The organism is Wolbachia endosymbiont (group A) of Pherbina coryleti (assembly GCF_964026875.1).
Lineage (GTDB): Bacteria > Pseudomonadota > Alphaproteobacteria > Rickettsiales > Anaplasmataceae > Wolbachia > Wolbachia pipientis.
The window spans coordinates 1,380,219-1,495,561 of record NZ_OZ034706.1 but is presented as its reverse complement, the minus strand read 5'-3'; the positions used below and the strand labels follow the sequence as shown (position 1 = coordinate 1,495,561).

General features: G+C 35.2%; 109 protein-coding genes, 2 tRNA genes and 12 pseudogenes (1 of these 123 only partly in view). 44 read left to right on the top strand and 79 right to left on the bottom strand.

The features are described 5' to 3' along the window. The 16 genes and pseudogenes from AAGD87_RS07510 to AAGD87_RS07435 form a co-directional block, all read right to left on the bottom strand. A protein-coding gene (locus tag AAGD87_RS07510) for a phage tail tape measure protein (protein WP_226079606.1) crosses the window boundary here: on the bottom strand, positions 1–748 show its 5' end (the start). Its footprint begins 1,424 nt before the window's first position; only the first 748 of its 2,172 coding nucleotides appear in the window; its start codon is at positions 746–748; the stop codon falls past the left edge of the window. Positions 749–860: 112 nt separating this feature from the next. After that, positions 861–1,112, bottom strand: a complete 252-nt coding sequence (locus AAGD87_RS07505; protein ID WP_015588509.1) for a phage tail assembly protein — start codon at positions 1,110–1,112, stop codon at positions 861–863. A gap of 16 nt (positions 1,113–1,128) precedes the next feature. Beyond that, the gene (locus AAGD87_RS07500) at positions 1,129–1,629 is read right to left on the bottom strand and encodes a phage major tail tube protein (RefSeq protein ID WP_065094343.1); all 501 of its coding nucleotides are present in this window, start codon (positions 1,627–1,629) and stop codon (positions 1,129–1,131) included. Between the two features lie 14 nt (positions 1,630–1,643). Continuing rightward, positions 1,644–2,801: a phage tail sheath subtilisin-like domain-containing protein gene (locus AAGD87_RS07495; RefSeq protein ID WP_208571641.1), complete on the bottom strand. Its 1,158-nt coding sequence runs from the start codon at positions 2,799–2,801 to the stop codon at positions 1,644–1,646. A gap of 15 nt (positions 2,802–2,816) precedes the next feature. Beyond that, the gene (locus AAGD87_RS07490) at positions 2,817–3,374 is read right to left on the bottom strand and encodes a hypothetical protein (RefSeq protein WP_208571640.1); all 558 of its coding nucleotides are present in this window, start codon (positions 3,372–3,374) and stop codon (positions 2,817–2,819) included. Between the two features lie 6 nt (positions 3,375–3,380). Then, positions 3,381–4,951, bottom strand: a pseudogene (locus tag AAGD87_RS07485) (hypothetical protein). Then, on the bottom strand, positions 4,948–5,133 hold the full coding sequence (locus AAGD87_RS07480) for a hypothetical protein (protein ID WP_174517025.1): 186 nt from the start codon (positions 5,131–5,133) through the stop codon (positions 4,948–4,950). Before AAGD87_RS07480 ends, AAGD87_RS07485 begins: the two are co-directional and overlap by 4 nt. Before the next feature lie 7 nt (positions 5,134–5,140). Then, on the bottom strand, positions 5,141–6,337 hold the full coding sequence (locus AAGD87_RS07475) for a hypothetical protein (RefSeq protein WP_208571638.1): 1,197 nt from the start codon (positions 6,335–6,337) through the stop codon (positions 5,141–5,143). 20 nt (positions 6,338–6,357) lie between these two features. Further along, positions 6,358–8,286 (bottom strand): DUF4815 domain-containing protein, encoded by a 1,929-nt coding sequence (locus tag AAGD87_RS07470; protein ID WP_341817596.1) that lies wholly within the window; start codon positions 8,284–8,286, stop codon positions 6,358–6,360. 6 nt (positions 8,287–8,292) lie between these two features. Continuing rightward, positions 8,293–8,976, bottom strand: a complete 684-nt coding sequence (locus tag AAGD87_RS07465; RefSeq protein ID WP_341817595.1) for a hypothetical protein — start codon at positions 8,974–8,976, stop codon at positions 8,293–8,295. A 90-nt stretch (positions 8,977–9,066) separates the two neighbouring features. Further along, on the bottom strand, positions 9,067–11,115 hold the full coding sequence (locus AAGD87_RS07460) for an AAA family ATPase (RefSeq protein ID WP_341817594.1): 2,049 nt from the start codon (positions 11,113–11,115) through the stop codon (positions 9,067–9,069). Between the two features lie 17 nt (positions 11,116–11,132). Continuing rightward, positions 11,133–12,383 carry an AAA family ATPase gene (locus AAGD87_RS07455; protein WP_264735618.1) on the bottom strand — a complete coding sequence of 417 codons (1,251 nt, stop codon included), beginning with the start codon at positions 12,381–12,383 and terminating at the stop codon, positions 11,133–11,135. Next, complete coding sequence (locus tag AAGD87_RS07450; RefSeq protein ID WP_019236461.1) at positions 12,368–12,868, bottom strand: hypothetical protein; 501 nt, start codon at positions 12,866–12,868, stop codon at positions 12,368–12,370. Before AAGD87_RS07450 ends, AAGD87_RS07455 begins: the two co-directional genes overlap by 16 nt. 37 nt (positions 12,869–12,905) lie before the next feature. Next, entirely contained in the window at positions 12,906–13,694 is a 789-nt protein-coding gene (locus AAGD87_RS07445; RefSeq protein WP_226079816.1) for an AAA family ATPase, read from the bottom strand. Positions 13,695–13,705: 11 nt separating this feature from the next. Continuing rightward, positions 13,706–14,527: an ATP-binding protein gene (locus tag AAGD87_RS07440; protein ID WP_341817593.1), complete on the bottom strand. Its 822-nt coding sequence runs from the start codon at positions 14,525–14,527 to the stop codon at positions 13,706–13,708. Positions 14,528–14,621: 94 nt separating this feature from the next. Continuing rightward, positions 14,622–15,116 (bottom strand): sigma-70 family RNA polymerase sigma factor, encoded by a 495-nt coding sequence (locus tag AAGD87_RS07435; protein ID WP_010962699.1) that lies wholly within the window; start codon positions 15,114–15,116, stop codon positions 14,622–14,624. 591 nt (positions 15,117–15,707) lie between these two features. Between AAGD87_RS07435 and AAGD87_RS07430 the strand changes: the two genes are divergently transcribed. The 20 genes and pseudogenes from AAGD87_RS07430 (at position 15,708) to AAGD87_RS07335 (ending at position 34,798) form a co-directional block, all read left to right on the top strand. After that, positions 15,708–16,166, top strand: coding sequence for a Holliday junction resolvase (locus AAGD87_RS07430; protein WP_341817806.1), 459 nt, complete (start codon positions 15,708–15,710; stop codon positions 16,164–16,166). Positions 16,167–16,269: 103 nt separating this feature from the next. Then, positions 16,270–17,490, top strand: a complete 1,221-nt coding sequence (locus tag AAGD87_RS07425; protein ID WP_341817592.1) for a DNA modification methylase — start codon at positions 16,270–16,272, stop codon at positions 17,488–17,490. Positions 17,491–17,518: 28 nt separating this feature from the next. After that, the gene (locus AAGD87_RS07420; protein WP_341817591.1) at positions 17,519–18,001 is read left to right on the top strand and encodes a hypothetical protein; all 483 of its coding nucleotides are present in this window, start codon (positions 17,519–17,521) and stop codon (positions 17,999–18,001) included. A gap of 19 nt (positions 18,002–18,020) precedes the next feature. Next, complete coding sequence (locus tag AAGD87_RS07415) at positions 18,021–19,505, top strand: ankyrin repeat domain-containing protein (protein ID WP_341817590.1); 1,485 nt, start codon at positions 18,021–18,023, stop codon at positions 19,503–19,505. Continuing rightward, positions 19,502–21,325, top strand: a complete 1,824-nt coding sequence (locus AAGD87_RS07410) for a phage terminase large subunit family protein (protein ID WP_341817589.1) — start codon at positions 19,502–19,504, stop codon at positions 21,323–21,325. The genes AAGD87_RS07415 and AAGD87_RS07410 overlap by 4 nt, the downstream gene beginning before the upstream one ends. A gap of 3 nt (positions 21,326–21,328) precedes the next feature. After that, positions 21,329–21,553 (top strand): gpW family head-tail joining protein, encoded by a 225-nt coding sequence (locus tag AAGD87_RS07405; RefSeq protein ID WP_341817588.1) that lies wholly within the window; start codon positions 21,329–21,331, stop codon positions 21,551–21,553. Beyond that, on the top strand, positions 21,550–22,254 hold the full coding sequence (locus AAGD87_RS07400) for a glycoside hydrolase family 25 protein (protein WP_264686595.1): 705 nt from the start codon (positions 21,550–21,552) through the stop codon (positions 22,252–22,254). Before AAGD87_RS07405 ends, AAGD87_RS07400 begins: the two co-directional genes overlap by 4 nt. Next, positions 22,251–23,258, top strand: a pseudogene (locus AAGD87_RS07395) (phage portal protein); the annotation flags it as partial. The gene AAGD87_RS07400 and the pseudogene AAGD87_RS07395, both read left to right, overlap by 4 nt. Positions 23,259–23,362: 104 nt before the next feature. Next, positions 23,363–23,773, top strand: a pseudogene (locus AAGD87_RS07390) (phage portal protein); the annotation flags it as partial. Next, positions 23,770–24,816, top strand: coding sequence for a S49 family peptidase (locus AAGD87_RS07385; RefSeq protein WP_213863532.1), 1,047 nt, complete (start codon positions 23,770–23,772; stop codon positions 24,814–24,816). The pseudogene AAGD87_RS07390 and the gene AAGD87_RS07385, both read left to right, overlap by 4 nt. A gap of 77 nt (positions 24,817–24,893) precedes the next feature. Beyond that, positions 24,894–25,262 (top strand): head decoration protein, encoded by a 369-nt coding sequence (locus AAGD87_RS07380; protein ID WP_077188124.1) that lies wholly within the window; start codon positions 24,894–24,896, stop codon positions 25,260–25,262. Between the two features lie 420 nt (positions 25,263–25,682). After that, complete coding sequence (locus AAGD87_RS07375) at positions 25,683–25,871, top strand: hypothetical protein (protein WP_226080281.1); 189 nt, start codon at positions 25,683–25,685, stop codon at positions 25,869–25,871. Next, entirely contained in the window at positions 25,858–27,102 is a 1,245-nt protein-coding gene (ltrA, locus tag AAGD87_RS07370; RefSeq protein ID WP_341817448.1) for a group II intron reverse transcriptase/maturase, read from the top strand. Before AAGD87_RS07375 ends, ltrA begins: the two co-directional genes overlap by 14 nt. Before the next feature lie 150 nt (positions 27,103–27,252). Further along, on the top strand, positions 27,253–28,785 hold the full coding sequence (locus AAGD87_RS07365) for an AAA family ATPase (protein ID WP_341817587.1): 1,533 nt from the start codon (positions 27,253–27,255) through the stop codon (positions 28,783–28,785). Positions 28,786–29,656: 871 nt separating this feature from the next. Continuing rightward, the gene (locus AAGD87_RS07360; RefSeq protein WP_264336326.1) at positions 29,657–30,601 is read left to right on the top strand and encodes an IS110 family transposase; all 945 of its coding nucleotides are present in this window, start codon (positions 29,657–29,659) and stop codon (positions 30,599–30,601) included. Positions 30,602–30,846: 245 nt separating this feature from the next. Further along, a pseudogene (locus AAGD87_RS07355) lies at positions 30,847–31,497 on the top strand (phage tail protein); the annotation flags it as partial. A gap of 167 nt (positions 31,498–31,664) precedes the next feature. Continuing rightward, positions 31,665–32,372 (top strand): ankyrin repeat domain-containing protein, encoded by a 708-nt coding sequence (locus tag AAGD87_RS07350; RefSeq protein WP_341817586.1) that lies wholly within the window; start codon positions 31,665–31,667, stop codon positions 32,370–32,372. Positions 32,373–32,410: 38 nt separating this feature from the next. Continuing rightward, positions 32,411–32,884, top strand: coding sequence for an ankyrin repeat domain-containing protein (locus AAGD87_RS07345; protein ID WP_341817585.1), 474 nt, complete (start codon positions 32,411–32,413; stop codon positions 32,882–32,884). 5 nt (positions 32,885–32,889) lie between these two features. Further along, complete coding sequence (locus tag AAGD87_RS07340; RefSeq protein WP_341817584.1) at positions 32,890–33,330, top strand: DUF2924 domain-containing protein; 441 nt, start codon at positions 32,890–32,892, stop codon at positions 33,328–33,330. Further along, a complete protein-coding gene (locus AAGD87_RS07335; protein ID WP_341817583.1) occupies positions 33,323–34,798 on the top strand; it encodes a recombinase family protein in 1,476 nt (491 codons plus the stop codon). Before AAGD87_RS07340 ends, AAGD87_RS07335 begins: the two co-directional genes overlap by 8 nt. Before the next feature lie 104 nt (positions 34,799–34,902). Here the strand turns inward: AAGD87_RS07335 and AAGD87_RS07330 are convergent, their stop codons facing one another. The 3 genes from AAGD87_RS07330 to AAGD87_RS07320 all read right to left on the bottom strand — a co-directional run bounded on the left by AAGD87_RS07330 (position 34,903) and on the right by AAGD87_RS07320 (position 38,924). After that, the gene (locus AAGD87_RS07330; RefSeq protein ID WP_341817582.1) at positions 34,903–35,070 is read right to left on the bottom strand and encodes a hypothetical protein; all 168 of its coding nucleotides are present in this window, start codon (positions 35,068–35,070) and stop codon (positions 34,903–34,905) included. A gap of 262 nt (positions 35,071–35,332) precedes the next feature. Then, on the bottom strand, positions 35,333–37,336 hold the full coding sequence (locus AAGD87_RS07325; protein WP_341817581.1) for an ankyrin repeat domain-containing protein: 2,004 nt from the start codon (positions 37,334–37,336) through the stop codon (positions 35,333–35,335). Between the two features lie 148 nt (positions 37,337–37,484). Beyond that, entirely contained in the window at positions 37,485–38,924 is a 1,440-nt protein-coding gene (locus AAGD87_RS07320) for a hypothetical protein (RefSeq protein ID WP_341817580.1), read from the bottom strand. Between the two features lie 933 nt (positions 38,925–39,857). Here AAGD87_RS07320 and AAGD87_RS07315 point away from each other — a divergent pair. After that, positions 39,858–49,439: an ankyrin repeat domain-containing protein gene (locus AAGD87_RS07315; RefSeq protein WP_341817579.1), complete on the top strand. Its 9,582-nt coding sequence runs from the start codon at positions 39,858–39,860 to the stop codon at positions 49,437–49,439. A 338-nt stretch (positions 49,440–49,777) separates the two neighbouring features. On the opposite strand, the gene AAGD87_RS07310 is transcribed toward AAGD87_RS07315, so the two are convergent. After that, positions 49,778–49,900: a hypothetical protein gene (locus AAGD87_RS07310; protein WP_341817578.1), complete on the bottom strand. Its 123-nt coding sequence runs from the start codon at positions 49,898–49,900 to the stop codon at positions 49,778–49,780. 226 nt (positions 49,901–50,126) lie between these two features. Then, positions 50,127–50,330 (bottom strand): hypothetical protein, encoded by a 204-nt coding sequence (locus tag AAGD87_RS07305; protein ID WP_341817577.1) that lies wholly within the window; start codon positions 50,328–50,330, stop codon positions 50,127–50,129. A gap of 48 nt (positions 50,331–50,378) precedes the next feature. On the opposite strand from AAGD87_RS07305, the gene AAGD87_RS07300 reads away from it, so the two are divergent. Beyond that, positions 50,379–50,675: a hypothetical protein gene (locus AAGD87_RS07300; RefSeq protein WP_341817576.1), complete on the top strand. Its 297-nt coding sequence runs from the start codon at positions 50,379–50,381 to the stop codon at positions 50,673–50,675. A 58-nt stretch (positions 50,676–50,733) separates the two neighbouring features. Further along, a pseudogene (locus tag AAGD87_RS07295) lies at positions 50,734–51,585 on the top strand (IS630 family transposase). Between the two features lie 52 nt (positions 51,586–51,637). Here the strand turns inward: AAGD87_RS07295 and AAGD87_RS07290 are convergent. The 4 genes and pseudogenes from AAGD87_RS07290 to AAGD87_RS07275 form a co-directional block, all read right to left on the bottom strand. Next, a pseudogene (locus tag AAGD87_RS07290) lies at positions 51,638–52,009 on the bottom strand (Rpn family recombination-promoting nuclease/putative transposase); the annotation flags it as partial. Between the two features lie 95 nt (positions 52,010–52,104). Further along, on the bottom strand, positions 52,105–52,653 hold the full coding sequence (locus tag AAGD87_RS07285; RefSeq protein ID WP_341817575.1) for a group II intron maturase-specific domain-containing protein: 549 nt from the start codon (positions 52,651–52,653) through the stop codon (positions 52,105–52,107). After that, on the bottom strand, positions 52,626–53,912 hold the full coding sequence (locus AAGD87_RS07280) for a reverse transcriptase domain-containing protein (RefSeq protein ID WP_341817574.1): 1,287 nt from the start codon (positions 53,910–53,912) through the stop codon (positions 52,626–52,628). Before AAGD87_RS07280 ends, AAGD87_RS07285 begins: the two co-directional genes overlap by 28 nt. Positions 53,913–54,421: 509 nt before the next feature. Continuing rightward, a pseudogene (locus AAGD87_RS07275) lies at positions 54,422–54,963 on the bottom strand (Rpn family recombination-promoting nuclease/putative transposase); the annotation flags it as partial. Positions 54,964–55,076: 113 nt separating this feature from the next. Here AAGD87_RS07275 and AAGD87_RS07270 point away from each other — a divergent pair. After that, positions 55,077–55,997 carry a helix-turn-helix transcriptional regulator gene (locus AAGD87_RS07270; protein WP_341817573.1) on the top strand — a complete coding sequence of 307 codons (921 nt, stop codon included), beginning with the start codon at positions 55,077–55,079 and terminating at the stop codon, positions 55,995–55,997. A 199-nt stretch (positions 55,998–56,196) separates the two neighbouring features. On the opposite strand, the gene AAGD87_RS07265 is transcribed toward AAGD87_RS07270, so the two are convergent. Beyond that, positions 56,197–56,325 (bottom strand): hypothetical protein, encoded by a 129-nt coding sequence (locus tag AAGD87_RS07265; RefSeq protein WP_341817572.1) that lies wholly within the window; start codon positions 56,323–56,325, stop codon positions 56,197–56,199. Positions 56,326–56,347: 22 nt separating this feature from the next. Here AAGD87_RS07265 and AAGD87_RS07260 point away from each other — a divergent pair, with 22 nt between their 5' ends. The 4 genes from AAGD87_RS07260 (at position 56,348) to AAGD87_RS07245 (ending at position 60,128) form a co-directional block, all read left to right on the top strand. Then, complete coding sequence (locus AAGD87_RS07260; protein WP_341817571.1) at positions 56,348–56,929, top strand: RadC family protein; 582 nt, start codon at positions 56,348–56,350, stop codon at positions 56,927–56,929. Between the two features lie 107 nt (positions 56,930–57,036). Then, positions 57,037–58,206, top strand: a complete 1,170-nt coding sequence (locus AAGD87_RS07255; protein ID WP_341817570.1) for a hypothetical protein — start codon at positions 57,037–57,039, stop codon at positions 58,204–58,206. Positions 58,207–58,273: 67 nt separating this feature from the next. Next, complete coding sequence (locus AAGD87_RS07250) at positions 58,274–59,182, top strand: helix-turn-helix transcriptional regulator (RefSeq protein WP_341817569.1); 909 nt, start codon at positions 58,274–58,276, stop codon at positions 59,180–59,182. A gap of 25 nt (positions 59,183–59,207) precedes the next feature. After that, the gene (locus tag AAGD87_RS07245; protein WP_341817568.1) at positions 59,208–60,128 is read left to right on the top strand and encodes a helix-turn-helix transcriptional regulator; all 921 of its coding nucleotides are present in this window, start codon (positions 59,208–59,210) and stop codon (positions 60,126–60,128) included. Positions 60,129–60,186: 58 nt separating this feature from the next. Here the strand turns inward: AAGD87_RS07245 and AAGD87_RS07240 are convergent, their stop codons facing one another. Next, the gene (locus AAGD87_RS07240) at positions 60,187–61,116 is read right to left on the bottom strand and encodes a patatin-like phospholipase family protein (RefSeq protein ID WP_341817567.1); all 930 of its coding nucleotides are present in this window, start codon (positions 61,114–61,116) and stop codon (positions 60,187–60,189) included. Here AAGD87_RS07240 and AAGD87_RS07235 point away from each other — a divergent pair. From AAGD87_RS07235 to AAGD87_RS07225, 3 genes are all read left to right on the top strand, one after another. Next, positions 61,058–61,498 (top strand): phospholipase D-like domain-containing protein, encoded by a 441-nt coding sequence (locus tag AAGD87_RS07235; protein ID WP_410541883.1) that lies wholly within the window; start codon positions 61,058–61,060, stop codon positions 61,496–61,498. The genes AAGD87_RS07240 and AAGD87_RS07235 overlap by 59 nt on opposite strands. 155 nt (positions 61,499–61,653) lie before the next feature. Further along, positions 61,654–62,676: an IS110 family transposase gene (locus AAGD87_RS07230; RefSeq protein WP_114517465.1), complete on the top strand. Its 1,023-nt coding sequence runs from the start codon at positions 61,654–61,656 to the stop codon at positions 62,674–62,676. A 227-nt stretch (positions 62,677–62,903) separates the two neighbouring features. Further along, a complete protein-coding gene (locus AAGD87_RS07225; protein WP_410541798.1) occupies positions 62,904–63,128 on the top strand; it encodes a phospholipase D-like domain-containing protein in 225 nt (74 codons plus the stop codon). Here the strand turns inward: AAGD87_RS07225 and AAGD87_RS07220 are convergent, their stop codons facing one another. The 35 genes and pseudogenes from AAGD87_RS07220 to AAGD87_RS07045 form a co-directional block, all read right to left on the bottom strand. Continuing rightward, complete coding sequence (locus AAGD87_RS07220; RefSeq protein WP_341817566.1) at positions 63,129–63,335, bottom strand: hypothetical protein; 207 nt, start codon at positions 63,333–63,335, stop codon at positions 63,129–63,131. It abuts the gene before it with no gap. A gap of 141 nt (positions 63,336–63,476) precedes the next feature. Then, positions 63,477–63,812 carry an ankyrin repeat domain-containing protein gene (locus AAGD87_RS07215; RefSeq protein ID WP_341817565.1) on the bottom strand — a complete coding sequence of 112 codons (336 nt, stop codon included), beginning with the start codon at positions 63,810–63,812 and terminating at the stop codon, positions 63,477–63,479. After that, positions 63,794–64,009: a hypothetical protein gene (locus tag AAGD87_RS07210; RefSeq protein ID WP_341817564.1), complete on the bottom strand. Its 216-nt coding sequence runs from the start codon at positions 64,007–64,009 to the stop codon at positions 63,794–63,796. The genes AAGD87_RS07215 and AAGD87_RS07210 overlap by 19 nt, the downstream gene beginning before the upstream one ends. Before the next feature lie 151 nt (positions 64,010–64,160). Next, the gene (locus AAGD87_RS07205; RefSeq protein ID WP_341817563.1) at positions 64,161–65,126 is read right to left on the bottom strand and encodes a phage late control D family protein; all 966 of its coding nucleotides are present in this window, start codon (positions 65,124–65,126) and stop codon (positions 64,161–64,163) included. Then, entirely contained in the window at positions 65,123–65,332 is a 210-nt protein-coding gene (locus tag AAGD87_RS07200) for a tail protein X (protein WP_406828312.1), read from the bottom strand. Before AAGD87_RS07200 ends, AAGD87_RS07205 begins: the two co-directional genes overlap by 4 nt. Beyond that, positions 65,329–65,676, bottom strand: a complete 348-nt coding sequence (locus tag AAGD87_RS07195; protein ID WP_341817562.1) for a phage tail protein — start codon at positions 65,674–65,676, stop codon at positions 65,329–65,331. Before AAGD87_RS07195 ends, AAGD87_RS07200 begins: the two co-directional genes overlap by 4 nt. Further along, a complete protein-coding gene (locus tag AAGD87_RS07190; RefSeq protein WP_341817561.1) occupies positions 65,676–67,970 on the bottom strand; it encodes a phage tail tape measure protein in 2,295 nt (764 codons plus the stop codon). The genes AAGD87_RS07195 and AAGD87_RS07190 overlap by 1 nt, the downstream gene beginning before the upstream one ends. Beyond that, a complete protein-coding gene (locus AAGD87_RS07185) occupies positions 67,952–68,083 on the bottom strand; it encodes a hypothetical protein (protein WP_341817560.1) in 132 nt (43 codons plus the stop codon). Before AAGD87_RS07185 ends, AAGD87_RS07190 begins: the two co-directional genes overlap by 19 nt. Further along, the gene (locus AAGD87_RS07180; RefSeq protein ID WP_341817559.1) at positions 68,080–68,337 is read right to left on the bottom strand and encodes a phage tail assembly protein; all 258 of its coding nucleotides are present in this window, start codon (positions 68,335–68,337) and stop codon (positions 68,080–68,082) included. Before AAGD87_RS07180 ends, AAGD87_RS07185 begins: the two co-directional genes overlap by 4 nt. A gap of 82 nt (positions 68,338–68,419) precedes the next feature. After that, on the bottom strand, positions 68,420–68,926 hold the full coding sequence (locus AAGD87_RS07175) for a phage major tail tube protein (RefSeq protein WP_341817558.1): 507 nt from the start codon (positions 68,924–68,926) through the stop codon (positions 68,420–68,422). Positions 68,927–68,937: 11 nt separating this feature from the next. Further along, positions 68,938–70,116 (bottom strand): phage tail sheath subtilisin-like domain-containing protein, encoded by a 1,179-nt coding sequence (locus AAGD87_RS07170; RefSeq protein WP_341817557.1) that lies wholly within the window; start codon positions 70,114–70,116, stop codon positions 68,938–68,940. After that, on the bottom strand, positions 70,109–70,660 hold the full coding sequence (locus tag AAGD87_RS07165; protein ID WP_341817556.1) for a hypothetical protein: 552 nt from the start codon (positions 70,658–70,660) through the stop codon (positions 70,109–70,111). Before AAGD87_RS07165 ends, AAGD87_RS07170 begins: the two co-directional genes overlap by 8 nt. A gap of 6 nt (positions 70,661–70,666) precedes the next feature. Next, positions 70,667–72,237, bottom strand: a pseudogene (locus AAGD87_RS07160) (hypothetical protein). Next, a complete protein-coding gene (locus AAGD87_RS07155; protein WP_174517025.1) occupies positions 72,234–72,419 on the bottom strand; it encodes a hypothetical protein in 186 nt (61 codons plus the stop codon). Before AAGD87_RS07155 ends, AAGD87_RS07160 begins: the two are co-directional and overlap by 4 nt. Positions 72,420–72,426: 7 nt before the next feature. Then, positions 72,427–73,623: a hypothetical protein gene (locus AAGD87_RS07150; protein ID WP_208571638.1), complete on the bottom strand. Its 1,197-nt coding sequence runs from the start codon at positions 73,621–73,623 to the stop codon at positions 72,427–72,429. 20 nt (positions 73,624–73,643) lie between these two features. Continuing rightward, a pseudogene (locus tag AAGD87_RS07145) lies at positions 73,644–75,676 on the bottom strand (DUF4815 domain-containing protein). A 6-nt stretch (positions 75,677–75,682) separates the two neighbouring features. Continuing rightward, a complete protein-coding gene (locus tag AAGD87_RS07135; protein WP_341817555.1) occupies positions 75,683–76,369 on the bottom strand; it encodes a hypothetical protein in 687 nt (228 codons plus the stop codon). A 20-nt stretch (positions 76,370–76,389) separates the two neighbouring features. Beyond that, entirely contained in the window at positions 76,390–77,607 is a 1,218-nt protein-coding gene (locus AAGD87_RS07130) for a phage tail protein (protein ID WP_012673240.1), read from the bottom strand. A gap of 6 nt (positions 77,608–77,613) precedes the next feature. Beyond that, complete coding sequence (locus tag AAGD87_RS07125; RefSeq protein ID WP_015588499.1) at positions 77,614–78,411, bottom strand: baseplate J/gp47 family protein; 798 nt, start codon at positions 78,409–78,411, stop codon at positions 77,614–77,616. 9 nt (positions 78,412–78,420) lie between these two features. Beyond that, positions 78,421–78,756 carry a GPW/gp25 family protein gene (locus AAGD87_RS07120; RefSeq protein ID WP_015588498.1) on the bottom strand — a complete coding sequence of 112 codons (336 nt, stop codon included), beginning with the start codon at positions 78,754–78,756 and terminating at the stop codon, positions 78,421–78,423. Positions 78,757–78,761: 5 nt separating this feature from the next. Further along, on the bottom strand, positions 78,762–79,214 hold the full coding sequence (locus AAGD87_RS07115; RefSeq protein WP_318010167.1) for a PAAR domain-containing protein: 453 nt from the start codon (positions 79,212–79,214) through the stop codon (positions 78,762–78,764). Between the two features lie 39 nt (positions 79,215–79,253). Continuing rightward, positions 79,254–79,820, bottom strand: coding sequence for a phage baseplate assembly protein V (locus AAGD87_RS07110; protein ID WP_341817554.1), 567 nt, complete (start codon positions 79,818–79,820; stop codon positions 79,254–79,256). Next, a complete protein-coding gene (locus AAGD87_RS07105) occupies positions 79,813–80,340 on the bottom strand; it encodes a hypothetical protein (RefSeq protein WP_224721422.1) in 528 nt (175 codons plus the stop codon). The genes AAGD87_RS07110 and AAGD87_RS07105 overlap by 8 nt, the downstream gene beginning before the upstream one ends. After that, complete coding sequence (locus AAGD87_RS07100) at positions 80,321–80,809, bottom strand: phage tail protein (RefSeq protein ID WP_164224822.1); 489 nt, start codon at positions 80,807–80,809, stop codon at positions 80,321–80,323. Before AAGD87_RS07100 ends, AAGD87_RS07105 begins: the two co-directional genes overlap by 20 nt. Continuing rightward, positions 80,802–81,122 carry a hypothetical protein gene (locus tag AAGD87_RS07095; RefSeq protein WP_164224823.1) on the bottom strand — a complete coding sequence of 107 codons (321 nt, stop codon included), beginning with the start codon at positions 81,120–81,122 and terminating at the stop codon, positions 80,802–80,804. The genes AAGD87_RS07100 and AAGD87_RS07095 overlap by 8 nt, the downstream gene beginning before the upstream one ends. 83 nt (positions 81,123–81,205) lie before the next feature. Beyond that, positions 81,206–82,210, bottom strand: a complete 1,005-nt coding sequence (locus tag AAGD87_RS07090) for a major capsid protein (protein ID WP_164224824.1) — start codon at positions 82,208–82,210, stop codon at positions 81,206–81,208. Between the two features lie 43 nt (positions 82,211–82,253). After that, positions 82,254–82,625, bottom strand: a complete 372-nt coding sequence (locus AAGD87_RS07085) for a head decoration protein (RefSeq protein ID WP_164224825.1) — start codon at positions 82,623–82,625, stop codon at positions 82,254–82,256. Next, the gene (locus AAGD87_RS07080) at positions 82,618–83,706 is read right to left on the bottom strand and encodes a S49 family peptidase (RefSeq protein WP_341817553.1); all 1,089 of its coding nucleotides are present in this window, start codon (positions 83,704–83,706) and stop codon (positions 82,618–82,620) included. The genes AAGD87_RS07085 and AAGD87_RS07080 overlap by 8 nt, the downstream gene beginning before the upstream one ends. Further along, complete coding sequence (locus AAGD87_RS07075; protein WP_341817552.1) at positions 83,703–85,130, bottom strand: phage portal protein; 1,428 nt, start codon at positions 85,128–85,130, stop codon at positions 83,703–83,705. The genes AAGD87_RS07080 and AAGD87_RS07075 overlap by 4 nt, the downstream gene beginning before the upstream one ends. After that, a complete protein-coding gene (locus AAGD87_RS07070; protein WP_019236402.1) occupies positions 85,131–85,355 on the bottom strand; it encodes a gpW family head-tail joining protein in 225 nt (74 codons plus the stop codon). It abuts the gene before it with no gap. A gap of 3 nt (positions 85,356–85,358) precedes the next feature. Further along, positions 85,359–87,182: a phage terminase large subunit family protein gene (locus tag AAGD87_RS07065; protein ID WP_341817391.1), complete on the bottom strand. Its 1,824-nt coding sequence runs from the start codon at positions 87,180–87,182 to the stop codon at positions 85,359–85,361. Then, complete coding sequence (locus tag AAGD87_RS07060; RefSeq protein WP_208571634.1) at positions 87,179–88,654, bottom strand: ankyrin repeat domain-containing protein; 1,476 nt, start codon at positions 88,652–88,654, stop codon at positions 87,179–87,181. Before AAGD87_RS07060 ends, AAGD87_RS07065 begins: the two co-directional genes overlap by 4 nt. A 19-nt stretch (positions 88,655–88,673) precedes the next feature. Continuing rightward, positions 88,674–89,144: a hypothetical protein gene (locus AAGD87_RS07055; protein WP_077188251.1), complete on the bottom strand. Its 471-nt coding sequence runs from the start codon at positions 89,142–89,144 to the stop codon at positions 88,674–88,676. Positions 89,145–89,276: 132 nt separating this feature from the next. Next, positions 89,277–89,738, bottom strand: a complete 462-nt coding sequence (locus tag AAGD87_RS07050; protein ID WP_341817551.1) for a Holliday junction resolvase — start codon at positions 89,736–89,738, stop codon at positions 89,277–89,279. Positions 89,739–90,402: 664 nt separating this feature from the next. Further along, positions 90,403–90,762: a hypothetical protein gene (locus tag AAGD87_RS07045; RefSeq protein WP_341817550.1), complete on the bottom strand. Its 360-nt coding sequence runs from the start codon at positions 90,760–90,762 to the stop codon at positions 90,403–90,405. Between the two features lie 413 nt (positions 90,763–91,175). Here AAGD87_RS07045 and AAGD87_RS07040 point away from each other — a divergent pair, with 413 nt between their 5' ends. The 5 genes from AAGD87_RS07040 (at position 91,176) to AAGD87_RS07020 (ending at position 96,289) form a co-directional block, all read left to right on the top strand. Next, positions 91,176–91,667: a sigma-70 family RNA polymerase sigma factor gene (locus AAGD87_RS07040; protein ID WP_341817549.1), complete on the top strand. Its 492-nt coding sequence runs from the start codon at positions 91,176–91,178 to the stop codon at positions 91,665–91,667. 51 nt (positions 91,668–91,718) lie between these two features. Further along, positions 91,719–92,516 (top strand): ATP-binding protein, encoded by a 798-nt coding sequence (locus AAGD87_RS07035; protein WP_341817548.1) that lies wholly within the window; start codon positions 91,719–91,721, stop codon positions 92,514–92,516. Positions 92,517–92,539: 23 nt separating this feature from the next. Continuing rightward, complete coding sequence (locus AAGD87_RS07030) at positions 92,540–93,028, top strand: hypothetical protein (RefSeq protein WP_006012339.1); 489 nt, start codon at positions 92,540–92,542, stop codon at positions 93,026–93,028. Positions 93,029–93,207: 179 nt separating this feature from the next. After that, the gene (locus tag AAGD87_RS07025) at positions 93,208–94,251 is read left to right on the top strand and encodes an AAA family ATPase (protein WP_341817547.1); all 1,044 of its coding nucleotides are present in this window, start codon (positions 93,208–93,210) and stop codon (positions 94,249–94,251) included. A gap of 22 nt (positions 94,252–94,273) precedes the next feature. Further along, the gene (locus AAGD87_RS07020; protein WP_341817546.1) at positions 94,274–96,289 is read left to right on the top strand and encodes an AAA family ATPase; all 2,016 of its coding nucleotides are present in this window, start codon (positions 94,274–94,276) and stop codon (positions 96,287–96,289) included. A gap of 12 nt (positions 96,290–96,301) precedes the next feature. Here AAGD87_RS07020 and AAGD87_RS07015 read toward each other — a convergent pair whose 3' ends face one another. Then, positions 96,302–96,655, bottom strand: coding sequence for a hypothetical protein (locus tag AAGD87_RS07015; RefSeq protein WP_341817545.1), 354 nt, complete (start codon positions 96,653–96,655; stop codon positions 96,302–96,304). A 42-nt stretch (positions 96,656–96,697) separates the two neighbouring features. On the opposite strand from AAGD87_RS07015, the gene AAGD87_RS07010 reads away from it, so the two are divergent. Beyond that, positions 96,698–96,898 carry a hypothetical protein gene (locus AAGD87_RS07010; protein WP_341817544.1) on the top strand — a complete coding sequence of 67 codons (201 nt, stop codon included), beginning with the start codon at positions 96,698–96,700 and terminating at the stop codon, positions 96,896–96,898. A 582-nt stretch (positions 96,899–97,480) separates the two neighbouring features. Here the strand turns inward: AAGD87_RS07010 and AAGD87_RS07005 are convergent. Then, on the bottom strand, positions 97,481–98,677 hold the full coding sequence (locus AAGD87_RS07005) for a hypothetical protein (protein ID WP_341817543.1): 1,197 nt from the start codon (positions 98,675–98,677) through the stop codon (positions 97,481–97,483). 312 nt (positions 98,678–98,989) lie between these two features. On the opposite strand from AAGD87_RS07005, the gene AAGD87_RS07000 reads away from it, so the two are divergent. The 4 genes and pseudogenes from AAGD87_RS07000 to lepB all read left to right on the top strand — a co-directional run bounded on the left by AAGD87_RS07000 (position 98,990) and on the right by lepB (position 102,070). After that, positions 98,990–100,081 carry a recombinase family protein gene (locus tag AAGD87_RS07000; protein WP_341817542.1) on the top strand — a complete coding sequence of 364 codons (1,092 nt, stop codon included), beginning with the start codon at positions 98,990–98,992 and terminating at the stop codon, positions 100,079–100,081. 64 nt (positions 100,082–100,145) lie between these two features. Then, positions 100,146–100,277 (top strand): annotated as a pseudogene (locus AAGD87_RS06995) (hypothetical protein); the annotation flags it as partial. A 66-nt stretch (positions 100,278–100,343) separates the two neighbouring features. Continuing rightward, the gene (locus AAGD87_RS06990; RefSeq protein WP_341817541.1) at positions 100,344–100,835 is read left to right on the top strand and encodes a hypothetical protein; all 492 of its coding nucleotides are present in this window, start codon (positions 100,344–100,346) and stop codon (positions 100,833–100,835) included. A gap of 488 nt (positions 100,836–101,323) precedes the next feature. After that, positions 101,324–102,070: a signal peptidase I gene (gene lepB, locus AAGD87_RS06985; protein WP_010962911.1), complete on the top strand. Its 747-nt coding sequence runs from the start codon at positions 101,324–101,326 to the stop codon at positions 102,068–102,070. Positions 102,071–102,077: 7 nt separating this feature from the next. Here the strand turns inward: lepB and hscA are convergent, their stop codons facing one another. From hscA to iscU, 4 genes are read right to left on the bottom strand one after another with little or no spacing between them, the layout of a single operon-like run. Continuing rightward, complete coding sequence (gene hscA / locus AAGD87_RS06980) at positions 102,078–103,826, bottom strand: Fe-S protein assembly chaperone HscA (RefSeq protein ID WP_265024067.1); 1,749 nt, start codon at positions 103,824–103,826, stop codon at positions 102,078–102,080. Beyond that, entirely contained in the window at positions 103,804–104,262 is a 459-nt protein-coding gene (locus AAGD87_RS06975) for an iron-sulfur cluster co-chaperone HscB C-terminal domain-containing protein (protein WP_182309602.1), read from the bottom strand. Before AAGD87_RS06975 ends, hscA begins: the two co-directional genes overlap by 23 nt. Continuing rightward, entirely contained in the window at positions 104,255–104,668 is a 414-nt protein-coding gene (locus AAGD87_RS06970; protein WP_182309603.1) for a HesB/IscA family protein, read from the bottom strand. Before AAGD87_RS06970 ends, AAGD87_RS06975 begins: the two co-directional genes overlap by 8 nt. Before the next feature lie 5 nt (positions 104,669–104,673). Continuing rightward, positions 104,674–105,057, bottom strand: coding sequence for a Fe-S cluster assembly scaffold IscU (gene iscU, locus AAGD87_RS06965; protein WP_151808025.1), 384 nt, complete (start codon positions 105,055–105,057; stop codon positions 104,674–104,676). A 204-nt stretch (positions 105,058–105,261) separates the two neighbouring features. Here iscU and ftsY point away from each other — a divergent pair, with 204 nt between their 5' ends. Continuing rightward, the gene (gene ftsY / locus AAGD87_RS06960; protein ID WP_264339630.1) at positions 105,262–106,173 is read left to right on the top strand and encodes a signal recognition particle-docking protein FtsY; all 912 of its coding nucleotides are present in this window, start codon (positions 105,262–105,264) and stop codon (positions 106,171–106,173) included. Here ftsY and radA read toward each other — a convergent pair. Further along, a complete protein-coding gene (gene radA, locus AAGD87_RS06955) occupies positions 106,160–107,503 on the bottom strand; it encodes a DNA repair protein RadA (protein WP_264339631.1) in 1,344 nt (447 codons plus the stop codon). The genes ftsY and radA overlap by 14 nt on opposite strands. Positions 107,504–107,837: 334 nt before the next feature. On the opposite strand from radA, the gene AAGD87_RS06950 reads away from it, so the two are divergent. Then, positions 107,838–108,014 carry a hypothetical protein gene (locus AAGD87_RS06950; protein ID WP_341817540.1) on the top strand — a complete coding sequence of 59 codons (177 nt, stop codon included), beginning with the start codon at positions 107,838–107,840 and terminating at the stop codon, positions 108,012–108,014. Between the two features lie 313 nt (positions 108,015–108,327). On the opposite strand, the pseudogene AAGD87_RS06945 reads toward AAGD87_RS06950, so the two are convergent. The 9 genes and pseudogenes from AAGD87_RS06945 to AAGD87_RS06900 all read right to left on the bottom strand — a co-directional run bounded on the left by AAGD87_RS06945 (position 108,328) and on the right by AAGD87_RS06900 (position 114,375). Further along, positions 108,328–109,316 (bottom strand): annotated as a pseudogene (locus tag AAGD87_RS06945) (IS630 family transposase). Between the two features lie 116 nt (positions 109,317–109,432). Continuing rightward, on the bottom strand, positions 109,433–110,170 hold the full coding sequence (locus AAGD87_RS06940) for a putative folate metabolism gamma-glutamate ligase (RefSeq protein ID WP_015589264.1): 738 nt from the start codon (positions 110,168–110,170) through the stop codon (positions 109,433–109,435). A gap of 1 nt (position 110,171) precedes the next feature. Continuing rightward, positions 110,172–110,651, bottom strand: a complete 480-nt coding sequence (locus AAGD87_RS06935; protein WP_264339633.1) for a dihydrofolate reductase — start codon at positions 110,649–110,651, stop codon at positions 110,172–110,174. Continuing rightward, positions 110,648–112,038, bottom strand: a pseudogene (gene folP, locus AAGD87_RS07930) (dihydropteroate synthase). Before folP ends, AAGD87_RS06935 begins: the two are co-directional and overlap by 4 nt. Beyond that, positions 112,035–112,421 carry a dihydroneopterin aldolase gene (locus AAGD87_RS06920; RefSeq protein WP_007548841.1) on the bottom strand — a complete coding sequence of 129 codons (387 nt, stop codon included), beginning with the start codon at positions 112,419–112,421 and terminating at the stop codon, positions 112,035–112,037. Before AAGD87_RS06920 ends, folP begins: the two are co-directional and overlap by 4 nt. Before the next feature lie 39 nt (positions 112,422–112,460). Continuing rightward, positions 112,461–113,117 (bottom strand): CADD family putative folate metabolism protein, encoded by a 657-nt coding sequence (locus AAGD87_RS06915; protein WP_341817805.1) that lies wholly within the window; start codon positions 113,115–113,117, stop codon positions 112,461–112,463. 78 nt (positions 113,118–113,195) lie between these two features. After that, positions 113,196–113,272 (bottom strand) — tRNA-Ile (locus tag AAGD87_RS06910). Positions 113,273–113,314: 42 nt separating this feature from the next. Beyond that, positions 113,315–113,638, bottom strand: coding sequence for a thioredoxin (gene trxA, locus AAGD87_RS06905; protein WP_007548839.1), 324 nt, complete (start codon positions 113,636–113,638; stop codon positions 113,315–113,317). A 116-nt stretch (positions 113,639–113,754) separates the two neighbouring features. After that, positions 113,755–114,375 carry a ribonuclease D gene (locus tag AAGD87_RS06900; RefSeq protein ID WP_015589270.1) on the bottom strand — a complete coding sequence of 207 codons (621 nt, stop codon included), beginning with the start codon at positions 114,373–114,375 and terminating at the stop codon, positions 113,755–113,757. Between the two features lie 172 nt (positions 114,376–114,547). Here AAGD87_RS06900 and AAGD87_RS06895 point away from each other — a divergent pair. After that, positions 114,548–114,620, top strand: a tRNA-Gly gene (locus AAGD87_RS06895). A gap of 288 nt (positions 114,621–114,908) precedes the next feature. On the opposite strand, the gene AAGD87_RS06890 is transcribed toward AAGD87_RS06895, so the two are convergent. Then, complete coding sequence (locus AAGD87_RS06890) at positions 114,909–115,085, bottom strand: hypothetical protein (RefSeq protein WP_179945715.1); 177 nt, start codon at positions 115,083–115,085, stop codon at positions 114,909–114,911. Positions 115,086–115,343: the final 258 nt, after the last annotated feature.

The following is a 115,343-nucleotide window of genomic DNA, read 5'->3' as shown; positions in this document are numbered from 1 at the left end:
TCGTAAGATCTTTAGCTTTAATACCAAGTTGACCACCACTTGCAGTAATTTGCGCAAGTTCTGCCGCAGATAGCGGAATTGTACGCGACATTTCCTTTAATGTTTCCCCAAGTTTTGTTAAGCCATTTACATCTGTATCTTCAAACTTTACAACTTTCTTTACATCAGCCATGGCACTCTCAAAACTAATTGCAGCCTTAAGTGGTGCTGCAAGGGTGAGGCCAAGTGCCACAGCATCCATCATTTGAGCTTTGAAATTTGCTCTTTGTGCTAAAACTCCTTTACGTTTTTGCATTACGGAATTTAAAGCTGTATAGTTATTTTTAAGCTTTTCAATAGAAGAGCCAAGTTTAACTTGATCTCCAATAAGAGATTTTATATCTCTACCACTTTTACTGAACTCCGTGCGTAAATGGTGGAGAGCACTTCTTTTTTGTAAATAAGCTGTTTTAGCTTTCAGTGCTGCAGTTTTAGACCTTGTAAACTCGTTTTGCAGGCTCTTACTTGGTGCTCCTGTATTTTTTATCTGCTGAGCAAGAGATTTTGTTTTTATTTCTAGTTCATTCCAAGAACGCCTAGCAAGCAGAGCATCGTGGCTTAATTGTTTAAACTTGAATACTGATTTACTTGATGATTCAAGTTGTTTTATCGTACTACCAATACGAGAAAGTTGCTTCGTGCTACCTGCTATCGTACTATTAAAACTGCTTTGCAGTGTTGCTCCAATTACTATAGAAATTGCCTTCATTTGTATAATTTTCCGCTACTTTCAAACCAAGTAATAAATTCTTCAATATCCATATCAAGCCACTGATTGATTCCACCACCAACCATTGAGCTAAGTGATAATATGCTCAACCTCAATTCTTCTGCTGAGACAAAAAACCTTGTAACGTTTCTTGAATCTTATTGTAGTCTGCTAAATCAAATTCTTCTACTGCTTCTCTTGAAATACTTGCAAGATTTGCAATCAGTGCTACTTCTTTCTCTGCATCGCTATTACCCATACGTTCAACAGCTAAACGATCTCGAACTTTTGGACGGCGTAGAGTTAGCTCTGAAACTAAAATTCCATCGATTTTTATTGGTTCAGTTAATTTAATTTTTTGCATTGTTTTACCCTTTTAGTTAAATTCCTAAAGCTGTGCGCATAGAAGTCATTTGATCAACACCATCGATCTTGCGAATCATATTCTCAGCGTCAATTTCAATCAATTCTCTGCCATCAATGGTAAGCTTATAATAGTTGGCAGCAATTATACATTTTAGTGTTGCTTTTTCAGCAGCCTTCCAGTTACCAAAATCAAGTTCCTTAAAGAGCCCTCTTAAGTTAATTACTACTGATTCGGCATCACTACTTCCCTGCAAACCTCCTCTTAAAGTAAGAGAAACAGCATTATTGTTTATCAATCCGAAAAGTCTAAAGAGCTCAGAGTCATATTCAGAAAAAGTGAAATCTGCTTCAAGCTTTTCCATGCCCATATCAATATTTATTGGAATATCCATACCACCAGCTCTGTATTCTTCTGTTTTTATGGTAAGTTTTGGCAAGGTTACTTCATCTATTTTTCCTGCATAGCCACGACCATCAACAAATACGTTAAAATTCTTTAGGATCTTTGGTAACATCTCTCTTTCTCCTTTTACAATATTGCGCCACTCACAAGGTGTGACCTGAAAGTAATCTGTTCAGCTGGATATGGTGGCGTGAACTCAAAATCAAAAGACACTTTTCCGCTTGCAATATTTGTTGGTGTATTGAGCTCTGGAGTTGCATAACATTTTCCGCTAATAATCGCCCCTTGCGCTTTTAAATTTGCAAGATAAGAATTTACCCCCTCAATCACATCATCTATATAAGTTTTGGTAATATTGCGATCAACTGCCCATAAATGAGCTCGAAGTAGACTATCGTTGATTAAATCTGCAGTCCTTCTCACTGACAAAAAAGCCCATTTTGAGTCATTTGAACATGTTCTATTTCCCCAAAGCCTATAGCCATTTTGATGAATTATCGTTGTTACTTCATTTTCATTCAAGTGGTTTGCTCTACAATTTATATTACCGAGCGTAAAATCAATAGGCCTGCTTGTTCCAACAATACCATTTATCTCTTTATTTGAAGGTGAGTGCCAGAAGCCTTGCTCGCTATCTATCTTAGCTATTAAACCAGCTACAAATGAACTTGGAGGGAGAATTTCTTCTTTTCCTTCAATAAAAACCTTAACCCACGGATCAACAACATAAACTCTTGAGCTGCCTACACTTTTTCTCCATTTTATTGCTTCTTCATCATTGGTATTTGGTCCATCTGCTACTATTATTGCTCTTAGCTTTTCTGCTATAGGAATTAAAGCGCTAACCACTGGATTTCCAGCATCTCCAGATAATTGATGAGTAAACTGAGGTGCAATTAGTATTCTTGGCGCAACATGAACTATGCTTTCACTGCTTAAGAACGCTTGAATTCCCTGATATTCTCCAGTTTCTTCGTTAACTCCACCAATGACATTGCTGAGCGTCTCTTCTACTTTCTCCTCAACTCGAATAACTACTACTGTTGCACCAATTTGGGAAAAAATTGCATTAATAGCTGAAGGCAAAGTCCCAGATTGACCAAGTTTTGCTGCTTCTTTTAAGCTTCCTGCTATTAATATTGGTTTATTTAGTGGAAACTTTTGCCCGTCAGCATCAGGTGCAGTACCAATTACTCCAATTACCGATGATTTAGCTGTTCGTACTGTCCTCGCTCCTGAGGTAACCTCGATAACATTTACTCCATGTAGAAACTGTTCTGTCATTTCTTTTTCCCCTTTTCAACTTTCTTGCATTTTTTGTTTACAATTATCTAGCAAAGTTTGCAGCTCTTCCTTACTTTTAGCTTCACCGATTTCCCTTTCAGCTATATCCACCAATTCTTCGCACTTGATTATTGCTTTTTTCGCTCTTTTTGCTTTTTCCTGAATTATTCTTGCCATTTCTACTACTGAAATTCCTCGGACTTTTGCTAATGGCTCTATAATTTCTGCATCTTTTTTGTCTATAGATTCTGGTGCTGCTAAAATGTTCTCTGCGGCTTTTGCTTGTATTTCGTACGACTTAGACTTCTGATGAGAATATCCTGCGTATTGGTGAGTATAGTTATCATAATAAGCATGAAGATTAGAAAGTGCAGAAAACTTCGCATTTTGTAGTAACTCCAATTCAATATCTTCTTGATTCCGCTGAGCAATTTTGCCTCCTTCTGTTAAACAATAGCTTTTTTGCCAATCAAAATCTTCTGGTGCTTCATACCAATCATTTTCAGTTGGCTTGCTTTCAAGTGTTGTTGTTTCTACTTGTTTATCATTTTCAAATCTAATGTAGATAGACATTGTTTGTTACCTCCAAATCTCATACGTGTTAGATAATCCTGGACATTGCCAAGCTTTTAGCGTTCTCTCCACATCTACTTCAAGTCCTGTAGTTAGAACATTGCTACGTATGTTATAAATCCCCCACTGAATAAATTGACCATAGTTGTGTACATAATTTGATGCAAGCATACCTTGACTAACTTGTGTTCTGGAATACAGGTAAGATGATGTGTAAAGTAATATTGCAACTGTTTTTCCTGCTGGAATCTCCACATTACCAGATCCAGCTAATTTGCTATCAGAACTCGTGTATTGGTAAACATTTTTCCATATTATTCTTGAAATTCTTGATTTATTAGAATTGGTATTATCTGGTGTTCCCACAAATAATCCTGCACCCCCATACTCCGTACTCGAATACGATGATCCAACAAATTCCATTGTCTTATTTATGTTCACATTGGTTGTATTTTTTACAAATACTACTCCAAGTGCAGCATACGGGTAATAGTATATCTCATCATAACTACCCGAAAAACTTTTTGTGCATAACTCTCCGTAAATAAATGTTCCTTTACTTCCCTCTATAAAACTTAGTTGTCTTGGCCGATAAAAACTAACGTAATCTGTATTGTACGTATGGCTACCTGCTAGTAGTTGTAACATATAGTCAGTTTTTGTTATATCACTACTCCACTTTCCAAGCTCTGTCGTAAAAGTTCCGTGGCCAAAATAATTATTTTTTCTTCCAAGTACACCAAATAAGAAAGGTAATGACCCTGGTTCAACCATGTTGCGCTTTCTTATTTCATTTATAAGAGACACTTTTAACTGTTCATCCCGAGTTTTTACCTCATTTATCAGGGATGTTTTTAATTGGTTATCACGAGTTTCTATTTCCCTAATAATTGATGAGCCAGATGGTACATTATTAACAGCACGAAAATCTTCTACTAAACCTTTAAGACCATCTTTATGACTGTTACTAATGCTATTTATTGCTGCAATATTGGCATTCTTTCTCGTATCAAGTAGCGATATATGCGAATCTGATGATGCTTTTAAAGTATTTAAGGAATTATCCCTAAGCTTGTTAATTTCATTGACAGAATCTGTTTTCGCTTCAGTTATTGCAGATATTGAATTTTCCTTATTGCTATTTATGTCACTTAAGTGCGTCCTTGCAGCGCTCAAGAGTTCTTTTAACTTACCATCTGTCATCTGTACAATTTCAGAAACCGCACTTTTGTCGATTATTGATTCCAGTGCTTTAGCAAGATATGCTAGTTGATCTGGTGTACTACTTCCTGCTAAATCTTTAAGCCTTCTCTGTAGTGCATCAATTATCTCTTTTACTTCAGTTATAGCTCTTTTTACAATAATCCGAACAGACCGTAATATGCTACTGGCCTGCTATAGCCATAAACACATATCTTATCGCATTCGGACTATTATAAGAAAGGCTATATTTGTACAATGTCAGCAATAGCTTTTTTATCTGCTATCAATTCCAGCGATTTTGCAAGATATGCCAGTTGATCAGCCGTGCTATTTGCTGCTAAATCCTTTATCCTTTGGTATATTGCTTCTTTCATTCCCAAAAATTCAAAAAAGTTTCAAATCTAAATCGTTCAAAATTATTTTTAAGTTCATCTTCTCTTTCACTCATATCTTCATCTATCTTTTCTATGGCTCTGCGAATACGTACTACATCTTCTACAGCTATGTTCTCTGGATGCGGCAAAGGATATCCTCGTTTGGTTTGATCAAAAGTCATTTAAATTTTATGTTACTATTACTCTGAGATTTTTGACTTTAGGACGATAAATAACCGTTCCACTTAAAACTAATTTTATCCTTGTCTCATTAGCATTAAAATTTGTCAGCACATGAGTTCTCTCTACCCAATTTTCTCCAATTGGTTTTCCTGATGTTAAATTTACTAATTGCCAATCACTGTTGCTTTTTTGTACATAAGCTTTAACATCTGCAGTGCCAGGTATCAGCGCATCGTACGTTATGGTGATTTTAGTATTAGCTCCTGCTGTAATACTTCTTGTAACATAATCTCCTTTTTCCCCTATATTACCCATAACTAGCTGTAACCCAGGATATAGCACTGGACTTTTTTCTCGCCCTCCTTTTAGTCTTGCCTTTACTGTTAGCTCTCCAGATAGTCTTTCACGCAGTGCAAGTGGCAAATTATCAGACAAAAAGTTCTCTTTTCCCTCTTCATCTGTTAAGATAAATTCCACATTGGTATCAAATGCTACTTTTTCGACGTTCGTCAAAACAATTAAATCTGAAGTATTGGTTGCTGTAACTTTTCCCAGATCAATAACGTGAGAATTTTCGCTAAATTTTGCAGCCAAAAGCCGAAACGTTAAATCTAAATTTTGATGTGGAGTCCAGGTGCTTGCATTGCTTGATGAAAGTAATACTCCTACTTGATATGGCTGGCTTGTTACCCAACGGCTATTTACTGCATCATATTTGCCAAGTTCTGCTATTTTTACTGCAGTATCTGCATCATCAGTAAGTAGTACTATTGCATACTCCTCTCCTGCATGGCAAAACACTGGTGACCACTCTATACGTGTTGCTGTGCCATCTATCTTTATATCTTTTGGCTCAATATAGCTTTCAGCAATGACAGTTTGCGAGGGCACTCCCACTGCTGTTTCTCTAATCTGCACAACAACACGTTTTTTGCCTTTATTTACAAACCATAGTTCCACGCCTCCTATGTGCCTACTTTCATTTAGAGTAAATGTTTGCGCTAAAGGATCAACTCTTCTTGCTGCGATAACTCTTCTTCTTTCCTCTATGGTAATTGTTTTTTTACCAGTATAAGTTGCTTCTCCATAACTGCCTTTATCACCGAAGAACTGCACTAACTTAGTCCCAGCAGGAATGTTTCTTGGTACAGTAAATCTTCCTTTTATTTTTCCTCTGTTATCAGCAATAAATGTTGCGATCATGTTTTTCTTTCAAATATTTTCTATGCTTTAGGTTGAATAAAAATTCCATCAAACTTTAATTCCTTAAGCTTTTCACCAGTTGCAAAACCTTCAATCTCAAAATTTTGAGTTGCTTCTCGCATAAATTCAGTTTCGTATGAGGTGCTTGACAGCAGCTCTGTTGTTTCTTTAACATTAAATACTCTGGTTACTGGACTTTTCCAATTCGTGGTAACCTCTGTCCAGTGATCAATATTTTTATTTAGAGTAATTTGTGCCGGGACTGGATCAAAAGCTTGATATGGATTGATCTTTTCTCCTTTGGTCTGTAAAAGCTGCTCCAGTACCGGTTCAAGTTCATACGGCAACAAATAAGTTTTTTCTCCTCCATCAATATCAGCAATCGTTACATCTATTGGTAAAATTAATTCCTTGTTTACTATTGCTGCAGACTGCAAAATTCCTTGATCACGCATATCATCATCGAAGAACGAATCAACAAATACTCCTTTTTTCGTGGTTGGCTCTCTTGAATTTGCATCACTACGTAGACGTTCCTGTGCAACAAGAGCATAAAGATCATTTATTCCTTTTTTCATTGCTTCAAGCTCATTCATCGGTACAGCATGAATAGCATTATTCACTATTTTTACCCCTTCGCCTTTTTTCCACGTCTGATGAATGTAGCAAAGCAAAAGTTGTCCACTAGGCGCTCTAGGCATTGATGGTCGCCAAGGGTGAGCTATGCCTTTTATCCTTCTTATTGCGCCTTTTGCATTTATAGTGATTAAATCATAACGCGGCATTTTCCAGGTATAATCTATCAAAACCAAGCTGTTATCAACTGCTCCTTTTACTTTACATCCCTTTTCATTTATATCTTCAGGGCTTACATGAGTGCGGCAGCGATAGGTTATTAGGTAACTACTCCCAGGAGCTGGCTCTTTACTAGGTAATGACCAATCGACGTTTCCTGCGTTTAACTTATAGTCTATACTATTTTCATAAATAACATTACCTTGTTTAACTTGAATAATCTCAAGTACTGCAGAATCAGGTATAGGATCAATAGCTCCAGAATATGAACCGTGAGTAATGGTAATAGTTTTTTGAATAGTTATATCTACTTTTTTAATTTCACTTATTGGAAAATCATTAACCTTCAGTTCCATTACTCTTTGGCTATTTGGCTGAAAAGTATGTGGTTCTGATTCAACTGATTTTATATCCGGATCTTCATCAAAAGAAACACGAATACTGTGAGGAAGTTCAATCTCATAGCCATCAACATGAGCTTTGCCCTCATTAATCACAAATATTTTTTTTCCTCCTTCTCCCTCTTCCTTTTGCAGGAACATTACTTCAAGACCATTTACGACATAGGAACCATTGGCTTCTTTGTCATAACGAGCAAGAGCTGTAGTTACTATATTTGCTTGTGGTGGCAGTGAATGTTCTATCAATACTCCATTTTCAATATGGTAAATTGGGTAAAATTCGCCATTTGTAGAGTTAACAGTAACACTTTCTACTTGGTATCCCCAAATGGTAGAAACTTTAAGTCTTGCAGCTCCTACTTCCTGATAGTTTCTTGTACCAACAGCAGGATCACGAAGATTTTCATCCTCAAGTTCTGTAATGGTAGATTCTACATAATAAACACCTATACGCACTGTGGTACTCAGTGGAATAATAAATTCTTCTTTTTCGACTTTTCTAACTGCTCCACGAAGATAGATTTTTCCTGCTTCAAGTGTAACTTTACCAGTTTCTCTATCTATAATACAATTGCTTCCTATTATAACATCACCATCACGAAATATTGCATCGCCTATGCCTTTAAGCTTAGAGAGAGCATACTCCTGAGTCTCGTTTAATTCTGCAGATTGCAAACCTCTTCCAGCAAGAAATAAGCTTTTTTCGTATTCTTTGTCAGGATTAAAGCGGTTATAATAGGTGTTTAAAGTCATTTTATTCTAAAAGGTTACAACAAATGAAAAAGTCTCTCTTGTGGCAGCAGTTCTGATAAGTGGTACAGTGTGTTCTAAAATCAGCAAGATTCCATGGTCTTCTATATCTTTTGGCTCGAAATATCTCTGTCCTTCAGGTAATTCTTCTTTTACTTTAGTACCAACCATAACCCCTAATTCCCGTATAACTTGATTTGCTGCGTTTGTGAAATCGAAAGTAAATTTGAGATAGAGATTATTAGTTGGTACATTTGAGGGCCTAAACCTTCCAGATGGAGTTATAAGTTCACCGTTTTCATCACCTGTGCAGAATAGCACTTCGTCTGCAGTACGTCTGCCAAGTTCATTGAGCAGTTTTTCAGAAGTTATCAGCTCTGGTGGTGTGCTTTCACTATACTCTACAGTAACTTTATCACTTACTGGAATAGAGCTATTTTCCGTACGTTTTATTACATCAGTACTGCCATTAACTGTATAGTCAATACTTGGCTGATAAGTTGTTTGCCCTGTAACAACCTTCACATCTTTAATAGGTTGATGATCAAATTTTATTTCACCCTTAACGAAAGTTTTTTCTACTTTATGGCTACTTTTCCAACTTGAATCACCTGTTCCCCAAGCAAGATGGATAGATTGCTTTTTTATGCTGGCTGCTATTGCTGCTCTTCCTGACTGTGTGAGAATTGACATTTTTAATTAAGCCTCATATATTATATATGTACGATGACTTCAAAATTCGTCCGCAAAAATCAAAATATTTTTTTATATCAGAAAAATTTTTTAGGAGAATAGCTCAGCTCCACAGCTAAACTTTCCAACACCGCGAGCAAATGGTCCGCTAGGAATGTCAAGCCATTTATCTTCTTTTGAACCAGTAGCCATTCCCTTAACCAACTTCCGTGCTTGTAACAGCTCTTGAACTATACGCTCCATTCTATCTCTTCCTATACTGTGAAACTCCTCAGGTAGTCTATGCCGCTGTTTATACACTCCTGTACTTCCTGTATGGGTAAATGGATGTCCAGAAATTGCTGCTCGTGTAATTGCAGTTATAAGATGCTGCTTTGAATCTTTTTCGTTCATATTTTTTATTCTTAATCTTTCAGTTATGTCCTCTAACAATCCTGTTTCTTCATTTCTTAAATAAGTGCGTAAAGTGCGATCAGCCAAACCGTTTGCTTTAACAATTGCTCCATAAAATAATGCGTTCTGTCTTACAGATTCTCCTATTGATTTAAAAATTGTCGGTTTAGCTGCATCTTCCACAGACCAAAAAGCGTATGAACACCTAACACCATTAACAAGAGCAGATGTACCTCTAATGGCATCACGTGCTTGCTCAACAGTCGATATAGGTTTTTCACTTTTTGGCTTTCTCATATGATGGGCAGCAATTATTGATGCTCCAGTGCTACCTGCTAAATCAGATAATAAAGACATCAAATAATCGCCTACGGCTGGGTCAGTATTTAAATCAGCATGCACAAATGATGCAAGTGGATCAAATACGATTAATTTTAAGTCTTTTATTTTATTAAGTTGTTTTGTTATAGATTCAAATTCAGGAGAAGTCTCTATAACTTTACCTGAAACACTCTTTATGATTGTAAGTGATCCACTAACATTTGGTAATGGTACAATAAAGAGCCTATCTTTATATTTTAATCTTTCGCATTGCGAATCAAGACGCTCTAAACGACGATGTATTTCACTCATATCATCTTCTGCTGAGAAAATTACCACAGATCCATGTTCAGTAACTAAAGGACCAAAACCACATGGCTGATCTTTTCTACTCGCAACTTTCAGTGCTAAATCAAGCAGAAGCATACCTTTGCCAGTATCTCCCATCGCAGCTAGAATAGATGTTACTCCTAAAGGAAATAACCCTTCAACAAGAAACTTTTGCTCTGGTACTGGACCTATAAAACGTTCTACGCTCCATTCTTGAATATTAAGCAATTGCTTAACGATGATTTTTTTCGAGTTATTTTCAATGAATTCAGGAATATTCATCTTTTCTTCTATACCATCAGCTGAATCCCATCCTTTTGGTTTATTGTCAGGTATTTCAAGAAGAGTAAGTGATAAAACACCAAGAAAAGTAAGCTTTTTCACAACTTTCTCAGCATATTGTTTACCTGGTTCATCATTGTCTGGCCAAATAATAACATGCTTACCCTTAAGTGGTGACCAGTCTGTTTTTTCTATTTGTGCATTTGCTCCTAACATTGCAGTTGTGGCAGTTATACCTTGCTCTATCAGAGCATCTGCACACTTTTCACCTTCAACTAAAATCACCTTATCAGATTTCATAATACCTGAAATATTATATAAAGGCCTGATCTGTGGTGGAGTAAAACTAGACCTTTTTACATCAAAAGGAAGATATCTTTTTCCTGAATCAGTGTTATAACGATAAACTGTAGCAATCACTTGATCACTTTCATCGTAATAGTTCCATGATGCCGTTGGTTGCCCCAGAGTGTTATTTTTTTCCGAATAACCAATCCACTTAGCAATATCTTCTATCGTATCAGTAAATTGATTTTTTCCAGTAACAGCAGCCCAAAGATCAAAAATATCTCCTCCTTCTCCGGTAGAAAAATCATGCCATAATCCGGCTTTACTGCCAGTTAACTCCACTATCATACTTTTTCCTTGATTGCCTTTTAGATCACCTACATAGAACTTATCACCACGAAAAGTTCCTCTTGGCAGTAAATAAGAAAGACATGACCTTATATTTGATAGGAGTTGAGTTCTTAACTGTTCTTTCTTCCCTAATAATTTATAATGTCCATTTCTTTGTGAACAATAAATATCCATACCTACCTGAAGAATTTTTATGTTCTAGCTATAACGTTAGCAGTTTTCCAACATCCATTAATCTTATTGATGAATTTTGTTGGTATAGATCTACCGTTTCTAAGTTCATATACTACTTGCAAGATATTTGTACGTTTATTGGGTTGAAATATTACTATTCCAGATGTATAAAAACTTCTTAAAGCGTTAGCACCAACGAGAGCTTGAAATGGATTCTTTTCCAATATAGAGGTAGGTACTTTTTTGGTGTGATTTGTGATGATTATTCCAGCCATAGGATTAATCTTGGAACGTAGTTTTTCTATTGCATGCTGCAGACCATAGTTAACGGAATTATAAGGAGAATCAATCACAACTAAATCAAACTTTTCCTCTACCATATTTTTTATTTTTTCTATACCTTCTTCATTTAAGGTCAAATTCATCTTGTTCGTCACAATTAAGTTTTCTGTTGCTAAATGAGGAAGTTTGTTGAGTTGTTGTATACGTTCTCTAATGTAATCATATTCCATTTCGTTTTGTAGATAGAATATTTTTAGCGGTCTTGTAGGCTTCATGCCAAGAAATGATCTTCCTGCTGCCAGATGTACTAATAGAGAAAGAAGAAAATGACTTTTGCCAATCTTTGGAGTACCACCTATGACCAAAAGACCACCTGGTGTCAAAATTCTTGGGCCTATTATATCTTGTGGCATTGGTGATTTGTCATTTAAGTAATGGTTTACAGAAAATGCTTTTCCTTCGTTTTGTTTTTCTTGTAATATGGAACTTCTTTCATCTTTACTGTTCAACCATGTTTCAGCAGAATCTATATTACCTTTAACTAAAGTCCAAAGGTCTATTATATTTCCTTTCTTTTCTTCGATCAGGTTGTACCAATTTCCTGCATTTTCTCCTTCCATTTCAACTATTATCTTATTTCCATTTCTACTGCCAATATAGAATTTATTTTGGTAAGATTTGCCTTCAGGTAACAAATAAGATAAACAATCTTTGATATTATTAATTAATAATGATTTTATTTTTAAAGCATTTTTAGATGAAAAATCCATAAAATTCTCCTTGTTTATTCCAAATTTGTTCAACATATTTTTTAGACGTTTAAAGTCAAGATTAGCCAGCTCACAAACAGTTTCAAAAGATCGTGAGCGAATCCATTGGCAAGCCTCTTTTTTAAGTTTAGGGTTTTTTCCTGCTGCATCCTGAATAGCTCTAGTAATAACAGCAGCCCACAACTTTCCTTCGTCATACTTCAAAATGGCAACCAATCATCTTGAAAACTTTTTTGTAATTCTGGAGTAATAACTGTAGTAATCCTATTTCTATCTCCGTATGTATTATTAGTTTCAACGCCTACTTTCGCTGTAAACTCTAAATCGTTGAAATCAGCTATAGAGTTTATTCTTCTAGCAGTAACTGCTTTCTCTGAAGTGTCATTTGCATGAATATTTCTGGATGATTCCAAAATACTACGCAGCATAGAACGTCCAGATTCTCCCCAGATGTCTTCTTCACCTTCTGCTTTGCCATTTTTGATACCTATAATCTGAAAAATCTTGCGTTTTGCATATGGGCCTTCAGTGACGGTAAATTCTACATTTAAATAGATACTGCCAGTAGTGTAGTTTTTAGTGAACCAATTTTCATAACCTCCAGGCTTTATTGCCATTTTTACCTTGACTATTGTACCTTTTGGTATTAAACTGCTTTGCAGTTTTGCGTTATTAAAATCAGTTAAAAAATCTTGTAGCATACGCTCTCCTATAAGTTGACTTTAAAGTGAAAATTAGCTATTCCATTAGCTGCCAATGACCATTTATCTTATCGACAAGTTTATTTTGCACGCGTTCACCATTACGAAGCTCAAATACTATCTGGCGTACACTACTTTCTTCATCATGAGCAAACATCACCATACCAGTACTGTAAAATCCACGTAAAGATCCAGCACCACTTAGGCCTTGAAATGGATCTTCTTCGAGCATCTTTTTTGATAATTTTTTTGTATGATGAGTAAGTACAATACAAGCATCTGGATTGACAGCACTGCGTAGCTTTTCAAGAGTCTTTTGCAGAAAAAACAGCATAGCACTATTGTCATTTTCATTTCCATATTCACTGCTAAAGATGTTACGTAATGGATCTATGGCCAAAACATCAGGTTTAAAGCGTTCATTTACAATCTCCTTAATTTCACTTATTTCATCATGATTAAATGATAAGTGCACTTTTGGCGTAATGATTAAGTTGTTAGCAGCTACATTCAAAAGTTCATTATCAAGTTGTTGCAAACGTTCTTTCATATATTCATATTCAATTTCAGTTTGCATGTAGAAGATTTTCAAAGGTCTATTTGGTGTCATACCGAGAAATGATCTACCAGCAGCCATGTAAACAAGCCAAGAGATCAAAAAGTCGCTTTTGCCAATCTTAGGAGGGCCACCAAATACTAACAAACCTCTTTTAGTTAGAATTCTTGGTGAGATTATATCCTCTGGTATTGGCGATCGATCGTCCAAGTATTCTTTCACACTGAAAAAAGGAATTTTTTGACCAATAGTTAAAAAGTTTTGTAGCATATAATAACCTCCTATATGTTGGGCGTGACAGGTTGAATTGCAAAAGCTTTAGTTTTAATTTTTGTAAGAAGTTTTCCTAGATGCGGTTCTTCAACCATATTAAGGCAACCACTTCGATCTTTAGCAGGATATCCCCAAGAATTAATCGTCTGACAGACAAATGAACGAATTTCTGTACCATCATCTTTCTTGATTCCAACCATGCTAATTACTTCATCAACAATGCCAGGAATTTCACTTGCAGTTTTAGCTCCTTCACATTGAGGTAGCCAAGTTGAGCGATTGAAATCATCGAGGTATTGTCCAAGAGTTCCAACTGTAATGATGTCTTTATTTGGAATATGTTGAAACTGATTGAGCCAAGCCATCATCTCTTGAGCAAGTAACCCATAGGCAGCTCTCATATCCTGTTTTCCTGATCTCTCAGAAAAAGCTTCAGGTTGCATTTTTGCCCATAATAGACATAAACGCGAGGCTACTGTAATACTATCGATAAAAATACATCGATACTTGAGAAACTCTGAAGAAAGCTCTTTGTATTTACTGGATACATGCTCATAGTGTCTTTGGCTATATGCTGAGTCAGATTTTAACGCAGGATTAGGACCACCTATGAGACATGCAATATCTCTTGCCTCATTCCAAGTACGAATACTTACAGAATCCCCTTGCCAATCTTGAACAGCAAGTAAACCTGCCTCAAAATCAAGACAAAGTGTTGGTTCATTTATGGTCTTTAAGAGACTAGTTTTACCTATACCATAAGGACCAAAGATGACCATTTTTATACCTGTTTGAACTTTTAGCCGTTCATTGCTGTTCATTATTTTCATTTTTCTCCCAGTACCTAAATATATATGTACGATGACCTAGGCAATTCGTCCGCAATTTGCAAAAAAAAAATTTTGAGCAAATATAATCGAGAGCTTATAACTTCTCTAAAACTGAGAATTTATTGCGTATTCGTTCTAGTGTGCGATAGATAGTTGTCTTTGGTATTTTGGTTATTACAGAAACTTCAGTAATAGTAAATACCTTAAGTAATTGACATAAATTACTATCTTTTTCAGACAAAGTTGAAATTATATTATTTATGTCAGTGCGAATTATCGCTTCGATTTCCGAGTTCCTATGATCTGGAATATCGTCGTTTATATCATCAAAAGTTATATTACGTTTTAGACATAACTGATTGCGTAACATATTGCGAGCACAATAATTAGCTAATCTAGCAACGAAAGTACTAAAACTACTTCTTTTCTCATCGTGCTGGTTAAGATATTGCCAAACCTGACAAAAAAGCTCTTGCTCTATATCTTCGAGACTTTCGTTAATAAAACAGCTTTTGGATTTAAGGCGCGAAGCTTGAAATCTCACATGTTTAACAATTGTAGAATCGATTCCTTGATAAGAATTCTTCATAAAAACTCCAAAAGTTTCATGAATAGAGATTTTTACCAAGACTTTGTATGACTAATTTATTATAAAAAAGTAGTAATAATTTTTTTATCTAAAAGAATAAAATCTTTAAAAATTAAAATAAGATTTAAACGTTTTGATACACTACTGAAGCTACTTTTTCATAGGTAAAAAACTACCAATTTCATACCTAATTTCTGAGTTACTAATTAGTATTTCAGAAAGCAGTGATCGTTAAGTTATTGATAATATTGTCTTTTTTATGTTCTATTCCTAAAAGCCGTTTCTAAAGTTAAGTGGCTAAAATCGGCCAGTAAAGAGGGTTTACGGATTACTGAAGTCTTATATATATTATATATATATTTAAATACAGGTAAAATATAATATATGATAATATAATAATATAAATATTGGCGTAATATAAGTTATGTAAAATAGTTATTAAGATAAGTAAAGATGAAAAAAACTCAAATGGCAGGATATGAAATTTTTTTTAATTTTTTTTCAAAATTGCGGACGAATTTGCGAGTCATCGTACATATATATTATACAGGGCATTGAACTTTAATTACACAAAGGAGTTTTTGTACGTCAATCTTAACGCTAGATCTCGGCAAGCAAACCGGCTGGGCAATTCTGACAGATGGAGTAATTGAAAGTGGAAGCAAAAGCTTTCATGGTAGCCGCTTTAGCGGAGGTGGCATGTGCTTCTTGAATTTTCGTAATTGGCTTAATTCTTTGAAGGACATTTCTGCAGTGTATTTTGAGGAAGTAAGAAGACATCTAGGAACTGATGCAGCGCATTGCTATGGCGGTTTTCTCGCAGTTCTGTCTGCTTGGTGTGAAGAACATCATGTGCCGTACAAAGGTGTTAATGTTAAAACTATAAAACGCTTTATAACAGGCAAAGGCAATGCAAGTAAGAGTGAAGTTATTGAAGCTGTAAAGGAAAAAGGGGTTTTGCCTAAAGATGATAATGAATCTGATGCTTTAGCATTAATGTTCTATGTTATGGATTTCAGTAAAGATATTAATAAGATGAAAAATCCATAAAAAGTGGGTCCTTTCGGCCATAATGGCGGGTTTGGTGGGTCAGACCCCAGGCCTTCTCTAGCGTCAGATATATTTTGAATATTAACTTTTTAATTATTAAGATATGAATTTAGCAATCCACTACTATCCTACTCGAAACCTAGTTGAATATGAGCGTAACCCACGTAAAAATGACGATGTGGTCAACAGAATGTGTGCTTCTATTCGGGAATTTGGCTTTCGTATACCAATAGTTGCAAAAAGCGATGGAACTGTGGTTGATGGTCATTTAAGACTTAAAGCAGCAAGAAAGCTTGGTATGGAGAGTATTCCAGTGGTTTTAAGTGATAATTTAAATGAACCACAAACCAAAGCTTTTCGATTACTGGCCAATCAATCAGCTAATTGGGCAAAGTGGGACGATGAGCTTTTAAAAGTGGAAATTCAGGAGCTAGAAGATTTACAGTTTGATCTTAAAATGACTGGATTTGAATTAGAAAAAGTTCAACGGTTTCTTGATGATTTAGATGGTGAAGAAGAAGATCTTTCTGACTTAGTTGTTGATGACAAAAAAGTAGAAATAACAAAACCAGCTGATCTATGGATTTTAGGTGATCATCGAATCTATTGTGGTGATAGCTCTTTAGTTGAATCATATAAAGCGGTATTAGATAATAAAATGGCAGATATTACCGTATGTGATCCTCCATATAACGTTGATTACGGTAGCAGTCAGGAAAGAGAAGAGAAAAAAATATTAAACGATAATCAAGGTGAAAAGTACGAACTTTTTCTCTACGACATCTGTTCCCATATTTTAGCATATACGAAAGGTGCAATTTACATCTGCATATCATCATCAGAGTTTTCAACGTTACAAAAAGTATTTGAGGAAGCGGGAGGGAAATGGTCAACATTTATCATTTGGGCAAAGAATCACTTTACGCTAGGAAGATCAGATTATCAAAGACAATACGAAGCAATGCTCTATGGATGGAAAAGCGGCAATAAACGTGAGTGGCATGGGGGTAGAAATCAAAGTGATCTATGGTTTTATGATAAGCCAACGCACAATACACTACATCCAACGATGAAGCCAGTAGAGCTAATGGAGAGAGCAATAGTAAACAGCAGCAGATCAGGAGACATAGTACTTGATCCATTTAGCGGTTCTGGAAGTACACTGATTGCATGTGAGAGAACAGGAAGAATTTGTAGGACAATAGAGCTAGATTCAAAATTTGTAGATGTAACTATAAAACGTTGGCAAATATATACCGGAAGAGATGCCCTTTTAGCCAGTACTGGTAAAACTTTTGCGGAAATTCAAGAAGAAAATTCGTAAAAAGGAGCGAAAAGAGAGGAGGAAAAGAGTGGAAAAAATCACACAAACAGAATGGGCAAGAGAGATAGGAGTATCAAAGCAATATGTCTGTTATTTAGTAAAAAAAGGAATAGTTGAGTTGGAGGATGGACTCATTGACCGAGAACAAGCAAACAGGGCTATAGAAACAATCAGAGATCCAAGTCAACCACTGAGAAGAAAAAACTATTCAGAAAGCGGAGAAAAACTTTCCACGATGTTGCTTAAAACGCGAATAAAAAATGAAATGGAGCGAGGTAAACTTCTTGAGGCGAAAGCTAAGGCTGGGATTGGTGAACTTGTAGCAGTAGAGGAAGTAAAGCGCGATGCATTTAATGTAGCAAGAGTTGTCCGTAATAATTTGCTTAATATTCCAAATAGAGTTTCAGCACTGCTTGCATCACTTAGCGACACTGAAAAGATTCATAAGACGCTAACCGAAGAGATTACAAACTCATTACAAGAATTATCTAATACTAAATTTCAAATATAAAAAAGATTTTGAATATAAAATGGCTGATAACTTAAGTTTGGAGTTAATAAAATGTCTCATCAATCAACCTGGATTAGATGTTAATGTCAGAGGATTAAATGGAAAGACACCACTACATTGCGCTATAGAGTTTGACGAGTTAAGCATGGTGGATTTATTACTCACGAAGAAGAACATTAATCCTTTTGTTGAGGACAATGAAGGCAAAACCTCCTTAGATTATGCCAAAGAAGGTAAAAAAGCAGAAATATTACAAGCATTAATCAATCACAAATACGGATCAGAACAAGATAGCTTACTTCATTTAGCTGCAATGATAGGTGAAGTTAATGCAGTTAGATATTTGATCAGAAAAGGTATTGACGTTAATGTACGAAATGCTCTGCATCATACACCATTACATCTAGCATCAGGAATAGGACATGAGAATATTGTCAAAATTTTAGTGGAAGAAGGAAATGCTGAAATAGATGTCTTTGATGCACGAAATCAGACACCAATGCACTATGCAGTTAATAACAAAAAGTTGGAAATAGTAAAGTTACTGCTAAAGCTTGGAGCAGATGTAAATAGCGCACGCATGGGACAAAACTCAATGAAATTGTCGCCTGTTCATATAGCTGTAAGTAATACTAATTACGATGAAAGAGATTTGTGTCTTGATATTCTCAAATGCTTAATAAAGGAGCCTAATGCTCAAGTAAATTTGCAAGACTACGAAAATAAAACGCCACTACATTACGCTGAAAGACTTAAAACAATAGAGGTTTTACTAACTCGAGAGGATATAGATCCTTTAATCAGGGATGATAATGGTAAGACACCATTTGATTACGCTAAACCTGAGATAAAGAAGGCTTTGATGAGTAATAAATACGGTTCTGAAAAGAATAGTCTACTACATTTAGCTGCACAAAGAGGAGAAATTGAGCTTGTAGAGTCTATCTTAAAAGAAGAAATCGATATTGATATTTCAAATAATAAAGGTTTATCACCAGTTTACCTTGCTGCGGAAAAAGGGCATTTACATGTAGTAAAGTTATTGCTGAAAAAAGGAGCAAATTATACACCTGTTTTACATTTAGCAATTAAATCAAACAATTTAGAGTTACTTAAAGTTTTATTTACTGAAAAAAATGGTGCATTGCTCTGCAGAGATACCGTTATTAATTTTCCAACCCTTCATAATAAATATATAGCACAGAGAGAAATAGCAGATAAAAGGATGAAAAAACATAATAATATTATCTGCATCTGTATTACAGTTAGCGCAGTAGCAATGGCAGCATATATAGGTTTAACAGCAACAACAATAAGCAGTGCAATCATTTTTGCAACAACAACAGGGATATTTGCGCTTATTATAGCACTAATGATAAGTGAGATGAGCAAAAGATATATAGAAAAGGAATTTCAGAAAAAGATGTTTATGGAATTGGAAGAGTGTAGTTCTACTGTTAATGATGTTGAGATAGAACCAATTATGAGTAGATGCAGACAATGATATACGCCACATCTTTTTCTGAAGGTTTAAAACCAGATCCAGAGCTTAAAGTATCAGAGTGGGCAAATGAGTATCGAGTTTTAGCGCCAACTGCAGCATCAGAGCCAGGTAAATGGAGAACAGAAAGAACTCCTTATTTAAAAGAAATCATGGATTCACTTTCTCCGTCCTCACCAGCAGAAAAAGTAGTATTCATGAAAGGAGCGCAGATTGGAGGAACAGAAGCTGGTAACAATTGGATAGGCTATATTATAGATCAGACTCCTGGTCCAATGTTAGTTGTGCAGCCAACAGTTGAAATGGGAAAACGTTGGTCAAAAGGAAGATTTGCGCCGTTAATAGAGAGTACGCCATGTTTAAAGAGTAAAGTAAAAGACCCAAGGTCAAGAGACTCAGGCAATACTGTACAAAGTAAGGAATTTCCAGGTGGAATAGTAGTAATAACTGGAGCAAACAGCAGTGTAGGACTGAGGTCTATGCCAGTAAAATATCTCTTTCTTGATGAAATAGACGCCTATCCAGGAGATTCAGGTGGTGAAGGAGATCCAGTGCTGCTCAGTATTGCTCGAACTAATACATTTGCACGGCGAAAGATTTTTTTAGTATCAACACCAACGATTCATGGAATAAGCAGAATTGAGAAAGAATTTGAAGCAACAGATAAGCAGTACTTTTTTGTACCATGTCCGTATTGTAATTACTATCAAGTTCTAAAATGGTCACAAATTAAATGGGAAAACAACGACTCAAGAACAGCACATTATGTCTGCACTGAATGTAGCGGCAAAATAGAAAATCATCAAAAGACAGAGATGCTTGAGCGTGGAGAATGGAGACCTACTAATAGAGTAAAAGGTGAGAAAAAAGGATTTCATCTTTCAAGTCTTTATAGTCCAGTAGGCTGGTATAGCTGGACTCAAGCAGTAGAAGATTTTCTTCATGCAAAAGAAAGTGAACAATTACTAAAAGTATGGATAAATACTACGCTTGGAGAAACCTGGGTAGACAAAGGAGAAGTACCAGATTGGAAGCAATTATTTAACAGGAGAGAATTTTTTCCCGTAGGCACAGTACCTAGGAGAGAAGTGGTGCTTACTGCAGGAGTAGATGTCCAAAAAGATCGTTTAGAAGTAGAAGTTGTAGCATGGGGAAAAAGCCGCGAAAGTTGGTCAATAGAATACCGAGTATTTGAAGGTGATACTGGAAGAGGAGAAGTATGGGGAAAACTCTCTGAGCTCTTAAATCATCATTTTATCGGTGAAAATGGTCTTGAATACATGATAAGTATGATGGCGGTTGATGCTGGGTATGCGACACAAGAAGTATACAATTGGGTAAGAGGTCATCAAGGCTCTGGAAGAGTAATGGCAGTGAAAGGTGTAAATAAAGCTCTAGTACCACTTAGCAGCCCAAGTAGAGTAGATATAACAGTTGGTGGTCAAAAGCTAAAAAGAGGAATAAAGCTCTGGCCAGTGGGAGTATCGATTTTAAAGTCAGAACTTTTTCAATTACTTAATGTTTTAAAGGACGGTGAAGAAACTCCAGCAGGATACTGTCATTTTCCCGAGTATGCACCTGAATATTTTAAGCAGCTAACGGCAGAGCAATTAGTCAGCAAAGTAGTAAAAGGTTATACCAAACAAGAGTGGCAAAAGGTAAGAGAAAGAAATGAAGTATTAGACTGTAGGATTTATGCAAGAGCAGCATCGATAGCACTGGGAATAGATAGATGGCCAGAGAGTAAATGGAATAGTTTAAGTGAAAAACCAGAAAGTAAAAAATCAAAGAAAATAGTGAAAAGCAAATGGATCAGCGAGTAGTAAATGTATAACGAAGATTATCTAATTCAAGTTGAACAAGCAATAAAGAAGCTTCAGAGTGGCGAAAGAGTGGTATCAATTGCATATGGTGACCATGTGGTGAGATATGCTGAAGTTCAGATAAATGATTTGCTCAGCCTCAGACAACGCATCAAAGGTGAACTAAAGATTCCTGAAATGAAGCCTAAACGAAAGATTATTTTTGCAACAAATAAAGGAGTTATATGAGGGAAAATTTTCTGAGAAAAGTTGTAAAAGAGGAATATTCTGAATTTTTAGAGCAATTAAAAACTTTTATAAAACTATGGGAGAATAGAGAGAGTCCAGTAAATGGAATAATAGATTTGTCACATTGGCAAGAAAATGTGAATTTTAAGCTAGACAAAGAGAATGGTATAGTTGGAGTAATTCACAAGGCAACACAAGGGCTAAAATATGTGGATTCAAAGTATGCGAAGAGAAGAAAGAAAGCTGAAGAAGAAGGATTACTCTGGGGAGCATATCATTTTGGCACAGAAGGAAACGGCAAGAATCAAGCTGATCATTTTCTAAAAACGGTAGGCGAAAGCAAAAATACCATACTTGCGCTGGATATTGAAGAAAACAAAAGTGGCAAAAATATTGCAGTTAAGCAAGCTGAGGAATTTGTAAAGAGAGTTGAAGAAGTAACAGGAAGATTACCCCTAATTTATGGCAGTAGCTATTTTCTTAAGGATTTTGCCACGCCAACTTTGACAAAATGTCCATTATGGATAGCAAGCTGGAGAAAAGAGCTCACATTACCAAAAGGCTGGAATGATTGGATTTTATGGCAATATACTGACGGTAAAACAAATCCAGAGCCACATGAAGTAGAAGGAATCGGAAAATGTGACAGAAATAAATTTAACGGAACTTTGAAAGAATTAAGAGAATTTTGGTTAGTATGATGCTGAAAAATTTCAAACAACTATTTAGTAAGCCAAAAATCAAAAGTTCTGCATGGGATGCGTCAGGCTCAGGAAGAAGAGTGATGTATTGGCAAGGAGAAACAGGAAGCATAAATAATTTACTTTCTCAGAGCCTTGGGCACTTACGTAGCCGCTCTCGGGATATGGTAAGAAAAAATCCATATGCAGCAAATATCATTGATACAATAGTAAGTAACTCTATTGGAACAGGAATAAAACCACAATCAAAAGCAAGAGATGGAGAATTTCGAAAGAAAGTCCAAGAATTATGGCTAAAATGGACAGATGAAGCAGATAGCTGTGGAATAAGTGATTTTTATGGATTACAAGCTCTAGTATGCAGAAGTATGATAGAGGGAGGAGAATGTTTTGTACGTTTAAGAACGAGAAAGCTGGAAGATAGATTTTCTGTGCCATTACAACTGCAAGTACTTGAGTCTGAACATTTAGATAATAAAACAAATCAAACTTTAGGAAATGGTAATGTAATAAGAAACGGGATTGAGTTTAACAAGCTTGGGCAAAGAGAAGCATATTACCTATTTAAAGAACACCCTGGTGAAGGCTCGTTTGGTGAATCAGTGAGAGTGCCAGCAAATGATGTTTTACATATTTATAGACCATTAAGACCTGGGCAAATCAGAGGGGAGCCTTGGCTTTCTAATATACTGCTGAAGCTTTATGAGCTTGATCAATATGATGATGCAGAGCTGGTGAGAAAGAAAACTGCAGCAATGTTTGCTGGATTTATTACGAGACTCGATCCAGAAGCAAATATCATGGGAGAAGGTGAAGCAAGTGAGCAAGGAGTAGCACTATCTGGCCTGGAACCTGGAACAATGCAGCTTTTAGACCCAGGAGAGGACATAAAATTTTCAGAGCCATCAGATGTTGGAGGAAGTTATGAAGCATTCATGAGACAGCAACTGAGGGCAATAGCAATAGGTACAGGAATAACATATGAGCAGCTAACAGGAGATTTATAGCTCTTTTTACAATAATCCGAACAGACCGTAATATGCTACTGGCCTGCTATAGCCATAAACACATATCTTATCGCATTCGGACTATTATAAGAAAGGCTATAACAGGTGTTAATTATTCATCCATTCGAGCAGGGCTGATAGAGTTTCGCAGAAGGTGTGGAATGTTACAGCATAACGTGATAGTGTTCCAGTTTTGTAGACCTATTTGGAATAGATGGCTAGAATTAGCAGTGCTTTGTGGAGAACTGAGTATAGATGAAAAAGTAGTAAAAGCAGCGAAAGAAGAAGTAAAATGGATACCACAGGGATTTGATTGGGTGGATCCACTGAAAGATCAGCAAGCACAACAAATGGCAGTAAGAAATGGATTTAAGAGTCGATCGGAAGTAGTATCAGAAATGGGTTACGATGTTGAAGAAATTGACCAAGAAATAGCAGAAGATCAAAGACGTGCAAGCGAACTGGGCTTAAGTTTTGATTCTGAGGTTACTGCAAATCAAGAGGTGATATGAAACAACAATGGCTAAACAGATGTGTAATGGTAGAACCAAGGAGTTTTGAGTTACTGTCACTACAAACAGGAAAGCAGCCTATCTTTAAAAATATAAAACATGCAGTAAGAAATAGTGAAAGAGGAATAATACCGATACATGGCATTTTAACTAAAAAACCTGGTGCATTTGATGAAATGCTCGGAATGACATCATATGAGCAAATAGAAGAACAAATTACACAAGCATTAGCAGATAGTAGCATAGAGACAATTATACTGGAAATAGATAGCCCCGGAGGAGAGGTAAACGGTATATTTGACCTAGCTGACTTTATTTATGAATCAAGAGCAAAAAAGAGGATAATAGCGATAGCAAATGATGATGCATATTCTGCTGCGTACGCTATAGCCTCTAGCGCTGAAAAGGTATTTGTGAGCAGAACCTCAGGAGTAGGAAGCATAGGGGTAATTGCAAGTCATATAGATCAAAGTGGATTTAATGAAAAATGTGGAATAAAATATACCACAGTATTTGCAGGAAGTAGAAAAAATGATTTAAATCCACATGAGCCAATGACGTCTGAAAGTCTGGAAAGCTTACAAAAAGAAGTAGACCGACTATATGAAATGTTTGTGCAGCTAATAGCGAGGAACAGAGGTCTTTCAATTGAAAAGATTCGATCAACGGAGGCAGGGCTATATTTTGGCGAGAGAGCAATAGAAATAGGTCTTGCAGATGGAATTACAATTCTTTCATCTATTAATAAAAACAGGAGTATTACTATGAATGAACAAACTACAACTGACCTAGAAACTGATAATTTAACTAAGTATCGTACTGAAGTTCTTGAATTAATACGTTTATGTAACTTATCACGAATGCCAGAGAAAATAGAAGAATTTATAGAGCAAGGCGTAAGTATTGAGCAAGCCAGGGAAGTTTTAATGGAATTACTTGCAGAGAGAACGAAAAAGACAGAGATACTGAGTGCAATACCGCAGAATTCAGGAGAAGAGTTGATGATGGAGGTAGCAAGGACTAGAGCGCAATCAAGTATTTAAGTTTTTTTATAACCGCCGCGTACAACAATTACAAACATGGCGGTAAAACTAAAGGGGAAAATAAATGAGGAAATTTTATGAGTTGTATAATCGAACAAAATAATCTAGGTGACTTATTAAAGTATGAGGCATCAAGTCTATATTCAAGAGACCAAATAACGGTAGCCAAGGGACAAAATCTTAAACTTGGTACAGTTGTTGGTAGTGATAAGGATAACATGATTAAGATAATAAATCCAACTGCAACAGATGGTACACAAACAGCAATAGGTGCGATAGTAAGTGATGTAAATGCGACAGAAAATGCCAAAGCAGTAATCATTACACGTATAGCAATGCTAGCAGATCATGCAATTGTGTGGCCAACAGGTATCACTGAAGAGCAAAAAGCTGCAGCAATAAAGCAACTTGAAGGACGAGGGATCATTGTCCGCAAGGGAGTGTAACTTAAATTAATAAGGGGGAAAAAGAATGCGTGCGCCAAGAGAAGCGTTTAGAACACAGTTGGTGAAAATCCGACTTAGGCAAAGTCTAGCCAATAGCCTAAAACGAACCATTATGCTGCGTAAGGTAACGAACGTAGTAAAGCTAATGGAACGGACAATACAGGGTGCAACGAAAGTGAAGGTATTGAGTCCCGAAATTTCCGACATCATAGAGGTCGACATTGTGCATTTTAGTGGAAGACAGCATGAAGGATAACGATAAGGCAAGTTATCACTCACTCTATCGGGATCTAAGGCCGTATCATGTATTGAGATGGGTTCTAAATGAACTTGGGAGATCCTTTGTATTCCTATTTAGGTACGTTAGAACAAGCCAACAAAGGCGAGGACTGACGAAAGATACAAAGGAAGTCGGACTGATTGATAATACTCAGAGTGTGGGAAAGCCACATACAAGGGGAAGCGATCAGCAATATAGCAACTGGGATAGGGATTGCAAGACTAATACAACAGAGATTGGAGGAATATGCAAAAGAAACTAAACCAGATAGCGATAAGAACAAAGCGAGACAAGCGGTTAAAATTTACATCGCTGGTGCATCTAATTAATGCAGAAAATCTAGCGGAGTGTTATAAGGAACTAAAACGCAACAAGGCTTGCGGTATAGACCAGGTGACAGTAGAAGCTTACGGAGAAAGCCTCGATGAGAAGCTTAAAACTCTAATAGATAGTATGAAGAGAAAGCAATATCAACCGCAACCGGTAAAAAGGGTATATATACCAAAAGCCGGAAGCAAAGAGAAACGCGGACTTGGAATACCATCGACAGAGGATAAGCTGGTGCAGATAATGCTAAAGAAGATATTGGAAAATATCTATGAAGCAAATTTCCTAGACCAATCATACGGGTTTCGACCTGATAGAAGCTGCCACCAAGCGGTTAAAGCATTAAATAAAACAGTTATGTACAAACCAACAAACTATATTGTGGAAGTGGACATAAAGAGGTTCTACGATAATATTCAGCATAAATGGCTAATTAGGTGCTTAAAGGAAAGAATATCTGACCCAAATTTATTGTGGTTAGTAAAGAAATTCCTTAAAGCTGGAGTCATGGAAGCTGGATATTATAAAGCAACCACACAAGGAGCACCTCAAGGAGGAATAGTAAGCCCAGTATTAGCCAATATATATTTACACTATGTGCTAGATCTATGGTTTGAAAAGAAAGTAAAACCCAAATCTAAAGGATATATGGAGCTAGTCAGGTACGCAGATGACCTTGTGGTGTGCTGTGAAAATGAGGAAGATGCTAAGGAATTTCTAGGATCACTGAAACAGAGATTAGCCAAGTTTGGTTTGGAAATATCTGAAAACAAAACGAGGATAGTAAAGTTTGGCAAGAAAGGATGGTACCAAGCAAAGAGAGAAAAGAAGAAAATGGAAAGTTTCAACTTTCTAGGATTTACGCACTACTGTGCAAAAAGTCGTAATGGCAGGCTAATTATGGGGCATAAAACCTCAAAAATAAACCTAGCTAGGAAACTTAAAGAAATCAAAGAATGGTTGAAAACGACACGTAACCGGATTTGTCTCAAAGATTGGTGGCAAATACTAAAAGCTAAACTAAGAGGGCACTATAACTACTTCGGGATTAGTGGAAATTACCGATGGCTCAGTAAGTTTGAGTGGGCGGTAAATAAGCTAACGTTTAAGTGGATAAACCGTCGTAGTCAGAAAAAGAGTATGACTTGGGAACAATTCATGAACTACAAACAAGTCAATCCACTACCAAAGCCAAAAATATGTTTTTCTTTATATATAGGAGGTATATCGTGAACGCTATTATTGTGGAGCCGTGTGCGGGAAAACTGCAAGCACGGTTCTTATGGGGGAGTCATAATAATAAAACTCAAACAAGGGGGATAGGACTATGACTTCTACCAACCAGAAGCGCTGATAGAGAAGGGAATAACTGCAACAACAGCGATGTCTGGAGCAAATGCACCTATTGAGAAAACTGATTGGACTCCGCTAAAAGGTAAACACATTATTATATGGCCAGATAATGATGAAGCAGGTAAGAAATACGCAAAAAATGCTGAAAAAAAGCTTTTAGAAATCGGAGTTGAATCACTTGTTGTTCTTAATATTCCACAAAATAAAACAAAAGGCTGGGATGCTGCTGATTGTGTAGAGGAAGGTATAGATGTCAAAGAGTTTTTAACTTCAACTCCATGTATAAATTTACCTGCTACTGATATTCCAACTACTGATACTTCAAATATGAAAAGTTTAGAAAGACCCATAAAACAGCCACTTAATATTTTAGATTGGAGTGCAGAGCGCTTTGTAGGTCCAGTACCAGAGCAAAAATTTCTTGTTGAAGGGATATTTCCTTTGGGCGTTACTTCAATAGTTGCTGCTATGGGAGACACAGGAAAAGGAATGCTGCTACTTGATTTGGCTCTCAAAGTTGTAAATGATACAGATCAAATATATGGTTTTGGTTCGCTTGTGACTGAACATGGATCAGTGGTAGTCTTTTTAGCAGAAGATGATGCAGGTGAAGTACATCGCCGCTTAGAACGACTTGACCCTAAATGTGAAAGATTAAAATATAAAGACAAACTATTTATTGTACCACTGCCAAACGTCAGAGGATCACTTACAATACTAAGAAACGTTCGTGGTAAAGTTGTCGAAGTTTCTCCTGAATTCGAATCTATAATAAAACAGCTCGAGAAAATTAAAGATCTGAAATTGATAGTATTTGATCCACTTGCTTCATTTATCCATGCAGATATAAATGCTGACCCAGCTGTAGGGGATTATCTGATGTGTCTATTGTCTGATCTAGCAAATAGTACTGGAGCTTCAATTGTTACTGCTCACCACATGAGAAAACCAAAAGGAGAAAAACCTATACTAACTGTTGAACAAGCAAGAGATGCAATAAGAGGTACCTCTGCTCTTGTTAATGGTGTTAGATGCTCATACGCTTTTTGGCCAATAGAAAATACAGCTAGGCTAGAGATCTTTAAGGCAGTAGGAGAAACACCAAGACAGAATGCTTTATTTCATGGGGCAGTTGTGAAGGCCAATGGGTTAGCTGATCGTACTGTAAGAACTTACCTAAGAAATCAGGAAACAGGGCTACTAGAAGATATAACAATACAACTAACAGTTAAAAATGCTAGTGAAAAAGACCTTAAAATATGTCTTATCGATGCAGTTACACGATCTGCTGCTTCAGGGCATCCATTTACTCACACAGGAAGCACAGGAGTATATAAGCAACGCCATAGACTACCTGAAGTTTTTCACAGCATGGGAAGGGATAGACTAGAGCGTATGGTACAGGAACTTTTGCAGGTAAAGCAGTTAGTTAAAGTGATGTCTACAGGTTCAAGAGAGGATAAGTGGCTTGACATTCCAACTGGACCATTTGCTTGTGGTATAGGAAAATTCACTCTTGGAGCTGAAGATTTTAGCTATAGGGAAAATTTAATGTTAGGATAAGTCTTTTTTTATGGGTAAAAATATTTTAGAGTTTACCCAGTTTTCTCTATTGCCATTTCAATCTATATAGCTACTATCAATTTACATCCACTCAACTAGAACTTAGCACTTAAGAAATAGCACCATCAATGATTGTATTACATTCCTAATTCCTAGGTTCCTAAATCAGTAATTAGAAATCAGGAATCTAAATTCTGCGTGAGAGCTAGCTTTTTTGCCTACGTTCCTAAAAGCGTTCCTAGAAACCACATGTCTAAAGTCAGCCAGTGAGGCGGATTCTAGCTTCCTAAAACCCTTATATATTATATATATATAATAGTAATAAATAATAACAGTAATAATAAATATAAAATATATTGGATAAATAGAAATGAAGAAGACCTAGAGAGATTACCACAAAACATTACTTAAATTTAATGAAAAAAATACAACCTTGAGGCAATTGCATTTAGTGCGAATTTAAAGTGATTATACGACTCCAGGGTACAATTATACTACCAAGAACTAAGTTACTTATGTAAGGCAGCTTAAAACTCGATTATGAGGCATTTCTAAATTATCTTTTACCTTAAACTTTTACTTGCTACAAAAAACCTCAGCTTATTCTATCATATTTCTTATTTATTGTAAAATACTTTTTCAAAAAAGTTGTAAGTTAAAAATATGATATAAAGGAGATAAGAGGGAAGATAACCCTACTCACTATAGGAATAGAGTTATCACGGGCGTGTGCGACCGACCAACTGTTGGTATTATAACCGTTCGGATCAAGGTACACTAGCCCATCTCTCGATACGTTTGAATAGTTGCATGGGACATATGTATGCACCCGTTTACAATCTTAAATTAATTAAAACTAATCGAGGTTATTATGATTACATCTTATCAAAATTTTATTGGCATTGATATTGGAAAATTTAAAAATGTTGTTGCAGTTCACAAACAGAAGAACGCTGTCGAATTCGACAATGATACTGCTGGCTGGCAACAATTGTTTCAAGATTTTTCAAATATCTTACCTAATTCTTTAGTAACTCTGGAAAACACTGGAAAATATGAGCTTGGCTTAGCACATTTTCTTGTTGATAAAGATATTGCTGTACATCGAGCTAATACTCGCAAAGTAAAAAGCTTTGTTCTATCTCATGGAACTTTAGCAAAGTCTGATCAATCAGATGCAAGAGCCCTTGCTCAGTATGGGTTTGAACGCTATAGTACTCTATCTCTATTTGCACCTATGTCAAAAGAACAAACAACCTTAGTTGCACTTTGTCAACGTCGTGATGACATTACAAAAATGAGAGCTCAAGAGAAATCTAGGCTTGCAGCACCTGAAAACGACCATATAAAAGAAAGCTGTCAGAAAACTATTGAATTCTTTAATAGCCAGATAGATGAGCTCAACAATACCATACAAAAAATTATTGATGAGAATCCAGAGTTACAAAAGCGCCAAAAAATCCTTAAAACAGTTCCAGGAATAGGTGCAAAATTATCTCAAGATTTTCTGTGTCTAATGCCAGAACTTGGTTATGTAAGTAGGGGAGAAATTGCAAGTCTTGCTGGAGTTGCACCTCATCCGAAAGAAAGTGGTAAAACTATTGGTTATCGCAGAATAAGTGGTGGCAGAAGCAACGTTCGTGAAAAGCTTTTTACAGCTGCGATGTCTGCTTCAAGGTCTAAGTCTGCGCTTGGTGCCTTCTATTCAAGGCTTGTTGGTAAAGGTAAAAAGAAGATGGTGGCTATGACAGCTCTAATGCGTAAAATCATAGTAATTGCCAATGCGAGGCTTAAAGAAGCAGTCAATGTGAATTAAAAAAATCTGCATAGAAAATAGGTTAACGAATATGTGGATAAATACGTCTACACACATTTAAAGTATTTATACACATATTCGTTAACCATAAGATCTAAGCAGTAACTGTTGTTTGATACAAAATTTTTCTATGATTAAGTTAGGGTTTTTATTGTCAAAAATGCACTTTTTACTCGAATAAAAAACAAAATTACAAACAAAAGTTGTAATGAAACTAAATTCAAAAAATTTTAAAAAACATAGTTGATGGACCAGTATTATCGTTTGGAAGAGTAAATTTTTTCAGGTCTAGTGGTCCAGTTATTAGGATTATAGAAAACTATCTACGCGATCATTATGAACGAGCTTTAAGCAATGATATATATCGCCTAGATGTAGCAATCCTTGGAGAAACCGAGCCTCACACAAAGAATTATAACGGTATTTATGAAAGAAGTCATCAGTGGTATAACTTAAAAGCCCTGTATCCTCTAACTCAAAGCTTATTACCATCGATTAAATTTGCAAAAGCGCAGATTGTACTGTCAGATAGCTGGAAATTAGGAGAAATAAATAGCTGTTTTCCGGTTGGTAGAATAGAAGAAGAAGGAAATAAATTTGTATTGGGAAACGATAAACTTTCAGGGCAACGTTGGAATTTAAAACACAAGCCAATTTTAGAAAGGTTTAGCATTACTCACAATTACAAAGTAGAAAACTATACAGATCAGAAGATTACAAAATATGGTTTAGCAGAACACAATATTAAGTATGAAAACGATTTAGAGCAAAAAGATTCGATACACGAATTAGAAAATTACATTTTAGTATTTTACCTGGGAGTACTGAAGTGGCATGAACATCGACATTTGCACAGAAGTTGGAAAGATAGTCGAATAATATCTCTAATAAGTTAAGTACTTATATTTAGATACTCATATATTATATTAATAATAGGTAAAAGTATATGAAATAAAAAGAAAAAGACTTGCTTTCTCATGCTAAAAAGTACATGACTTGAATAGCAGCAGGTAAATATAAGAAATTTGTCTGGCGCTAGAAAAGCTAATTTTGTGAGGTAAGTATGAAGTTTAGCAAAGAATCTTTTAGTAAGTTTTTTAAAGAAGTATCAAGTAACGATATTAATAAAAGAAATGAAGAAGGAGAGACGATCTTGCATCAAGCAGTAGAAATCTCTGATTACAAAACAGTGAGATTATTAATAAAAAAAGGAGCAGAGGTAAATGCAAGAGATAAAAATGGTTATACACCTCTGCACTGTGCAGTATTCGCAAAAAGTTTAGAAAATGTAAAAGTGCTGCTAAGGTCGGGAGCAGAAGTAAACGCCACTCAATACATTAGCGGATGTACGCCACTGCACTCTGCATGCAAGATAGCAGCAAAAGTTGAAATAATAAAAGAGCTAGTAAAAGCGGGAGCTACAGTTAATCAACTGAATAAGTACGGTGCAACACCAATGTATTACATCTGGGAAAGTGAAAAGTATCGTCTATGTGATAGCAAAGAGAGTGAAGAGGCGAGTAAATTTCTGAGAGAACAAGGAGGAATAACAAAAAGTAGAGAACTGACCTGCTATGGAATAGAGAGGCTAGTGGGAGAAATAGCAGACATGTTGAGTAGGAGTTATTTACCGGATTTAAAAATAATAGAGATAGGAGAAATAAGGAAGAGAGACAAATTACTAATCAAGGAAGAATGTGAAAATTTAGCAAGCAAAATAATGAGCCAAGTAAGTGAAATGATAGATGAGGTAGCGAAAAGGAATGCTTAAAAGAGGGATTTAAATTTAAAGAAAAGGTGGGGTGGATTATGTTAAAGCTTGGCAAATTTAATAAGTCAGCAAAAGAATTATTAGAGAACTCATTTAAAAGTATTTATGCAAGAGACGAAAAAGGAAGAACAGCTCTACATTATGCAGTAGAAGTAAAAACAGTGGAGTTGTTAGTCGAAAAAGGAGCGAATGTGAATGCAGCAGATGCAAGAGGATATACAGCACTGCATCTAGCGGTAACGGAGAAACGCATAGAAACCGTGAGAGAATTGATAAAGTCAGGAGCAAATGTAAATGCTGAAGAGTATGGCAATAAATGCACTCCATTGCACCTTGCATGTATGGTGGGGAAAGTAGAAATAGTAAAAGAGTTAGTGGAAGCAGGAGGAGAAATAGAACAAGAGGATACATTTGGAATGACAGCAATGGATTATGCGAAAAACAGTAAAGAAGTAACTGAAGTATTAAAGAAAGAAACAGACAGAATTGAAAAGTTATTTATGAGAGGATAGAAAATATGGAGGAAGAAACAGAAAAGAAAGTGATGAATTTAGAGAAAAAAACGTTAGAAGAGCTAAGGAGAATGTGGAAGAAGGTATATGGAGAAGAAGCGCCTAGATACTCAAAGAAATATCTGATACCAAGATTAGCTTATAGGATGCAGGAAAAAGCGTATGGAGAAATGTCAAGAAAGGGGACAAAAAGACTAGAGTATCTGGCAGATCGGCTAGAGAAGGGAAAAAGAATAAGTAGCGATAAACTGCCAGTAGAGGGAACAGAGCTAATATTAGAGAGAGGGGAAGAGACTCACGCAGTAATGGTAACAGATAAGGGTTTAATCTACAGAGAAGAATTTTTCACATCATTATCAGCAGTAGCAGGAAAAATAATGGGAATGAGTTACAATGGGCCGCTCCTATTTGGTTTGCGTGATCAAAAGGGAAGGGAAAATGTGTAAAGGGATAAGATGTGGAATATATACGAGAAAGTCAAATGAAGACGGTCTAGAGCAGAAGTTTAACAGTTTAGATGCGCAACGAGTAGCATGTGAGAAGTACATAAAGAGCAAAGAAGGCTGGGTAGCATTGGCCAAAAGGTACGATGATGGCGGTTATTCAGGAAAAAACTTAGAAAGACCAGCAATAAAGGAGTTATTTGAAGATGTAAAGGCAGGAGAAGTGGACTGTGTGGTAGTATATACGCTAGATAGGCTGTCAAGGGAAACAAAAGACAGCATCGAAGTAACGTCATTTTTTAGAAGACATAGAGTAAATTTTATAGCAGTAACGCAGATATTTGACAATAATACGCCAATGGGAAAATTCGTACAGACAGTATTATCAGGAGCAGCACAGTTAGAAAGAGAGATGATAGTAGAGAGAGTAAAAAATAAAATAGCAACATCAAAAGAACACGGACTATGGATGGGAGGAACTTTGCCGCTTGGATATGATGTAAAAGATAAAGAATTAATAATAAATGAAAAAGAAGCGAAAATAGTAGGGCACATATTTGAAAGATATTTGGAGTTGAAGTCAATGGCAGAGTTGGCAAGAGAGTTAAATAGAGAAGGTTACAGAACAAAATCAGATATCTTTAAGAAAGCGACGGTGAGAAGAATAATAACAAATCCAATATATATGGGAAAGATAAGACATTATGAGAAAGAGTATGAAGGAAAGCATGAAGCAATAATAGAGGAAGAAAAATGGCAAAAAGCGCAGGAATTGATAAAGAATCAACCATATAGAAAAGCAAAATATGAGGAAGCATTGCTTAGGGGAATAATTAAGTGCAAGAGCTGTGGTGTAAATATGACACTAACGTATGCAAAAAAAGAAAATAAAAGGTACCGATATTACGTGTGCAATAACCATTTAAGGGGAAAAGGTTGTGAATCAATAAACAGAACTATAGTAGCGGGAGAGGTGGAAAAAGAAGTAATGAGAAAGACAGAGCAGCTATATGAAAAATGGGGAGAAGAATGGAAAAATTTAAGTTTCAGAGAACAGAAAGAAGTAGTGAAAAAGTTAATAAAGGGAGTAATGGTAAAAGAAGATGGAATAGAAGTATGTTCTGAATCAGAGGAAAAATTTATACCAATGAAGAAGAAAGGAAACAAATGCACAGTAGTAGAGCCAGAAGGAAAAACAAATAATGCGCTACTGAAAGCAGTGGTGAGAGCCCATTCCTGGAAACGTCAACTAGAGGAAGGAAAATATGGGAGTGTGAAGGAGCTGAGCATTAAAATTAATATAGGTACAAGACGTATACAGCAAATTTTAAGGTTGAATTATTTAGCACCAAAGATTAAGGAAGACATAGTAAATGGGAGACAGCCAAGAGGTTTGAAGCTATCTGATTTGAAAGAAATACCGATGTTGTGGAGCGAGCAATTAGAGAAATTTTATGGATTAGCATCTTAATTTACAAAAGCAACGGGAGATTGAAAAGAGTATGTGCAAGAAGGAGCTGCTACAAAGGGCCATGCCAAAAGATATTGAGATTGATGTAAGTCGATGTTACAAAATCAATTATGCGAAAATATTAATATAGATGATGAAGATTTTAGCATACTAGATGCAACAGTGGTAGACAATGTATACAATTTAGCTGCATATTTTAATAGTATAGCTTTTCTTATAGTAGTCCGAACAGGGTAAGATATGTGTTTATGGCTATAGTAGGCCAGTAGCATATTATGATTTATTTGGATTATTGTGAAAAGAGCTATAGATCTGGAAAAAAAATTCTGTAAAAGGTCGGCTCAGCCAATCGTGTTTTAATACAGTCTCATATCCTGAAAATACACCTTGTGGCCAGCTCCTGTACAATGACATCTCATTTTCCTGAAAAACAACATAAAAGAGTATTCTTAAAAGATTATTGATATCGATTCGACTCCTTTGCAATAATTTATTAACTGTAGTAATTTATATTTAAATAATAATTTTCAACTTTTATGGTAAATTAGCAATTTTTTCCCTAGAATCAGAAACTCTTCTTAATTCTTCACGTTTTACCCATGAACCCTTCTGCTTATTGGATTCGCTTATTAATTCAGGACGCATTAACCCACCAGATCTAGCAAAAACACCTCGGTCTATGGCTTCAATGACTGATAAACCTCCCAGTAAGCAATTTTGTCCTATTTCTTCATAATTTTCTATTCCCTCATTACAATCTTCTATTGCTTCATTATAACTTTCTATTTTATCAAGTAGAAGTAGGCCTTCTTCACTCACCTCTACTTTTATCCAATTTTTATTTTTCTCATCAGGATATAATCTAACTTCTAATTCTCCTAAACTAGTATAAAAAGTTAATGCTATACTGCTACCTTCTGTAAGATCTGTGTAATTCCTTATGCCATCTTCAATTTTAATTTCTACTTCACTATTACCGATCTTTACTATATTTCTTCCACACTTTACATCTCCATCTGTTAGACCTAAATCCCTTGCCCCATCTGTTATCTTTATAATGTCTATTTTACTATCTTTAGAATATTCTAAGTAAAAAACGGAGTTGTCTACTCTTGCATCTTTTAGCTCGCTATTGGTTGCACTTTTTGCGATTTCAATAAACTTATGAGAATTGCTAATATAATCTCTATAAGCTTTTTTTAGGTTAGTTTTATGCTCTTTAAATTCTGATGTCAGTGTGTTAGCATCAACTGTATTACCAAACACTGCCCCTTTTGATACTAATTGACATATTATATTACTAGCAACTTTAGGATTCTTTTCTAATTCACTGATTTTTTTCATCACATAATCGGTAAAAGTGTACTCATTACCTGAAAAGAAATCTTGTGAAAGAGAATAGTTTAATCGTACACCAGACTTTATAGCATCGTTTACAATCTCTTCAAGTTCAGCCATGTTTTGAGCCTGAAACACCTTATCAGAAAACTCATTTAACTTTTCCTTTTGATTTGAGGTTAAATTAACGAGTAATTTACTGACCTGTCCTTTCTTTTGCTGACGATAAATATTTATACCATAATCTAATGCTCCTGCTTCTAGAAATATTTTTCTTAACTCTTGAGCAAGATCTTCATTATCCCAAGCAAAACGATCAACATACGAAAACACTTTTGATTCACCCATTCCTTGCCTAATATTTAGCACTACTTTTAGGTCTGAATCTCTTTTATGCTTACTTAAAAACTCCTTTAAATTTTTAGTGCAGTCTGAATCGAGTACAAGTAAGTCATACAATTCTGCATTTAACTTTTTCTGTTTATCAGTTAGAAATAATTCTTCTATATTATAGCAGAGTTTATTAGTTGCTATTTGTTGTGGAGTTCTCCCCTTTCTACTTGTTATATTAGGGTTAGCTCCTTTCAAGAGAAGAGAGTTTGCATTATCGTAATGACCTTTAGCAGCAGCAAGGTATAGTGGTGTTTTTCCTTTATTATCTTGTATGTTAGGATCTGCACCTGCTTCTAAGAGTAAATCTATAGCCTGATTTCCTGTGCGACGAAATCCACCAATGTTTGCTCCTGCAATCGCATGCAATACTGTTGATTGAGATTCTCCTCTTCTTAGGTTAAGAATTACTTTTAAATCTTTATTGTTTCTATTATCATGTAAAAATTCTTCAAGGGGCTCAGTATTATCAAATGAACCACAGTTAGAAGTTAAACATTTTAGAGCACTAAGTAACTTTTTGTTTAAATTTTTTTGACTTGGTGTAAGGTCATGATCTAGAGCAAACCAAACACAAATCTGTTCACTTAATCCAAGTTTGCTATCTATCAAAGATAATGGTTCATTATAGTTTCTGACTGATGGTAAGTCTCCTGAGTACCACATATCATTCATCAGCTCATTTAATAAATGCTCTTTAGATGATAGATGTTCTATAATTGATTCATATTCAAAATCAGATGGCTCTGGTTTGGATTTTGGTTTTAGTAGATTGATAATAGATTTTACTATCCCAGTAGACTCACCCATACTTATCCCTCTAAGCTAAGATATATGATACATTGTATGCGATATGTAACATTAAGTCAATAACCATAATCTTTTTACTACTTATGTCGTTTGTTAAGTTTTTATGGTGAGTAATATAAGATCTTTAGACAATCAAGCAGTTTAGCATTTACCCTACAGTACGGCTTGTTGTCTGTTTTGAATTTGTTACTATCTCACACCAACTATTTTTTTTCTTTTCATTAGATAAGGTAATTTTTTCAGAAGATTGACGTAGTGTTTCATGTTTTTCAAAATATCCTCGTTTAATCGCATCATGTACTGAATATCCACCAAGTAAGCAATTTTCTCCTATTTCTTCCTTATCTTTTAATTGATCAAGTTTCTTCTTGTCATCGTCACTTATCTTTACTTCAATTTTATTGTTGTCTTTATCACTAGAACGTAGATGAATACTAATCTTTCCTACTTCAGTAGTAAAAGACATTTCAATGCCACCTTCTAAAACGTCTGTATAATTTCTTTTTCCTCCTACATTTTCAACTCTTACTATACTCTTTCCAACATGAAATATATGATGTCTAAAACTTAAATCTTTCACTTTTGGATTATTTATAACTTTTGCAACCTCAACAGTGCTATCTTGCGAATATTTTACATAAAAATATCCATTATCCATTTCTACGTGTAAAGCTTTGCCTTGGGCACTACTGTTTATAATACCTTCATCTGCTACACTTTTTAGCTTGTTATCGATTTCTTCACATTCTGCAAAAATCTCATAACTGAACCCATAAGTTGCATACAATAACTTATCATCATAAAAGGAACTGCATTTTACTCTTCCACCTTTTAATAGTAAATTACTCATGATATTGCGTATAATACCTATATTTTTATCATCTGATACACCCTCGTAGGCAGGAATATCTCTTATTCCCTTAGAAACTAAACTTGTTATAGTCTCACTATCGTCTGATAAACTCTCATAAGGTGGTAATCCCTTATGCTGTCGTATTCTATCAGGGATATTTCTTATTTCCTTAAAAATTAAACTTGTTATAGTATACTTATCATCGTTATATTTTGAATTGAGTCTTATCCCTTTTTGCAAATATTTATTTGTTATGCACTCTATACGCTCTAAAGCAGTGTTTGTAAAATTTTCATGCTTATCCCTATAACCTTGATCATTTTTTGTTACTACATCTTTTAACTCTTTACGAAATTCATCAATTAGACTTCTCTCACTTTCAGTCAGTAGTAGATCTAACTTAATTAAAGCAGAGTCTCTTGGACTAATAGAGTAATTTTTCCAATATAAATCACTATCATCAGTTTCACTCTGATACGACAATGTATGTTTTACACATGTGTCAACAGCCTCCCTAGTTTCATGTCTCTGATCAAGGTCATAACATTCCGAACGATTACTTATTCCTTGGAAAAACAAACTATAATCACCTAAATCTGCTACGTCATTTTCAGGAGTTGGTCCCTCATTGCTATTACGCTCAATTTTTGAATGCCATGGCTCAGTATTTAATTCCTCTCCTAGCTTTTGTTCACTGATAGATTCTACAACATATTTTACTGACTCTGTAACCATACTACCTCCTAGCCTAGATATAGAATATATTATGTACAATATATAATATTGGTCAAGCTAATTTCAACACAATCTTTTTACTACTCATATTTTTGTTAAGTTTTTATGGTGAGTAACAATGGAGTATGTAGATAGGTTAAAAGTTGTTTATTACTGGAAGTTTTAGCCAATTTTACTATAGATCAACAAAATTGAGAACACCAGCTATATTGAATATATAGGAATATGATGCTTTAAAGGAGTACGGAAACTGCTGAAGTTTTTACAGCAAACCTGTATAGAGCAACTTCAGCAGAATAAACAAATACATGCCAATATTAGTAGAGAACTATTTACAGGTCAACTAACTTTTTCAAAACATATTTTAGTGAAAGTACCATGCTAGTTAGTGTTATAAAAAATTCAATTGTTTACTCCTTCAAAAAAGGGCGTATCTTTGTGAGAACAAGCAGCTTAAAAATAAGGTTATAAAAATAGAAGTTTGAAATCTTTGCAATAAAGTTAGGCAAAATAGTTCGTATGTAGATGTGGGTGAAATGGGCTAATGTGGTTAGTTTTAGCGTATAATAAAATTACCGTATAAAAAAGTTCGTACGGTACACATGGTAGACCAACACATCCCAAAACAAACTCTTCTCTCACTAGCTGGTTTTGAGTGCTGGAAATGGTTAGATTATTTAAGTTATTAGTGAAGTATATTGCTAGATTAATACTAATTTATTTTGTAATAACAAGGGAAAACTGAGGTAATTTACAGCAAAAACGAAATTTAAAGATGGAATGAAGCTCTTCTACAAGCTCAACTCAAAAGCTTAAATAGAACAGCCTGAAGATAAAATATCAAGATATACATAAAATTATTTGCATTGCCAATTTTATTTATTAGTATATAATCAAATTTAGTACAATCATATAAAATAGGCAGGGGGTTTAATGCTAAGGGTAGAGCAACATAAAGGATTTGGTAATGATCTTCAGCCGAGCTCTAGTTTTCAGGTAAGTGGAAGACAACAAAGCAATGATTATGATAAAGTAAATTCTAACTTAGAAGAGTTTGTTAAGTATTTTGTTAAAGAATTTGAGGCTAAATTACATGCCTATCATATGATTCTAGAAGGAGAAGTGAAAAAAGCAGGGAAATTTTCAGATACATTTTCAAGAAAGGTAGGAAAAGGAACAGGAGGAGTTATAGGAGGAGGTTTCGGGTTATTGCTTGTACCTTTTATGGGGTCAGCAGCATTAAGAGCAGGAGTAACAGGAGGGGCTGCATTAGGAGAAGGAGTAGGTGGAGCATTAGGAGGTAAATTAGGTGAAGAACATCATAGAAAAAAAGTCATTAGCTTATCAGAGTTAGTATATTATTCTAAGAAAAATAAAGCTAATGTGAGAAGGATGTTAGTTGAAGCTGGATTTGATATTTTTCAAAGCTTTGAGATGCAATTCATGAGAGTTACCACAGATCAAGGACATGAAGGAGCAATGAGGAAATTAGCAGAAGATGCTACAAATAGGGCAATAAGCTATTATATGCAAAAAGAAGATGCTTTAATAACTGAAGGTGTTGTTTTAGGTGAATCTAAAATAGAGCCAGTTTTGGGAGTACCTATTGCTACCTCTAAAACTAAGACACCTGGGTTTAAGGTAAATTATAAATATAAATCATCTGAGAAAGAGTGGGTTACTGCAAGTCTATACGAAAAAGTAGGGTTGGTATTAGAGAAAAAGAGTCCCAGCTACTATGAAAAGAAAGATGGGAAGAGCAGGACTGATAAATATGGTTATCGTCGACTCTTTACATCAGAGGATTGGAATAAATTAGAAAATGAATGTAGACTTTCTGATGTTGTAAAAAGTGGTCAATTTACAGACTATCAGTACATTTTAAACCTGGAAAATTTGAAATCGAAGGTAACAAATATACTCGAAAAAATTAATTCAGATGATAAAGATTTAACAGAAGAAAGAGTGAGGAAAGTACTAGAAGAGGTTAAAGATGATATTATAAAAGAAATAAATACTTTAAAGGAACAAAGCCATGAATATACAGAGGATCATAAGATATTAAAAGATATAGAAGCTAATCTAAAAGACTTGAAGGTAGATGAATACTTGAAAAAGTTTAAGCAATACTTTGAAGAAGCTAAACAGGAACGTCAAAAAATAGCAAAATCTATTGAAGCAAGCCGAGAAGAGAGTAGAGAAAATTTCAATCAATTGAGCCAGAAGCAAGATATTCATCATGATGATAATAAGAGAGAACATAAAAAAACTCAAGAGGGAATAGATGAATTAAAAGTAGAACAAGGAGAGATGCAAGATAAAATAGAAAAATTATCTAAAAAAATTGCAGGAGCGAGTAATCAGCAAGTCAAAGATAGAGAGCCGGTTTGGTTTGGTGTTGAAGATTTGGTGAGACCATTTATTGCTCTCACCCCTGGAAGACAAGAAAAATTAGAACAAATAGCTAGTAGCATACAAGAGGGAGTAGTTGTTATTAGTGGTTTAAGAGGAGTAGGTAAGACAGAATTAGCCATACAATTTGCCCGTGGTAAATACAGTGAAAATGAACAAGGTAGTGCAATATTGATAGACGCTAAAGATGCGGAAAATTCATTTCGTATATTAGCTAAAGATAAGCTAAAGATTAGCTGCAAAGATATAGATGGAGGGGAAAAAACTATAAATTCAATGGTAGATGATGTGTATGACTACTTTAGCAACAAAAGAAGTCTTTTCATTTTTGATAATGCTCAAAGGTATATTGATATTAAAAAATTTTTGCCACTTAGATTACCACCTGGTGCCAGTAAGCCTTTGGTTTTAATTACTTCTGATAACCTAAACAAGTTAGAGTGGCCTAGTTCAAAAGTGAAAATAGAAGAATTAGATAAATTTCAAGAGTCAGAATCCATAAAATTTATTAAAACGTCTCTGGGGGTAAGTGATGATTCGCAAGGTAAAAGTATAAAAGATCTTGCAAATAAATTATACCATTTTCCCCTCCTTTTGGAATATGCAGTCAGAGATATTAAAAGATATCAAGAAGGCAACCAAAATTTTAAGATCAGTAATTATAACTCTATAATCGATGAATATATTGAACGTCTTAATCTTGGTCCGACACCTCATAATGATGTTCTTGCTGAGCTTTTAAGGATTAGGCTTGATCAAATAAGACAAGAAGAATATGGAGAAAGAGCTTTAAAAATAGCACATGTAATGGCTTATTGTGCTTCTCAAAATTTACCAAAAGGAATATTTTCTAACTTGGATGATGAAATTGGCCTATTACAACAATATTCAATACTTAAACAAGGGAGTATAAATATGCACGAATTAGTACAGCAAATAGTAAGATCAGAATTACAAAATCAACCATTAGAAGAAGAAACTTTAAAGCAGGCTCTCAATTTGTTTAAAGATTATATGAAAGAGTCCGATAGCGTAGAGCACTATAAACCGCATATTGTATCAGTTTGGAATTATGCAAGTAAGCACGATAAGTTGATAGAAAATTTCATTACTAATGCTAATTATAATGAATCAGATTTTACAACATATCTTCATCTGATTGTAGAAAAGAGTAGCAATGATGTTGCTGGTAAAGTATTAAACAGTATAAGCCATGATAAGCTTGAGCAAATTATTAACGTAAAAAAGAAAGATCAGAAAACACTACTACATTGTGCAGCTTTAGGTGGTAATAAATCAATAGTACGTTTACTTATAAACAAAGAAGCTAGCATAGATGCACGTGATCAGATAGGTAATACACCTCTACATTTAGCTGCAAAAAAAGGTTATCTAGGGGTTGTTAATATTTTATTAGATAGTGAGGCTAAAGTTAATTCTGAAACTCAACAGAAGTTTACACCGCTACACCTTGCAGCAAAAGAGAATCATTTGGATATTATTAATGCTTTATTAGCAAAAAAAGCTAATATTAACGCTCAAACCAAACAGAAGTTTACACCATTGCATTTTGCAGCACAAAATGGTCATCTGGAAGTTGTTAATGCATTACTGGATAAAGGAGCAAAAGTTGAAAATTTTGATGTTGAATACAAGATTACTCCATTACATCTAGCAGCAGAAGGTGATCATATAGAAGTTATTAAGGCTCTGCTCGGTAAAAAAGGAAAAGCCGATATTAATGCTAAAACCCCTAAAAAGACTCCATTAATGTGGGCTGCGCGAAAAGGTAGGGTTAAGGCAGTTAGAGAACTTCTGAGACGTGAAGCAGATATTGTATTTAAGAATGATAAAGGTGAAACTGCATTAAACTTAGCAGCCAAAGGTGATCATTGGGAAACAGCATTAGTTTTATTTAATAGAGGTGCAAGATTAGATGAACTTAGCCTAGATCAATATTTATCTTTTGTTTGTTTTCATTTGCCTGAAGACAAATTTGAAACTGAATATCGAAAGCTTTATTCAGATAAGGATAAACCTATTCATTATGATCAGAGAAGAAATAAATTTTATTACAAAGATGGCGGAGGAAAAGTTTATATGGAAGAAAGTAAGATTAATCTGAAAAAAAGAAAAAATTTATATCTTGATGTTTTATCTAAAATTAAAGATTCAATACAAAAAGGCAACACTAATAAATTTCAAAAGTTTGCTGAGCTAATTAGCAAAATAGGAGAAATAGAGAAGAAAGATAGTCATAAGAACGTATTTTTATCTTTCTATCAAGACAATAGTAATTCTATCAAAGATACCAATTTAGTTATATTGGCATGTGAGTACAATAATCTTGAAGCTCTGAAATACTTGTTTGATGGGCAGAATAAAATATTAAGTAGTTTGTCAAACGATATAAAAAAAGACGTTAACCCAGATGATATGGATAGTAAAGGTCATAATGCATTTTATTATGCAATACGTTCAGGGAATGTTGAACTTCTTAATACACTCATAAATAAGTGGCAAGGCAATTACTTTAATAATCCTACTAAGTTACAAGAGCTGGATGATCTTCTTTCAAAGGCTTACGATGAGCTAAAGTTAAAAAACGTACCGTTATCAGAAGGAATAGAAGTTTTTATTCAAGATAAATTGATAAATCTGCGCTTTTTTTCTGAAAGAAGTGACAGTCGCAGTGTTAATGAAAGCCAAACTTTACTTGATAATATAAAGAAGCGAATAGATATAGTAATCGAAGGTATAAATTCCTTAGGACAAGAGTATTCAGGTACAAAAGAAGTAGATGGAAAGTTCTTATATACCAGTACATTTATTGTAAAAAATATTAGAATATTAAAACGGCAATTACCATTTACCTATGATAAGCTGCCATGGGAAGAAATTGAGTTTAGCTTAACAAGTTTTGTTTCTTCTTATACGAAAGATCAAGAGATCAATTTTGTATTTAAGACAATACTGGATAAGCAAAAGCTATTGGATTACTTGAGTATATTTAAAGATACGCTTAGTGAGAAGAAAGATACCCTACGAGATCAAGATCTTGACAGAGAATTACCAAGCACTCAACGAAGGAATATTATAGATAACATTATTTGTTGTAATCCTACTTTTAGTGGGCTATACGATGATTATGAACAAATGAGAGATATTTATTCATTAAAACAAATAGAACACTACATAAATATAGTATTGTCAGACAATATAGAAGGAGAAATAAAACAGCATGTTATTGAACGCGCTCTACAGGTAACTGGGGAGTATTTAAAAAGTACTTTGACATCACCTAATATGTCTAGTACTTTGAGTGAGCTGATAATTCAATCTGTATCAGAAAGCACAAGTAAAATTCTTACAAGTTTACGGGATTCCTTGTCGCACTCTTATTCTTTAGCAAGTCGGATGAAAATTGCAGCAAGTCGAAGTCCTGAGTTTCTTTCTAATGTTCAAAATGATTTAAAGAAAATTGGTGAGAAAATTATTGATATTTTTTACAAAAATAAAGTGGAAGCGATCAGCACACTTCTAAGCAAAATTGCAAATAGTAACAGCTTAGATGAGATGAAAAAAATAGCTAAAGTACTAGAAGATGTGCAATTTGATGAAATAAACTTAGAGAAAATTAAGATAAAAGAACATGAAAATGTCAAGAGGTTAATAGGAGATTTGAATAATTGTATTAAAGATAAGACAGATTATCAAAAAGAATTGTTCGATAAAATTAGTGAGATTCTTAAGTTGGAAGAAAGTAAATTAACAAATGCTAAAGTCGAGTATTTAAACAAACTTTACACCCTAGAAGAAGTTGTAAGTATGGTTCGCAGTGGCAATATTAAAACAATGAAAACCTTAGTTCAACGTGATTTAAAAAACTTTCTAAAAAGAGATCAGGATAAACAGGAAAAAATTGCGGATTTAGTGGTCAGGATTGCAAATAGCAAAACACACAGTAGTTTAGTTAATGAGCTAGTGTACAACGTTTTTTATACTGATCAGTTTGCGCTAGGAAGTACTAGTTTAATTGAAGAATTTCATGAAAAGTTAAAAAGGGAAGGTAATAAAGGTACTAGGCGTGCCACTATTGAAGAAAAGCAAGCAAAGTTAGATGGCATTTTTGGTAAGATATTAAGAGAAAAACTAAACTTACAAGAAGATAAGGTAGTAGAGATAATAAAAGAATTAAAAAATAAAGGTAGGGAAGATCAAGAGCAATTTTCTGCTACTAAAGAAAAATTACTCTTAATTCTTAATGAACTTGCTAGTGAAGAAAGTCAAGGAGAAGAAGAAATAAAATCAAAAATACGTGCAAGATATAAAGAAGAAGGATATGAGAGTTCAATTGATAAATCAGGGCTAGAAAGACAGGAAAAAGAGATGCTAAAAGGGTCTCTAACAAAAACAAAAAAGTTAGGCCAATTAATAAAAAGAAAAGAAAATATAAAGCATTTATGTGAAAAAATCACTGATTCAAATATTCAGTCAAAAATAACAGATATTTTTGAAGCACTAATTACTGAGGGAGAAAAGAATAAAGGAAGAGTAGGACAAAAAGCTAAAGAAAAACGAGAAGAATTTGAGGGTCTATTAGATGAATTAAAAAAAGGTAATAAAGCATTGATCGCAGGTGATTATGAGAGTAATAACTGGAATAGCGGAAAAGACAGGATAGAGAATTTAGATAGTGAGTATGAAGAATTTTTGGGGTTGATTGATCATATAAATCAAGACTCCATTAATAAAGTTTCTCAGCTATTCAATAAATTTTCTCGGTCATTAACCATGGAAAGCAATCAGAAAGAAAATTTGAATAAAAGTTTTAAGGGGGAGATAGAAGAGAATTTAAAGAGTAGCTCAGTAATAAGTCAGAAGTTATCTGAGCTTGAAAGTATTCTAGATGAAAACGAATTAAACAGCAAATTAATTGAAAAATTTTCTTCTTATAAGGTGAATCGAAAGTTACAGGCTATAGTAGAGATGCTTGTGCTTGACATAACAGAAGTTTTAAACGCAAAAAGACTTTTAACAGAAAATAGGTATTTTTTAGACAAAACATCTTCTATTTTAATTGGAAAACAGTTACGAAACTATTTGGCACATGGAGATCCTTTAATTAATGCATTGTCATTTGATACTCTAATGTCAATTATTTCTAATGCAAGAACCTTCGTAGAAAAAAAGGATATAACAATTGGAGGTAAAAAGTTAATAGGTCAAGTAATAGAGGATGATCCTTTTTCGTTAGAAGAACAGCACAAACAAAATCTTGAAATCTTAAATATTCAAAAGAAGATGTTTTCTGCTGCAGAAGAAGGTAATATTGACGAAGTGAAAGATTGTATAAGAAAGGGAGCAGACGTTAATGCTAGGGATATTAATGGATGGAATGCACTTCATTATGCTGCTCGTGGAGATAAGATAAATGTTACTAAGTTTTTTCTGGGTCAAAATTTAAGTATTGATACTAAGAATAATAAAGGAGAAACACCGCTACATATTGCTGCTTGTTTTGGCAGTAAAGGAATTATAGGGTTTTTTGTGAAATATAAAGATCTAGACGTTAATCATTTGTTATGCTTAGCAGCAGGAAATGGTTATAAAGAAATAGTTGATATTTTACTGAGTAAAAAAGGAGCGGATGTTAATAAGCCTACTGATATGGGTGGAGTATCATTGCACTTTGCAGCGGAAAATGGTCACAAGGACGTGGTTAACGCTTTATTAAAGGTAAATGGTATAGAGGTTAATACTAAAACTACTGATAAAGGTTGGATGCCATTACATTATGCAGCACAAAATGGTCACAAGGATGTGGTTGATGCTTTATTGGAGGTAGATGGTATAGAAGTTAATGCTAAGACTACTGATGAAGATGTTCCATTACACTTAGCAGCACAAAATGGTCACAAGGGTGTGGTTGATGCTTTATTAAAGGTAAATGGTATAGAGGTTAATGCTAAAAATGATATGCATTGGACGCCATTACACTTGGCAGCACAAAATGGTCACAAGGACGTGGTTGATGATTTATTGGAGGTAAATGGTATAGAGGTTAATGAAACTACTGATGAAGATGTAACGCCATTACACTTAGCAGCACAAAATGGTCACAAGGACGTGGTTGATGCTTTATTGGAGGTAGATGGTATAGAGGTCAATGCTAAAACTACTGATACAGGTTGGACACCATTACACTTAGCAGCACAAAATGGTCACAAGGACGTGGTTGATGCTTTATTGGAGGTAAATGGTATAGAGGTTAACGCTCAGACTACTGATAATACTAATAAAGGTGCAACGCCATTACACTTAGCAGCACAAAATGGTCACAAGGACGTGGTTGATTCTTTATTAAAGGTAAATGGTATAGAGGTTAATGAAACTACTGATAAAGGTATAACACCATTACACGTAGCAGCGCAGATTGGTCACAAGGACGTGGTTGATGCTTTATTGGAGGTAGATGGTATAGAGGTTAACGCTAAAACTACTGATAAAGGTATGACACCATTGCACGTAGCAGCACAAAGTGGTCACAAGAATGTGGTTGATTCTTTATTGGAGGTAGATGGTATAGAGGTTAATGCTAAAACTACTGATAAAGGTAGAACACCATTACACTTAGCAGCACAAAATGGTCACAAGGACGTGGTTGATGCTTTATTGAAGGTAGATGGTATAGAGATTAATGTTAAGACTACTGACGAAAACGTAACACCATTACACTTAGCAGCACAAAATGGTCACAAGGACGTGGTTGATTCTTTATTAAAGGCAAAGGGTATAGAGGTCAATGCTAGAACTACTGATACAGGTTGGACGCCATTACACTTAGCAGCACAAAATGGTCACAAAGACGTGGTTAATGCTTTACTTAAGGTCACTGATATAGAGGTTAATGCTAAAGGTGATACACATTGGACACCATTACACGTTGCGGCACAAAGTGGTCACAGAGACGTGGTTGATGCTTTATTGAAGGTAGATGGTATAGAGATTAATGTTAAGACTACTGGCGAAAACGTAACTCCATTACACTTAGCAGCACAAAATGGTCGCAAGGACGTGGTTGATTCTTTATTAAAGGCAAAGGATATAGAGGTCAATGCTAAAGATAAGAATAAATGTACACCACTACACTATGCAGCACAAAATGGTCACAAGAATGTGGTTGATTCTTTATTAAAGGCAGAGGGTATAGAGGTCAATGCTAAAACTACCGATAAAAGTTGGATACCATTACACTATGCAGCACAAAATGGTCACAAGGACGTGGTTGATGATTTATTGGAGGTAGATGGTATAGAGGTTAATGCTAAAGGTACAACACCATTACACTTAACGCAAAGTGGTGAAAATGACTTGATTAATTCTTTAGCCCATATATTTGAGGTAGAAGGCATAGGGGCTAATGTTAAAGAAAAGATGAAGATGGATTTTTTGAATAAAGTTAATGCTAATATTAATACTGATAAAAGTTGGACACCATTACACTTAGCAGTACACAACGGTCACAAAGAGGTAGTAGAGGCTATATTGAACAAGAAAGCTGATATTTTTGCAAGGAATGACTGCGGTACTGTATTGTACCTAGCAGTAGTCAGTAATAATATAGAGTTAATCAGGTTTATTTTGGATATAATTAAGGAAAAAGATCCGCAAAACTTCTCTAAACACATAGATGCTGAGGATGCTGAAGGTGATACTCCATTAATGTGGGCTGTTCATGGCCAAAAAGTTAATGCAACCAAAGTACTTCTTGAGTATGGGGCTAATGTTAATGCCCAAAATAGTCGTGGTGAATCAGCATTACATCGGGCTGCTAAAGGTGATTATCAAGAATTTGTACAACTACTACTAGAAAGACAAGCAGATCCTAATATTCAAGATAATAATGGAAAAGCTCCATTGGATTTAGTTCAAGAGGGATTAGATAAAAATCCAGAAAATAAAGACTTAGAAAAAATTAAGAATTTGCTAAGTGATACAATGAATGAATTAAGCAACCAATCAAAAGATAAGCAAGATCCAAGCTCAATGCTGACGGAAAGCGTTGTGTATATTCCTTATTCAAGGGGAAGTTCTAAGTGAAAAAGTTAAGTATGTTGTAGTTAGTAATGAACAATTGAAAGAAATAGATCCTTCATTGTTGGACTATTTGGAATAGAAAAACAAACCAAAAAGAGTTAGAAAAGCAAATTCTAGGGCTCAATAATGAACAGATTCTTTTAAACGCAGAATAGGTTACACAACAAAAAAATAAAGGTAATATTTTTAAAAAGGATGACTTTATAAAGATTATAGGCAAAGACAAATATAAAGTATTAAAAGGGAGAGGAATACTTTCATTTAACAGAAAAGCGCGCATAGAGCAAAGTAAAATTGAACTATAACTTTTTCTTGTTGCGATTCTATTACTCTGGAAGACTTTACTCAAGTATAGCCTTTCTTATAATAGTCCGAATGCGATAAGATATGTGTTTATGGCTATAGCAGGCCAGTAGCATATTACGGTCTGTTCGGATTATTGTAAAAAGAGCTATAAATATCACTAAAAGTGAAGCTGAAAAATTTTAGCAGAGCTTGTTAAGCAAAAAGTTCTTGAGAAAAAGGATGATTCAGAAAATAGTGCTTATGGACTAAAGATCAAATTTGATGAAATTAAACAAGTTTAGCTTCCTTCCTGCCCAGTTTATGAGAATAGAACTCTTGCATAACTCATATGGACAACTCAAATTGTATAGCTCTTTTATAATAATCCGAACGGATCATAATACCCTACTGTCCTACGATAGCGATAAATACATATCTTATCATGTTCGGACTATTATAAGAAAGGTTATAGTAGAACAAGCTGCAAAGGATAGCAAAATATTGATTAAATATTGATTGTGTTGGAATATAGAAAGAAGTTATAGCCTTTCTTATAATAGTCCGAATGCGATAAGATATGTGTTTATGGCTATAGCAGGCCAGTAGCATATTACGGTCTGTTCGGATTATTGTAAAAAGAGCTATACTAAAAAAATTATGGGTGGTAAATTTAATGAGATTTCAGGGATTGTAAAATCACAAATAGAGAAAGCATGTCCCGGTGGAGAAGCTGGATGTCCTGGTAAGTTAAGTTTGAAAAAGTTTGACAAGTTTATGCTAGAATTTAATAGCAGGCTAAATGTTGTACTAAATCAATCAATACACCAAATGCTACATAATGAAAATAACGTACTAAAAATGGATAATATAAAAGAATCGCAAAGCTTAGGTTTATCTGGACCTAGAACTAGGTTAGATGATGTATTGATTGTGGGCAATCCCAGAGAATTATAGCCCTTCTCATAATAGTCCAAAAAGAGTAAGATATGGATTTATAGTAGTGAAGGTAAGGATGCCAGTAGCATATAGTTATGACTTAAGGAAAAAGGTAATGGAAGCGTTGGATGAAGGAGAAAGTGGAGAAACTGTTGCCAAGAGATTTAAGATCGGAAAAACAACTTTATATGAGTGGAAGAAAAGACGTGAGAAAACGGGAGATTTTCAGTCAAAAAAGCCTGGAAGCATGGCATAAAATTACCGACTGGAATGCATTTGCCGAATTTGCAAATGAGCAAGGTGGTAAAACTCAGTCAGAGATGGCTAAGCTTTGGGGCAATATTAGTAGACAAACAATTCATCGAGCACTTAAAAACATAGGATTCACAAGAAAAAAAAGACCTATGGATACAAAGAAAGAAATGAGGAAAAGCGAGCTCAATTTGCAAAGGTTATAGCGACAAAAGAACTTAAAGAATTAGTGTATATAGATGAGTCTGGCATTGATAGCACTGAAGACTACCCTTATGGATATTGTCAGAAGGGAAAGCGGTTTTATGCTCTAAAATCTGGTAAGAAAACTCAACGAATCAGTATGATTGCAGCCTTAAGTGGAAGAAAGGTAGTTGCTCCGTTAACCTTTGAAGGCCACTGCAATATGAATATTTTTAATGGATGGTTTGAGCAATTTTTGATACCGATCTTGGAACCTGGACAAACTGTTATCCTTGATAATGCTACTTTCCATAAGTCTAATAAGATTACCGAACTTGCTAAAGGGGTTGGTGCAGAAATTTTATATCTGCCTCCGTATTCTCCAGATTTTAATAAAATTGAGCATAATTGGTTTGCTATAAAAAACAGAATCAGGAAAAACATTTCTCTATTCAAATCTTTTCATCATGCTGTCGATTCTTCCTTCTTATGACCTCTTTGGACTATTATGAGAAGGGCTATAGTCGCTGGAAGAAGGTAGTGGACTAAAAAGTTTCTTCCTGAAGTTGTGCAATGTCAGCTTGAGGAAGGCCAGTTGTCTGGGAAATAACATTAATAGAAATGCCAGCCTTAAGTAGGTTTTTTGCAACTTCGATTTTTTCTGCTTTTCTGCCCTTTTCTTCGCCGATGAGGATACCTTCTTGTCTACCTTCTTGTCTACCTTTTTGAGTGGCATCATCGAGTTTTTGAGCAAGGACAGCCTGTTCATCACGAATACGCTTTATCTCTTGTTCATAGGCAATAAATTCTTTTTCTGACCAGTTGAATCTATTTAGTTCTTCATATGCTCTTTTAATTATTAGATCACTTCCTATTATTCTCTCTAGCTCTTCTTCACTAGTTTCGTCTGCATATCGTTGTCTAAGTGAAGAAGGTCGCCCCTCCTCACTCGACTTCAAAACCGTACGTGAGACTTTGCGCCTCATACGGCTTCTCTCTAATTTGGTGCTTGTCATGCACACCTCCTGTGTAATTCATCGTGACAATGCCCATGTAACAAAGATAAATTTTTGATCATATTGTTTCGTCTATTCCGGTCTTTATGATGTATTTCTATTATATCATCACTTTCAAACCATAGTCGACAATTATCGCATTTATTTTGTTGTAACTTCAATAATTTTATTACTCTTGATGGCTTATCTGGTATTTCTCTAAGACGATTACCCCAATAAACCCAATCACCATCATATGGAGATCTGGTTTTTTGCACTTTGATATGTCGTTTGATAACATGATCGCTGTGTATAGTAAGACGTATCTTGTTACTTGTCATAAAGCGCCAGTTTTCGTTATTATACTTCTTAAAGTATTTTCTTTTTATCCAGCATCTCCCTTTGTTTGGGTGCCTAAAAACTGCCCATCTCCAGAGTTTTCTATGCATAATATTATCCAATGAACTAAAGATTTTACATGAAACTACCGAGGAGTAATATTGACTCCATCCTCTATTTATTGGATTGAGATCCTTTATCACCCGTTCTTGTGGTGCTCCACGCATTTCTCTGAGCTTATGTTTATAGCCTTTCTTATAATAGTCCGAATGCGATAAGATATGTGTTTATGGCTATAGCAGGCCAGTAGCATATTACGGTCTGTTCGGATTATTGTAAAAAGAGCTATAATAGCTAGTGTATGCTGTTTTATAGAATTACGACTTGGTTTGATTAATAACTTGTAACCTTTCTTACTTTCTTTTGTTGGATATTGTCTTATTGAAAATCCAAGAAAATCGAATCCTGGTTTTGTTCCATTACTGGTTCTTAGTGAATGATAAACTTTTGTTTTAGAGGGCTTTAATTCTAGTCCGATGGTTTTTAACCACTCTTCAACTAAAATTTTTGCCTTAAGAATAATCTCTTTACTTTCATGTATGATGACAAAGTCATCAGCATAAAATATAACACTTATGGTTTTTTGTGCCTTTTTATGTGATATTTTTCCATATTTCCTTTTCGTGTGTTGAAAAAGTTCATTTGTTAATGTCTTTTTTATATGCTGTTCTAATCCATGTAATGCAATACAAGCAAGTAACGGTGAGATCGTCCCTCCTTGAATTGTGCCACATTTTGTAGATTGAAATTTTTCATCATCCATAACACCTGCTCTTAACCATCCTTTTATTATTTTCCTAATAGTTGGTGTGGTATTAAGTTTTTCCAACAGAGTGTTGTGGTCAATTTTGTCAAAGCATCCAGAAATATCGGCATCTAAAATGTATGCTGTTTTCTGTTTAAGCACATCAAATATGGCTTCAATTGCATCATGACAAGATCTACCAGGTCTAAAACCGTATGTGTTTGGCTCAAATTTTGCCTCCCACTCTGGTTCTAAAGCCATTTTTACAAGTGTTTGTTTTGCTCGACACGATATAGTGGGTATTCCAAGGGGGCGACGCTCCAATGGCTTACCAGGTTTTGGGATCCAAACTCGTCTCGATGGTTTTGCTTTTTCCTTCAAATCCATAGAATATGCTAATTGCATTCTTTCTTTTTGGTTGAGACTCGCTTTTCCATCGATACCTGCTGTCTTTTTCCCTCTATTGTCCTGTGTTACTCTTCTAACTGCGAGTATTCTTGCACTTGTTGATTTTTGTAATAATCTCTGAAGATTATGCACCTTTTTGATATCATTACATGTAGAAGCTCGGTAAATTCGTTTTTGTAGCTTAAATGAGGATTTCTTCAGCTTCCGCCAAGGAATTTCATTCCATTCATACCTAACTTTTTGTTGGTTCATAACATGTTCACTATTATTCACAACTTTACCTTCCAAATTACAGTGTTTACGTCTGCATATCCCAAATATTACTTTGGGCATTAGCTTCTTAAACAATCCCTCCAACATAAATACTTGCGGCTGACTACCTACTTATATTTATATAAATATAAGAGCATTTATGTGGTTACTCCGTTCCATGATCTTGTTTCACGTTGGACTTAGATTCCTACTGTTTGCCGGAAGCTGAGAACATCAGTAACTAAAGTTTTCAATCTTTAGTTCCCCTTTGTGCTTCGTACCGTTTTGGTCTATGCGTAATCCAACCTCCTTTCGCATATTGTGCTTTGACGACAATTCAGACGTAAGTTTCTCTCGTAATCATATCCAACTCTGTTTGCAGGGATTCACCACGAGGTTTAGTGTTACCTGCTTTTATCTCATGCTTGCATCCCAAAGGTTGCCACTCTTTGAAATGTGAGATATACATTATCCCTGATGTCTGGGAAGATGGAATTTAACCACCACAAAATCATGACCTTCCGGGTCGCACGAAAAAAGAAAACCCACCTTTCTACTGTGCTCTCTAGTTGCTCTACTCTATTTTTTGTAAATTTAGGCAACTCAATGAAAACGAATTGAAAATCTTTTAGATAATGTCCGTTGGTTTTTATCTCTCGTATTATGAGTAGAAATATACTCAACCTCTGTAGGAAATAGCGTACTATTGGAAATAGCAATAAAGAATACTTTCTTAAAATCAACGTAATTGCCAGATTGTCTTGAGTAAGCTTTGGCAGCATATAGTTGAGCACGTTTTTCAAAGCTCTTGTCCTTAGCGAGCTGCATCTCCGCAATATATCTATTTCCATGGGAATCTTTGCAGAGAACATCGACTATACTTTGTTTATCAGAAGCAATTTCAGGATTCATGATGGTGCTAAGGAACTCAACTTCTTGTATTGCGTTAGCACCAGCAAAGCCTAAGATGTCATTTAAAAAGTGGATAAGGATATTCTTATTTTTTTTCAGTGCCGAATATTTTTTTGAATGTCAAATCTAGCTTAGGATCTAAAAATTTAGAAAGAGCCATGAGAAAGTAAGATAAAAAGCATCAGTAATCATACACAATTCTGAAGAAATATTCAACTAAAATGCAAACATTTTGTATATCTTTATTTGGTAGTATTAAACTGTATAATATTTATGGCAAATATCTCTATAAGGTATCAGATAGCACAAAAAGTAAGGAGCTGGAGGTTAAAGCGAGGTTATACTCAAAAAGATTTAGCAAAAAAAATCGGCGTAACATATCAAATAGTACTACAATATGAAAAAGGAACACGTAAAATTTCGATTGAGAAGTTGTACGCTATAGCAGAGGTATTATCAATTAATATTATGGATCTTATTCCTGTATCAAGTGAAAAAGTCTGCCTTAAAAATAAGGAAGAAGAGATACTAAATTTAATAAGAGAATACAAAAAGATTAGCGGTCAGGAGCTACGTAAAATGTTTTGTTTATTAACCAAGTTTGCCCAAGTTGTTGAGAAAAGTAGTAAAAAATCAGAGAAAGTAAAAATTGCAAAGGGTCTGGTTAAAGCAGGAATTTCTGTTGATACTGTTTCAAAAACAATTGGTCTCTCTGCTGATGAGTGTGTTGAAGAAAAGGTTGGTTCTATATACTGCCAAATAGGAAAGAAGATAAAAGAGTGGAGGATAGTGAGAGGGTATACTCAAAAAGATTTAGCAGAGAAAATGAGTACAACACGTGACGAAATAAGCAACTATGAACAAGGATGTGTGGCTATTCCACTGGAAAAATTGTATGCAATAGCGGAAACATTATCGATTAATATCATGGACCTACTTGAACTAACAGAGGATGCAGATGATAAAGTGGAAAATGAATTACCGAATTTAATTGAAGAATACAAAGAAATTGAGAGTCAAGAATTACGGTATGTGCTAATAAAATCTCTGCTTGAAGGCATACGGATTTGTGAGGAGAAAATTAGAGAAGAAGAAAGAATCAAAATTGCAAAGAACTTAGTTAAAAAAGGAATTTCTACCGATATTATTTTGCAAATAACAGGCCTCTCTTTAGGCGAAATTCAACAAGTTTAAAATAAAAAAATCACCATGTATTAATATCTTTACCTCTTGATAAAAAAATAAGTAAAAAAGATTGAAAAATTGATTTGACTTCACTCGGAAGCTATGGCTCTATGCCAATGCTGATAAAAAAACAGCAGTAAATATTTAAAAAAAGTTTGTTGTTAGTGAAGGGTAAATTATATGAATAAAAGTAAAGAGGAAATAGAGTTCAGAATATTATAGCCTTTCTTATAATAGTCCGAATGCGATAAGATATGTGTTTATGGCTATAGCAGGCCAGTAGCATATTACGGTCTGTTCGGATTATTGTAAAAAGAGCTATAGAAAGCAAAGGCAAAGCACTACTTGATCGTGAAATAATGGAAACATTTTTAAGTGCAGTGCATGAAAGGCCACAGGCTCAAGAAATTGCTAAAAATCTAGTGAATAGCTATACGGGAGTAGGAAGGATTTTAGGTAGAGAAATGGATGACCTGAAAGTTATAGAAGGAGTGACTGATTCTGCAGTAGCAATGATTATGTGCGTTAAGGAAACACTAGAAAGGGTACTGAGAGAAAAGCTCAAGAGTGAGCCAATAATGGACTTACAAGGGCTAGTAGAGTACTTAAACGTAAGTATAGGCCACTCAGAAAGGGAATGTGTAAAAATACTGTACTTGAATAAGAGGCGCCAACTAATTGGAGAAGAATCCTATATTGGTGAAATGGAAAAAGCACCGGTATACATAAAGGAGATTATAAAAAAAGCATTAATAAAAAATGCAACATTAATAATAATGTCACATAACCATCCTGGAGGAAGCTTAGAGCCGTCAGAAGAAGATCAAGCAGTAACGAAGAGCTTAGCAGCAGCATGTAGTACTGTAAGCGTAAAATTGTTTGACCATATTATCATCACAAGTGGAGGCTATTTCAGCTTTCGAGAAAACGGATTGTTATAGCAGAAAATATTTGCAAATCTACTCATTATAATTTATAATGAGTAATAGAATGTATAATAATAAAGTTTATTGTACGCTTAAAAAGTATTTTTAATAGTGAGGATAATATGGGTAATAAAATAATTGTACCTTTTGATGATAAGAAAGGAGGTACTTATGAATTAAACGTTGATCTTGATAAATTATCAGAAGGTGAGATGTTAAATGCTATTATAGGAATTGGTCGTGTTAACCAGCAGTCCACCTTTGTAAGCAAAACTAATAAGGCTAAAAAACCTGGAGAAGTGCCCTTCCCTAATAGAGACGTTCAAATCAACTACGGAAAGGGACTTGATTACATATATGGCACAAAACCTATAAGTGATCAAGAAGATAAAAATCCATTTACCTCTGCCTTGCAAAAAATAAAGCCAAGTATAAGCGAAAGCGAAAAATTGAGCTGGTTTAAAAGTGCTGTGGTAAGAGCAAAAAGTTTAAAAGAGATGAATAAAGTTATAGATGAAGTAATAGATGATGGAGCAAGGCTAAATGCATGTAATGATGGGGAATGGAGTTTCGCAGAGTATGTAGTATTAGGTACACATTTTCATAAATTTGATAAGGTTGATCGTAAAAAGGTAATACGTAAATTAATGTTAAGCGGTGCAGAGTTTCATGATACTCTACTACAGAATAAACTGATAGGTGAAATCTATAATGAGCTACAACCAGAAATTCAGCCACAGATAGATAAGCAACTAGAAGAACTAGGAAAAGCTGGTGAAAGTGCTGTTCAGGAAGGAGCTTTAATAGATCTAGAAATAGATAATAGGACGTTTTTTGTGGAATTCTCTGAGGACAGCAAGGTAGAAGTTGCCAAAGTACTGAAAGCAAACAGAGAGTTAGGAAGTAATATTTTAAAAATTGGCAATAATGCAGTTGAAGTTAAAAGTGAGAAGGGAGGTATAAGAAACTACACTGATATGTCAGATGGAAGCTCTATTGTATTAGAATTTCCTACGAGCGTTGGTAAGCTAAATATTATATTGTACCAAGAGGCAGATCAGGTGCAAGTGAGAGTAGCAAATAAGGAAATGTGGGCTGAGTTACAAAAAAGAGGCGAAGAAATTGGAAAAAATTGCCTCTTTGGGGGAGTGAAACTTAAGGAAGTGGTAGAAAGAGGTAATTTCACTAGATGTGGCATATGGAGTGAAAAGCAGAAGGAAGTAAGTGAAAAATTGTTTTCATGGGTAGACAAAGTACGTGAAAATAGTAAAGAAACTTGTAGGGCACTTTAATTTAAAGGTTCCAGAGTCTAGCTATTATATCTGGAGCCTTTGAGCTATAGTATAAAATATTATATGTATGGTTCTTTTTGTGGAAAAAAGTCTAGATTATAAAGTGGGAGAAAAATTAAAAAGTTGGAGGTTAGAGAGAGGGTATACTCAGAAAGATTTAGCAGAGAAAATTGGTGTAAAGTATTGGGTGATACTGCAATATGAGAAAGGGAATCGTAGAGTTCCAATTGAAAGGTTGTATGCTATAGCTGAGGCATTATCAATCAGTATTACGGATCTAATTCCTGTATCAAAAAGCTGTCTTGAAGATGAGGGAGAAGAAATATTGAATCTAGTAAGAGAATATAAAAAGATTAATGACCAAGAGTTACGTAAGATGTTTTGTTTACTAACCAAATTTGTTCAAGTTAGTGAGAAAAGTAGCAGGAAAGCAGAGAAAGCGGAAATAGCAAAGCGCTTGGTTAAAGCAGGAATTTCTGTTGATATTGTTTCACAAATAATTGGCCTCTCTGCTGATGAATGTGTTGAAGAAAAAGTTGGTTCTATATACTGCCAAATAGGAAAGAAGATAAAAGAATGGAGGCTAGTGAGAGAGTATACTCAAAAAGATTTAGGAGAGAAAATGAATACAACACGTGACGAAATAAGCAACTATGAACAAGGAAGGACTGCTGTTCCACTTGATAAATTATATGAAATGGCAGAAGCATTATCGATTAATATTACGGATCTACTAATAGAGGAAGGGAGTAAAGTGAAAAATGAGCTACCTGATTTGATTAAAGAATACAAAGAAATTGAGAGCCAAGAACTACGTAATGCATTAATAAAATCTTTGTTTGAAGGGATGCATATTTGCGAAGAAAAAGTGAGGAAAGCGGAAAGGATCAAAGTTGCAAAGGATTTAGTAAAAGGGGGAATTTCTATTGATATTATTTTGCAAATAGTTGGTTTATCCGCTGATCAAATTGCATGAAAATTTATTTCTAAGTAAGGTATATATGTTTGTTTCTGTAAGAGATGTTAGTTCTATACACTACAAAATAGGGCAAAAAATAGAAGATTGTAGATTAATGCAAAGGTGTACTCAAGCAGAGTTAGCAAGTAAAATCGGATTAGCATATAAAGAAGTAACCAATTATGAAAATGGGTATATTCATATTCCGATTGAAGTACTATATGTAATAGCAAGAGTACTGTCAGTTAATGTTGTAGATCTATTACCTAAACCAATAACAGTAAGAGAGTATGAAGATGAAGACGAAGAAATATTCTATCTAACGAAAATATATGAGAATCAAAAGTTAGGCAAAATAGTACCTTCATTAGTCAGGTTTGTTCATATTAGCGAGAAAATCAATCAAGAGGAGGCAAGATTAGAGGTAGCAAAAAATCTAGTAAAAGAAGGAGTTTCAGTTGACATAATTTCCCAAGCAACCGGCTTATCTATTTACGAGTATGATAATACAGAGAAAGAAGTCTGCACTGATTCTATATACTACAGAGTAGGGCAAAGAATAAGAGAATGGAGGTTGATGAGGAGATATACTCAAAAAGATTTGGCGGATAAAGTTGATTTAACGCTCAAGGAAATACACGAATATGAAAAAGGATGTACTGCCATCTCATTTGATAAATTATATGAAATAGCAAGAGCATTATCAGTGAATATTAAAGTTTTGCTACCTGAAACGAGAGAAAGTAAAGAAGAAAATAGGCTATTGAGTTTAATAGACGAGTACAGAGAACAAGAATCATTAGATGCGTTAGTCAAATCTCTATCTGAAGATATGAAAAGCGGCAAGGAAAAAGTTAAAAAAGCGGAGAAAATCAAGGTTGTAAAAAATCTAGCAAAGGCAGGTGTTGCTATTGATATTATTGTGCGAGCAAGTCGCCTAACTGCTGATGAGTGTGAAAATTGAATTGTGTTAAAGACGGTTGGGAGTGTTAAATAATATATTAAGATATAAGTAAAGATAGTTATATATTTAACACTTCTATGCAGAATTTCTCTATCACTTTCTGATTGTTTTCTATCATTGCCTTTGCCTCCTCCTGAAGAGATTTGATATTTTTTGATGTAATATTATCCATGTCAGGTGATGCTATTTTTAATCGCGATTGTATACGTATATATTTATCACCTATAACTTGATCAAGTTGGTAATTTACTGAATCTAAACTTGAGGCAAACATCACATGTAATAGTGGTTTTATCCAGCCTATTTTTCCAAGTCTCTTTGAATTGGCATACTCTATGCTTCTATCTGTTCTTCCAGTACCTATCGATAACAGTAGAATATCATTATTTGGAAATAACCTCTTACCACTTGCATATGCACAAGCCGCTGGATTATTTGCAAATACCCCTCCATCCACTAATACCATTTCCTTTTGGTTGATTTTAAGATATTTAGGTGCAAAGTAAGTAGGTGCAGCCGTTGCAGCTCTGAGTGCATCTCTCAGCTTAATATTACCTTCTTTCCAGCTTTTGAAGAAAAATGGGCAATTATTCTGAATATCGTAACTCGTAATCAACACGTTACTTAAAGTGTTTTTAAGGATATCATCGCCAAAATATTTATGAAGTACATACTCAATATTTTTACTGGGGTATTGTGCATAGTTAAACCAAGATAGTATTGATCGCCTAAAAAATGAAGACTTAAAAATATATGCTCCGTACTCTTGGTAAAGCTCAACTAAATCATTGGCTGAATATTGGGGATTTCCTTGATTATCTTTCTTGCATAACCCTGCTACAACAATTCCACCGGTTGAGGTTCCTGCCATTAAGTCAAAGATTTCAGCTATAGTTCTTCTTGTTCTTTTTTCTATTTCTGCTAATATTATGGCTGGTATTATGCCCCTTATGCCTCCTCCGTCAACTGAAAGGATATATTTAATCATGTTTAGATATTTATTGATTTTTTTAACTTGTTTGCTTTTATCAGGTTGTGTTTCTTGTCCAAGTACTACTGTATGTTTCACTCCTAGAGAAAATTGCACCAACCTAATAATTGATTCCGTGGATCATGCTAAAAAATCCGTGTTGGTTCAGGCATACCAATTTACCTCAAAGCCTATTGCTGAATCCTTAGTTCAAGCTAAAAAGCGTGGAGTTGATGTCATGGTTATTCTCGACGAATCGCAAGTTAGCTCAAAGTATAGTGTTATTAATGAACTGTTTCATCAAAAAATCCCAATATACATAGACTATAAACCTTGTATCTTGAAAAAAGCATCTAATGTTTTAAGCTTAAGCATTAGTTGGAGAAGGGAGGAACTCTGATATAAACCTTAGATATAAAATCTGTTTTGCAGATAAGAGCTCCCTCTCAAAAGTATAGGCTGGACGGCGTCTTAGAAAGACCTAAATGGTTCTAATTCTGTATTAACAAGGTTAGCCTTACTTTTCATTTTTAATGGTAACGTATGGGGTTATATATGATCAACAACTTTCTTGGCATAGATGTATCAAAAGATCGCTTTGATGTTTTTCTCTCATTTATAAGTAAAAAAGGAAAACGTGAAACTAGGAAAAGGAGCTTTAAGAACGATGATCATGGGTTTCAAGGTTTACTGAGCTTTCTACAAAAACATAATGTAGAACAAGTAAAAGCCTGCATGGAAGCTACCGGTTGTTATAGTGAAGCTTTGGCTGAATTTCTACACAATACTGGACATTTTGTTAGTGTTGTAAATCCTTATTGCATAAAATCCTACGCAAGAAGTAAGCTTACACGGCAAAAAAATGATCAGACTGATGCAGAAATTATTGCTGATTGTTGCCAAAGACAGGAACCTACTCGTTGGACACCACCTTCTCCTGAACTGAAAAAATTAAAACATCTTTATCGTTGCTCGGTTGCGTTAAAAGATGAATTGATATTAGTAAATAACCACTTAGAAAAAAAAGAGAGACTGCCCAAAGAAGTTGCAAATGCTTGGGAAGACCTTGCAATGAATATAGCTCAAAAAATAGAAACAATAAAAAACTCCGTACGTGAACTATTAAAGCAACACAAAGAGTTGTTGGAAAATTTTCAACTTCTACTGACTATTCCAGGAATAGGAGAGGAATCAGCAGTAGCTATTTTAGCTGAGGTTCCTGACATAGAAGTTTTTAGAAATGCCAGACAATTGGCAGCATATGCAGGAGTTATACCGAGAAATATAACATCAGGTTCATCTGTATATGCCAAACCCAGATTAAGTAAATCCGGTTCACAACCATTACGTAAGGCACTTTTCTTTCCTGCCATAGTAGCTAAGAATCACAATCCTATTATTATGAGCTTTTGCCAGAGATTAAAGGAAAAGGGTAAGCATAATATGGCCATAGTTGGGTCTGCAATGCGTAAGTTACTTCATATTGTTTTTGGTATTTTAAGATCAAAAAAGGCTTTTGATCCTGACCATATCAAAAACTACAGGGCCAGGAGGTTAACTGAAGGTTTAGTACTTTAAAATCAAAAAATGCTTCCATTCTATCTTACGTAAAATGGCATCTTACACAAATTCATTGAATGTAATTAGTATGTTGATAAGTAAATTAGTTTTATATATACAAGACAGCAGAAATTTACTTATCAACATAACTATAATCTGTATCCGCTATACAGGATGTGAGTTGGAAGTATTTTTTAGTTTTACAATACAGCCTAGGCAATGAGACAATTTTTATAATTTTTTTGTTGACTGACAAGACGGCGTCTGCAATTTCACACAGTAAAATTATGATTATTGATGAGCAAAAAATCATAACTGGATCTTTCAATTTCTCTGACGCCGCGCAGAAAAAAAACGCTGAGAATCTACTGATTATAACAGGAGACCCTACATTAGTTGAGCAATACATCGAAAACTGGAAGGATCGTCAATCTCAATCTGATCCTTATACACCAAAAGTAGAAGAATAATTACTTTAAATCAGCTTTAAGCTCATCCAATTCCTCAGAAAGATTTTTTACCCTTTCCTCAAGTACTAATACTTTTTCCATTAAACCATATTCAATAAGTTTATCGTGAAATTGTACCCTTGAGTCTAGCTTGGATAACCACCATATGATTGCTACGGTTTGGATTAATATGGTAATAATTACTGTAATTGGGATTTTTTTTAGCATATTTTTTACTGGTTATAAAATAATTGCAAATTACTGATAAAAGAAGAAATATGTTCAGTTTCTATATTTTGCTGTGGTAGTCACTATTTGAATTCGTATTGCTCTTCTGCAGATCCTTATGACTCCAATATATCTTTGATATTATTTGCTATTTTTGAGCGAGCCTTCTGCATTGGAAAGTAGTTTTATTACTTCTCTGTATTGCTTGTTTTTATCTTTATTACGTTCTTCTGATATTACAGCCATGCTTCTAGGTGTTCTTCCATCTTTAGCTACAGCAATAGGATCTGCTCCTTTGTCTAATAAAAATTTAACAATTTCCAAACGTCCTTGATCTGCAGCATAATGCAGCGGTGTCCATCCCTCATACCCACCAGAAGCGCCTATATCAGCTCCTTTTTGCACTAGAAAATCCACAACTTCTAAACAACCTGCCTCTGAAGCATAATGTAATGCTGTTAATTTAGGAACCTGCACATTATAGCCTTTCTTATAATAGTCCGAATGCGATAAGATATGTGTTTATGGCTATAGCAGGCCAGTAGCATATTACGGTCTGTTCGGATTATTGTAAAAAGAGCTATAACATCTAATAGATTTTCTACCAAAAGTTTTACAACCTCTAAGTTACAATTTTCAGAAGCAATTTGTAGTACTGTTTTATAATTACTCACAGCTTTACTCTTTGTATAGCAACATGTAACAACAACACATATAATTGTTATCATAAGCCATAGAAAATTTATCTTATTCTTTATGTTCTTACTTATTTTGTTCATGTCTAACATTTTTTTAGAATTAAATAATCATTTGCTTAAGTTTCATTTAAATAGCTTTGCTCACTTTTGCCTCTACTATAGTTTGATATCCTCTATTATTCAGAATATGTTCTGCCTTGCTAATTACCCATTCACCTTCAATTTCCTGACAAAATCCTGAAAGGCTGATCTTAGCTTCTGCAAATAATTCTGGATTACCAGGAACAGTTACATTTAAACTTGATGTACTACGTTTTAGTTGTTTTAACTTGGCTGCTGCTGCACTAATTGCTGATTCTGCGGTAGAGTAAAGCGTTTGCAGGGTATAACTTGGACCCTCATTTCCCACTTTCTCTTCTATAGTTTCTCCCTTTTCATAACTGTGCCATTTTGCAATAACAGATCCATATTTGTTACGCACATTAAAATTTACCTCCCAATTTATAATATCTTTAGGTGTTAATACTGTTGTACCTAACATCTTTCCAGTCGCTGATCTTGCTTCTCCCTTTGGAATAAAAATTATATATCCTCCTGCTGGTTTTACTAACGCATCATATTTTTTGCCTAATCCTTCCAAAAAACTCATGTCGCTTTCTTCTGCTTGAATGGTATGTGGTATAAATATATTTTCAAATCTTTCAGCGACTTTACCTTCATACCCATGTTCTTGTGCTATTTCTTTAATCAAATCTCCCAAGGTAATGTCTTTCCATTCCTTTGATTTTCTTTCCTTTAATGATCCTCTTAAACTTGCAGCATCACATTTTATTCTTAAAGTTTGCGGTGGACTTTGTATTGTAATTTGATTTGCCTTATATACCCCCATAGGTAATAAACCTGTTTCTTTATATCCTAGAAAAACCTGTAAATTACCCTTAAGTTCTAAAGCGCTAGAGCTATAATTAATGCATATCTCAGCTTCGTCACTTGTAGTACCGGATCCATCAGTTACACGTAGTAATATTAAACTCTTTTTTAAAACCTCTGTTACTGGGTTATTTTTTGCTACTATATCAAAATCTGGTGTCATTCATCTAAAATATTTATAACAGATTCTTTCAGTATTTTTTGAATTTTAGGAAGCTTAATTCTTAATCCAGCGGGCAAAAAACTTCCATGTTCTGCAAGGCCTGGATTTTCAAGCAATACTTCCTCCACTGCTCCACTACTGTATCCATAATGTTTCCAGCAAATTTCATCTAACATTTCGTTTTCTTTCGTGTAATAATAAATCACTTACTGTAACCTTTTAACTTCAAAATAAACTCAACTTTTCTCGGTTTTCCATCAGGAAAAAATAATATCTGTTTTTCTTCTACATTAGTAATGACAAAATTTCCAAGTATATTTCCTGAATTATCAACCAGAACGTGCGGTTCTTGAGTATCGCGTATATTTTTTAGCTGTTCTAAGCCGTTACTCTGATAACGCGGATAAATCACTCCTGTCAGATCAATACATTCAATTCCTGAGCCAATGTTTTGTAGCAACGTTTTTTCAATACATTCAATTGTATACCACCTTTTTTCTTTACTGTATCTTAGGCTTATTGGTTCAAGCTTACATTTTCCAAGCAACATCAATGTAACTCTTCAACTATATCAAAAAGTGCCCCACGTGCTTGTTCTCTAAATCGTTCTATTACTGCATCAGCAACGCTGCGGACATCTTCAGACTTAATGTTGATATTAAACGTTTGATAGAATGCTTGGTTATATACTTTAGATTCCCTATTTTCATATCTACTTTTCTTGAATGCTTTCTCAACTTCTTCTTGTTCTATAGCTCTTTTTTCTTCTATAACACCTTTAACTTTAAAACTCTCAAAATTGCCTTTACTATTTTCTGAAAATTGTTTAATAGCACTATTACTTGTCAATGGGGTTCCGTTACTGAAAATGCTATTTTTAGAAAGCCTATTAACAACATTTCCATTATTTTCAAATTTTCTAATCGGACTATTCTCAGCAAATATGCTACTAACTTTATTTCCTATCCATGAAAAAGTTTCTCCTATGGGTTTAATGAGTGATTTTATGTATTCCCAAAAGTTAGAGAAAAAGTCTTTTACCTTTTGCCAGTTAGTGATAACAAGAGCTGCACCAGTAACAAGACTCGCTATTAAAAGTCCAATTGGGTTAGTCATTACAGCTAGTGTTATTGCTCTTAGCCCTGTTATTACTGCAGGAAAAACTATACTTGATAAAGATGAAAATGTTGTCAGTATCGTTGCTTTAAGACCAAAAATTGTACTTCCTAATAAAGTAATTCCATAGCCTACTCCCACTACTAAGACTTTCAAACTTATCAAGGCTGCTAAAGTACTCATGATTGCTGTAGTTAAAGTTGGATATTTTTCTGCAAAAGAAGCTATACGCTCTGTTATTGCTTTCAAACTTCCAGCTACATAATTTAAAGTAGGTAACATTACTGACCCTAGATTCATGCCAGCTTCAAATACTGCATTTTTAAGTAATTGTAATTTATTAGCTGTAGTATTTGCCCGATTGTTAAATTCGTCCTGCATTGAAGCGTTATATTTTTCTTTATCAGCTAAATGTTCAATAGCTTTCTTGTAAATGTCTAAGCTTCCTACTAAAAGAGCAATGTCATCTTGAAACCCAGCGCCAAATAGATTCATAAGAATACCGGCACGCTCTTGGTCATCTATTTTTTTTAAAGTTTCAAGAAATTGCAATATTGCCTCTTGAGGATTTTTTTTAATAGTTTGTTCGAGCTCTTCTATACTTGTTCCCATCTCATCTAATGCATCGTGAAATTCAGGACTTTGCTCTCTTGCGGTCTGTAATTTACTAAGAAAGTTATTTATAGCAGTTGCTGCTTTTTCGGGTTGTTTACCTAAACTTATGAACGCACTTGCTAAGCTACTTGCTTGATCAATTTCTAAACCAAACTGTTTAGCATTACCACCAATTCTATTCAGTGTAAGAACCATTTCCTTAGCTTTGGCAGCAGTATTATCTGAAAGATGGTTTATTATGTTACCTACATTTTCCATGCCATCAACTTTAATTCCATAGACATTGGATATTTTTGCAATAGCATTACCAGCTTCTTCTGCCGACATATCAAACGCTGTGGTCATTTTGGCAACTACTGTTGTAAACTTTATAAGATCATTTTTGTCAATACCAAGTTGACCACCACTTGCAGCTATTTGTGCTAATTCTGCAGCTGACAAGGGTATTTCACGAGACAACTTTTTGAGCTCTTGAGCAAATTTATTAGCTTCATCTTTTTTACTATCAAACCTTACTACTTTCTTTACATCAGCCATAGCCGATTCAAAATCAATTGCAACTTTAACTGGAGCTGCAAGCGTTAATCCAAGCCCAATTGTTTCTATTATTTGTGACTTAAAATGTGCTTTGCTTGCTAAAAAACTTTGGTGACTACGTATTGCAGATCCAAGCTTACCATACTTACCTTTTAATACTTCAATAGAAGAGCCAAGTTTATGTTGGTCACTTACTAAGTACTTAATATTTCTTCCACTTTTCCTTACTTCTTCATTGAATGAATGTAAAGCATCTCTCTTTTTCAAATATGCTTCTTTTGCTTTTGTTGCGGAGGTTTTGGCCTTGTCAAATTCTGCTTTTAAAGTTTTGCTCGGTTTCTCTATTGCTTTCATTTGTTTAGCTAAAGATTTTACTTGATCTTCAAAGCCCTTCCATGACCTTCTGCTAGTTAAAACATCATGACCCAACTGCTTAAACTTTGATACTGATTTTAAAGATGAGTCAAGCTTTCTTATATTCTCACCAAGACGGGTAAGTTGACTACTACTTCCTTTTATTACAGTATTAAAACTTCCATCTAAAACTGCTCCGATTTTTATAGATAATGTTGACATTGTACCTTCCTCACTGCTTTATGCCATAAGATAAATTCACTAATCTCCATATCAAGAATGTGCTCAACTCCACCACCTATGATAGAGCCAAGCACTAGTATTTCTAATCTCAAGTTTTTTGGATAATCGGTGAAAAAAAATCCTTTAATACCTCTTGTACTTTTACATAATCAGCAATATCTAACTCTTCAATCGCTTCTTTTGCAACTGATGTCAAATTGGCAGTCAAAGTTACTTCCTTACTTAGATCACTACCACTAAGTCTCTCAATAGCTAGATAATCTCTAACTTTTGGACGTCTAACGGTAAGTTCTGAGACAGAAATACCATCAACTGTAATTGGGTTGTTTAGTGTTATAGTTTGCATAAAATTCTCCTATAAAAAATAAAATCTTGTAAAATGTTGTAACTATTTGATCAACATCTAAAAAATAGAATTCTAAAAATCTTCATATTCCAAGCACCGTTTGAAGTAGTGCCATTTGATCAACACCATTTATCTTTCTAATCATATTTTCAGCATCGATTTCTATTAACTCATTACCACCTATAGTAAGTTTATAGTAATGAGCAGCTACAGTACACTTCAGCGTTGCTTTTTCAGCAGGTTTCCAGTTACCAAAGTCAAACTCTTTAAAAATGCCTCTTAAATTGATTATTACTCCTTCAATATCATTGTTTCCGCTGCCTTGTAATCCGCCCCTTAGCGTCAAAGCTACTGAATTTCCATTTATCAACCCAAATAGCCGAAAGAGCTCTGTATCGTATTCAGAAAAAGTGAAATCTGCTTCAAGCTTCTCCATGCCCATATCAATATTTATTGGAATATCCATACCACCAGCTCTGTATTCCTCTGTTTTTATGGTAAGTTTTGGCAAGGTTATTTCATCTATTTTTCCTGCATAACCACGACCATCAACGAATACGTTAAAATTTCTCAGTATTTTCGGTAACACTTTGCTTTCTCCTAACTTATATTTACGAGATGAGACCTGAATATTATTTGTTCTGCCGGATATGGTGGTGTAAACTCAAAGTCAAAGTATACTTTTCCACTTGCAATATTTGCCGGTGTATTGAGTTCGGGAGTTGCATAACATTTTCCACTGATAATTGCTCCTTGCGCTTTTAAACTTGCAAGGTAAGAATTCACCCCCTCAATCACATCATCTATATAAGTTTTTGTGATATTGCGATCAACTGCCCAGAGATGAGCTCGAAGTAAACTATCGTTAATTAAATCTGCAGTGCGCCTTACTGATAGAAAAGCCCATTTCGAATCGTTTGAACATGTTCTATTTCCCCAAAGCCTATAGCCATTTTGATGAATTATCGTTGTTACTTCATTTTCATTTAAATGGTTTGCTCTACAATTTGTATTACCGAGCGTAAAATCAATAGGCCTGCTTGTTCCAACAATACCATTTATCTCTTTATTTGAAGGTGAGTGCCAAAATCCTTGTTCGCTATCTACTTTTGCTATTAAACCAGCTACAAATGGGCTTGCTGGCAAGGTTCCTTCTTTTCCTTCAATAAATACCTTAACCCAAGGGTCAACTACGTAAACTCTTGAGCTGCCTACACTTTTTCTCCATTTTATTGCTTCTTCATCATTAGTATTTGGTCCATCTGCAACAATAATTGCTCTTAATTTTTCTGCTATGGAAATTAAAGCACTCACTACTGGATTTACTCCATCTATTTCAGGTAACTGATGAGTAAACTGAGGTGCAATTAATATTTTTGGAGCAATATGAACTATGCTTTCACTACTGAGGAATGCCTCTATCCCCTGATACTCTCCAGTCTCTTTATCAACACCGCCAATTATATTTTGGATAGTTTCACTTTCTTTGAGCTTTGAATCGCTGTTTTCACTTTCTTTAACTCGAATAACTACTACTGTTGCACCAATTTGGGAAAATATTCCGTTTGTTGCAGAAGGTAGTGTTCCACTTTTCCCAAGCTTTGCTGCTTCCTTTAAGCTTCCTGCTATTAATACTGGACTATTGAGTGGAAATTTTTGCTCATCAGCTTCAGGGGCAGTACCAATTACACCTATCACTGATGATTTAGCTGTACGTACTGATCTTGCTCCTGAGGTTACCTCAATAACCTTTACTCCGTGTAAAAATTCTTCAGCCATTTCTTTGTATCTTTTGTTTAAAATCGTTTAGTAAGTTCTCTACACTTTTGGCTTCTGCAATTTTCTTCTTGGTAATGTCTTCCAACTCTTCACATTTAATTATTTCTTTTACTGCTTTTTTTGCTTTTTCTTCAATTATTCTTGCCATTTCAATAACCGTAATACCACGGACTTTTGCTAATGGCTCTATAATTTCTGCATCTTTTTTGTCTATAGATTCTGGTGCTGCTAAAATGTTCTCTGCGGCTTTTGCTTGTATTTCGTACGACTTAGACTTCTGATGAGAATATCCTGCGTATTGGTGAGTATAGTTATCATAATAAGCATGAAGATTAGAAAGTGCAGAAAACTTCGCATTTTGTAGTAACTCCAATTCAATATCTTCTTGATTCCGCTGAGCAATTTTGCCTCCTTCTGTTAAACAATAGCTTTTTTGCCAATCAAAATCTTCTGGTGCTTCATACCAATCATTTTCAGTTGGCTTGCTTTCAAGTGTTGTTGTTTCTACTTGTTTATCATTTTCAAATCTAATGTAGATAGACATTGTTTGTTACCTCCAAATCTCATACGTGTTAGATAATCCTGGACATTGCCAAGCTTTTAGCGTTCTCTCCACATCTACTTCAAGTCCTGTAGTTAGAACATTGCTACGTATGTTATAAATCCCCCACTGAATAAATTGACCATAGTTGTGTACATAATTTGATGCAAGCATACCTTGACTAACTTGTGTTCTGGAATACAGGTAAGATGATGTGTAAAGTAATATTGCAACTGTTTTTCCTGCTGGAATCTCCACATTACCAGATCCAGCTAATTTGCTATCAGAACTCGTGTATTGGTAAACATTTTTCCATATTATTCTTGAAATTCTTGATTTATTAGAATTGGTATTATCTGGTGTTCCCACAAATAATCCTGCACCCCCATACTCCGTACTCGAATACGATGATCCAACAAATTCCATTGTCTTATTTATGTTCACATTGGTTGTATTTTTTACAAATACTACTCCAAGTGCAGCATACGGGTAATAGTATATCTCATCATAACTACCCGAAAAACTTTTTGTGCATAACTCTCCGTAAATAAATGTTCCTTTACTTCCCTCTATAAAACTTAGTTGTCTTGGCCGATAAAAACTAACGTAATCTGTATTGTACGTATGGCTACCTGCTAGTAGTTGTAACATATAGTCAGTTTTTGTTATATCACTACTCCACTTTCCAAGCTCTGTCGTAAAAGTTCCGTGGCCAAAATAATTATTTTTTCTTCCAAGTACACCAAATAAGAAAGGTAATGACCCTGGTTCAACCATGTTGCGCTTTCTTATTTCATTTATAAGAGACACTTTTAACTGTTCATCCCGAGTTTTTACCTCATTTATCAGGGATGTTTTTAATTGGTTATCACGAGTTTCTATTTCCCTAATAATTGATGAGCCAGATGGTACATTATTAACAGCACGAAAATCTTCTACTAAACCTTTAAGACCATCTTTATGACTGTTACTAATGCTATTTATTGCTGCAATATTGGCATTCTTTCTCGTATCAAGTAGCGATATATGCGAATCTGATGATGCTTTTAAAGTATTTAAGGAATTATCCCTAAGCTTGTTAATTTCATTGACAGAATCTGTTTTCGCTTCAGTTATTGCAGATATTGAATTTTCCTTATTGCTATTTATGTCACTTAAGTGCGTCCTTGCAGCGCTCAAGAGTTCTTTTAACTTACCATCTGTCATCTGTACAATTTCAGAAACCGCACTTTTGTCGATTATTGATTCCAGTGCTTTAGCAAGATATGCTAGTTGATCTGGTGTACTACTTCCTGCTAAATCTTTAAGCCTTCTCTGTAGTGCATCAATTATCTCTTTTACTTCAGTTATAGCTCTTTTTACAATAATCCGAACAGACCGTAATATGCTACTGGCCTGCTATAGCCATAAACACATATCTTATCGCATTCGGACTATTATAAGAAAGGCTATATTTGTACAATGTCAGCAATAGCTTTTTTATCTGCTATCAATTCCAGCGATTTTGCAAGATATGCCAGTTGATCAGCCGTGCTATTTGCTGCTAAATCCTTTATCCTTTGGTATATTGCTTCTTTCATTCCCAAAAATTCAAAAAAGTTTCAAATCTAAATCGTTCAAAATTATTTTTAAGTTCATCTTCTCTTTCACTCATATCTTCATCTATCTTTTCTATGGCTCTGCGAATACGTACTACATCTTCTACAGCTATGTTCTCTGGATGCGGCAAAGGATATCCTCGTTTGGTTTGATCAAAAGTCATTTAAATTTTATGTTACTATTACTCTGAGATTTTTGACTTTAGGACGATAAATAACCGTTCCACTTAAAACTAATTTTATCCTTGTCTCATTAGCATTAAAATTTGTCAGCACATGAGTTCTCTCTACCCAATTTTCTCCAATTGGTTTTCCTGATGTTAAATTTACTAATTGCCAATCACTGTTGCTTTTTTGTACATAAGCTTTAACATCTGCAGTGCCAGGTATCAGCGCATCGTACGTTATGGTGATTTTAGTATTAGCTCCTGCTGTAATACTTCTTGTAACATAATCTCCTTTTTCCCCTATATTACCCATAACTAGCTGTAACCCAGGATATAGCACTGGACTTTTTTCTCGCCCTCCTTTTAGTCTTGCCTTTACTGTTAGCTCTCCAGATAGTCTTTCACGCAGTGCAAGTGGCAAATTATCAGACAAAAAGTTCTCTTTTCCCTCTTCATCTGTTAAGATAAATTCCACATTGGTATCAAATGCTACTTTTTCGACGTTCGTCAAAACAATTAAATCTGAAGTATTGGTTGCTGTAACTTTTCCCAGATCAATAACGTGAGAATTTTCGCTAAATTTTGCAGCCAAAAGCCGAAACGTTAAATCTAAATTTTGATGTGGAGTCCAGGTGCTTGCATTGCTTGATGAAAGTAATACTCCTACTTGATATGGCTGGCTTGTTACCCAACGGCTATTTACTGCATCATATTTGCCAAGTTCTGCTATTTTTACTGCAGTATCTGCATCATCAGTAAGTAGTACTATTGCATACTCCTCTCCTGCATGGCAAAACACTGGTGACCACTCTATACGTGTTGCTGTGCCATCTATCTTTATATCTTTTGGCTCAATATAGCTTTCAGCAATGACAGTTTGCGAGGGCACTCCCACTGCTGTTTCTCTAATCTGCACAACAACACGTTTTTTGCCTTTATTTACAAACCATAGTTCCACGCCTCCTATGTGCCTACTTTCATTTAGAGTAAATGTTTGCGCTAAAGGATCAACTCTTCTTGCTGCGATAACTCTTCTTCTTTCCTCTATGGTAATTGTTTTTTTACCAGTATAAGTTGCTTCTCCATAACTGCCTTTATCACCGAAGAACTGCACTAACTTAGTCCCAGCAGGAATGTTTCTTGGTACAGTAAATCTTCCTTTTATTTTTCCTCTGTTATCAGCAATAAATGTTGCGATCATGTTTTTCTTTCAAATATTTTCTATGCTTTAGGTTGAATAAAAATTCCATCAAACTTTAATTCCTTAAGCTTTTCACCAGTTGCAAAACCTTCAATCTCAAAATTTTGAGTTGCTTCTCGCATAAATTCAGTTTCGTATGAGGTGCTTGACAGCAGCTCTGTTGTTTCTTTAACATTAAATACTCTGGTTACTGGACTTTTCCAATTCGTGGTAACCTCTGTCCAGTGATCAATATTTTTATTTAGAGTAATTTGTGCCGGGACTGGATCAAAAGCTTGATATGGATTGATCTTTTCTCCTTTGGTCTGTAAAAGCTGCTCCAGTACCGGTTCAAGTTCATACGGCAACAAATAAGTTTTTTCTCCTCCATCAATATCAGCAATCGTTACATCTATTGGTAAAATTAATTCCTTGTTTACTATTGCTGCAGACTGCAAAATTCCTTGATCACGCATATCATCATCGAAGAACGAATCAACAAATACTCCTTTTTTCGTGGTTGGCTCTCTTGAATTTGCATCACTACGTAGACGTTCCTGTGCAACAAGAGCATAAAGATCATTTATTCCTTTTTTCATTGCTTCAAGCTCATTCATCGGTACAGCATGAATAGCATTATTCACTATTTTTACCCCTTCGCCTTTTTTCCACGTCTGATGAATGTAGCAAAGCAAAAGTTGTCCACTAGGCGCTCTAGGCATTGATGGTCGCCAAGGGTGAGCTATGCCTTTTATCCTTCTTATTGCGCCTTTTGCATTTATAGTGATTAAATCATAACGCGGCATTTTCCAGGTATAATCTATCAAAACCAAGCTGTTATCAACTGCTCCTTTTACTTTACATCCCTTTTCATTTATATCTTCAGGGCTTACATGAGTGCGGCAGCGATAGGTTATTAGGTAACTACTCCCAGGAGCTGGCTCTTTACTAGGTAATGACCAATCGACGTTTCCTGCGTTTAACTTATAGTCTATACTATTTTCATAAATAACATTACCTTGTTTAACTTGAATAATCTCAAGTACTGCAGAATCAGGTATAGGATCAATAGCTCCAGAATATGAACCGTGAGTAATGGTAATAGTTTTTTGAATAGTTATATCTACTTTTTTAATTTCACTTATTGGAAAATCATTAACCTTCAGTTCCATTACTCTTTGGCTATTTGGCTGAAAAGTATGTGGTTCTGATTCAACTGATTTTATATCCGGATCTTCATCAAAAGAAACACGAATACTGTGAGGAAGTTCAATCTCATAGCCATCAACATGAGCTTTGCCCTCATTAATCACAAATATTTTTTTTCCTCCTTCTCCCTCTTCCTTTTGCAGGAACATTACTTCAAGACCATTTACGACATAGGAACCATTGGCTTCTTTGTCATAACGAGCAAGAGCTGTAGTTACTATATTTGCTTGTGGTGGCAGTGAATGTTCTATCAATACTCCATTTTCAATATGGTAAATTGGGTAAAATTCGCCATTTGTAGAGTTATAGCCTTTCTTATAATAGTCCGAATGCGATAAGATATGTGTTTATGGCTATAGCAGGCCAGTAGCATATTACGGTCTGTTCGGATTATTGTAAAAAGAGCTATAACAGTAACACTTTCTACTTGGTATCCCCAAATGGTAGAAACTTTAAGTCTTGCAGCTCCTACTTCCTGATAGTTTCTTGTACCAACAGCAGGATCACGAAGATTTTCATCCTCAAGTTCTGTAATGGTAGATTCTACATAATAAACACCTATACGCACTGTGGTACTCAGTGGAATAATAAATTCTTCTTTTTCGACTTTTCTAACTGCTCCACGAAGATAGATTTTTCCTGCTTCAAGTGTAACTTTACCAGTTTCTCTATCTATAATACAATTGCTTCCTATTATAACATCACCATCACGAAATATTGCATCGCCTATGCCTTTAAGCTTAGAGAGAGCATACTCCTGAGTCTCGTTTAATTCTGCAGATTGCAAACCTCTTCCAGCAAGAAATAAGCTTTTTTCGTATTCTTTGTCAGGATTAAAGCGGTTATAATAGGTGTTTAAAGTCATTTTATTCTAAAAGGTTACAACAAATGAAAAAGTCTCTCTTGTGGCAGCAGTTCTGATAAGTGGTACAGTGTGTTCTAAAATCAGCAAGATTCCATGGTCTTCTATATCTTTTGGTTCAAAATATCTCTGTCCAGGAGGCAATTTTTCTACCACCTTTGTACCAACCATAACTCCAAGCTCTCTTATTACTTGATTTGCTGCGTCCGTGAAATCGAAAGTAAATTTAAGATACAGATTATTGATTGGTACATTCGATGGTTTAAACCTTCCAGATGGAGTCACAAGTTCTCCATTCTCATCACCACTGCAAAAGAGCACCTCATCAACAACACGACGTCCAACTTCCTTAATTAATGTTGCAGAAGTAATTAGTTCCGGTGGTGTGTCTTGAGTATACTCTATAGTGATTACGCTATCTGCTATAATTGCACCATTTTCTACACGCTCAATAGCGCCTGAGCTACCATCAACTATATAATCTATGCTTGACTGATAAATTGTTTGCCCTGTATAAACTTTTACATCTTTAATAGTGTGGTGATCTAAACTTATCTTGCCGCCTGCTGTAAAAGTTTTTTCAACTTTGTAGCTGCTTTCCCAGGTAGAATCTCCAGATTCCCAAGCAAGATGTATTGGTTGCTCTTTTATGCTCGCAGCAATAGCTGCTCTGCCTGATTGTGTCAGTATTGACATGTCTGATTGCGTGATTGATATTATATATATACAAGATTCGTAGAAAAAACGTCCAATTTTTTTGTAATAATGGGCTCAAAATTTTTCCAAGGGCGATTTAAGTGGCGATGTTCATGCCAAGTGACCATACCTGGGTAAAATACTGCTACGTAATTTTCTAGCTCATGAATAGGATCTTTCTGTTTTAAATCTGAGTCATTTTGACAATCAATATGATATTCCCTTAAATTAGACTCTATTATTCTTTGATCAGTAAAACTCTTTGCTTCGTAGTAATAAGTTATACTAAACCGCTCTAAAATTGGTGTACGTCGAAAATTCCAAATCTGCTCAGAGAGTTTATCTTCACTTAAGTAAAATGTATGCTCTATTTCTTTATAAGCAGTTGGTGCAAAACAAGCATTGATATCTCCCAAATTCCAACTATCTGATAATACTATCAACGCTTTAGCAAACTTAATTTCTGGCAATAAACCCTGTGGTAGAGGATATAGTGCTTTTAAGTTATACCACTCGTGACTTCTTTCATATATACCGTTGTAATTCTTGGTGTGAGGCTCTGTCTCTCCTAATACTGCAACATCCAACCTATATAAATCATTACTGTAACTTCTATCATAATGTGATCTAAAAGTGCTAAATTTAAATCTTGGATTTCCTATTTTTAGCTCAAATGAGTTTTTTCTTCCAAACGATAATACTGGCCCTTCTTTTGCTATTCTTACACCCGAGTAGTCTGAAAGAAGATCTCCAAAAATACTTTCATCTAACATAAACCGCTGAGCATTGTAATAATCATTGAATATTCGCATTAATCGAGATCTTGCCGGTGCAGAAAGTTTTGCCAGAGCAATTACACTATCGACAAAAAAGTCATTAGGAACATCAGAGATGCCAATTTGAAATTCAGCAAAATGCTCTCCTGGTGGTTCTTCTTGAATGGTAATATTATCAATGTTTGCCCATTTCAGCGCCATCTTCAGTGACTGTGGTGTACCGCGCAAACGTTGAAATCTTATTCCGTTTTGCTTAGCTAAGACCCATTCTTTTAATGCACTCTTAGTAGCTTTCTTACCCCAGGATAAAATTTCTCCCAAGCCGTATTCCGCTACTAGCCACGGCAACATTTCAGTCTGTGGGTTAAATTTAAATCCCCGTAGAGAATTTGCATCAAGAGAATAATTAATTATGTCTGTAAGTATTTGCTCTTGCTTTGAAGCATTTGGAGGAAGTATCACCAATTTTTACCTAACACTTAAATCACTTAAAGCAACGCATTCATTATTTTGTACAATTATGTCTTCTATTGGCTCTGTAAGCTCTATATTTTGTATACCTTCTGTAAAAAGATGAGCAATAATCCAGGACCTGGTTACATTCCACCCTAAACCTTTAGTAGACTCAAGACCTTTGATAAATTGTTCCTTTGCAGCTTCGATAACATCTTTTGATGCAGTAGGGTAAATATGCACTTTAGCATGAATAGTAATGGGAATAATACCACAGCCAATAACTGTAAGCGTATCTGTTAATACACGAATATCATCGCGAATAACGTGATTTCTGACGATCTCTAGCAATTCTTCTGAAGGTACTCCACCATTTTCTGTGGAAAGTATTGAAATCTGTACACTTCCTGGTATAGGTGATACCACTTGCGCATCTTTTACTCTCGTGTCAGCAGATAATGCATGATAGCGATAATGCTCTTTACTCCCTGCTGTTGACCAACCAACAATTTTGGCTTTTACCCGCTTCCTTAAGGATTCATCATTCTCTGACTCCTTTCTCAGCACACCATAAAATTCAGCCAAGTGATCAAGGTCATTACCTCTTGCAAAAGCAAGTAAATTTGCCTGTGCTGCATCATTAATCCTTTGCCTAAGCAAAAGTTCACGCCAGGCTGCTACTTCCAGTATCTTTATTGCTGGATCACTCTCAGTTAGTGCAGAAAAACTTGCATTCCGACGCACTAACTCTTCTTTCATTCGCGAAAAGATTTCCTCAAATTTTAATGTTTCGACAATATTTGGTGTTTTCATCCTACTACCTTATACTATAATACCATCAAGGCGGATCGGCTTTCCATTTGGCAGATAGATTCCTTCTAAAATGAGAGTTACTTTACCTTCTTTTATTTCTGTTATTTGTACACGTTTAAGCTTAAATCGACGCTCCCACTTTTCTAATGCTTCTGCAACTGCTGCATAAAGCTCTTGTGCAAAACCAGGTACAATTGGATGATCAATCAGCTCAAATAACCTTGATCCATAATCTCGGCGCATAACACGAGCACCAATTGGTGTAGTTAAAATATCAACTATTGATTGTTTTAAATGCTCTATACCACTTATTGTTTTACCAGTTTCAGAATTCATACCACGCATATCACTTACCCTGCAAAGACATCATTGCTTCCTTGTTCTGCCACTGCTCCACAGGAAATTAGGTCACCAGTACGAGCAATGGCTTTGCCATTTACAAACACTGAATCTGACCCCTCAAGAAGGGATTGACTAGTATGTGGTGGTTTATAAGGGTCTGTTGATGCATGTTGTGACCATTCATCTCCTTGACGATGCACAGGCCTACCATTTACAAACACATTACTGCTTCCTCCTATGCCAGGGCTTTGTAAATAATCTCCATGTTGGTTACACATATCACCAAAACGAACAACTTTTCCCTGTTTTGCCAAACTTAAATCTTTGTCTGATTCTGAAAGTCGTTTTTGCCCTAACAATGAACCTCTTGTTTCCTCCTCTCTTCTTGACTCATCTTCACATCCTGATTCATATCCACTTAATTCTGATGTTTGAGAGGTATACTCAATATCACCAATCATAATACCCTTATCATTATTAACTCTAACATTTTTCTCCGGCTAGTTTAAATCTATTTTTTTCGCATTTAACTTAATGCCACTCTCAGTAATCTCTAGACTTGAGTTCCCAACCTGTAAGACAATCTTTTCATCAGTTATATTTGAACTTGATTTTCCCGTTTTTAAAATAACTTCCTTACTAGTTACTTCCATTTGCGTTTCTTTCACTGCAAAAACAAGAGTTCCTTCTTCTTTGACAGAAACTGTAAACTTATAGTAATTGCGGTCATAGTAAATAATTGTTCCATCCTTAAAAACAAAACCGCTTACTTCTTCCTTACTTCCTTCTGGAATAGGATATTTTTTATAATAAATTGCAGGTAAGACAATCCCTTTGGCAATTTCACCAGATGGCGAAAGTACTATCACCCGTTCTCCAATACTTGGTGCAGACCAACTTCTGTCTTCTCCAGCTCTTGCTGTTACCCATGGCAACCAGTCTGTTAATATATTACCTATCATTTTTACACGTACCTTAGCCGTTCCACAGCCTACTTCTTCGACTGTGCCAACTCTAATCAAGTTATTAAGTTTTATTAGTAAGTTCGCATCTTCAAAACTATTCATCATTTTTGCCAACCTTTACATATTTATGCTTATTAGCAACTCCAATATCAGGCGTAAACCCAATGTAAACAGTACTCGGCGGAATACTACTCTCTGCCCATACTGAATCACCAAGATGTACTTCATGCACCCACTCTACCATCCACACTAAATATGCATCGAGCTCTGGCCTAAAATCATCTCCTCCTCCTGAGATAAATTCTCCTGGTGAAATTTTCTCCACTTTCCAAGTGTTTTTATTTACCACTCTTGCTACTTCTGCCGCCAATGCTCTGACAATAATAGGTGCATTTTCTATTGTGCTATCAATCACAATTCGTGCTTCAAATTTTGCTCTCAGCGCTAATTCTTCTGTTCCTGGATCATGTCCTTTTTCAAAGCCACTAAGTTCTATAAATACTGCTGGTGCTATCAATTCTTTCCTGATTGCTGGATAAACCTCACAAGTTTGAATTGCTGGTATCTCTGCCTTTAGCGTATTACAAATTGCCTCATGTAAATTAGTCCAAAATGCCGTCATAAAATAACTCATGTGTAAAATATTTTTCAAATATCCTTTCAACTTCATAATTAACAAGATTTTCTATTATCCTTGAAGCCTCAGGTTCAAGTGGTAGTTTAACCTCCTGTATCGGTAGTGCTGTTCTTCCTACACGTTTAAAAATACCACGATAGCCTCTTGGCATTGTTGCCATAAATTCATCATTAAATGCTGTTCTTATTTTTGCTTGTTTTATATTTATATCATACAGATATGCTCTAATTAAAACTTTCAAAGTGCTTTTTCTTGACTTGATGATTCTTAGTCTTTTTCTAATTACTTTCAGCCTAATTTGCTTTTCTTCACTGATTTCTCGGACAGCCTGAGATTTTAACCATAGTGCCGTTTTGTTTAGCGCTCTTACCGCTGCCAACTCTACTTTAGCTTTGTTAGCATCAATGTCGTGAGTAATTCTCTCAATGTTTTCATTAACTTCAATTTTAAACATCTTTCTCTCCAAGTACTGTACAGTTTATATTCCAAACTATTCCTGAATTATCTCGCAGTGGTGGAGAATATACTTTATATTTACGACCATCAATAACAAAAATATCTCCCACCATTGGCCTCAGTACATCAAAAACATTTACCTCAAGAAAAAGCATCTCTCCCACAAATTGTCCTTCACCAATCTCGTATAATTTATCTGGCTGTTGCTTTAGTACTTGTACCATATATGACTTATCCTTTGATTCATACAAAGCTACTTTTCCTAAATGAGCAAAACAATCTTTAAATAATCTCTTAATATTCTCTTGCACATTTCTCCGCTATATACTAACATTTATATGCTAAGAAGAGGTAAAGCATTCTTCTGCCTCACACCGCTTTATATTTGCTCTACCTATGTTGCAACGATCTTGACTAGTATTGCTGGACGGTGGCACATTGGCAGAGGGTTTGACTGCGTATGCAAATCAGTCCCTCTATCAAATCTTCTTGGCTCTTGTTTTGCATAGAGTGGCTGTCCAAGAGTATTCACTGTTTCATTAAAATCTGCTGGTGCAAAATATGTTGTAAATGTGCTTGCTGTTCCTACTGGAAAACAGTGCCCCGTATCCCTTTCTATAAATCTTCTCACGGTTCCTTCAGGATCAGTTGCTTGTCCTCTATATTCCTCAAACGTTATTCCACAGAACGTAAATCCTGACCTCATATCATTTCTTAGCGCTGCTCCTTCTTGCCATCTCTCATATGCTTCTTTCACTTTAGCATGAGAAGTAAGTGCATCAAAAAACTCAGGGCTTACTAAAGCATGAATTCCTGTCATATATTCACCACTTAGATTATCTTCTATGTGCCTCAATACTTCCAGACACTTACGTTTTACATCAGTTATCGCTGCTCCCAGTGCAAAATTTACTACTTTTGGTGTTATTTCAAATTCGTTGTACAGATTTAACAATTCACTGCCATCTGCGTCCAGAATTATTCCTTTCAGCGCTCCCATACGCAAATGCTCCAACGTTATTGCATGTTTATTTCTCATTAGCTGCAAATGGTCAGTTATTACATCTGCCAGCGCTTTAAGTTCACTTTCTGATCCAAATGCTCTTATTCCCTGTACTTCTTCTGGTAACACTACATCATCATGCGGAATATGTGGAATCGTAAATGTCCTTACCTTTCTTTTTCCTCTTTTTCCTACTGTTGCTGGTGCTCCGGGTACTTGCGTTGGTAGTAAACTTAATACTCCATTTTGCTCTTCTATGGTAATATGTCTAAATCTTACTGACCTACTTGGAAATAAATTTAAATTTTCAACCCGTCCATAATTTATCGGCAATATATTCATCGCATTAGTTAGTGCCGTCATACTAAATGCTGTATTTGTAAATGGATTTTGCATTTTTTCTTTTCCCCCTTTGTGTTTTTTATTGTTTAATATAGCTTTAGACTGCTTTACGGATAATGATCCCTCGTGTTTCAAGTTGCTTTATTGCTGCATTTTTCTGCTCTTCAGTGATATTTGCTGGCCATACAACTGCATGATCTGCTAGCATTGCACCGCGAGCAATAATTACTCCTTTAGCATTTTCCTTTGCGTTTACATCACTTGAAATTACTCCTATTGCCGTTTGTGTGCCATCGGTTGCTGTTAGATTTAAGACCCTAATAAAACCATCTTCAGTCTTTTTAGCAACTACTGCACCAAGCTTGAGATTCTGTCCTTTGGCAACAGTTATTTGATCTCGTGAATATAAATTTGATGCTTCATATTTTAGAAGATCACCAAGGTTATTTTGTTCTGTTATACTACTCATTTTGCTTTTCTCCTTTTGTTATATATTTTAAATGCCTACGACTTTTCGCTACCTGCATCATCAACTTTTCTCCTGAATTCTGTGGTATTGTACTTATTATCTCTGTCTTCTTTGTTCTTTCTGCAAGTAATTCCATTAAAACTTCCCTTGCTTGCTCAACACTTACACTCTGCTCAATAAATTCTCCTATTTTCTCTGGCATCTTTGATATATTACATAAACGTATTAATTCAAGAACTTCAGTACGATACTTAGTTAAATTATTAGTTTCTTCTTTTAGGTCAGTTATAGTTTGTTCGTTCATAGTAATACTCCTGTTTTTATTAATATATTTAAACTCTGAAAGAATTGTAATTCCGTCTGCAAGACCTATCTCTACTGCATTTTCACCAAAATAAAGCCCTGCTTCAGTATTTTTTATTGCCTCTACAGAGAGGTTTCTATTCCGTGCTATTAGCTCAACCAGCATTTCATATAAACGATTCACTTCGCTTTTTAGATTTTCTAAACTCTCAGAAGTTATTGGTTCATGTGGATTTAAATCATTTTTTCTACTTCCTGCAAACACTGTGGTATATTTTATTCCACATTTTTCATCAAATCCACTTTGATCTATATGACTTGCTATTACTCCAATACTGCCAACACCAGAGGTTCTACTCACAAAAACCTTTTCAGCACTAGAAGCAATTGCATACGCAGCAGAATACGCATCATCATTTGCTATCGCTATTATCCTCTTTTTTCCTCTTGCACTATAGACAAAATCAGCTAGGTCAAATATACCGTTTACCTCTCCTCCGGGGCTATCTATTTCCAGTATAATTGTCTCTATGCTACTATCTGCTAATGCTTGTGTAATTTGTTCTTCTATTTGCTCATATGATGTCATTCCGAGCATTTCATCAAATGCACCAGGTTTTTTAGTTAAAATGCCATGTATCGGTATTATTCCTCTTTCACTATTTCTTACTGCATGTTTTATATTTTTAAAGATAGGCTGCTTTCCTGTTTGTAGTGACAGTAACTCAAAACTCCTTGGTTCTACCATTACACATCTGTTTAGCCATTGTTGTTTCATATCACCTCTTGATTGGCCGTAACGTCAGAATCAAAACTTAAGCCCAGTTCACTTGCACGTCTTTGATCTTCTGCTATTTCTTGGTCAATTTCTTCTACATCATAACCCATTTCTGATACTACTTCCGCTCGACTCTTTAATCCATTTCTTACTGCCATTTGCTGTGCTTGCTGATCTTTTAGCGGATCGACCCAATCAAATCCCTGTGGTATCCATTTTACTTCTTTTTTTGCTCCTTCTTTTCCCTTTGTCCATTCTTCACCTATGTCTAGCTCTCCAGAAAGTAGTGCTAACTCTAACCACCTATCCCATACAGGACGGCAAAACTGAAATACCATTATGTTATGCTGTAACATTGTACATCTCCTACGAAACTCTATTAATCCTGCTCTAATTGATGAATAATTAACACCGGTTAAATCTCCTGTTAGTTTCTCATATGTTATCCCTGTACCAATCGCTATTGCCCTGAGTTGCTGTTTCATAAACGCTTCATAACTTCCTCCTACATCTGACGGCTCTGAAAATTTTATGTCTTCTCCTGGGTCTAAAAGCTGCATTGTTCCTGGCTCTAAACCAGATAGTGCTACTCCTTGCTCATTACTTTCACTTTCTCCTAAAATATTTGCTTCAGGATCAAGTCTCGTAATAAACCCTGCAAACATTGCTGCAGTTTTCTTTCTCACCAGCTCTGCATCATCATATTGATCAAGCTCATAAAGCTTCAGCAGTATATTAGAAAGCCAAGGCTCCCCTCTGATTTGCCCAGGTCTTAATGGTCTATAAATATGTAAAACATCATTTGCTGGCACTCTCACTGATTCTCCAAACATACTTTCACCAGGGTGTTCTTTAAATAGGTAGTATGCTTCTCTTTGCCCAAGCCTGTTAAACTCAATCCCGTTTCTTATTACATTACCATTTCCTAAAGTTTGATTTGTTTTATTATCTAAATGTTCAGACTCAAGTACTTGCAGTTGTAATGGTACAGAAAATCCATCTTCGAGTTTACGATTTCGGAGGCGTACAAAACATTCTCCTCCCTCTATCATACTTCTGCATACTAGAGCTTGTAATCCATAAAAATCACTTACTCCGTTACTATCTGCTTCATCTGTCCATCTTAGCCATAATTCTTGTACTTTCTTTCGAAATTCTCCATCCCTTGCTTTTGATTGCGGTTTTATTCCTGTTCCAATAGAGTTACTTACTATTGTATCAATGATATTTGCTGCATATGGATTTTTTCTCACCATATCACGTGATCTACTACGTAAAGTTTCAAGGCTTTGAGACAGCAAATTGTTTATACTTCCTAACTCTGGTTGAAAGTGAAAAAATCTTCTTCCTGAGCCTGCTGCATCCCAGGCTGAACTTTTGATTTTTGGCTTGTTGAATAATTGTTTGAAGGTTTTTAGTAGCATTTATAAAATTCCTTTACTCGTTGAAAAAATAATTTTCCTCTTTGGCTCCACTCCAGCAATCTTTAGCTCAGCTTTAATTCGTTGTCTTAAGTTTAGTAAATCATTTATATCTACTTCTGCATATCTTACCACATGATCACCATATGCAATTGATACTACTCGCTCTCCGTTTTGCAGCTTCTTTATCGCTTCTTCGACTTGAATTAAATAATCTTCGTTATACATTTATTACTTGCTGATCCATTTGCTTTTGACTATTTTCTTTGATTTTTTACTTTCCGGTTTTTCACTTAAACTATTCCATTTACTCTCTGGCCATCTGTCTATTCCCAGTGCTATCGATGCTGCTCTTGCATAAATTCGGCAATCTAGTACTTCATTTCTTTCTCTTACCTTTTGCCACTCTTGTTTGGTATATCCTTTTACTACTTTGCTGACTAATTGCTCTGCCGTTAGCTGCTTAAAATATTCAGGTGCATACTCCGGAAAATGACAATATCCTGGCGGTGTTTCTTCACCTTCTTTTAAAATATTAAGTAATTGAAAAAGCTCTGACTTTAATATCGATACTCCGACTGGCCATAGCTTTATTCCTCTTTTCAGCTTTTGCCCTCCAACTGTTATATCTACTCTACTTGGGCTGCTCAGCGGCACTAGTGCTTTATTTACACCTTTCACTGCCATTACTCTTCCAGATCCTTGATGACCTCTTACCCAGTTGTATACTTCTTGCGTTGCATACCCTGCATCAACCGCCATCATACTTATCATGTATTCAAGCCCATTTTCACCGATAAAATGATGATTGAGGAGCTCCGAAAGTTTTCCCCATACTTCTCCACTTCCAGTATCTCCTTCAAATACTCGGTAGTCTATTGACCAACTTTCACGACTTTTTCCCCATGCTACAACTTCTACTTCCAAACGATCTTTTTGGACATCTACTCCTGCAGTAAGTACCACTTCTCTCCTAGGTACTGTGCCTACGGGAAAAAATTCTCTCCTGTTAAATAATTGCTTCCAGTCTGGTACTTCTCCTTTATCTACCCAAGTTTCTCCTAAAGTGGTATTTATCCAAACTTTCAGTAATTGTTCACTTTCTTTTGCATGGAGAAAATCCTCTACTGCTTGTTGCCAACTATACCAGCCAACTGGACTATAAAGACTTGAAAGATGAAATCCTTTTTTCTCACCTTTTACTCTATTAGTAGGTCTCCATTCTCCACGTTCAAGCATCTCTGTCTTTTGATGATTTTCTATTTTGCCGCTACATTCAGTGCAGACATAATGTGCTGTATTTGGATTTTTATCTTCCCATTTTATTTGTGACCACTTTAGAACTTGATAGTAATTACAATGCGGACATGGTACAAAAAAATATCTCTTATCTGTTGCTTCAAATTCTTTCTCAATTCTGCTTATTCCATGAATCGTTGGTGTTGATACTAAAAAAATCTTTCGCCGTGCAAAAGTGTTAGTTCGAGCAATACTGAGCAGCACTGGATCTCCTTCACCACCTGAATCTCCTGGATAGGCATCTATTTCATCAAGAAAGAGATATTTTACTGGCATAGAACGAAGTCCTACACTGCTATTTGCTCCAGTTATTACTACTATTCCACCTGGAAACTCCTTACTTTGTACAGTATTGCCTGAATCTCTTGATCTTGGGTCTTTTACTTTACTTTTTAAACATGGCGTACTCTCTATTAACGGTGCAAATCTTCCTTTTGACCAACGTTTTCCCATTTCAACTGTTGGCTGTACTACCAGCATTGGACCAGGAGTCTGATCTATGATGTAGCCAATCCAATTGTTACCAGCTTCTGTTCCCCCAATCTGCGCTCCTTTCATGAATACTACTTTTTCTGTTGGTGAGGACGGAGAAAGTGAATCCATGATTTCTTTTAAATAAGGAGTTCTTTCCGTTCTCCATTTACCTGGCTCTGATGCTGCAGTTGGGGATAGAACTCGATACTCATTCGCCCACTCTGATACTTTAAGCTGGGGATCTGGTCTTAAACCTTCAGAAAAAGCTCTAGCGTATATCATTGTCTGCATCTACTCATAATTGGTTCTATTTCAACATCATTAACAGTAGAACTACACTCTTCCAGTTCCATAAACATCTTTTTCTGAAACTCTTTTTCTATATATCTTTTGCTCATCTCACTTATCATTATTGCTATAACAAGCGCAAATACCCCTGTTATTGTTGCAAAAATGATTGCACTGCTTATTGCTGTTACCGTTAAACCTATATATGCTGCCATTGCTACTGCGCTAACTGTAATACAGATGCAGATAATATTATTATGTTTTTTCATCCTTTTATCTGCTATTTCTCTCTGTGCTATATATTTATTATGAAGGGTTGGAAAATTAACAACGGTATCTCTGCAGAGTAACGCTCCATTTTTTTCATTGAATAAAACTTTAAGTAATTCTAAATTATTTGACTTGATTGCTAAGTGCAAAACAGGTGTATAGTTTGCTCCTTTTTTCAGCAATAACTTTACCACATGTAAATGACCTTTTTCTGCAGCAAGGTAAATCGGTGATAGACCTTTATTATTTGAAATATCAATATCAATTTCTTCTTTTAAAATAGACTCTACAACTCCTTTTTGTGCAGCTAAATGGAGTAGACTGTTCTTTTCAGGACCATACTTATTGTTCATCAAGATCTTCTTTATCTCAGGTTTAGCGTAATCAAATGGTGTCTTGCCGCTATCGTCTTTTACCAGAGGATCTATATCTTCTCGCGTTAGTAAGACCTCTATTGTTTTAAGTCTTTCAGCGTAATGTAGAGGTGTTTTATTTTCGTAGTCTTGTAGATTCACTTGAGCATTAGGCTCCTTTATTAAGCATTTGAGGATATCAAGACATAAGTCTCTTTCATCGTAATTAGTATTACTTACAGCTATATGAATAGGTGATAATTTCATCGAGTTTTGTCCTACACGTGCGCTATTTACATCTGCTCCTAGCTCCAGTAATAACTTTACTATCTCCAATTTTTTGTTGTTAACTGCATAGTGCATCGGTGTCTGATTTCGTGCATCAAAAACCTCGATTTCAGCATTTCCTTCTCTTATCAAAATCTTTACAACTTCTGCATGTCCTATGCCTGCTGCTAGATGTAATGGAGTATGGTGCAAAGCATTTTGTACATTAACGTCAATACCTTTTCCTATCAAATATCTAACTGCATTAACTTCACCTATCATTGCAGCTAAATGAAGTAAGCTATCTTGTTCTGACCCGTACTTGTTATTAATTAGCGCTTGTAATATTTCTGCTTTTTTCCCTTCTTTGGCGTAATCAAGAGATGTTTTACCTTCATTATCTTCCACAAAAGGATTAATATTCTTCTTCGTGAGTAACAAATCCACCATGCTTAATTCATCAAATTCTATAGCACAATGTAGTGGTGTCTTTCCATTTAATCCTCTAACATTAACATCTAATCCAGGTTGATTGATGAGACACTTTATTAACTCCAAACTTAAGTTATCAGCCATTTTATATTCAAAATCTTTTTTATATTTGAAATTTAGTATTAGATAATTCTTGTAATGAGTTTGTAATCTCTTCAGTTAGCGCCATATGAATCTTTTCAGTGTCACTCAGTGATGCAAGCAGCGCTGAAACTCTATTTGGAATATTAAGTAAATTATTACGGACAACCCTTGCTACATTAAATGCTTCATTTTTTACTTCTTCGATTGACACAAATTTGCCTACTTCAGCTTTCACTCTAGCTTCCAAAAGTTTACCACGCTCCGTTTCATTTTTTATTCGCGTTTTTAGCAACATCGTGGAAAGCTTTTCTCCGCTCTCCTTTCTTCTCAGCGGCTGGCTTGGATCTCTTATTGCTGCCACCGCTTCATTTGCTTGTTCTCGGTCAATGAGCCCATCTTTGAGTTCAACAATTCCTTTCTTTACCAAAGAACAGACATATTGCCTCGAAAACCCTTTTTCCCTTGCCCACTCTGCTTGCGTAATTCTCACCTTTTTTTCTCCTTTTTAGCACTGCTCAGCTATAATTTCGTAAGTAGTTAACATTTGAAATATGTCTAACGCTAAAGAAGGCCTGAGGTCAGGACCACCAAGTCCTCCATTCTGGCCAAAAGGACCCACTTTTTATGATATTTTTAATGCATTAAAATCTTTACTAAAATTCATAACATAGAACATTAATGCTAAAGAATCTGCTTCATTATCATCTGTTGGACAAAAACCCTTTTCCTGCACTGCTTCAATTACATCAGCTTTACTTGCATTGCCCTTGCCAGTTATAAAACGTTTAATAGTCTTAACCGAAACACCTTGATAGGGAATATTACTTTCTTCACACCAAGCAGAAAGGTGTGCTAAAAACCCTCCATAGATATGTGCACCCAAGTGTCTTCTCACTTCTTCAAAGTATACAACTTCAATGCCTGGAAATTTATACTTAAGTGAATTAAGCCAATTACGAAAATTTAAAAACTGCATTCCACCACCACTAAACCTGCTAACATGAAAACTCTTACTTCCACTTTGCACTATTCCATCATTTAAAATAGTCCAGCCGGTTTGTTTGCCAAGATCTAGGGTGAGCATTTCCTTTCAATTGCCGAGTACATATATATACAAGATTTGAAAAAATTACGTCCAAAAAATCTTTAATTTTCGAAATTTAACAACTAACATAAAAACTCTTTTACAGCCAGTTTGTTTACCAAGCCTTTCAATTGTTGTGTACATATATATACAAGATTTGAAAAATTTTCGTCCAAAAAATCTTCAAATTTTTAGGAATTTTTTTTATAATTCTTGAATTTGAAGACCTTTCAAACGGGTTTCTCTACTTTTAGAGGTTTTTATTATTCTACTCTTATATTTTATATGTTTTTATATATGTGTATATTTTTATATATGTATTATATATATATATTATATATAAGGGTTTCAGGAAGCTAGAATCCTCCATATTGGCGGACTTCAGATATGCCGTTCCTAGGAACGGTTTTAGGAACGCATGGTGAAAACCTGCCATACAGGCTAATTCTAGATTCCTGCTTCCTAATTCCTGATTTAGGAAGCCAGTAATTAGGAACGGAACTTACAGTTGTAGAAGCACATTTTTTAGTTATCTTTCTCTTAAAAATTTAAGCGATTTTTTTAACAATGAAATTCATATTTTTTAGTTCTCAGAACATGTCTTAAAAAGAAATCAAAACATGTTCTAAAGCATGCAAATAAAATGTAGGCCTTTATATAGTTATTATCGAGAGGACTGATGCTTCATTAATTGAGAAGCAACATCCACATTTTCAAGAAAAGGGTTAACTTTCTTATTCACTTCTTTTGAATCCTCGATGTCTTTTTCACTATTTTTACTGCGCAAATGTACCCATCCTGCAATAATTGCACAAAGCACAAATGCTCCTACTAGAACAAGAGGAATTATATTGTCAGTTATGTCTACATCTATGTTCTTTTGACTAAGATTAGGCATTTCTGTTATAATGTCATAATCAGGTGGCGTTATTTCCTTATTAGGGCTCTCTGTGTCTTCAAAAACTCCGTAGCCAGGTCCTCTTCCTGATCCTTCAAATTCATTAATTTGTAATTTTTCTATCATTTTACACCTCTAAAATTGACTAATGTACATGCTACTCAGAGTATATTCTATAAATAGCAAAGTAAATGTTTTTGTCTACACATTTTACTAAAATTTCTGTGCAAATATTACTTAGCCTAATTAATATAACTACTTATATATTTACTAAATTAAGTGCTTTTAAAACAAGTTCTTACTCTGTTTAGGTGATCTTAAATTCTAAAGTGTGAGAGCTTGAACTAAACTTCTCAAAATAGGTTCCAAAAACCTGAACTGTATTATTTTAAATTGCATCAGTATTATTCTAAAAAAAAAATAACAGAATATCAATAGATTAAAAATCGCATCAGTATTATTTATTTTTGCTCCTGTCCTACATAACGGCATTAATAACTCTCATCCTTAAAAGCATCAATTTGTTTTTAAGGAAAGTTATGAAATTACAAAACTACCATATAGTTATTAAAAATGTAAAATATCAAGCTTATAGACTGAAACTTGCTAAGTGCTTTATTGATGAGAGTCATGAAGACCTTGAACAAGAACTCTTCTGCGAAATTTGGCCATGTCTTGATCAGTATGATGAAGATAAAAGTAGCTTTAATACCTTTGTAGCAAGATTAACTGAAAATAAAGCTATTAACCTGTTAAAGAAACAGCAATGTGCAAAACGTGATATCAATAACTACATTAGTATCGATGTAACAGAGCTACTTGAGGATAAAATAACAAAACGCATTGATGTAGACTGCATGATCTCGATTTTACCAGAAAAATGGCAAAATATATGTGAGCAACTCAAATTTTTTAATTTACATGAAGTTGCCAAAATGAACAACGTTTCAAGAACTACTTTAAACAATATTATCAAGAAGATACGTGCCAAACTTTCTCCTATTTACTACGAAGGCAAAAAGAAAAATTGAACAAAATTTTTGCCTTTCTTGTATATATATACATCGTAGCATGGATAAATAATGGTTCTTAAAATTTTGAATAATAATGAAAGATTGCAAACAATATCAACTGTAAAAATGGTCATCTTTGGTCCTTATGGTATTGGTAAAACAAGTCTCCTAAAGACCATAGATGAACCAACACTTTGCCTTGATTTTGAAGCAGGACTTCTTGCTGTTCAAGATTGGCAAGGAGATTCAATTAGTCTTCGCACTTGGAATGAAGCTAGAGATATTGCTTGTCTTATAGGGGGGCCTAATCCTGCGCTGAAGTCTGATCAAGCATATAGCCAAAGACACCATGAACATTTATCTGGTAAGTACAAAGATCTTTTCTCTGAGTTTTCTAAATACCAATGCATCTTTGTAGATAGTATAACCGTTGCTTCACGTTTATGTCTATTATGGGCAAAAATGCAACCTGAAGCTTTTTCTGAGAGATCGGGAAAGCAGGATATGAGAGCTGCGTATGGATTACTTGCTCAAGAAATGATGGCTTGGCTCAATCAATTTCAACACATCAGAGACAAAGACATCATCATAGTTGGCACTTTAGGTCAATATCTCGATGACTTCAATCGTCCAATTTGGCTACCTCAATGCGAAGGAACTAAAACTGCTAGTGAAATTCCTGGGATAGTTGACGAAGTAATCAGTATGGTTGGAATCAAGAAAGATGATGGAACGGAGAAACGCTCTTTTGTTTGCCACACTTTAAACCCTTGGGGATACCCAGCTAAAGACCGCAGTGGACGCCTGAGTATGGTTGAAGAACCGCATTTAGGCAAGCTGCTTACAAAGATTAAAAGCAAGTTTTAAAATTTAAACATGGAGAGTGATATATGTTACAAAACCTATTAACTGATTTTAACACTGTAAAACCGCAAAGTAGATTGATACCAAAAGGTACAATAGTAAAGGTAAAAATGACAATCAAGCCTGGAGGTTATGAGCATTGGTTTACTAAAAGCCCCACTACCGGTAGCATTTATTTAAATACAGAATTTACCGTTATTGAAGGTCTATATGAAAAGCACAAGATTTACCAAATAATTGGTATTAAAAGTAATAAAGCAGAAGATACTTGGGGAGAAATGGGTCGCTCTATGCTTCGCAGTATCTTGGAATCAGCACGTGACATTCATCCACATGATAACTCAGAAGGTGCAATCCTTGCTCGTAAGCTAAATTCAGTTGCAGAATTAAATGGGTTAGAGTTTACAGTAAAGGTAGGTGTTATAACTGATGAATATGGAGAAAAGAACAAAATTGCTTCAATAGTTACTCCGGAATACCGTAAAAATTATGAAATTGACAGAGTACCATTTTGAAGTACGACGAGGAAAAGCTTTGGTCTGCTGTCGTTACTAGAGGTATTCAGGACGCAGTAGGAAAAAACCCAAAGCTAAGAGAAGAAGCAATTCATTGGCTGAATTCAAAATCTTTTGAAACTGTTTGCGAGCTAGCTAATCTCAACTTTAAACGTATAAAAAATATGTATGGGAATTTTATGTCTAAAAAGCAAAAAGAGTTAAAGATGTTATTGATTGATAATATCAAGGAGTGTGTTTCTTACCTACTTCCAAATGGTGAGTTTTACCGAGATAAAACTTATATTGGAGACTTAAATGGAAATACAATTACAGTTAAAATAGTAGGTAAGGAAGCTGGTGATTGGCGTAATTTTACTGAAGGTACTAGCGGTGATATTATTGATCTTTGGGTTTTAATTAAAGGTGATATATATTCTGCTAGGAAATGGCTCAATAAAAAATCAAAGAGTGGAGAAAAAAAGGGGGGAAAAAGAGAAGAAAAAATATTTTCTGTAAAGCAGTACTTAAGTGATCAATCACCAATACCAGAAGACATAATAGCTCCACGAATTCTCACTCCAGGTGGTCTTTTAGTCATTGGTGGTACGCCAAAGGTTGGCAAAAGTTATTTTCTTCTCTCTTTGCTTGCACATCTTGCAGCAGGAGTGTCGTTTCTTAAGATGAAATCAGCAAGGCCACTAAAAATAATCTATCTGCAAAATGAGATGGAGTACAATTATATCAGGGAACGCATACAACAAATCATAACTAATCAAAGGCTGCCAAATCTAGCAGAGGAAAACTTGATTGTTACTACAAAGATGAGATTAACTTTAAATGATGAAGGTATAGAGAGAATAAAAGATATAATAGGAGAAAAATTTAAAACGATAGATCTTATCGTTTTGGATTCTCTTGACTATGAAAATATGTTTTCTGGCCTGCAAAGCAGAGTAGAAAAACTACGTTCTGTAATTAATCCTATGGCTGGAATCATTATTACACGTCATACCAGAAAAGTATCCACAGCTACACTCGCAAAAAGTCCTTTTCAAGCTTTAATTGGTGCTAATGCTTTAAGAAGTTTTTATACATCTGGTATGGTAATGTTTCAACCAAATAAACGTGCAAATGTCTTGCAAGTAGTATATGAGCTAAGAAACGGTAAATCAATACCAGCAAAATTCATTAGCAGAGTAAATGGGCGTTGGCAGAACTCTAAAGTTATAGCTACGGCTTAATTTATCCACAAAAACCGACACTATGCTAGAGCTAAAAACTCAGCTTTTGCAAAACATCAGATCTTGTCTTTTTCATCTTTTACCAAGAGGGACATTTCGTGGTGATAAGTTTTATGTAGGTGATGTACAGGGTAACAAGGGCAAAAGTACTGTAATAGAGTTAACAGGCGAAAGAGCCGGATTATGGAAAGATTTTGCAACTGGAGAAGGTGGTGACATTATTGATCTTTGGGCAACGGTACACGGGAAGAATGCGAGAATAGAGTTTCCTGAAGTAATGCTCTCAATAAGTGAATGGCTTGGAAAAACCAACTTCAAAGAACAGAGAAATTTAGAACAATACTTAACTTGTAGTTGGAACTACTACGATGAAAATAACCAATTGATTGTAATAGTCTACCGTTATGATCCTCCTTTAGAGAAAAAACAGTTTAAACCATTTGATGTTAAAAAACAAAGATTCAAAGAGCCAGAAATAAGGCCACTCTACAACATTCCAGGTATTTTAAAATCTGATAAGGTTGTTCTGGTTGAAGGAGAAAAATGCGCAGAAGCACTTATAGAGAAAGGAATAACTGCAACAACAGCAATGTTTGGAGCAAATGCGCCTATTGATAAAACAGATTGGACTCCGCTTAAGGGCAAGCATATTATTATTTGGCCAGACAACGATGAAGCAGGTAATAAATATACCAAAAACGCTGAAAAGAGACTTTTAGAACTTGGTGTTGCATCACTTGCTACGCTTAAGATTCCACCGAATAAACCAAAGAGTTGGGATGCTGCTGATTGTGTGTTAGAGGGAATAAATATTGAAGAATTTATCGAAAAAAACTCAAGAAAAATAATTATTAAACCACCACTTGATATTTTTAGCTGGAGCGTAGAGCGTTTTGTAGGCCCAGTACCAAAGCAAAGATTCTTGGTTGAAGGATTATTTCCTTTGGGTGTAACCTCCATTTTGGCTGCAATGGGAGATACAGGCAAAGGTATGCTACTTCTTGACCTAGCCCTCAAGGTTGCAGGTAGCATAGATCAGGTATGCGGATTTGGTCCACTTGTTACTGAACATGGATCTGTGGTGGTATTTTCTGCGGAGGATGATACAAATGAAATACATCGTCGCTTAGAACGACTTGATCCAAAATGCGAGAGATTGAAATATAAAGGTAGGCTATTTATTGTACCATTACCAAACATCGGAGGATCTCTTACCATACTTAAGAACGTTCGCGGTAAAGTTGTAGAAATCTCTCCAGAATTTGAGTCGGTAATGAAGCAGCTGAGCAGAATAAAGGATTTAAAGCTCATTATATTTGATCCCCTTGCTTCTTTCATTCATGCAGATTTAAATGCTGATCCAGCAGTAGGGGATTATCTCATGTGTTTGTTATCTGATTTAGCGTGCAGCACTGGGGCTTCAATCATTACTGCACATCATATGAGGAAATTAAAGGGAGAAAAACCTATATCAACCGTAGAGCAAGCACGAGATGCTATTCGAGGCACTTCTGCTCTCGTAAATGGAGTCAGGTGTTCTTTTGCTTTTTGGCCTGTTGAAGATATGACTAAACCAATGATTTTTAGGTCAATTGGAAAAATCCCAAGACAAAATGCACTATTTTATGGAGCTGTTGTTAAGGCAAATGGCCTGGCTGATCGTACCATACGCACTTACCTAAGAAATGAAGAAACAGGGCTATTAGAAGACATCACTGAACAATTAAAAGCTCAAAATACTAGTGATAAGGATCTTAAAATATATCTTATTGATTCAATTGCGCGAGCTGCTATTTCAGGACATCCATTTACTCACACAGGAAGTGCAGGAATACATAAACAACGACATAGACTGCCTGAAGTTTTTCATAGTATGGGAAGGGATAGACTAGAGCGTATAGTTCAAGAGCTTTTACAAGCAAAGCAAATAGTTAAAGGAATGGCTAATGGTTCAAAAGAAGATAAATGGCTTGATGTAAAAACAGGACCATTTGCACGTGGAGTTGGAAAATTTACTCATGGAGCTGAAAATTTTTAAAATCAGGAAATTCTATTTTTTTATAGTCAAAGTAAAAGGGTTAATCCGATAACCATGTGATGATCTTTGCCAACCAAGGGTTTGTATCACATCATCACGTTCAATACTTAATCCTAATCTCTCAGCAAGTGTAGTTTTGATTGTTCTTTGCATTTTATTTAATGGTTTTCTGATTTGATGTTCTAAATCTGCTTCTAAACTAAGTCCCAAGAGTTTTTCTAACTGATTAATATTGAGAAGTGTATGTTTTTCAGGTGGTAATTCTTTTTCACAGTCATGTAAAAATTGCTTGAACAATATTCGAAAAATATTAAGACATGACACAGCTTTTTTATTTATAACTTCAACGCTATTAACATATACCATACCTTTATAGCTCTTTTTACAATAATCCGAACAGACCGTAATATGCTACTGGCCTGCTATAGCCATAAACACATATCTTATCGCATTCGGACTATTATAAGAAAGGCTATAACTACCTGTAACTCCAAAAGCTTTGTTGGTATAATTGGTTCAACACGTTTAAGCGAAATATATGAAGCTGGTAAAACTTGCAAAGAAGTATTTTCTACTACCTCTGGTACTCCTCTTTTAGCTGCTTCTTGAAATATCTCAGTTAAAGTCTTAAGCTGACAAAAAAGTTCTACCATTCGCACTACATATAGGCTCAATAATAGATTCGGTATATCTTTTTTTAGAGTAATGAGAACTGTTGGATGGACTCTAAGTTTATCTATAGTTAGAAATATTGCATCAGTACAAAAATCAAGGATTATTAGATTTACAGTACGACCTTGATTACAAACATAATAAACTCCTTTTTCCACTTTTTCCCACATAAGTCTTGAATCATTCAACTTTATTTCAAACCATTCTATGATTCTCTCTATATTTAAGTATATGGATAAGAGATGAAATCTCTGTTTTTGATAAGTATTAGGTAAAATATGACGAGAACAGTTTTCACAAATAGCATCATCACATGCTTCATCAAAGTCTGAATCGATGAAAATCTCATTGCTACAACTTGGATCAATTACATTTGGCCAATCAAGATGATCTTTTTCACGAGAGCAAACAATATAGTACCTTTTTTGCATTTTTATCAATCCAAGATCAAATAAGTATCTTGCTGCTTTAATGTGATTTTGACTTGGATTGACCCAAGAACTATTTGAACTTAAAAGATCAGCAATTTGCTCGTGAAAGGATTTTAAGACCATAAGATTGTTCCATATGTTTCTTCAGGTCCTCTCTTTCTTTTTTATTGAGCGGATGCTCTGAATAATAAATTTCCCCACTTGCTTTGAAAGAAAATGTTACCTTTTTGTTTTGGAACATTACTTTAGCTGATTGAATAGATTGTAGTACGTTGCCAATAGATGGCTTCAAAATATGTAACTCTGGTGCAATAGGATCATATGGCTTTACGGTTAGAGTAAGATATGTATTGCTATTTTTAAAATAATCTGACTTAAAATTTAACTCAAATATACAAATATTAGGGTCAGAACCCTCTATACATGTTTGAAGAAACTTGTGCACTTGTAGTGGAAAGTTCTTATCTTGTATATTTACAAAAGTACATTCGCAGTTAAAATACCCACTTATAATGCTATTTGCTATTTCTACAGCTTTATTAGTATTTTTAGCACAGAGATTAACCTTTGTACCATCAAGCGAAAAATCTAAAATCATCCACTCAGGTTTATGGCCATGAACAACCTTGTTTGAATTAAGTAGTAAATCCATGTCACTTCCTCGCCTTATAAACATATATATTCGGTCTTGGTGATGAAAAAAACCCTGCAATTGGTTTTCAAACTTTAGTATCTGCTCTACGGCTTCTCGTGACATAAATTCCTTGAATGAAGTATTTATTTGTCTTGGTGATTTCTGTAGAGCAAACGATACGAAACCTTTCTTTTGCACTTTATCAAAGTGATAAACAGATTTTAAAAGTTTGCAATTTATGTGAAACAGTAAAAACAATAATGATCTTTTGTCATACTTAGTATTATTTTTTATCAGGTACGATCTCATTAACTTCTCAGTCAGAGCAAATCTTGCTACTTCACTAACTGTAGCCTCAAGTTTTGTACGATCAAAGTAGCTAATGAGAAAATAGTTGAAAAGAGAGTCAGAATAACTGGTAAGTATCTTACGTTTTTGCTGAGTGGATCTATCATCATAATCTCCGTCCTGAAAAAGTTGCCCATTCAAATGATTTTTAAAGCAATGCTGAAAAATGATGCTCAGTTGTTTACCAGAAAGGGAATCTAACCAAGATTGACGTATATTAGAATCCTGAAAACGATCTAATAAAAGGTTAACAGGAACTTCTAAATCGCTTTCCCAAAATTCATGGCTTGGATGAACATTCATATTACATAAAATAAGCTATATTATACATAATATGATAATTCAAGCAAAGATTTTTTGGACATAATTTTTTCAAATCTTGTATATTTAATTAGGGAGAATTTGTGTAAACTAGATAGCTTTCTTAAATAAGGTGTGCATTGGTTTAGTTTAATAGAAGTCTCCTAACCTATAAAAAATTTCACAGGAAGAAAAACATGCAAAAAGGGGAATTAACTATTAATTGCCGTTATGAACCTCATAGGTTGGCGGATACATATTTGGCAGATGCTTATGAACAATTATTGAAATATAAAATAAAGGAGGTGAAAGAAAATGACAACCGTAAGCTTGTATGCAAGAGTTTCATCAAGACAACAGGCACAGGAGAATACGATAGAGAGTCAGATTGTAGAATTGGAGCGTCGCATTAGTAGTGATGGACATGAATTGTTAGATGAGCATAGGTTCATCGATAATGGTTACAGTGGATCAAATTTAGAACGTCCTGGCTTAGAGAGTTTACGTGATAGAGTAGCAGAAGGTAAGATTGATAAGATATACATTCATTCACCTGATCGGCTATCACGTAAATTTTCATATCAAATGATCTTACTCGAAGAGTTTAAAAAGGCTGGATCTGAAATAGTATTTTTGAATCATAAGTTTGATGATAATCCTGATTCCCATTTATTTCTACAGATTCAGGGAGCAATAGCAGAGTATGAACGTGCAAAGATTATGGAACGAAACCGTAGAGGTAAACTTCATGCGGCCAAAGCTGGGTGTATAAGTGTGATGGGTAGGGCGCCTTACGGTTATCGCTACATAGCAAAACATGTAGGTGAAGGAAGTGCTCAATTTGAGGTTGATGAAGAAGAGGCAAATATAGTGCGTAAAATATTTAGTCGGGTTGGCCAAGAAAGAGCAAGTATAGGAGAAGTTGTAAATGAACTGAATAAGATACCGGTAATAACACGAACAGGAAAAAGGTATTGGAAAAGGAGCACTATTTGGAACATGTTAAAAAATCCTGCTTATATAGGACAAGCAGCTTATGGTAAAACTAGAACATGCTCAAAACCACAAGTAAAAAAATCAAAAAAAGGAACTTGTGGTAAACTTAAAAGTGGTCGCTTTAATAGTGATAAAGAGAACTGGACTTATATTCCAGTACCAAAAATAATCAATGAAAATTTATTTGATTCAGTGCAAACACAATTAGCTGAAAATAGACAAAGAGCAAGAGTACGACAAAGAAGAGAAACATATTTATTGCAAGGTTTAATGGTATGTCAACGTTGTCAATATATAGCTCTTTTTACAATAATCCGAACAGACCGTAATATGCTACTGGCCTGCTATAGCCATAAACACATATCTTATCGCATTCGGACTATTATAAGAAAGGCTATATGTGAACTATAGCTCTTTTTACAATAATCCGAACAGACCGTAATATGCTACTGGCCTGCTATAGCCATAAACACATATCTTATCGCATTCGGACTATTATAAGAAAGGCTATACTTATTGTGGTACAAACCACGTTCATAAAAAGTCGACATATTATTACTATCGTTGCTCTGGTACAAACTCTAGCAAATTCAATGGCAATAAAATCTGCGATAATAAATCAATACGCACTGATATATTAGATGGAGTTATATGGGAAGAAGTCAAGAGTATCTTGAAAGAGCCAGATAGGATTGCAAATGAATATCAACGTAGATTATCAGAGAACAAAAAACCTTTACATAATCAAACACGTGAAAAGCAAGAAAGTAAGTTAAGATTAAGTATCAAAAAATTTATTGATAGCTATGCTAAAGGGTTTATAAGCCAAGAAGAATTTGAACCAAGAATTACAACAATGAAACAGCATTTGAAAGAAATTGAGGAGGAAAAAGAAAAAGTACTTGATCAAAAGAAATTACAACAAGAATTGAGCCTTGTTACAGATAGCTTGAAAAACTTTTCCTCAAGTGTTGAATCAAAACTTGATCTGGTAGATTGGCAGACTAAGCAAAATATTATTAGAATGTTAATTCATCAAATTGAAATCAATCACAATCACTTGTATATAGTGTTTCGCATAAAAAGTCTTGCAAATTTTGATCAAAATAGGCATAATAGAATTATGCAATGTTGTACTAGCAGTCAACGGTCAATGAATACCTAAATTTGAGTAAAAGAAATTTCACTACCATTTACCAATCCGGCTAAAATTCAAGAATTTCAATGCTTTAGCTATTTTCAATAGAATTAAATTTATTAATATAAATAACAAATTACTATTCTTAAATTTGATCAGATTGATTGCAAAAAAACAAGATTTTCAATAGGTTGCTTATAATCCTAACTATAGTTAGCCTTTCATAAGTAGCGATGCAACAAAGCCATTCCAGTGTCAGCTACTTTCATAACACCATATTACCTTAACAAAAGCAAATGTTCGTACAGATGTGCATCAGCTACTTTCATCTGCCACCTGCAAATTGCAATGTTCGTACAGTTATGTGTCACGCTACTTGGATGACACCGTTGAAAGAAATGAACCGCCTTTTCAAAATCGTTTTGAATAGAGGAATAACATTCACAAGTAAAATTTCATATTACCATTTTTTAATTTATGTATTATAATAAGCTTAATCTATAAGAAAAACAAAGTTGGAAGAACTAAGCAAAAACTGGGTGATAAGAACGGGAAGATTTTTATCTTCATTGTTTTTTTTACTGTTGATTGCGCTGTCAATACGTAGTTTTTTATTCGAGCCATTTCATATACCTTCTGGTTCAATGAAAAGCACCCTACTTGAAGGGGATTACATTTTTACTAGTAAATATTCATACGGTTACAGTAAACACTCATTTCCATTTTCTCCAAACATTTTTAGCGGCAGGATTTTTTATACCCCTCCAAAGCGTGGCGACATAGTAGTTTTCAAACCCACAAGAAATGACAGCATCAGGTTTGTTAAGCGAGTAATAGGAACACCAGGTGACAAAGTGCAAATGATAGAGGGAGAATTATACCTAAATGATCAGAAAGTAGAGCGAAGGCAAATTGAAAGTTTTTTTGATTATGAGTCAAATCGTAACATACCAAGATATATAGAAACGCTTTTAAGTGGCAAGGAACATGAGATTTTGGTAGATGACATTTCTAATAAGCTATCATATAACACTCCGGTTTATTATGTACCTAACGATCAATTTTTCGTTATGGGAGACAATAGAAATAATTCTTTAGATAGTAGGTTTCCTGAAGTTGGTTTTGTACCAATGGAAAATATCATTGGGCGTGTAAGCATAGTTGGTTTATCATTTAAATTAGGAAAGGTCGATTGGTTACCATTTAATTTCAGGTTACCTGTTGCTTTGAGATTAAATAGGGTATTGCACAAGGTTGTGTAAGCTTTTTCTACCTATTTGTTAATTCACACAACTCTAAAGAAGAATTTTCTAACTCGGCGATAGTGTTGTTAATTTCATTCAAGTCATTGCCTTGTAAAGCGTTTTTTGCATTTTGTAATAGGTTTTTCAACTTTTGATCAGTGGAAAGGTTATTATTGTTTTCAACCAAGTGTATGAGTTTATTTCCATTAATTTTAGCACCTGCAAGGGAACGAGCCTTCATATCTTCGTCAAAACTGTTTATTGACTGGTTAACCATATTTTGAACATCAGCTTCACTCAAGCCAAAACTTGAATTTACTTTAACTGTCTGCTCAATTCCAGTAGTTTTTTCTCTTGCAGTAACAGTCAAGATTCCGTCAACGTTAACTGTAAATTCTATTTCAACTCTTGCAGAACCTGCAGGCAGTGGCGGTATACCTTTTAGTTCAAACTGCGCTAGAGATTTGTTATCCTCTATCATTTCACGTTCTCCCTGACAAACATGAATTTTCATTGCTGTTTGCCCATCAATATAAGTTGTAAACTCTTTTGTTTCTGAAACTGGCAGTGGCGTATTTCTTGGTATGATTTTTTCAACTATGCCTCCCATAGTTTCTATGCCAAGTGATAGAGGTAAAACATCCAGGAGAATATTCCTATCTTTTGAGCTCGAAGTTAAATCATGAGCCTGCAGAGCTGCCCCAATGGCAACTGCTTTATCTGGATCCACGTCATTTAGTACTTTATTTCCAAAGAGTTTGACTAGTGAATTTTGAACCAATGGTGTTCTAGTTGCACCACCAACTAAAATTACTCCTTTTATATCATCAATTTTAAGATCTATATCACTTATAGTACGAGTGACTATATTGATAGTCTTATTGACCAAAGAACTGATTGCCTGCTCGAATTCTTCTCTGGTAATTTCGCACTCAAATGGCTTGCCGTTAACATTAAATTCGAAGATACCTATAGTGTGATTGCTTAGGTACTCTTTCACAGAGCGTGATTCGATAAGTAAGGAATTTAGTTGCTTAGCCGTCTTTTCTCTATACTTATCAATCACAATTGAACTCAGCAAATGATCAAAATCATCACCGCCGAGGTTGGTGTCACCACCAACCGCAAGGACTTGAAACACTCCTTGGTGCAATTTCAATATCGAAATATCGAACGTTCCGCCACCAAGGTCATACACTGCATATATTCCACTGCTATTGTTCTTTTCAATGGAGTAAGAAAGCGCTGCAGCGGTTGGCTCGTTAACGAGGCGAAGAACTTCTATGCCAGCTAATTTTGCCGCATATTTAGTTGCGTTACGTGCTGAATCGTCAAAGTAAGCTGGCACAGTAATCACTGCTTTTTTTACTTCCAGCCCCTTAGACTTTTTTACCCTCTCACGTAAAGCTTTTAATATCTCAGCAGAAATCTCAACAGGAGTCAGATACTTTTCCTCTGCGCATTTTATTCTAATAACTTTTTCGCTTTCATGATCTATTTCAAAATTGACGCCTTCTTTATTTAATTCTTCAACACTTTTACCCATTAAACGCTTTATTGAGTAGATTGCATTTTGACCGACATCGTAGCCAGTTTTCAATGTATTATTTTCATATGAAAGAGCAGAAGGCAGCAGTTCTCTTCCTTGTTCATCTTTAAATATCTCCACGTTGCCAGCTTTATTCACCATAGCAATCAAAGAATTGGTGGTGCCAAGGTCTATACCAAAAACTACTTCATTTGAATTTGGTTCAGAAATTTGAATTGGTTGCATTTTTCTTCACCTCCTCAAATGACTTATATAAATATTTCAATCTTAAGACTTGTGTAGCAGCTCTATCAAAATTCTTTACAGCAAAAGTGTTAATTAGGTTTTTAACGCAATCTTTTATTTTTTCATCAATCATCCTGCTTGCAAATTGTAGATCGTCGCAGTCTAGTAAGTACTCTCTTATTTCCATTGATTCACTTAATATTTCAGAATTTAAGTGGTCCTTTTGGCTTTTCACATTAAAAAAATCCAGCAAATGCTCAGCACGTTTTAGCGGTGACTTTAGTATCTGATAAGCTCTGTTAATATTTTCCATGTTTTGGGACTGTCTTTCATTTATATCAGTCCTGCTTAGCTCAATATATTTTTTCTCTAACTCATCAAAGCTGATATTGAAAGCTGGTTCAATTTCAAACAATGCAAAATAGTTGCTAGACATGAAAACTCTCTCCACAACCACATTTTCCTTTCTCATTAGGATTTTTGAAAACAAAACCCGATGAAAATTTTTCTTCTACATAATCCATTTCAGAGCCAAGAATAAACATGACGGATTTTGGGTCGATCAACACTTTAACTTTTTGGCCATCACTACAGTTTTCTTCAATTACCGACTCTAAAGGACGAGTATCATATGCATATTCAATATCATATTTTAAACCAGAACATCCTTTTTGCTTAATTAGCACTCTTATTCCTATTGCTTCTTCCGGTTTCTCAAGGTTAGTATGCTTCTTTTGGTCCAATAAATACCTTATCCTTTCTACTGCTTCCGCAGTTATAGTGATAAGTTTTTTATTCTTTTTTACAGTTTCACCTCCGCCTACTTCTTGATATTCACTCATGCTTCTTAATTCTTTTGCTTACTTTGATAATCATGAATAGCGGCTTTTATAGCATCTTCAGCAAGTACCGAACAGTGTATCTTCACTGGAGGTAAAGACAATTCTTCCACTATTTGAGTATTCTTTATCTGTGTAACGTCACTGATGGTTCTTCCCTTTATCATCTCTGTTAACAAGGAACTTGAAGCAATGGCAGAACCGCAGCCAAAAGTTTTAAATTTTGCATCTTCAATAACACCTTTGTCATTGACCTTTATCTGCAATTTCATTACATCACCGCACGATGGTGCACCAACTAAACCAGTGCCAACACTTGGATCATTTTTATCCAGAGAGCCAACATTCCTTGGATTTTCGTAATGATCTAAAATTTTCTCATTATAACTCATAAAATTACCTGTAAACCGCTATTCTACATTATAACATATTTAGGTTAAAAACTAAAGTAAAATACACTAGTATCACGGGAATTTTACTTTCAAAATTCCCGTAAAACGACTATTTAACTTTACAAATACACATAATACGTGTATTTCTTTACAACCAGCGTCTCTATGTTGTCGTTAAGTTTATAATTTAAAAGGAGTATTCCCTTGAGTTTATTTGGTAATCTTTATAAAGGCCTGTTAAAAACTTCTTCTCGCTTTAGCGACGGGGTGAAAAGTATTTTCTCTGACAAAAAAAAATTAGATCAGTCGCTTTTAGATGAGCTAGAAGAATTGCTAATTAGCATGGACATTGGTCATAAAACTTCCAAATTAATTATTGACAGGCTCACAAGCATCAAATTTGACAAGGAAGTTGAACATAACATTATCACACAGCAGTTAATGAACGAAATAGAAGCTATATTGAGCCCAGTTGTACAGCCGTTAATTTTAAATAAAAAACCACATATAATAATGGTATGTGGAGTAAACGGTAACGGTAAAACCACAACTATAGGTAAGCTTGCATATAAATATAAGGAAATGGGAAAATCCGTTATGCTTGTTGCATGCGACACATTTAGAGCTGCTGCTAGTGAGCAATTAAACATTTGGGCAGAACGTTCTGATTGCTTGATTGTTACTGGAGAGTATGGTAGCGACTCTGCAAGTGTGGCATATAGAGCTGTAAGTCAAGCTATAAAAGATAACATTGATGTTGTTCTAATTGACACAGCAGGAAGGCTGCAAAATAATGTGAACCTTATGGAGGAGTTATCAAAAATATATAGAACGATAAAGAAATTGGATGATACTGCCCCTCATGACGTTATTTTAGTTCTTGATGCAACTACCGGCCAAAATGCTTATAGCCAATTAGAAGCATTTAGCAAAATGGTTAATGTTACCGGGCTAATCGTAACAAAGTTAGATGGCACTGCTAAGGGCGGAGTGGTAATTGGACTTGCAGAAGCTTATAAGATAAAGTTACATGCTATAGGAATTGGCGAAAGTATAGAGGACTTAAGGGAGTTTACTAGCAAAGAATTTGCTGAAGCGTTATTTAATTGTAATTAAAAATTTCTCTTAATTCCCTTACGTGACCAAGCTTAATTATCTCAATATCGTGAGAAGAGTAATTACCATTTTTAGGCATAATTGCTTTTTTGAATCCTAACTTTTGTGCTTCTTTTAGTCTGAGATCAGCATGCGAGACATTCCTAATTTCTCCTGAAAGTGCAACTTCACCGCAGATTATTGAAGAAGTTGGCAGCGGTAAATTTACTACACTTGAAATAAGGGAAGCAGCAACAGCAAGATCAGCCGATGGTTCCTGTATTTTGAGTCCCCCTGCAATGTTTAGGTATACCTCTTTATCATGCAAAAACATTTTGCAACGAGCATTTAGCACCGCGATGATCATAGCCAATCTATTAATATCCCACCCAACTACTGCCCTTCTTGGGGTTGCCATATTAGTTCCTGCTATTAACGCTTGAACTTCCATTAAAATTGGTCTTGAACCTTCAATTCCTGCAAATACGGCGCTGCCAACTACTTCTCTGTCATGGGCCATCAGAAACAATGATGATGGGTTATCAACAGGCACAAGTCCTGCTTCAGACATCTCAAAAACACCAATTTCATTTGCAGGGCCAAATCTATTTTTAATAGTGCGTAAAATGCGGTATTGATTGCTATTTTCACCTTCAAAATATAATACCGTATCCACCATATGCTCCAAAGTTTTAGGTCCAGCTATTTGTCCATCCTTAGTTATATGACCAACTATTAAAAGAGAAACACCATATTGTTTCGCAAGAATGGTTAATTCATGAGCGCAAGTGCGGACCTGAGTTACAGTGCCTGGTGCTGATGTAATTCTGCTATCATACATTGTTTGTATAGAGTCAATTACTAAGAATTTAATACTTTTGTTTTCCTTTATTGTTGCTACTACATCAGTTAAAGACACTGTAGACAAAAGCTTAATTTTAGGTTCATTTATCTTAAGACGCTTTGCTCTGAGACTCACTTGCTCTAAAGATTCCTCGCCAGATACATAAAGACATTCAAAAGAGGAAAGTTGCACAACATTAGCTGCAATTCTAAGCAAAAGGGTGGATTTTCCAATACCAGGTTCGCCTCCAATTAAAATGCTAGCACCTTGAACGATACCCCCACCAAAAACTCTATCTAATTCTTCTATTCCTGTTAGAAAACGACTTGGAGTGATAATTTCGCTACCCGATAACGTCTTTATTAAAATTGGCGCAGATATACTTCTTTTGCCCGTTTTTACTGCTATTTCCTCAACAATTGTATCCCAATTGTCACATGCAATGCACTTCCCTACCCACCTACCAGTGCTATGACCACAGAATTGACATACATATACAGTTTTCATCAAAGCCAAAATTATTTTGTTGTAATTGTAATAAAAATTAGCTGAATATGCGAAGTAAATCTATAGCTAACCCAAGAAAGGGTTCCCTATATCATACCGCGATTCATTCGCGGTATCTCAAAGCATAGATCCCGCTAACACGTAGCGGGATGACGAGGTCATGCCACCGCGCGAACCGTCATACCGTCACGGTATCTCTAGATCCCGCTAACACGTAGGGGAATGACGAGGTCATGCCGCCGCAAACCGTCATACCGCCGCGGTATCTCTTAGCCGCTAACACGTAGCGGGATGACGGTTGTCGTTTAGCTACAAACGTTAAGAAATTTACCAAATGAAAAAAAAGGCAAAAGAAGCCCTGGGGTTATTATCCGCTTTAAAATATTGGCGTTTTTTATGTTTTAAACGCTTGACAAGCAAGATTAAGCTGCTTTTAATTGCAACTAACTTACGCTGCAAATATTTAAGAAGTTTACTAAGCAGAAAAAAAGACAAAGAATCCGCGAGTTAGCTAGTCTTTTACTATCTCTGTCGAGTATTGGCATTTTTTGATGTCTTGTAACGCTTTATAAGCGCGTTCAGCTTATTTAGATAAAAATCTAGATGTAGATGAAGTTTTGTAAAGACATACAGTATCTATGTACTGCAAAAAATTAAACATAAGACGCCGATACATTAAGTAATCCTTACCTTTTAATCTGCAGATTGGCGAAAGCAAATACAATAGCTTCAGTTTTATGATAAGGGGGCTGGCGAAGGGTGTCAAGCAAGTTTTTTGTTTCTATTCCCAATGTTATATGGTTATGTAATACCAATTCTCATTACTAGTGAATCAAATAAGCGGCATTGCAGAGTTTTTTAATTGTGGAGTGAGAAAGAGAGGTAATAAATTTGCACAAAGCGCTCTCAAGCAAAGCAATTGTGTCGTAGATTTTGTTACGCAAAATGTTCTGTTTTATATATAACCAAAACCTCTCAACAGGATTGAGGTCAGGTGAGTATGGTGGTAGGTATATAATGTCGATATTTTTAGGTACTTTTAAATTTTTTGACTTATGCCAACTAGCACAATCCATGATAAGAAATGCCTCCCTTGTTCCTAAATATTGTGACATCTGCTCAAGGAATATATTCATACAATCAGTATTGACGTTTGAGCTAGAACTTTCTCCATTTCTGGGATTAACTGCACTATAGAGATAAAAATTTTGCCTACCTAGTTTTACCTTAACCTGTGTCCTAATGCCTTTTTTAAACCACCCGTGTCCAATCTTTGAATGTGTGCCAAACCGCGATTCATCGAAGAAAAATAGCTCTTTTTCAGGATACATGACAATAGTTTCATTAAGATTTTTTTTTAAATTCCTCTTGTTTACTTTTATCTTGTCTGTTATGCACTGGTCTTGGTGTGATATATGAGAATTTCATTCTTTGCATATTACGGTGTACTGTAGATTTGCTGATATTCAAACCAAACTTTTCTTGAATTCTTATTTTCATTTCTTTTATAGTAATATTGGGGTTTTCCTCTATCCACACCTCAACTTGTTCACGTTGACTTTGATTCAATATAGTTTTTCTACGGCGTTGAGGCGGAGCAAATAATTTTTCTTCTCTGCCAAATTTTAGGTCATGCAGTAAGTGCCTTTCTTGAAATGCAGCATATCTTTGCTACGGCTGTTATACTGTGCTTTTTTGCTGCAATTACAGCATTTAGTTTTTTTGCAACATATGCGTTATTTCTTACTTTCTTCAGCATTTCTTTTGCTGATTCCACCACTTTTTCATCCAATAATTTTGATCTTAATGCCATTTAAACCTCGCTACTTTACTTACTTCAGTATGGCTTTTTTTCTATTATTGTCTATCCGTTACTTGTGTAGCGGGAATTGGTATAAGAAGTCTAATAGCAAATTTTTAAGTTCCTCTTTAACTCTTTAACCAGCGGGCTCGCATGAGGAGAGGAGAGTAAAGGTCCTCTTCCATAGATATCTTCACACTTTTTTCTTCTTCTGTAGTTGGCAGACGAGTAAGAAAGTGAATCTTTGGTGCGCCACTAATTATTGCCATTGGTGTTTGCTCCGCCCCTTCTCCCATAACTAAAACAGCAGACGTTGCCAGCGCATCAAGAAGATTGACTTGTGTTACTTGCAGTGGTTGATCATAAAGATCTGGCTTGCCTATATAGGAATAAAATGGTTCAAATCCACACCAACCAAGAGCAACGCCCGTAACCCCAAGGCGCATAGGTGTTATGTTACTATCTGTAATCAAAATACCAAGATGTTTTATGCAGTGTTTTGTCTTGAGATAGTTCCATATTGATAGAGCTGTTTTCTGAACATCCTTTGGGTATAAAATATACATTTCATTACCATTTGATTCATCAATACCAGCAGATGGAATTAAGATATTGTCTTTGATTGTTAAATAGATGCCGTAAGAATTATGGTCTACATCAACAATTGCATCAGCTTCTCTTTTGATTAGCTCTTCTTTAGAACAAGCAGTTTTGCAAACCACTTGTTTTTGACAAATAGAAATGATTTTTGATGTGATAGCAAGAACAACTTCCTCTCCTAGCAACTCTGAAACATAGCGATCAAGAACCTGCTCTAATACTTCCCCACATTCAATGCGGTGGGTATAAATTGCTTTAACATGCATATTAACGTATTAGCCTACATATAGTATAATCTTTCGTTTTGGTGAGAATAGTTTTATGCCATCCATCAAGAAGTGTTAAGTTGAAATATACATCACCTTTATAGGGTTTGTGAATTTCTGTTATGATAAATTCTGAGATTAGATCATACTCCAAAAAAAGATGCGCTATTTGTGCTCCACCAATCATGAAGACTTTAGAATTACTTTGGATTGACAAAAACTCTTGCATAGAAGAAATAATAGTGCATTTTACTCCTCTGTTAAAACAAGAATTTAATTTGTCACGAGAAAAAACAACAGGGATACGATTCCCTAATATGTCTTGAGGCATAGTTTCAAATGTCTTTCTCCCCATAACAATAACTTGTTTGTCAGTCACCTGACGAAAATGATCTAACTCACTTGGATAATGCCAGGGCAATCCATTATTTATTCCAATTACCCCCTTGGGATCAACAGCCATAATTCCGATAACTATCATCCCTGTAAAGCAGCTTGAGCTACAAAAAATCGCATGTGATCACGCACATTATGCACTCGAAGGAAATCAACCTTGTTGTGTAATACAGATGATGTAGCAATTGTTTCTAAATCTCGGTTAAAGACAGGTTCTGTAGAAAAAGAAGAAATAAATGACTTTCTAGAATGGCCAACCAGAACTTTGCAGCCAAAATTTTGTAACGTTTCTATACTGCGTAAAATCTGGATATTCTGGTACATAGATTTGCCAAAACCAATACCAGGATCAATAATGATCGAGCTTTGATCAAAACCTAGAGCTAGTAATCTATTAATGTTCCTTTCTGCCCAATTATTTATGGTATCAATTGGATCAATGTCACTTGGGATAATGTTGTCACTATGTGGTGGTATGGAGAGTGAATGCATAATAACGATACTACATCCACTGCTAGCAATCGCTTTTAAGGTATTATCATCTAGATCTCCCTTCTGATCGTTTACCCAGGCAATGTTGTAGTGCTCCAAAACATTCAAAATAACATCTGGCCAGAAACTATCAATGCTGACTTTAATGTCACCAACTTTCATATACTGATTGAGATTATCAAGCACTGGTTTTAAGCGTGCATATTCTGCTTTTGGAGTTTGTATTGAGGAGCCAGGTCTTGTTGATTGAGCACCAAGTTCAACTATGCTTGCACCATCTGATAACAGCCGCAGTGCCTGCTTGGTTGCTTGATCTCATACGCGTCAAGTTAAGGAAAAGTGGTATAAGGAAGAAAGGAAACGAAAAAACTATTTTATATATTAAGTAATAAAGTTATTAATTTATAGATTCTTCTGAAAAAATTATCTTCTTCTAGATAAGAACTCCCTAAAAAAATAAATGTAACAAATAAAATGCCCATCTCAAATGTTGCTATATTTCACGATATTTCCTTAACTTGACGCGTATGGTTAGGGTTAACAGTACCAAACGTTTTGTTAACTACTGCCATAGGGTTCAGCATTGTCATCAAGTGAAGCAAAAATGGTCTGTTTATCAATTCTGGGTGAGGAATCTTAAGGTAGGGTGTATCAAGTGTCAGGTCATCCCATAACAAAATATCCAAATCAATAACGCGAGGTGCCCATTTTTCATAGACCTGCAGACGGCCAATGTCACATTCAATTTGTTTAAGGCCCTTTAACAGCTCTTCAGGAGAAGAAGAACAACTTCCATACACAACCATATTTAGAAATGGCCTGTCCCACCCAGGTGAAGCATCATTTGGTAAAATAGCCTTAGTTTCCAGAATAATTGAAGATTTTAAATTTTTAAAATAGCGTTCCTGCAGTAACTGAGCAGCCTTTTGTAAATGGGAAAAGCGATTCCCCATATTTGAGCCAATAGAAATGTAAATCATTCTTGCAACGCATTACGATAAGTAAAGAAAACACCTCCATGCACACTGGGGACAGGTGGTGCAACTTTGTGAATAGTTACGCCTATAGAAGAAATAATAAGCTTTTTTTGCATCACAAGGTTATTAATGGTCCTGTATATATCATGAGTTAAATGCTCGATTAAGTTGAATTGCTTGCTTTGAACGAGAGATTGAATACTCTGAACTACCTCCAAGTAGCATATAGTATCCTCAAGCCGGTCAGTTGTAAGTCCTAAAGGGGGGGATTTAAAGGTAAAATCAATATTAACACTAACTAATTGAGAATGATACTTCTCTTCTGCACTATAGCCTAAATGAACCCAAAGCCGTAAGTCAGATATAAGAAGATTACATGCAGACATTGCATTCCAACATCACTGAGTTTAAGCTACTTACAACTACTAACACACGCTAGCATTCATCATTCCATCAAGAAAACCCCACAAGAGCCTTGCTCCCTTTTGAGCACCCTGCATAACTTTATCTTGCTCTTTTTCATCTAGATCTTCAATAAGATTTGCACATTCCTCAGAATGCCATTCATCAGCATGCATATGGACCGTAAAAAATTGAAGAGAACGCTCATCACTTATTGAATAGTGTTTTTTTAAACCTTCAATTTTAGACTTGGAAACCTCTGGAGTTTGACGTTCGTAAGCGTACAAGGCTCCAAGACCTGCCGCAAAACCTGATCTTACAATATCAAAGTAACCATCAACTAACTCCTGTGTCTCTTTAATCTGTGCACTTTCACGAAGATCAGATCGCGCAACGCCAAGCCCTTCAGCAAAACGTTGCCATAATTCTGGATGATTTTCATCACCTTGTTCCTCTTCTATTAAATTACCAAGTAAAACCTGTCGCATTTTTAGATCTGGGCACAAAAAATGTATACCACTGATGTAACGAGGAAACGCAGCAACGTAGTGATAATATTCTTTAGCATAGGTTTGTAAAGCTTGCAAGCTTAAGCTTCCTGTATTCCATGACTGGTAAAATGGATGATTTAGTAAGTGCAATTCATCTAACTTGTTATTTAGAGACTTAGTAAATTCCATCATTTCCCCCATTACATTAATATATAGTTCATATACTATAGTTTTCTCATTGTTACGATCATGCTAAGATCAATACAATGGTGGGATTGGTAGGACTCGAACCTACGGCCAATTCGTTATGAGCGAACTGCTCTAACCGACTGAGCTACAATCCCTTTTATCAATATTTATAATACACACAAAAGCAAATTTGTCTATTAGCTTATTTCACTATCAACCCAACTTGACAAATCATTTGTTGCACCAATTTTGCGTGCAATTTCCTTACCATCTTGAAATATGATTAAAGTGGGTATAGATTGCACTCCATACTTACTTGGCACTTCAGTCCCTTCATCTATGTCGAATTTGCAGATCTTAATCTTGCCTTTTCTATCCTTAGCCAATTGTTCTATACGTGGCATTAGACTTTTGCATGGCCCACACCATTCTGCCCAAAAATCTACCAGCACGAACCCTTTATAGTCAGTGACTTCAGATTTGAAATTTTGATCATTTACCGATGTAATATCATCACTCATAAAATACCTAAATTTTTGTAAAATATAGCGTATCTATTAGCAGTTAATCAACTAAATTCTTACCGCAGAGCTTGAAAAATTGCCCTAAAGTGTTTTGCACAAACAAAAAACTTCTATTACATCTGGTGGTTAAAGATATCCACGTTTTCCCAACCCATTAAGTCTAACTCAATACGAGTAGGAAGAAATTCAAAGCACTTTTGGGCCAATTCTTTTCTATTTTCACGTTCCAGCATTAAGTCTAGCTTTTCCTTTATCCTGTGGAGATACAAAACATCAGATGCAGCATAACTTTTTTGTTTGTCTGTTAAATTTTCATTTCCCCAATCAGAAGATTGCTGCTGCTTATTTAGTTTGGTATCAAGCAGCTCTAAGCACAACTCTTTTAAGCTATGATTATCTGTGTAAGTGCGAACTAAACGTGAAGCTATCTTTGTGCAATAGCACGGAAGTGCCCAAGTTTCCAAGTAATAACGTATTATGCTCACATCAAATCGCGCGAAGTGAAATATTTTAGTTATATTTTTATCCTCTAATATTTTTCTCAAATTTGGCGCTGTATAATCGTTCTTGAGTTGAACTAAGTGAGCGTTGCCATCATTAAAAGAGAGCTGCACAAGGCATAATCTATCTCTGCTATGAAGTAGCCCCATTGCCTCGGTATCAACAGCTATAGACCTTACATCATCTGGTATTGAACTAGCTGGCAAGTCGTCTTTATATAAAAATATTCCCATAAAGCTTTGTGGAATAATTAAAAACTTATGATAATCAAAAATGAGCCTTAAGTATACGAAAAGATCATAGAAGGAACCACGCAAATTTATGGGCTCTCACATTTTTCATGTACACGGGGTTTACAAATCGCTGTATATGCCTATAATTAAGTAAATTTAGGTTAATTTAATTGCGGGAGTAGCTCAGTTGGTAGAGCGCAACCTTGCCAAGGTTGAGGTCGAGGGTTCGAACCCCTTCTCCCGCTCTTTGCTTTCAAAATCATTTCGTCAAAAATCCCTTGACAAACTCCGCTAGCCCCCTTATCATGAAACTGAAGCTATTGTATTTGCTTTCGCCAATCTGCAGATTAAAAGGTAAGGATTACTTAATGTATCGGCGTCTTATGTTCAATTTTTTGCAGTATATAGATACTGTATGTCTTTACAAAACTTCATCTACATCTAGATTTTTATCTAAATAAGCTGAACGCGCTTATAAAGCGTTACAAGACATCAAAAAATGCCAATACTCGACAGAGATAGTAAAAGACTAGCTAACTCGGGGATTCTTTGTCTTTTTTTCTGCTTAGTAAATTTCTTAAACGTTTGCAGCGTAAGTTAGTTGCAATTAAAAGCAGCTGAATTTCGCTTGTCAAGCGTTTAAAACATAAAAAACGCCAATATTTTAAAGCGGATAATAACCACGGGGCTTCTTTTGCCTTTTTTTTCATTTGGTAAATTTCTTAATGTTTGTGGCTGAACGACAACCGTCATCCCGCTACTTGTTAGCGGGATCTCTTGTTAGCGGCTGAGATACCGCGAATGAATCGCGGTATGACGTAGGACTGCTGTCATTCCAGCGCGTGACGCTGGAATCCAGTTCTTATTACCTGGTGTAAAGTTAAGTTTCCTGGATCCCAGTGTCTGGGCACTGGGATGACAAGAAAGGAGCACTGGGATGACAAGAAAGAGGCTACTTGGATAACAGA

What these genes read in the sequence shown, in the direction of transcription:
- AAGD87_RS07505 (WP_015588509.1), bottom strand. Translation starts at nt 1,112, where the DNA reads ATGCAAAAAATTAAATTAACTGAACCAATAAAAATCGATGGAATTTTA.
- AAGD87_RS07500 (WP_065094343.1), bottom strand. Translation starts at nt 1,629, where the DNA reads ATGTTACCAAAGATCCTAAAGAATTTTAACGTATTTGTTGATGGTCGT.
- AAGD87_RS07495 (WP_208571641.1), bottom strand. Translation starts at nt 2,801, where the DNA reads ATGACAGAACAGTTTCTACATGGAGTAAATGTTATCGAGGTTACCTCA.
- AAGD87_RS07490 (WP_208571640.1), bottom strand. Translation starts at nt 3,374, where the DNA reads ATGTCTATCTACATTAGATTTGAAAATGATAAACAAGTAGAAACAACA.
- AAGD87_RS07480 (WP_174517025.1), bottom strand. Translation starts at nt 5,133, where the DNA reads ATGACTTTTGATCAAACCAAACGAGGATATCCTTTGCCGCATCCAGAG.
- AAGD87_RS07475 (WP_208571638.1), bottom strand. Translation starts at nt 6,337, where the DNA reads ATGATCGCAACATTTATTGCTGATAACAGAGGAAAAATAAAAGGAAGA.
- AAGD87_RS07470 (WP_341817596.1), bottom strand. Translation starts at nt 8,286, where the DNA reads ATGACTTTAAACACCTATTATAACCGCTTTAATCCTGACAAAGAATAC.
- AAGD87_RS07465 (WP_341817595.1), bottom strand. Translation starts at nt 8,976, where the DNA reads ATGTCAATTCTCACACAGTCAGGAAGAGCAGCAATAGCAGCCAGCATA.
- AAGD87_RS07460 (WP_341817594.1), bottom strand. Translation starts at nt 11,115, where the DNA reads ATGGATATTTATTGTTCACAAAGAAATGGACATTATAAATTATTAGGG.
- AAGD87_RS07450 (WP_019236461.1), bottom strand. Translation starts at nt 12,868, where the DNA reads ATGCTACAAGATTTTTTAACTGATTTTAATAACGCAAAACTGCAAAGC.
- AAGD87_RS07445 (WP_226079816.1), bottom strand. Translation starts at nt 13,694, where the DNA reads ATGCTACAAAACTTTTTAACTATTGGTCAAAAAATTCCTTTTTTCAGT.
- AAGD87_RS07440 (WP_341817593.1), bottom strand. Translation starts at nt 14,527, where the DNA reads ATGAAAATAATGAACAGCAATGAACGGCTAAAAGTTCAAACAGGTATA.
- AAGD87_RS07435 (WP_010962699.1), bottom strand. Translation starts at nt 15,116, where the DNA reads ATGAAGAATTCTTATCAAGGAATCGATTCTACAATTGTTAAACATGTG.
- AAGD87_RS07425 (WP_341817592.1), top strand. Translation starts at nt 16,270, where the DNA reads ATGAATTTAGCAATCCACTACTATCCTACTCGAAACCTAGTTGAATAT.
- AAGD87_RS07415 (WP_341817590.1), top strand. Translation starts at nt 18,021, where the DNA reads ATGGCTGATAACTTAAGTTTGGAGTTAATAAAATGTCTCATCAATCAA.
- AAGD87_RS07410 (WP_341817589.1), top strand. Translation starts at nt 19,502, where the DNA reads ATGATATACGCCACATCTTTTTCTGAAGGTTTAAAACCAGATCCAGAG.
- AAGD87_RS07405 (WP_341817588.1), top strand. Translation starts at nt 21,329, where the DNA reads ATGTATAACGAAGATTATCTAATTCAAGTTGAACAAGCAATAAAGAAG.
- AAGD87_RS07400 (WP_264686595.1), top strand. Translation starts at nt 21,550, where the DNA reads ATGAGGGAAAATTTTCTGAGAAAAGTTGTAAAAGAGGAATATTCTGAA.
- AAGD87_RS07385 (WP_213863532.1), top strand. Translation starts at nt 23,770, where the DNA reads ATGAAACAACAATGGCTAAACAGATGTGTAATGGTAGAACCAAGGAGT.
- AAGD87_RS07380 (WP_077188124.1), top strand. Translation starts at nt 24,894, where the DNA reads ATGAGTTGTATAATCGAACAAAATAATCTAGGTGACTTATTAAAGTAT.
- AAGD87_RS07365 (WP_341817587.1), top strand. Translation starts at nt 27,253, where the DNA reads ATGTCTGGAGCAAATGCACCTATTGAGAAAACTGATTGGACTCCGCTA.
- AAGD87_RS07360 (WP_264336326.1), top strand. Translation starts at nt 29,657, where the DNA reads ATGATTACATCTTATCAAAATTTTATTGGCATTGATATTGGAAAATTT.
- AAGD87_RS07350 (WP_341817586.1), top strand. Translation starts at nt 31,665, where the DNA reads ATGAAGTTTAGCAAAGAATCTTTTAGTAAGTTTTTTAAAGAAGTATCA.
- AAGD87_RS07345 (WP_341817585.1), top strand. Translation starts at nt 32,411, where the DNA reads ATGTTAAAGCTTGGCAAATTTAATAAGTCAGCAAAAGAATTATTAGAG.
- AAGD87_RS07340 (WP_341817584.1), top strand. Translation starts at nt 32,890, where the DNA reads ATGGAGGAAGAAACAGAAAAGAAAGTGATGAATTTAGAGAAAAAAACG.
- AAGD87_RS07335 (WP_341817583.1), top strand. Translation starts at nt 33,323, where the DNA reads ATGTGTAAAGGGATAAGATGTGGAATATATACGAGAAAGTCAAATGAA.
- AAGD87_RS07330 (WP_341817582.1), bottom strand. Translation starts at nt 35,070, where the DNA reads ATGCTACTGGCCTACTATAGCCATAAACACATATCTTACCCTGTTCGG.
- AAGD87_RS07325 (WP_341817581.1), bottom strand. Translation starts at nt 37,336, where the DNA reads ATGGGTGAGTCTACTGGGATAGTAAAATCTATTATCAATCTACTAAAA.
- AAGD87_RS07320 (WP_341817580.1), bottom strand. Translation starts at nt 38,924, where the DNA reads ATGGTTACAGAGTCAGTAAAATATGTTGTAGAATCTATCAGTGAACAA.
- AAGD87_RS07315 (WP_341817579.1), top strand. Translation starts at nt 39,858, where the DNA reads ATGCTAAGGGTAGAGCAACATAAAGGATTTGGTAATGATCTTCAGCCG.
- AAGD87_RS07305 (WP_341817577.1), bottom strand. Translation starts at nt 50,330, where the DNA reads ATGCTACTGGCCTGCTATAGCCATAAACACATATCTTATCGCATTCGG.
- AAGD87_RS07300 (WP_341817576.1), top strand. Translation starts at nt 50,379, where the DNA reads ATGGGTGGTAAATTTAATGAGATTTCAGGGATTGTAAAATCACAAATA.
- AAGD87_RS07285 (WP_341817575.1), bottom strand. Translation starts at nt 52,653, where the DNA reads ATGCGTGGAGCACCACAAGAACGGGTGATAAAGGATCTCAATCCAATA.
- AAGD87_RS07270 (WP_341817573.1), top strand. Translation starts at nt 55,077, where the DNA reads ATGGCAAATATCTCTATAAGGTATCAGATAGCACAAAAAGTAAGGAGC.
- AAGD87_RS07260 (WP_341817571.1), top strand. Translation starts at nt 56,348, where the DNA reads ATGGAAACATTTTTAAGTGCAGTGCATGAAAGGCCACAGGCTCAAGAA.
- AAGD87_RS07255 (WP_341817570.1), top strand. Translation starts at nt 57,037, where the DNA reads ATGGGTAATAAAATAATTGTACCTTTTGATGATAAGAAAGGAGGTACT.
- AAGD87_RS07250 (WP_341817569.1), top strand. Translation starts at nt 58,274, where the DNA reads ATGGTTCTTTTTGTGGAAAAAAGTCTAGATTATAAAGTGGGAGAAAAA.
- AAGD87_RS07245 (WP_341817568.1), top strand. Translation starts at nt 59,208, where the DNA reads ATGTTTGTTTCTGTAAGAGATGTTAGTTCTATACACTACAAAATAGGG.
- AAGD87_RS07235 (WP_410541883.1), top strand. Translation starts at nt 61,058, where the DNA reads ATGGCTGGTATTATGCCCCTTATGCCTCCTCCGTCAACTGAAAGGATA.
- AAGD87_RS07240 (WP_341817567.1), bottom strand. Translation starts at nt 61,116, where the DNA reads ATGATTAAATATATCCTTTCAGTTGACGGAGGAGGCATAAGGGGCATA.
- AAGD87_RS07230 (WP_114517465.1), top strand. Translation starts at nt 61,654, where the DNA reads ATGATCAACAACTTTCTTGGCATAGATGTATCAAAAGATCGCTTTGAT.
- AAGD87_RS07220 (WP_341817566.1), bottom strand. Translation starts at nt 63,335, where the DNA reads ATGCTAAAAAAAATCCCAATTACAGTAATTATTACCATATTAATCCAA.
- AAGD87_RS07205 (WP_341817563.1), bottom strand. Translation starts at nt 65,126, where the DNA reads ATGACACCAGATTTTGATATAGTAGCAAAAAATAACCCAGTAACAGAG.
- AAGD87_RS07195 (WP_341817562.1), bottom strand. Translation starts at nt 65,676, where the DNA reads ATGTTGCTTGGAAAATGTAAGCTTGAACCAATAAGCCTAAGATACAGT.
- AAGD87_RS07190 (WP_341817561.1), bottom strand. Translation starts at nt 67,970, where the DNA reads ATGTCAACATTATCTATAAAAATCGGAGCAGTTTTAGATGGAAGTTTT.
- AAGD87_RS07180 (WP_341817559.1), bottom strand. Translation starts at nt 68,337, where the DNA reads ATGCAAACTATAACACTAAACAACCCAATTACAGTTGATGGTATTTCT.
- AAGD87_RS07170 (WP_341817557.1), bottom strand. Translation starts at nt 70,116, where the DNA reads ATGGCTGAAGAATTTTTACACGGAGTAAAGGTTATTGAGGTAACCTCA.
- AAGD87_RS07165 (WP_341817556.1), bottom strand. Translation starts at nt 70,660, where the DNA reads ATGTCTATCTACATTAGATTTGAAAATGATAAACAAGTAGAAACAACA.
- AAGD87_RS07155 (WP_174517025.1), bottom strand. Translation starts at nt 72,419, where the DNA reads ATGACTTTTGATCAAACCAAACGAGGATATCCTTTGCCGCATCCAGAG.
- AAGD87_RS07150 (WP_208571638.1), bottom strand. Translation starts at nt 73,623, where the DNA reads ATGATCGCAACATTTATTGCTGATAACAGAGGAAAAATAAAAGGAAGA.
- AAGD87_RS07135 (WP_341817555.1), bottom strand. Translation starts at nt 76,369, where the DNA reads ATGTCAATACTGACACAATCAGGCAGAGCAGCTATTGCTGCGAGCATA.
- AAGD87_RS07125 (WP_015588499.1), bottom strand. Translation starts at nt 78,411, where the DNA reads ATGAAAACACCAAATATTGTCGAAACATTAAAATTTGAGGAAATCTTT.
- AAGD87_RS07120 (WP_015588498.1), bottom strand. Translation starts at nt 78,756, where the DNA reads ATGCGTGGTATGAATTCTGAAACTGGTAAAACAATAAGTGGTATAGAG.
- AAGD87_RS07115 (WP_318010167.1), bottom strand. Translation starts at nt 79,214, where the DNA reads ATGATTGGTGATATTGAGTATACCTCTCAAACATCAGAATTAAGTGGA.
- AAGD87_RS07110 (WP_341817554.1), bottom strand. Translation starts at nt 79,820, where the DNA reads ATGAATAGTTTTGAAGATGCGAACTTACTAATAAAACTTAATAACTTG.
- AAGD87_RS07105 (WP_224721422.1), bottom strand. Translation starts at nt 80,340, where the DNA reads ATGACGGCATTTTGGACTAATTTACATGAGGCAATTTGTAATACGCTA.
- AAGD87_RS07100 (WP_164224822.1), bottom strand. Translation starts at nt 80,809, where the DNA reads ATGTTTAAAATTGAAGTTAATGAAAACATTGAGAGAATTACTCACGAC.
- AAGD87_RS07090 (WP_164224824.1), bottom strand. Translation starts at nt 82,210, where the DNA reads ATGCAAAATCCATTTACAAATACAGCATTTAGTATGACGGCACTAACT.
- AAGD87_RS07085 (WP_164224825.1), bottom strand. Translation starts at nt 82,625, where the DNA reads ATGAGTAGTATAACAGAACAAAATAACCTTGGTGATCTTCTAAAATAT.
- AAGD87_RS07080 (WP_341817553.1), bottom strand. Translation starts at nt 83,706, where the DNA reads ATGAAACAACAATGGCTAAACAGATGTGTAATGGTAGAACCAAGGAGT.
- AAGD87_RS07075 (WP_341817552.1), bottom strand. Translation starts at nt 85,130, where the DNA reads ATGCTACTAAAAACCTTCAAACAATTATTCAACAAGCCAAAAATCAAA.
- AAGD87_RS07070 (WP_019236402.1), bottom strand. Translation starts at nt 85,355, where the DNA reads ATGTATAACGAAGATTATTTAATTCAAGTCGAAGAAGCGATAAAGAAG.
- AAGD87_RS07065 (WP_341817391.1), bottom strand. Translation starts at nt 87,182, where the DNA reads ATGATATACGCTAGAGCTTTTTCTGAAGGTTTAAGACCAGATCCCCAG.
- AAGD87_RS07060 (WP_208571634.1), bottom strand. Translation starts at nt 88,654, where the DNA reads ATGGCTGATAACTTAAGTTTGGAGTTAATAAAGTGTCTCATCAATCAA.
- AAGD87_RS07050 (WP_341817551.1), bottom strand. Translation starts at nt 89,738, where the DNA reads ATGCTCACCCTAGATCTTGGCAAACAAACCGGCTGGACTATTTTAAAT.
- AAGD87_RS07045 (WP_341817550.1), bottom strand. Translation starts at nt 90,762, where the DNA reads ATGATAGAAAAATTACAAATTAATGAATTTGAAGGATCAGGAAGAGGA.
- AAGD87_RS07040 (WP_341817549.1), top strand. Translation starts at nt 91,176, where the DNA reads ATGAAATTACAAAACTACCATATAGTTATTAAAAATGTAAAATATCAA.
- AAGD87_RS07035 (WP_341817548.1), top strand. Translation starts at nt 91,719, where the DNA reads ATGGTTCTTAAAATTTTGAATAATAATGAAAGATTGCAAACAATATCA.
- AAGD87_RS07030 (WP_006012339.1), top strand. Translation starts at nt 92,540, where the DNA reads ATGTTACAAAACCTATTAACTGATTTTAACACTGTAAAACCGCAAAGT.
- AAGD87_RS07025 (WP_341817547.1), top strand. Translation starts at nt 93,208, where the DNA reads ATGTCTAAAAAGCAAAAAGAGTTAAAGATGTTATTGATTGATAATATC.
- AAGD87_RS07020 (WP_341817546.1), top strand. Translation starts at nt 94,274, where the DNA reads ATGCTAGAGCTAAAAACTCAGCTTTTGCAAAACATCAGATCTTGTCTT.
- AAGD87_RS07015 (WP_341817545.1), bottom strand. Translation starts at nt 96,655, where the DNA reads ATGGTATATGTTAATAGCGTTGAAGTTATAAATAAAAAAGCTGTGTCA.
- AAGD87_RS07010 (WP_341817544.1), top strand. Translation starts at nt 96,698, where the DNA reads ATGCTACTGGCCTGCTATAGCCATAAACACATATCTTATCGCATTCGG.
- AAGD87_RS07005 (WP_341817543.1), bottom strand. Translation starts at nt 98,677, where the DNA reads ATGAATGTTCATCCAAGCCATGAATTTTGGGAAAGCGATTTAGAAGTT.
- AAGD87_RS07000 (WP_341817542.1), top strand. Translation starts at nt 98,990, where the DNA reads ATGACAACCGTAAGCTTGTATGCAAGAGTTTCATCAAGACAACAGGCA.
- hscA (WP_265024067.1), bottom strand. Translation starts at nt 103,826, where the DNA reads ATGCAACCAATTCAAATTTCTGAACCAAATTCAAATGAAGTAGTTTTT.
- AAGD87_RS06975 (WP_182309602.1), bottom strand. Translation starts at nt 104,262, where the DNA reads ATGTCTAGCAACTATTTTGCATTGTTTGAAATTGAACCAGCTTTCAAT.
- AAGD87_RS06970 (WP_182309603.1), bottom strand. Translation starts at nt 104,668, where the DNA reads ATGAGTGAATATCAAGAAGTAGGCGGAGGTGAAACTGTAAAAAAGAAT.
- iscU (WP_151808025.1), bottom strand. Translation starts at nt 105,057, where the DNA reads ATGAGTTATAATGAGAAAATTTTAGATCATTACGAAAATCCAAGGAAT.
- radA (WP_264339631.1), bottom strand. Translation starts at nt 107,503, where the DNA reads ATGAAAACTGTATATGTATGTCAATTCTGTGGTCATAGCACTGGTAGG.
- AAGD87_RS06950 (WP_341817540.1), top strand. Translation starts at nt 107,838, where the DNA reads ATGAAAAAAAAGGCAAAAGAAGCCCTGGGGTTATTATCCGCTTTAAAA.
- AAGD87_RS06940 (WP_015589264.1), bottom strand. Translation starts at nt 110,170, where the DNA reads ATGCATGTTAAAGCAATTTATACCCACCGCATTGAATGTGGGGAAGTA.
- AAGD87_RS06935 (WP_264339633.1), bottom strand. Translation starts at nt 110,651, where the DNA reads ATGATAGTTATCGGAATTATGGCTGTTGATCCCAAGGGGGTAATTGGA.
- AAGD87_RS06920 (WP_007548841.1), bottom strand. Translation starts at nt 112,421, where the DNA reads ATGTCTGCATGTAATCTTCTTATATCTGACTTACGGCTTTGGGTTCAT.
- AAGD87_RS06915 (WP_341817805.1), bottom strand. Translation starts at nt 113,117, where the DNA reads ATGGAATTTACTAAGTCTCTAAATAACAAGTTAGATGAATTGCACTTA.
- trxA (WP_007548839.1), bottom strand. Translation starts at nt 113,638, where the DNA reads ATGAGTGATGATATTACATCGGTAAATGATCAAAATTTCAAATCTGAA.
- AAGD87_RS06900 (WP_015589270.1), bottom strand. Translation starts at nt 114,375, where the DNA reads ATGGGAATATTTTTATATAAAGACGACTTGCCAGCTAGTTCAATACCA.
- AAGD87_RS06890 (WP_179945715.1), bottom strand. Translation starts at nt 115,085, where the DNA reads ATGAAAAAAAAGGCAAAAGAAGCCCCGTGGTTATTATCCGCTTTAAAA.